This is a genomic window from Pedobacter sp. A2324 (assembly GCF_059693705.1).
In genome coordinates this window covers 230,686-315,603 of sequence record NZ_JCASSK010000007.1, presented here as the reverse complement: position 1 = coordinate 315,603, position 84,918 = coordinate 230,686, and the positions used below count along the sequence as shown (strand labels likewise).

At 40.8% G+C, this 84,918-nt stretch carries 76 protein-coding genes, 2 pseudogenes and 2 riboswitches (1 of these 80 only partly in view); of the genes and pseudogenes, 38 read left to right on the top strand and 40 right to left on the bottom strand.

The features are described 5' to 3' along the window. The 3 genes from AC570I_RS20585 to AC570I_RS20575 form a co-directional block, all read right to left on the bottom strand. Nucleotides 1-6,076: beta strand repeat-containing protein (locus AC570I_RS20585; protein WP_497407009.1), on the bottom strand; the 6,076-nt coding region annotated here is incomplete at its 3' end. Between the two features lie 469 nt (nucleotides 6,077-6,545). Next, nucleotides 6,546-7,739 (bottom strand): GAF domain-containing sensor histidine kinase, encoded by a 1,194-nt coding sequence (locus AC570I_RS20580; protein ID WP_497407008.1) that lies wholly within the window; start codon nucleotides 7,737-7,739, stop codon nucleotides 6,546-6,548. Between the two features lie 119 nt (nucleotides 7,740-7,858). Then, a complete protein-coding gene (locus AC570I_RS20575) occupies nucleotides 7,859-8,245 on the bottom strand; it encodes a response regulator transcription factor (RefSeq protein ID WP_497407007.1) in 387 nt (128 codons plus the stop codon). Between the two features lie 269 nt (nucleotides 8,246-8,514). Between AC570I_RS20575 and AC570I_RS20570 the strand changes: the two genes are divergently transcribed. Beyond that, nucleotides 8,515-9,186 (top strand): RNA polymerase sigma factor, encoded by a 672-nt coding sequence (locus AC570I_RS20570; protein WP_497407006.1) that lies wholly within the window; start codon nucleotides 8,515-8,517, stop codon nucleotides 9,184-9,186. Between the two features lie 118 nt (nucleotides 9,187-9,304). On the opposite strand, the gene AC570I_RS20565 is transcribed toward AC570I_RS20570, so the two are convergent. Beyond that, entirely contained in the window at nucleotides 9,305-9,586 is a 282-nt protein-coding gene (locus AC570I_RS20565; protein ID WP_047801095.1) for a hypothetical protein, read from the bottom strand. Nucleotides 9,587-9,827: 241 nt separating this feature from the next. On the opposite strand from AC570I_RS20565, the gene AC570I_RS20560 reads away from it, so the two are divergent. Continuing rightward, nucleotides 9,828-10,196: a response regulator transcription factor gene (locus tag AC570I_RS20560; RefSeq protein ID WP_497407005.1), complete on the top strand. Its 369-nt coding sequence runs from the start codon at nucleotides 9,828-9,830 to the stop codon at nucleotides 10,194-10,196. Nucleotides 10,197-10,251: 55 nt separating this feature from the next. On the opposite strand, the gene metE is transcribed toward AC570I_RS20560, so the two are convergent. After that, on the bottom strand, nucleotides 10,252-12,558 hold the full coding sequence (gene metE, locus AC570I_RS20555; RefSeq protein ID WP_497407004.1) for a 5-methyltetrahydropteroyltriglutamate--homocysteine S-methyltransferase: 2,307 nt from the start codon (nucleotides 12,556-12,558) through the stop codon (nucleotides 10,252-10,254). 172 nt (nucleotides 12,559-12,730) lie between these two features. Then, nucleotides 12,731-12,916: riboswitch (cobalamin riboswitch) on the bottom strand. Nucleotides 12,917-13,091: 175 nt separating this feature from the next. Here metE and AC570I_RS20550 point away from each other — a divergent pair. Both AC570I_RS20550 and AC570I_RS20545 read left to right on the top strand, forming a co-directional pair. Continuing rightward, nucleotides 13,092-13,553: an Lrp/AsnC family transcriptional regulator gene (locus tag AC570I_RS20550; protein WP_047801092.1), complete on the top strand. Its 462-nt coding sequence runs from the start codon at nucleotides 13,092-13,094 to the stop codon at nucleotides 13,551-13,553. A gap of 206 nt (nucleotides 13,554-13,759) precedes the next feature. After that, nucleotides 13,760-14,209, top strand: a complete 450-nt coding sequence (locus AC570I_RS20545) for a hotdog family protein (RefSeq protein ID WP_047801091.1) — start codon at nucleotides 13,760-13,762, stop codon at nucleotides 14,207-14,209. Here AC570I_RS20545 and AC570I_RS20540 read toward each other — a convergent pair. Beyond that, nucleotides 14,206-14,388, bottom strand: coding sequence for a hypothetical protein (locus AC570I_RS20540; RefSeq protein ID WP_497407003.1), 183 nt, complete (start codon nucleotides 14,386-14,388; stop codon nucleotides 14,206-14,208). The two genes, AC570I_RS20545 and AC570I_RS20540, sit on opposite strands and share 4 nt — an antisense overlap. Before the next feature lie 233 nt (nucleotides 14,389-14,621). Here AC570I_RS20540 and AC570I_RS20535 point away from each other — a divergent pair, with 233 nt between their 5' ends. Next, on the top strand, nucleotides 14,622-15,008 hold the full coding sequence (locus tag AC570I_RS20535) for a hypothetical protein (RefSeq protein ID WP_316801538.1): 387 nt from the start codon (nucleotides 14,622-14,624) through the stop codon (nucleotides 15,006-15,008). Nucleotides 15,009-15,255: 247 nt separating this feature from the next. Here AC570I_RS20535 and AC570I_RS20530 read toward each other — a convergent pair whose 3' ends face one another. Continuing rightward, nucleotides 15,256-16,326 carry a S41 family peptidase gene (locus tag AC570I_RS20530; RefSeq protein WP_497407002.1) on the bottom strand — a complete coding sequence of 357 codons (1,071 nt, stop codon included), beginning with the start codon at nucleotides 16,324-16,326 and terminating at the stop codon, nucleotides 15,256-15,258. A gap of 116 nt (nucleotides 16,327-16,442) precedes the next feature. Between AC570I_RS20530 and AC570I_RS20525 the strand changes: the two genes are divergently transcribed. Further along, on the top strand, nucleotides 16,443-16,727 hold the full coding sequence (locus tag AC570I_RS20525; RefSeq protein ID WP_497407001.1) for a hypothetical protein: 285 nt from the start codon (nucleotides 16,443-16,445) through the stop codon (nucleotides 16,725-16,727). 93 nt (nucleotides 16,728-16,820) lie between these two features. On the opposite strand, the gene AC570I_RS20520 is transcribed toward AC570I_RS20525, so the two are convergent. Further along, complete coding sequence (locus tag AC570I_RS20520) at nucleotides 16,821-17,183, bottom strand: response regulator (RefSeq protein ID WP_047801086.1); 363 nt, start codon at nucleotides 17,181-17,183, stop codon at nucleotides 16,821-16,823. Between the two features lie 252 nt (nucleotides 17,184-17,435). On the opposite strand from AC570I_RS20520, the gene AC570I_RS20515 reads away from it, so the two are divergent. The 6 genes and pseudogenes from AC570I_RS20515 (at nucleotide 17,436) to AC570I_RS20490 (ending at nucleotide 22,260) form a co-directional block, all read left to right on the top strand. After that, on the top strand, nucleotides 17,436-17,774 hold the full coding sequence (locus tag AC570I_RS20515; RefSeq protein WP_497407000.1) for a hypothetical protein: 339 nt from the start codon (nucleotides 17,436-17,438) through the stop codon (nucleotides 17,772-17,774). An 11-nt stretch (nucleotides 17,775-17,785) separates the two neighbouring features. Next, nucleotides 17,786-18,265 carry a DUF4385 domain-containing protein gene (locus tag AC570I_RS20510; protein WP_497406999.1) on the top strand — a complete coding sequence of 160 codons (480 nt, stop codon included), beginning with the start codon at nucleotides 17,786-17,788 and terminating at the stop codon, nucleotides 18,263-18,265. Between the two features lie 31 nt (nucleotides 18,266-18,296). Continuing rightward, nucleotides 18,297-18,395: pseudogene (locus tag AC570I_RS20505) on the top strand (DUF2256 domain-containing protein); the annotation flags it as partial. 63 nt (nucleotides 18,396-18,458) lie between these two features. Then, nucleotides 18,459-18,524, top strand: a riboswitch (Fluoride riboswitch). 65 nt (nucleotides 18,525-18,589) lie between these two features. Next, nucleotides 18,590-19,885: a voltage-gated chloride channel family protein gene (locus AC570I_RS20500; protein WP_497406998.1), complete on the top strand. Its 1,296-nt coding sequence runs from the start codon at nucleotides 18,590-18,592 to the stop codon at nucleotides 19,883-19,885. Nucleotides 19,886-19,979: 94 nt separating this feature from the next. Then, nucleotides 19,980-21,140, top strand: a complete 1,161-nt coding sequence (locus AC570I_RS20495; RefSeq protein WP_497406997.1) for an esterase — start codon at nucleotides 19,980-19,982, stop codon at nucleotides 21,138-21,140. A 139-nt stretch (nucleotides 21,141-21,279) separates the two neighbouring features. Further along, nucleotides 21,280-22,260, top strand: a complete 981-nt coding sequence (locus AC570I_RS20490) for a glycerophosphodiester phosphodiesterase family protein (protein ID WP_497406996.1) — start codon at nucleotides 21,280-21,282, stop codon at nucleotides 22,258-22,260. A gap of 187 nt (nucleotides 22,261-22,447) precedes the next feature. Here AC570I_RS20490 and AC570I_RS20485 read toward each other — a convergent pair whose 3' ends face one another. Next, nucleotides 22,448-24,355: a glycoside hydrolase family 97 protein gene (locus AC570I_RS20485; protein ID WP_497407013.1), complete on the bottom strand. Its 1,908-nt coding sequence runs from the start codon at nucleotides 24,353-24,355 to the stop codon at nucleotides 22,448-22,450. A gap of 381 nt (nucleotides 24,356-24,736) precedes the next feature. Between AC570I_RS20485 and AC570I_RS20480 the strand changes: the two genes are divergently transcribed. Both AC570I_RS20480 and AC570I_RS20475 read left to right on the top strand, forming a co-directional pair. After that, nucleotides 24,737-24,979, top strand: a complete 243-nt coding sequence (locus AC570I_RS20480) for a hypothetical protein (RefSeq protein ID WP_497406995.1) — start codon at nucleotides 24,737-24,739, stop codon at nucleotides 24,977-24,979. Between the two features lie 44 nt (nucleotides 24,980-25,023). Then, complete coding sequence (locus tag AC570I_RS20475) at nucleotides 25,024-25,194, top strand: hypothetical protein (RefSeq protein WP_497406994.1); 171 nt, start codon at nucleotides 25,024-25,026, stop codon at nucleotides 25,192-25,194. 114 nt (nucleotides 25,195-25,308) lie between these two features. Here the strand turns inward: AC570I_RS20475 and AC570I_RS20470 are convergent, their stop codons facing one another. The 4 genes from AC570I_RS20470 to AC570I_RS20455 all read right to left on the bottom strand — a co-directional run bounded on the left by AC570I_RS20470 (nucleotide 25,309) and on the right by AC570I_RS20455 (nucleotide 28,164). Then, complete coding sequence (locus AC570I_RS20470) at nucleotides 25,309-26,352, bottom strand: hypothetical protein (RefSeq protein ID WP_497406993.1); 1,044 nt, start codon at nucleotides 26,350-26,352, stop codon at nucleotides 25,309-25,311. 45 nt (nucleotides 26,353-26,397) lie between these two features. Continuing rightward, nucleotides 26,398-26,577: a hypothetical protein gene (locus AC570I_RS20465; protein ID WP_497406992.1), complete on the bottom strand. Its 180-nt coding sequence runs from the start codon at nucleotides 26,575-26,577 to the stop codon at nucleotides 26,398-26,400. A 178-nt stretch (nucleotides 26,578-26,755) separates the two neighbouring features. Beyond that, nucleotides 26,756-27,712: a quinone oxidoreductase family protein gene (locus tag AC570I_RS20460; protein ID WP_497406991.1), complete on the bottom strand. Its 957-nt coding sequence runs from the start codon at nucleotides 27,710-27,712 to the stop codon at nucleotides 26,756-26,758. A 5-nt stretch (nucleotides 27,713-27,717) separates the two neighbouring features. Next, nucleotides 27,718-28,164, bottom strand: coding sequence for a hypothetical protein (locus AC570I_RS20455; RefSeq protein ID WP_497406990.1), 447 nt, complete (start codon nucleotides 28,162-28,164; stop codon nucleotides 27,718-27,720). 195 nt (nucleotides 28,165-28,359) lie between these two features. Here AC570I_RS20455 and AC570I_RS20450 point away from each other — a divergent pair, with 195 nt between their 5' ends. The 5 genes from AC570I_RS20450 to AC570I_RS20430 all read left to right on the top strand — a co-directional run bounded on the left by AC570I_RS20450 (nucleotide 28,360) and on the right by AC570I_RS20430 (nucleotide 31,334). After that, nucleotides 28,360-28,569, top strand: coding sequence for a hypothetical protein (locus AC570I_RS20450; protein WP_497406989.1), 210 nt, complete (start codon nucleotides 28,360-28,362; stop codon nucleotides 28,567-28,569). After that, entirely contained in the window at nucleotides 28,569-29,180 is a 612-nt protein-coding gene (locus tag AC570I_RS20445; protein ID WP_497406988.1) for a class I SAM-dependent methyltransferase, read from the top strand. Before AC570I_RS20450 ends, AC570I_RS20445 begins: the two co-directional genes overlap by 1 nt. A gap of 41 nt (nucleotides 29,181-29,221) precedes the next feature. Continuing rightward, on the top strand, nucleotides 29,222-30,304 hold the full coding sequence (locus tag AC570I_RS20440) for an AI-2E family transporter (RefSeq protein WP_047801069.1): 1,083 nt from the start codon (nucleotides 29,222-29,224) through the stop codon (nucleotides 30,302-30,304). A 113-nt stretch (nucleotides 30,305-30,417) separates the two neighbouring features. After that, nucleotides 30,418-30,939 carry an STM3941 family protein gene (locus tag AC570I_RS20435; protein ID WP_497406987.1) on the top strand — a complete coding sequence of 174 codons (522 nt, stop codon included), beginning with the start codon at nucleotides 30,418-30,420 and terminating at the stop codon, nucleotides 30,937-30,939. Nucleotides 30,940-31,142: 203 nt separating this feature from the next. Further along, nucleotides 31,143-31,334, top strand: coding sequence for a cold-shock protein (locus AC570I_RS20430; RefSeq protein WP_047801067.1), 192 nt, complete (start codon nucleotides 31,143-31,145; stop codon nucleotides 31,332-31,334). A 63-nt stretch (nucleotides 31,335-31,397) separates the two neighbouring features. Here the strand turns inward: AC570I_RS20430 and AC570I_RS20425 are convergent, their stop codons facing one another. The 7 genes from AC570I_RS20425 to AC570I_RS20395 all read right to left on the bottom strand — a co-directional run bounded on the left by AC570I_RS20425 (nucleotide 31,398) and on the right by AC570I_RS20395 (nucleotide 37,044). Continuing rightward, on the bottom strand, nucleotides 31,398-31,898 hold the full coding sequence (locus AC570I_RS20425; protein WP_497406986.1) for a hypothetical protein: 501 nt from the start codon (nucleotides 31,896-31,898) through the stop codon (nucleotides 31,398-31,400). After that, entirely contained in the window at nucleotides 31,895-32,518 is a 624-nt protein-coding gene (locus AC570I_RS20420; RefSeq protein WP_497406985.1) for an alpha-ketoglutarate-dependent dioxygenase AlkB family protein, read from the bottom strand. Before AC570I_RS20420 ends, AC570I_RS20425 begins: the two co-directional genes overlap by 4 nt. Nucleotides 32,519-32,539: 21 nt before the next feature. After that, the gene (locus AC570I_RS20415; RefSeq protein WP_497406984.1) at nucleotides 32,540-33,244 is read right to left on the bottom strand and encodes an SOS response-associated peptidase; all 705 of its coding nucleotides are present in this window, start codon (nucleotides 33,242-33,244) and stop codon (nucleotides 32,540-32,542) included. Nucleotides 33,245-33,282: 38 nt separating this feature from the next. Further along, nucleotides 33,283-34,527: a Y-family DNA polymerase gene (locus tag AC570I_RS20410; protein ID WP_497406983.1), complete on the bottom strand. Its 1,245-nt coding sequence runs from the start codon at nucleotides 34,525-34,527 to the stop codon at nucleotides 33,283-33,285. After that, entirely contained in the window at nucleotides 34,511-34,939 is a 429-nt protein-coding gene (locus AC570I_RS20405) for a LexA family protein (protein ID WP_497406982.1), read from the bottom strand. The genes AC570I_RS20410 and AC570I_RS20405 overlap by 17 nt, the downstream gene beginning before the upstream one ends. A 289-nt stretch (nucleotides 34,940-35,228) precedes the next feature. Beyond that, nucleotides 35,229-36,149: a helix-turn-helix domain-containing protein gene (locus AC570I_RS20400; RefSeq protein WP_497406981.1), complete on the bottom strand. Its 921-nt coding sequence runs from the start codon at nucleotides 36,147-36,149 to the stop codon at nucleotides 35,229-35,231. A 58-nt stretch (nucleotides 36,150-36,207) separates the two neighbouring features. Beyond that, on the bottom strand, nucleotides 36,208-37,044 hold the full coding sequence (locus AC570I_RS20395; RefSeq protein ID WP_497406980.1) for an SDR family NAD(P)-dependent oxidoreductase: 837 nt from the start codon (nucleotides 37,042-37,044) through the stop codon (nucleotides 36,208-36,210). 911 nt (nucleotides 37,045-37,955) lie between these two features. Between AC570I_RS20395 and AC570I_RS20390 the strand changes: the two genes are divergently transcribed. After that, a complete protein-coding gene (locus AC570I_RS20390) occupies nucleotides 37,956-40,439 on the top strand; it encodes a TonB-dependent siderophore receptor (RefSeq protein ID WP_497406979.1) in 2,484 nt (827 codons plus the stop codon). Nucleotides 40,440-40,466: 27 nt separating this feature from the next. Continuing rightward, entirely contained in the window at nucleotides 40,467-41,747 is a 1,281-nt protein-coding gene (locus AC570I_RS20385; protein WP_497406978.1) for a PepSY-associated TM helix domain-containing protein, read from the top strand. Nucleotides 41,748-41,846: 99 nt separating this feature from the next. On the opposite strand, the gene AC570I_RS20380 is transcribed toward AC570I_RS20385, so the two are convergent. The 5 genes from AC570I_RS20380 to AC570I_RS20360 all read right to left on the bottom strand — a co-directional run bounded on the left by AC570I_RS20380 (nucleotide 41,847) and on the right by AC570I_RS20360 (nucleotide 44,913). After that, nucleotides 41,847-42,821, bottom strand: coding sequence for an SDR family oxidoreductase (locus tag AC570I_RS20380; protein WP_497406977.1), 975 nt, complete (start codon nucleotides 42,819-42,821; stop codon nucleotides 41,847-41,849). Between the two features lie 60 nt (nucleotides 42,822-42,881). Beyond that, nucleotides 42,882-43,322 carry a hypothetical protein gene (locus tag AC570I_RS20375; RefSeq protein ID WP_497406976.1) on the bottom strand — a complete coding sequence of 147 codons (441 nt, stop codon included), beginning with the start codon at nucleotides 43,320-43,322 and terminating at the stop codon, nucleotides 42,882-42,884. Then, nucleotides 43,319-43,867 carry an NlpC/P60 family protein gene (locus tag AC570I_RS20370; protein WP_497406975.1) on the bottom strand — a complete coding sequence of 183 codons (549 nt, stop codon included), beginning with the start codon at nucleotides 43,865-43,867 and terminating at the stop codon, nucleotides 43,319-43,321. Before AC570I_RS20370 ends, AC570I_RS20375 begins: the two co-directional genes overlap by 4 nt. Next, on the bottom strand, nucleotides 43,786-44,160 hold the full coding sequence (locus AC570I_RS20365) for a hypothetical protein (protein ID WP_497406974.1): 375 nt from the start codon (nucleotides 44,158-44,160) through the stop codon (nucleotides 43,786-43,788). Before AC570I_RS20365 ends, AC570I_RS20370 begins: the two co-directional genes overlap by 82 nt. Nucleotides 44,161-44,265: 105 nt before the next feature. After that, nucleotides 44,266-44,913: a DUF6266 family protein gene (locus AC570I_RS20360; protein ID WP_497406973.1), complete on the bottom strand. Its 648-nt coding sequence runs from the start codon at nucleotides 44,911-44,913 to the stop codon at nucleotides 44,266-44,268. Nucleotides 44,914-45,214: 301 nt separating this feature from the next. On the opposite strand from AC570I_RS20360, the gene AC570I_RS20355 reads away from it, so the two are divergent. The 5 genes and pseudogenes from AC570I_RS20355 to AC570I_RS20335 all read left to right on the top strand — a co-directional run bounded on the left by AC570I_RS20355 (nucleotide 45,215) and on the right by AC570I_RS20335 (nucleotide 48,073). Next, nucleotides 45,215-45,748, top strand: a complete 534-nt coding sequence (locus tag AC570I_RS20355) for a hypothetical protein (protein ID WP_497406972.1) — start codon at nucleotides 45,215-45,217, stop codon at nucleotides 45,746-45,748. Nucleotides 45,749-45,839: 91 nt separating this feature from the next. Continuing rightward, nucleotides 45,840-45,959, top strand: a pseudogene (locus AC570I_RS20350) (helix-turn-helix domain-containing protein); the annotation flags it as partial. A gap of 138 nt (nucleotides 45,960-46,097) precedes the next feature. Beyond that, nucleotides 46,098-46,694, top strand: a complete 597-nt coding sequence (locus tag AC570I_RS20345; protein WP_497406971.1) for a Crp/Fnr family transcriptional regulator — start codon at nucleotides 46,098-46,100, stop codon at nucleotides 46,692-46,694. Between the two features lie 78 nt (nucleotides 46,695-46,772). Next, nucleotides 46,773-47,150: a DUF4260 domain-containing protein gene (locus tag AC570I_RS20340; RefSeq protein WP_497406970.1), complete on the top strand. Its 378-nt coding sequence runs from the start codon at nucleotides 46,773-46,775 to the stop codon at nucleotides 47,148-47,150. 311 nt (nucleotides 47,151-47,461) lie between these two features. Beyond that, nucleotides 47,462-48,073 carry a GIN domain-containing protein gene (locus tag AC570I_RS20335; protein ID WP_497406969.1) on the top strand — a complete coding sequence of 204 codons (612 nt, stop codon included), beginning with the start codon at nucleotides 47,462-47,464 and terminating at the stop codon, nucleotides 48,071-48,073. A 465-nt stretch (nucleotides 48,074-48,538) separates the two neighbouring features. Here the strand turns inward: AC570I_RS20335 and AC570I_RS20330 are convergent, their stop codons facing one another. Together AC570I_RS20330 and AC570I_RS20325 are read right to left on the bottom strand one after the other, a co-directional pair. Then, a complete protein-coding gene (locus AC570I_RS20330; protein ID WP_497406968.1) occupies nucleotides 48,539-49,543 on the bottom strand; it encodes a type II toxin-antitoxin system antitoxin SocA domain-containing protein in 1,005 nt (334 codons plus the stop codon). Continuing rightward, on the bottom strand, nucleotides 49,540-49,896 hold the full coding sequence (locus AC570I_RS20325) for a hypothetical protein (RefSeq protein ID WP_497406967.1): 357 nt from the start codon (nucleotides 49,894-49,896) through the stop codon (nucleotides 49,540-49,542). The genes AC570I_RS20330 and AC570I_RS20325 overlap by 4 nt, the downstream gene beginning before the upstream one ends. A 725-nt stretch (nucleotides 49,897-50,621) precedes the next feature. Between AC570I_RS20325 and AC570I_RS20320 the strand changes: the two genes are divergently transcribed. Further along, a complete protein-coding gene (locus tag AC570I_RS20320) occupies nucleotides 50,622-51,233 on the top strand; it encodes a GIN domain-containing protein (protein ID WP_497406966.1) in 612 nt (203 codons plus the stop codon). Nucleotides 51,234-51,810: 577 nt separating this feature from the next. On the opposite strand, the gene AC570I_RS20315 is transcribed toward AC570I_RS20320, so the two are convergent. The 4 genes from AC570I_RS20315 to AC570I_RS20300 all read right to left on the bottom strand — a co-directional run bounded on the left by AC570I_RS20315 (nucleotide 51,811) and on the right by AC570I_RS20300 (nucleotide 57,377). Beyond that, complete coding sequence (locus AC570I_RS20315) at nucleotides 51,811-53,208, bottom strand: DASH family cryptochrome (RefSeq protein WP_497406965.1); 1,398 nt, start codon at nucleotides 53,206-53,208, stop codon at nucleotides 51,811-51,813. Nucleotides 53,209-53,403: 195 nt separating this feature from the next. After that, entirely contained in the window at nucleotides 53,404-55,800 is a 2,397-nt protein-coding gene (locus tag AC570I_RS20310) for a TonB-dependent receptor (RefSeq protein WP_497406964.1), read from the bottom strand. A gap of 90 nt (nucleotides 55,801-55,890) precedes the next feature. Then, nucleotides 55,891-57,006, bottom strand: a complete 1,116-nt coding sequence (locus AC570I_RS20305; RefSeq protein ID WP_497406963.1) for a TonB family protein — start codon at nucleotides 57,004-57,006, stop codon at nucleotides 55,891-55,893. A 2-nt stretch (nucleotides 57,007-57,008) separates the two neighbouring features. Beyond that, complete coding sequence (locus AC570I_RS20300; RefSeq protein WP_497406962.1) at nucleotides 57,009-57,377, bottom strand: BlaI/MecI/CopY family transcriptional regulator; 369 nt, start codon at nucleotides 57,375-57,377, stop codon at nucleotides 57,009-57,011. Nucleotides 57,378-57,703: 326 nt separating this feature from the next. Here AC570I_RS20300 and AC570I_RS20295 point away from each other — a divergent pair, with 326 nt between their 5' ends. Next, nucleotides 57,704-58,678: a quinone oxidoreductase family protein gene (locus AC570I_RS20295; protein ID WP_497406961.1), complete on the top strand. Its 975-nt coding sequence runs from the start codon at nucleotides 57,704-57,706 to the stop codon at nucleotides 58,676-58,678. A 143-nt stretch (nucleotides 58,679-58,821) separates the two neighbouring features. Here the strand turns inward: AC570I_RS20295 and AC570I_RS20290 are convergent, their stop codons facing one another. Together AC570I_RS20290 and AC570I_RS20285 are read right to left on the bottom strand one after the other, a co-directional pair. Further along, nucleotides 58,822-59,421: a Crp/Fnr family transcriptional regulator gene (locus tag AC570I_RS20290; protein ID WP_497406960.1), complete on the bottom strand. Its 600-nt coding sequence runs from the start codon at nucleotides 59,419-59,421 to the stop codon at nucleotides 58,822-58,824. Nucleotides 59,422-59,828: 407 nt separating this feature from the next. Continuing rightward, a complete protein-coding gene (locus tag AC570I_RS20285) occupies nucleotides 59,829-60,251 on the bottom strand; it encodes a DUF6438 domain-containing protein (protein ID WP_497406959.1) in 423 nt (140 codons plus the stop codon). A 513-nt stretch (nucleotides 60,252-60,764) separates the two neighbouring features. On the opposite strand from AC570I_RS20285, the gene AC570I_RS20280 reads away from it, so the two are divergent. The 4 genes from AC570I_RS20280 to AC570I_RS20265 all read left to right on the top strand — a co-directional run bounded on the left by AC570I_RS20280 (nucleotide 60,765) and on the right by AC570I_RS20265 (nucleotide 66,291). Beyond that, nucleotides 60,765-61,139: a hypothetical protein gene (locus AC570I_RS20280; RefSeq protein ID WP_497406958.1), complete on the top strand. Its 375-nt coding sequence runs from the start codon at nucleotides 60,765-60,767 to the stop codon at nucleotides 61,137-61,139. A gap of 1 nt (nucleotide 61,140) precedes the next feature. Next, a complete protein-coding gene (locus AC570I_RS20275) occupies nucleotides 61,141-62,436 on the top strand; it encodes a hypothetical protein (RefSeq protein WP_497406957.1) in 1,296 nt (431 codons plus the stop codon). Nucleotides 62,437-62,487: 51 nt separating this feature from the next. Next, nucleotides 62,488-65,442, top strand: coding sequence for a tetratricopeptide repeat protein (locus tag AC570I_RS20270; protein ID WP_497406956.1), 2,955 nt, complete (start codon nucleotides 62,488-62,490; stop codon nucleotides 65,440-65,442). A gap of 150 nt (nucleotides 65,443-65,592) precedes the next feature. Next, complete coding sequence (locus tag AC570I_RS20265; RefSeq protein WP_497406955.1) at nucleotides 65,593-66,291, top strand: hypothetical protein; 699 nt, start codon at nucleotides 65,593-65,595, stop codon at nucleotides 66,289-66,291. Nucleotides 66,292-66,513: 222 nt separating this feature from the next. On the opposite strand, the gene AC570I_RS20260 is transcribed toward AC570I_RS20265, so the two are convergent. Beyond that, nucleotides 66,514-70,974 (bottom strand): protein NO VEIN domain-containing protein, encoded by a 4,461-nt coding sequence (locus AC570I_RS20260; protein ID WP_497406954.1) that lies wholly within the window; start codon nucleotides 70,972-70,974, stop codon nucleotides 66,514-66,516. A 577-nt stretch (nucleotides 70,975-71,551) separates the two neighbouring features. Continuing rightward, complete coding sequence (locus AC570I_RS20255) at nucleotides 71,552-72,520, bottom strand: BT4734/BF3469 family protein (RefSeq protein ID WP_497406953.1); 969 nt, start codon at nucleotides 72,518-72,520, stop codon at nucleotides 71,552-71,554. 234 nt (nucleotides 72,521-72,754) lie between these two features. Here AC570I_RS20255 and AC570I_RS20250 point away from each other — a divergent pair, with 234 nt between their 5' ends. Both AC570I_RS20250 and AC570I_RS20245 read left to right on the top strand, forming a co-directional pair. Continuing rightward, entirely contained in the window at nucleotides 72,755-74,521 is a 1,767-nt protein-coding gene (locus tag AC570I_RS20250; protein ID WP_497406952.1) for a reverse transcriptase domain-containing protein, read from the top strand. Between the two features lie 1,040 nt (nucleotides 74,522-75,561). Next, entirely contained in the window at nucleotides 75,562-75,720 is a 159-nt protein-coding gene (locus tag AC570I_RS20245; RefSeq protein WP_497406951.1) for a hypothetical protein, read from the top strand. Between the two features lie 149 nt (nucleotides 75,721-75,869). Here AC570I_RS20245 and AC570I_RS20240 read toward each other — a convergent pair whose 3' ends face one another. Further along, the gene (locus AC570I_RS20240) at nucleotides 75,870-76,025 is read right to left on the bottom strand and encodes a YWFCY domain-containing protein (RefSeq protein WP_497406950.1); all 156 of its coding nucleotides are present in this window, start codon (nucleotides 76,023-76,025) and stop codon (nucleotides 75,870-75,872) included. Nucleotides 76,026-76,523: 498 nt separating this feature from the next. On the opposite strand from AC570I_RS20240, the gene AC570I_RS20235 reads away from it, so the two are divergent. The 4 genes from AC570I_RS20235 to AC570I_RS20220 all read left to right on the top strand — a co-directional run bounded on the left by AC570I_RS20235 (nucleotide 76,524) and on the right by AC570I_RS20220 (nucleotide 81,082). Then, nucleotides 76,524-77,063, top strand: coding sequence for a hypothetical protein (locus AC570I_RS20235; protein ID WP_497406949.1), 540 nt, complete (start codon nucleotides 76,524-76,526; stop codon nucleotides 77,061-77,063). A 25-nt stretch (nucleotides 77,064-77,088) separates the two neighbouring features. After that, entirely contained in the window at nucleotides 77,089-78,702 is a 1,614-nt protein-coding gene (locus tag AC570I_RS20230; protein ID WP_497406948.1) for a hypothetical protein, read from the top strand. 202 nt (nucleotides 78,703-78,904) lie between these two features. Continuing rightward, on the top strand, nucleotides 78,905-80,557 hold the full coding sequence (locus AC570I_RS20225) for a hypothetical protein (protein ID WP_497406947.1): 1,653 nt from the start codon (nucleotides 78,905-78,907) through the stop codon (nucleotides 80,555-80,557). 24 nt (nucleotides 80,558-80,581) lie between these two features. Continuing rightward, nucleotides 80,582-81,082, top strand: coding sequence for a hypothetical protein (locus AC570I_RS20220; protein ID WP_497406946.1), 501 nt, complete (start codon nucleotides 80,582-80,584; stop codon nucleotides 81,080-81,082). Nucleotides 81,083-81,179: 97 nt separating this feature from the next. Here the strand turns inward: AC570I_RS20220 and AC570I_RS20215 are convergent, their stop codons facing one another. From AC570I_RS20215 to AC570I_RS20200, 4 genes are all read right to left on the bottom strand, one after another. Further along, the gene (locus AC570I_RS20215) at nucleotides 81,180-82,346 is read right to left on the bottom strand and encodes an HNH endonuclease (protein WP_497406945.1); all 1,167 of its coding nucleotides are present in this window, start codon (nucleotides 82,344-82,346) and stop codon (nucleotides 81,180-81,182) included. 2 nt (nucleotides 82,347-82,348) lie between these two features. After that, entirely contained in the window at nucleotides 82,349-83,269 is a 921-nt protein-coding gene (locus AC570I_RS20210) for a hypothetical protein (RefSeq protein ID WP_497406944.1), read from the bottom strand. Between the two features lie 84 nt (nucleotides 83,270-83,353). Further along, nucleotides 83,354-84,415 carry a hypothetical protein gene (locus tag AC570I_RS20205; protein WP_497406943.1) on the bottom strand — a complete coding sequence of 354 codons (1,062 nt, stop codon included), beginning with the start codon at nucleotides 84,413-84,415 and terminating at the stop codon, nucleotides 83,354-83,356. Then, nucleotides 84,412-84,918, bottom strand: the 3' portion of a protein-coding gene (locus AC570I_RS20200; protein ID WP_497406942.1) for a hypothetical protein. The gene runs 72 nt beyond the window's last position; 507 of the gene's 579 nt are visible here — the last part of the coding sequence; the start codon falls outside the window, past its right edge — the gene reads right to left on this strand; it ends in the stop codon at nucleotides 84,412-84,414. The genes AC570I_RS20205 and AC570I_RS20200 overlap by 4 nt, the downstream gene beginning before the upstream one ends.

Here is an 84,918-nt window from a genome sequence, read left to right as displayed (position 1 = left end):
CAGGGAAAGTTAACACACCTCCGGCTGGAGCAGTAAATGTATAATCGCTTCCAGCTGTAGCACTGCCCGCTGTAACAACCGGTGTTACGGTTGAAGCATCACGGATTGTGGTACCTGCCGGGCCAGCTAATGTAGCTGTGTAAGTAACTGTCTTAGTACCTGAGTTTCCTTCTGTTACTGAACTCGCTCCGCTCAATACCACAGTCATCACATCGTTATCGATGATGTTAACTGTAGCAGTTGCAGGGGTAACCGTAACTGAAGGGTTGTTGGTTGTAAATGAACTTAAAATAATCGTCTCATTACCTTCAACAATCAGGTCATTGGTTACCGTGATCGGAACGGTGATGCTTGTTTGTCCAGCTAAAATTGTAGCTGTAGTGGTAATGGTGCTATAATCTGTACCATTGGTAGCAGTACCACCAATGGTATAGGTAATCTGGGTATCGGTACTGGCAGGTGCACTCAGCGTAAATACGAATGAACCGTTGCCTCCACCTTCAGTACCATCTGTAGTCGCTACAGTGATTGTAGCTGAATCATCGTTTGTAATGGTGGTGGTAACGCTTGCTGGTGTACCCAAAGTAACATTGCCTGTTGGCGTAGTGATTGCTGCTGTATAGGTTTCATCTGGCTCAACGGTAAGGTCACCGTTGATTGTTACTGTGAAAGTTGCGGTTGCACCAACTGCAGATCCCGCAGAGAATGTTAATACACTACTGTTTACAGGTGTATAAGTATAATCGGTACCAGCAGTTGCGGTACCCGCTGTTACTGCGGCAGTAACAGTAGATTGATTTTTAATCGTTGTACCTGCTGTACCGGTTAAAGTAGCTGTATAGGTAACCGTTTTGGTTCCGGTATTGCCTTCAGTAATTGAACTTGCTCCGCTCAATACCACACTCATGGCATCATCATCTGCAATGTTTACTGTAGCCGAAGCCGGCGTAACTGTAATTAGTGTATTATTGGTAGCTGAGTTAAATGTTAATACAACAGTCTCCGTTCCTTCAACAATCTGATCATTAATCACAGTAACAGGAATAGTAACTGAAGTATTACCAGCTAATATGGTAGCTGTAGTAGTAATCGTGCTGTAATCTATACCGTTGGTAGCTGTACCGCCAACAGTATAGGTAATCTGTGTATCAGTGCTGCTCGCCTTGCTCATTGTAAATACAAATGAACCATTAGTTCCAGGCTCTGAAGCATCTGTAGTCGTTACGGTAATCGTAGCCGTATCGTTATCAAGAATATTGATCGAAGCAGCGGTAGTGTTTGGCGTAACAAGTGCATTGCTTGAAGTACCTAATGTAGCAGTAACTGTTTCGGTTCCCTCAACAATCGCATCATCAATCGTAGCAATATTAATTGTTGCTGTTGTGCTTCCCGCAGCAATTGTTACCGATTTGGTGTTAATAGCTGTATAATCGCTACCTTCTGTAGCCGAACCACCAAGTGTATAGGTGATGTTAGTCGGGTTTGGTGAAGCATGGCTTAACGTTACCGTGAAAACACCGGCAACAGAACCAGTTTCATTTCCGGCTGTTGTACCAGTAATTGTAGCAGTAACATCATCATCATAAATGGTACCTGTACCAGTAGCATTTGAAATCGTTACACCTTGTGTTGGTGCACTCAAAACAACTGTGAAAGTTTCAGTAGGTTCTGAAACAGCATCATTCGTAATATTAATCGTAATATTTTGTGTAGCACCACTTAAAGAACCGGCAGGGAAAGTTACCGTTCCGTTGGTTACAGCTGTATAATCTGATGAAGAAGTAGCTGATCCATTTGCAGTATTGTATGTTGCAGAGAATGAATTCTGAACTGAACCAGTTAACGTCACTACAAAAGTTGCTGTTCCGGCTGATTCATTAATTGTAACATTGCCAATGCTGATGCTTGCTGCGTCATTATCCAGTATATTGATGCTTGCAGGAGTAGTATTTACCGTTACTAATGCATTGCTCGAATTGGTTAAAGTTGCAATTACGTTCTCAGTTCCTTCCAGAATTGCATCATCGATCGTTGGGATATTGAAAATTGCTGAAGTAGATCCTGCTGCAATCGTAACAGTTTTAGTAGCTATAGTTGTATAATCACTGCCCTCAGTAGCTGTACCACCAAGGGTATAAGTTAAAGTAGTTGGATTAGGAGAAGCATTGCTTAATGAAACAGTGAAAACACCTTGAACCGGACCGGTTTCGTTACCATTTGTAGTGCCTGCAATGGTCGCCCTCACATCATTATCGTAAATAGTAGTGGTAACAGATGCATTACCTAAAGCAGCTGAGCCTGATAAACCTGAAATACCAACATTGAATGCTTCAGTTGGTTCAGAAACTGCATCATCTACAATCGGGATAGTAAAGTTTACTGTTCCCGCTGCCGTTCCTACTGCTGTACCGGCAGGGAAAGTAATCGAAGTCACAGATGGTGTACCATAATCTGAAGTGGCTATTGCAGTGCCGGCTGTGGTTCCCACATTCACGGTTACTGCATTTTCCAATACTGTTCCAGCTGTACCATTCAACGTTACCGTGTAAGTAGCATTACCTACATTTTCATTTACAATGGCAGATGTCTGGGTTAAATCAACGGTTGGTACTTCGTAAGCACAGGCAAAGGCATCATCAAAATGCCCGTCATTGCCTATATTTGCTCTGTAACGATAGGTTCCAGCGGGCAAAACACTTGTTCTTCCACTCACAAAGAACCAGGTTTCCAGATCAGTCGCGCTGGTAAAAGCTACTGTAGTTGAGGTTGTCCCTGTTGCGCCCGCAATCGCGGTACTACCACTATCATCATTTCTAATATCCACACTCCCTACCCAATTCGTATAGGCTGTAGTAGGTGTTCTACTACTGAACCAACCTGAATAAGAAACAACAGCTGGTCTGACTAGGGTAAATGTTCTATAGATTGTTTCACCAGCGGTATTGATATCTAAATATTGATTACCATTGTGTGCGTTATCTGGTCCCGGGGCATAACCAGTTCCATCAACCCTTATTATATTGAAAGGATTAGTAGTAGTTCCGGTAATGGCCCAACCATCATAAGTTGGTCCGGGCTGAATATTATTACCATTGGTTGTGTTGATTCCTGTGGTAGTATCAAACCCCGGAGGAGTTCCACTGAACAAATTTGTAGTACAATTCGCACTCACCCTCGGACTAATGTCTCTGACAGCCCGGTTGTTTAGCGGAGTTTGATCTACCTGACCTGTACCTGCAGCAATAGCAGCATAGTTGGTCATTCCACCGACGTTACCAACGGTTGCCGTAATAGTTAATGTAGCAGAAGTATTAGCATTCAAAGTACCAATGCTCCAAACACCCCCGGTATACGTACCAACGCTCGGATTAGAAGTAACAGAACTGTAGCCATTACGTACAATATCAGTAACTGTGACGCCGGTTGCATTGTTAGCTCCAGAGTTGGATGCAGTAATCGTAAATGTGATCACATCACCAATGAGAGGTGTACTATTGCTCACTGTTTTAATTACACCCAAATCCACATCGTCATCTGCAATGTTAACTGTAGCTGTCCTATCAGAAGCATTAAATGCTGTAGTAACGCTGGTTGTAGTTGGATTGCTTACGCTCGTTATGCTTAAAATTACTGTTTCATTTCCCTCAACCAAAATGTCATTAACAACCGTTACAGGCAAAGTAATACTTGATGTATTAGCTGGTATAACAATCGAACCGCTATAATTTACCCCGTTATTCGTATAGTCTGCTCCATTTGTAGCGCTGCCGCCAATGGAATAGTTAACGGTAGTAGCGCCAGGAATAGCACTGCTAAGTGTAAATGTGAATTGACCATTTGTTGATGGCTCTGTAGCATTAGGCGTAGTAGCTACAATACTCACTGAAGGAGGAACAGTAACGCCGCTAGACGTCAAAATGTTATTACAGCCAGTGCCTGAAGGTAACCCGTTACACTCCGTATCCGCATTACCAGAGAAAGTACTGGTACTCTCATCGGTTGCATCAGGATCTGAAATATCAGCAGATCTGAGGATAGTAGCCCGAGCAGCAACAGTTGTATTACTTAAAGCTCCTCCAACAGTTCCGGTAATAGTATAAGTCAAACTTGACCCAGAGTTCATATTTACATTGGCAGAAAATTTCGTGGCAGTAATTGTACTACTATTCTGGCTTGCCGTCCCACTTGCAGCTGGAGCAGAAACAGAGCTCACCACAAATCCAGAAGGATACTCTAGATCAAATACGGCACCACTAACATCACTAACACTGGTAGAACTGTTTAAGTTGTCGAGTATAACTGTATATGTAATCGTACTACCTACTTTTGCACTCGTGACAGATGGAGTAATACTTCTAACCCTCAAGTCAGCTTGGGAAATTGTTACATTTACGGCAGTTGTACTCTCGGAACCGGCTACGAAAGAGTAAGTATCAATTGCCTTGTTATTTCCCCACTGTGCGTTTCCTGTGTTAACGTCATTTGTATTAGCCCCCCATTTATGACCATTGCTATTACTCGAAACTCCACTTGATGTCAAAGGATAATTTTGGTTGGGCGCATTACCAGAACTCACGACACCTGTATCATCCCAGTAAACGATATCACGAGTTGGACTATATAAAGAATAAGCTCCTGCATTATATTGCAATTGCTCAACAACGATCCCATTCACATTATTCTCCACGTCTATGTATGGAAAATGCACTTCGGCGCCAAATAGTTGCACTCGTACACTTGATACTGTTGTGCCAGGAGAGACAGCAGCTCCCGGAGTATAGGGATCAGCGGTTGATAATCCTGCCTTTCCATCCCAATAAACCGTATTTGAACCTGATTTAGAAATACCAACTAATACCCGATCATTGAAGCTTCCACCTCCTGGAATAGTTATCCTATACGTTCCTGTTACATTGGAATTAAAAGTAATATTGGCCCCTTTCGAGCTTATATTATTCGAGGAGCCTTCAATCCCTTTAAACGTGACACCCGTCGCTGATGGCGATAATGTATTTGTTCTGAGCCAGGTAGTTGATAGACCGTTCACGGCAGAAGTAGCCGGCAAATCAGTGGCTGGTGCTAAATAGAAAATTTTGTGCGTAAAAATACCGTTTGTTTCGTCATCGCCAGAGCGTGGATCTTTAACGTTCAGTCCAGTAGACGTATTAACACTTCTAAATGTTGGATCACCTGCGCCATTCGCTAATGTTGTAAAACCTTTATTATTGGCGAAAAAAGTAAAACCAACTCCCATTTGCCCATTGTTTCCAACCTGATATGCATACCCATCCCTGGTAAGTACAAAGACTTTGCCATAAAAACCTTGGCTAGCGTTAAAGTCAGCATTTATACGCATATTAAGAACATTCGTATACACGCGTCCCGCTATAAAAGTAGTACCTGAACGAACGGAAACGTCCCATGCTGCAATCATCGAAATACCATTCGCATCATCTGTGCCAGCAGTTTGTTGGGTCCAGTTTGCATTGGCAGCCACGGTTGCTGTTCCTGCATTGGTTGTGTTATTGTAGGTATCTAATGCCGGAGCTACGAATTCCACCCGCCAAACTCCCGTTTGTCCCGCTGGCACAGTATAGTTATATGGAGTATAGCGGTTACCTTGTGCCCCGCTACCGTTATATGGTCCTGCAAGTTCTGCTGTCCTGTTAGAAATACGCCCCACTGTTGCCGAAGTTCCAGATGTAACAGCAATCGAGCCATCTGGACTAAACAACCTTATCGTACCATTCGCATACCCCTGGGCACTCGATGCCAATGCAATAACTTCACCTGCCTGAGCATAAACAAAATGTGTTCCGCTAGTTTTAAATGGCCACGAATCAGGACTATATCCAGTATTCAAGTTACTATAGAGGAATGCTCTATTACCAGCAACCCCACTAGGGTACAAATCCTTACTTCCATCAGCAAAAGCCTGATTGAAGTTGGCAATAAGAGGCAAAAAAGCAAAAAGAAGAGTACGGAGAAAATATCCAACAAATTTCTTCGTTAAATACTTGTGACTACGATTAAATATTCGCGCGAAACCACGCGAAAAGAGTAGAGCTTTATTCATAAACGGGACGATAAGACAGTCTGCAACAATAGGGTTGTGGCAATTGTTATTCTAGCTAATGTTTGGTTTTTCGATAACTTACGTAATCTCAAAACCTATGGTTTTAAAATGATGAAATTTATTAGTGAAATTCTGTTTCACCAATCGGATATCACACTTATTTTCCCAAAGATATTTAATGGTTAGAAAACTTCAGCTGACGATTATTTGATTTTGTATTATTAGTAATACATAATGTTTTACTATTGAGTTGACTTAAATCAAATGCTGGGTTATTTTAATTGGAATGGCGATTTTTTGGAAAGCCAAACACGGCAGATAATTGATTATAATCAATTGTTTTAATACAACCATTAGCTATATCAAATTCAAGACATTCAAGTTTCAGCCTAAATACTTGGCATATGCTGCTCAGCATGTTAAAAAGTGGAGTTTCAGAATAATTTGAAAAACTATTTCTATCGATGTATTAATCTTTAATGGCTGGAAAGATTACCGTAAAGCAGGTTGTTGCATCAGATGACTGGACACTTATTGTACCACCATGAGCTTTTGCGATTTCACTGGAAATAAATAATCCTAAACCCAGTCCCTCCTGCCCTTGCTTGATGCTACCCCTCGAAAAAGGCTTAAACAAATGCTGCTGAGTTAATTCATCGATCGCTTGTCCTGAATTGATTACACAAAGTTCCAGCCCCTGGTCATCAGTTTTCGCCGTTATGCTGATGGGTTTGCCCTTCTCTCCATGTGTAATAGCATTCCCCATTAGGTTGGAGAACAGCTGTGCCAGGCGCTTGTGATCTGCTTTCACGGGTTTTGAAAGAGACAGATGAAGATCAATAACCATATCTGGAATGGCTACAGTAAATTCGGAAATGACTTCCTTCAGCGTATTTTCCAGGCTGTCTGTATTTTCAAAATTTAATTTGATTCCACCGCCAAGTCTACCACTCGCGAAATCAAGAATATTATCAATAAGCCCGCGGGTCCTCATAGTAGCATCCTGAATAATCTTGGCTAATTTCAAATTTCTTTCGTCGAGATTACTCCTTAATTGAAGCTGCACAGCATTAGAAATGGCATTTACAGGGTTACGAAGATCGTGTCCCAGCATGGCAATAAACTGTTCCCGGATTTCTCCTTCTTCCTCCTGTCTGCGGCTTCGTTCTGTCGCAACTGATAAGTCGTCAATGGCACTAAGATGAAATGAAATCAATTCCGCAAACAAGTTGAAAGTATCAATGGTATGCTGGTTGTTTACATTAGCTGGGTTAGGATCAATGGCACATAGTGTGCCGAAATATTCACCATTTTTTAATGTTATAGGGACAGAAATATAGCTCTGTAAACCATAGATGCGGGGTGTATGGTGGTCACGCCATTTCTCATCTTCACTTACGTGATCAATGGCTACAGCTTTTTTGTGTTCACTGATTTCGTGGCAAATAGTAGTTTCCAGCTTAAGCTCTCCGCCGGGCTCTAAACCAAAACCTATGAGATCGTTTGTAGCATAGGCAATCCACTGTTCATCAGTTACCCTGGCAATGGCCGAAAACCCCATGCCTGTGGTTTTACAAACTACGTCCAAAATGTTAGCGATTATGGGAATTTTTGCAACGGACTCGATATCAAGTTGAATATCCGCTTTACTGATGCGTTTCATACCGACTAAGTTTAAAGGATTGAAGTCCTCTAAATCAAAGATAGCAAATTGAATTGCATATCCAAACCAGCACGAAGCAATCTCGGCTTTATATAATGATTGTTACTTTTAAGGGGCGGCTAGGCTATATGACCAAATGCCTGATTATCTACACGGTGTACAAAATCACCAATATCAAAAGGCTTGGAGATAAAATCCTGGGCAGCACAATCATGCAATACATCTACGCGGGAGTAATTCGCGCTCATCATCAACACAGGAATAGCACAAGTTGACCGGTCAGCTTTTAAAATTTTACATACGTCGATACCATTACCATCAGGAAGCATTACATCAAGGACAAAAGCATCTGCATGCGATTCAGGTGCTCCTTTCATAAATGCGCTAACGGTAGCGAAACTACAAACCTCATAGTTTTCTGTCTCTAATAAAAATGTGATAATTTCTCTGATATCATCATCATCCTCAAGTATACATATTTTCTTTTTATCAACATTCTGTTTCATCTTTTTCCCTTTTTCCTTATCCGGAGTACATACCCAACAGGCATTCGCCAAATAAGTTTTATTTATCTGATATTATAGCACTTAAGATTGATAAAACATGAATGGTCCCATGAAAATTCAAGCCTAAAGCAGGTTGCTGCTAACCAGAAACAAGAGAAATGCTAACTAAAAGACGTTAAATAACACTAAAAGCTCTAAAACAGAGCGATTAAGAGTAAATGAAACTATTTCTAAAAAAACCTGTTCAACGCTATATAACAAGTCGCCTCATGATTGGATTTATACTCGCCACACCATCTAATAACGCTAAAGCGAACAATAGCGGAGCTGAAAGGCAAGAGCAGGTACTCGTTTCACAACTTCAGCAGAAAGATCGTGGGGCTTTTAAAAAGTTATACAAAATGTATGCTGCCAACTTGCTTGGTGTGATTACACTCATTGTTAAGCAACATGAAACCGCAGAAGATTTGCTTCAGGAATCCTTTTTAAAAATATCGAGAAACATCGCCAGTTACGATGAAAACAAATCCCGGCTTTTTACCTGGATGCTAAATATTGCCCGCAATACGGCAATTGATCACATCAGAAAAAAATCGACTAAACAGGAAACTCAGCACGTTGATCTGGATGAATCCATGGCACAGCTAAATACAAGCTTCTTTTATTCAATATACACAGATGGTATAGGAATTAAAAAGATAACCACAGCATTACCTCATAAACAACAGCTGATTATCGACTTGGTTTATTATCAGGGGTACTCCCACTCTGAAGCTGCCGAGAAACTAAACATACCGCTTGGCAGTCTTAAAACATCATTGCGTGCAGCAATACTGCTGCTTAGAAAATCGTTTAATAATGAGCAAAAATCTTCTGGTTCATTTTCTCTACAGCAGGATATAGTTCCACAACGCGCTGTTGCTTCACATCATTTCTTTTAAGAAAGCGTTGGTAATGCCGGCTTTCAGAAATTTGTTTGTGCACGTATTGTTTCAAAACAGGGAAATTAAGCAAAATGCTTTGGATAGAAACGCAATCAAACGGTTTTTGGTTCAGAAATCAGTTCACATCTTCATCGGGGCTTACAAGTGACGAGCTAAAATCCTTGATATCAACAAAGCCTAAAAATTGGGCCAGGCTATTTAACACAAATTGAGAGTTCTGGTGTTCGGGCTGATCCAATTTAAAGAAACGTTTCAGATTTGTTTGAGATACATAATTTTTAGTTTCTCTAAAAATTTGCTCCGAGACATGTAAGCAATCCTGAGCGTCCAGCTTTTGCATTCCGTACTTCACGCAAACCTGTTTTCTAAGCTCTGTTTCAAGGTCATTACTATTCATCTGTTATCGAATTAAGTTACCCCTTTCTAAATAACACACACTACATACAAATGTTTCATAAAGATCATTTAACAACTGGCAGCGCTGAATGCCAGATAAGTGACTTATTCTTTAAACATTATCAAAGTAATGAGATTATATCTCATTAACTGGCAGCATTATTGTCTATATACCAGTAGTTCTGATCAATAGCCGTCGAAATCATATAACAAGAGGTAATGTTGATAGTGGAAGATGTATTATGGAAAAAAAAGTAATGATCATTGATGATGACCGGGATGCAATGAAAGCAATTAAGGATGCATTAACAGCAGATGGGTGCATGGTTAAGTCAATTATGACTATTGATGACATTTATCCAAATTTACATAGCTTTAAACCTAACCTTTTCATACTCGATATTAACCTCAAAGGTGGAGATGGACGCAGTCTGTGTAATAAAATTAAAGCTGATTTGTCTTATCATCATATTCCAATTGTGCTGCTTACCTCGCTTGATTTTGAAAAAATCGGAGAAATTGATTGTGAAGCGGACGCGATACTTGGAAAACCAATCGACATGAAAAATTTGAGCCTTACCATTAACAACCTGATCGGAGACTTATCGTAATAAAAATTAGTTAATCTGGTAAGCGCATCCCGGGCAATCCGGGATGCGCTGTATTTTAAGCCAGGTTTTCTAAACTGATCTGCTCTCGAGCCAGTTTTGCAGCAGCTACGAGATTTATTAACGCGGCTTTTGTCTCTGGCCATTTACGGGTTTTCAAACCGCAGTCTGGATTTACCCAAAGGTGTTGTGCAGGAAGCAGGCTTGCTGCTTTTGTAAGCAATAAAGCCATCTCTTCGGCACCAGGAACTCGTGGCGAATGAATATCATACACTCCCGGGCCGATTTCGTTAGGGTAGTCAAAATCTGCAAAGGCCTCGAGAAGTTCCATCTGCGAGCGCGAAGTTTCAATTGTAATCACATCCGCATCCATAGCTGCAATATGCTGAATAATGTTATTGAATTCGCTGTAGCACATATGCGTGTGAATTTGTGTGTCATCCCCCACCCCGCTTGCCGAAATCCGAAATGCGTTCACCGCCCATTCAAGATATTTGGCGTGTTTGGACTTTCTTAAGGGTAAGCCTTCACGTATGGCAGCCTCATCAATCTGAATGATACCAATCCCAGCTTTTTCCAATGCCAGAACTTCATCCCGGATGGCAAAGGCTATTTGATTGGTTGTAATATCCCTTCCCTGATCATCACGTACGAATGACCATTGTAAAATGGTTACCGGGCCCGTAAGCATGCCTTTCATCGGCTTTGCAGTTTGAGCAGCAGCAAATTTACTCCAGCGTACCGTCATGTCTTTCGGGCGGCTCACATCGCCATAAATTACCGGCGGTTTTACGCAGCGGCTTCCATAACTCTGCACCCAGCCATTCTTTGTAAACAAAAATCCATCCAGCTGCTCGCCAAAATATTCCACCATGTCGTTACGCTCGAACTCTCCATGTACCAGCACATCCAGTCCAATTTCTTCCTGCCAGCGTATAGCCGCTATTGTTGCATGTTCTATAGCCTCTTCATACTGCGCAAGGGTCAGATCGCCTTTTTTGTATCTGGCACGCATCTGGCGTATATCATCTGTTTGTGGAAATGACCCTATTGTTGTTGTAGGGAACGCCGGAAACTTGAACCGCTCATGATGCAATTGCTGACGTATTGCAAAAATACTTTTACGGGTTGAGTCTGCATCTGTGATTCCGGCAATACGATCCTTCACTACTTGTTTATGTACTTTCTGAGAGCTGCGGCGGTTTTCAATTGCTAACTGGTTGGCTTTGAGCAAATCAGCATTTCCTTCAGCAATTTGACGGATTTCACTCACCTCAGTTAATTTTTGGCGTGCAAAAGCCATCCAGTTTTTTATTTCCGGATCAATAGCAGTTTCAAGTTCAAGATCAATCGGACTATGAAGCAATGAACAGGATGGGGCAATCATTACTCGGTCTTCGCCCAACAATGCTACTGCCTTAGCAACAAGAGAAAGCGACTTTTCATAGTTATTCTTCCAAACGTTACGCCCGTCTACTACCCCTAAGGAAAGTTGTAATTTTTCAGGAATCAGTGCCAGCACATCGTCCAGCTGGTCAGGAGCCCTCACAAGATCGATGTGCAAGGCTGATATTGGAAGGTTTACGGCCAATGCTGTATTATCCAACAGTGCCTCAAAATAAGTAGCGACTAGTAATTTTACCCCGCTTACCCTATTAGCAATAGCCCGGTATGCATACTCAAAAGCCTCTTTGTCTTTTTTTGAAAGATCGAGCGCCAGGCAGGGCTCATCCAACTGAATCCATTCTGCTCCCTGTTGTTTCAGACGGTTGATTATTTCAATGTAAACCGAAACCAGCTTTTTAATCAAGTCAATCCGTTCAAAACCCGTTTCTTTTTCTTTACCCAACAGCAGATAGCTCACCGGCCCCAGCAATACTGGCTTTGCTTTCTCTGCTAATTGCTGCTTTGCGCTGTTGTATTCACAGAATATATTTTCATTAAATATCCGAAATTCCTGATCTGCAGTAAATTCAGGCACAATGTAATGATAATTGGTATCCAGCCATTTGGTCATTTCCATTGCCGTGATATCCAAACCATCTTTTTGATAACCACGGGCCATGGCGAAATAGAGATCAATTTCATTGTTGCCCTTCACCTGCGAGAGTACAGGCGAGTAACGTTGCGGGATTACACCCAGCAAAAAACTCGTATCCAATACCTGATCATAAAAACTGAAATCATTGCATGGGATAAGGTCAATACCGGCATCTACCTGGGTTTGCCAGTTCTCTTCCTTAATGATACGTGCAACCTTATTGAGTTCCTTAAGGTCTATTTTACCTGCCCAGTATTGCTCGCAGGCTTTTTTCAATTGTCGTTGGATCCCTATCCGCGGGTATCCCAGATTTTGTGTTAACATATTTCAACTTTTTAAATGGTAAATAATCATTGTAAAAAGTTCGCACATCATCTCAGGATGTTTCGCGTAGAATGAAAAAAAGAAAAACACAGACGCAGGCGATAGCCCGGCTCATCCAGCAGGATTTACCATCATAAGTACTCATCTGACTTTAAGCTTCAATCGCGAAAGCATCGTCAATTCGAAACAGGCAGGTATCCTGACTTGTAACAGTTTCTATCATCCTTCCCGCCAAATGAGCAGTGGACATCCCTGGATAAAAACCTTTTTGTTACTTACAGTTGCGCGACAGTTCGTGATTTACACACGATTCCCTTTTCATTTACAGCTAAGTAAAACCTTTTTCAATTGTTGAAATATGCAAAGAACTCTAATTATTACAAATCAGCTTTAAACTGCAACAAAAATACATCTGAAGATCATTATTCTTTTAAAAATGTAAAGTTCAGTTATATTGTCTATTTTTAACTATATTTAAAGCAAATTAAACTTTTAATAAATTATATTCAACGCCATTAAAGAAAATTATTCTGATGACTGAACTTGATGAAACCGACTTGCTGTTGTTAAAGACCCTCGCAAACAATTCAAAACACACCAATAAGGAACTTGCAGAAAAGGTAAATCTATCACCTTCTCCAGTTTTCGAAAGGATTAGACGACTCGAAACCGCCGGATATATCAAAAAATATATTGCCATTCTGGATGCGGGGAAATTCAATCAGGGATTCATCGTATTCTGCAACATTAAGCTGAAGCAACACGACAAGAAAATTGGTAACCGCTTTGTAGAAGATATTATGAATATTGATGAGGTGGTGGAATGCTATAATGTCTCGGGAGACTACGACTTTATTCTAAAGGTTTATGCCAAAGACATGAAACACTATCAGGACTTTGTGTTCAATAAACTTGGTTCTGTTGAAAGTATAGGCAGCACACACAGTACTTTTGCTATGGCCGAAATTAAAAATACACACAACATTAGTTTTTAAACTTACTTATCTACTGAGTCTCAGCTTGAACTTTTAGCGATAGAAAGTTATCTAAACGAGGTAATTTCATTCGTCAATTGGCAAAAATAAAACTTGGTAACCATTATTATGATATATTAGCTTTTTATTCAGATGGGAATGTTCAGCGGAGATATTTAAACTTTGAGACTACGTCCAGATTGTATTGATATTATATTATAAAGGTAATGGTGATTATTAGTAGTTTTGAAGAATACAAGTCTTATTTAGGAATCCAAATTGGGCAATCCAAATGGCACAAAATAAACCAGCAACAAACCAACAGGTTTGCTGATGCAACGGATAATTACACAAGTGACAACGGTAAAGCTAAAGAACAAGCACCAGTTGATTCTGAATTTGTACCTGGGTATCTGACGTTATCGCTGATCCCTTATTTGTGGAAACAAATAGCAGACATCAGGGATGTTAAAATGGAGGTAAACTACGGGATAGAGAATTTCAAATTTAATCAGGAAGTCCGCGTTGATGACGAGGTAATGCTGCGCGCCAAGCTAATATCAATCTCCGATCTTCGCGGGATCACTAAAGTTGTTATTCAGGCAGATCTCGATATTAAAGGATCAACAGTAACTGCTTACACAGGTAACGTGGTTTTCTTATATCATTTTAATTAGGTCTGATACGCTAAGATGCGGAACATCTCACGAATCATCGCTTGTGATAGTTTCTGCTTAACCTGGTGCTGCATCAGGTATTCATCAGAAAAATTCTCACCTAATTCATCCATAATAAAGGCATATCTGGCCTTTAATTCGATAAGATCAATCTGTATGGATAAAGATAGCTCCTGCATAGTACAAAGCTATAAAACCCGTTTATCAATCGGAAGAAATTAATCAGATGTTAATAAAAATACATTAACTACTCAACATACAGATTTAAGCTGATGTGAGCTTTTCAAGTTACGGCATAAGCCCTACTGCTGAAAAACCTTAGCTTTCATATTCTTGCCAGGATAGCCTTTTTGAGCTATTTACAAGGGCTTGCCATATTGGTAATTTTGAAGAATTAATTTTCCTTTTATCAATGAAACCTAAACACTTTTTAATTGCATTAGCCATTCTGGTTATACCATTATCACTACTCGCTTCCCTTTATGTACCCAAAGGCATTAAAGCCCGGAAACATGAGCAAACCATGAAATTAGCACCTGTAGAAACCGATCACGTTACCCTTGAGGATGTGCAAAAAAAAACCTTTTATATTGAGGACAAGCAACCTATTGGAAGTACAGTTTATTACTGGAAATTACGATCGGGTAATCAGGTAATCAATTTTGAACATGTACCCGACAATATCTTTTGGAAATGGAATGTGAATGAAGCCGTTCCCGCTGGCGTGATTCTTAAATTAATGAGAATTGATGAGCAAATACATGAAACCTACAATTTACACATCACCAGGCAACGATAATCCAGATGGCTGGAAATAAAAAAAGGCTATCTCACGACTGCCTTTCACATATAAATAATTAACCAAACAAATTCATTTTAGGAATGGCCACCATTACGCATGATGGCCATTTTTGATCTTGAACTACCCAAAGTTCTTCGACCTGTTTTTTCATAGGTAGCATATAAACCATACGCAGCTGATATTGTTTTCGCACCACTTGCTTTTTAATGTATATTACTGATTCTTAAGGCAAATAAAATATTTCTTATTCTCCCTTTATGAATTTAATCGATTCGATGATGTTGCCATCCAGTGATAGATCATTAAAATTATCTTGTTTTGATACTGCCACGTCAGGTACGATGTAATCATAGTAAATCCCATTTCTGTCGCTGTCGTACCCTGTAGTCAGGGCCATCGTGGTATTAAATGGCAAAGGCCAGGAAACGTTGCCTGTAGTATAGCCAGCCGTGTTTTCACCAATAAAACGCGTATTGGCTCTGCCTTTAAAAGCCAGCGCGGTAATTTCTCCCGAACTTCCAGTGAACAATCCGGTGATGACAGCCACTTTCGCCTGATCTAATAAACGACCATTAGGAGTTACAGATGAAATAACTTTAGATTTTTGGATGTAATTGCCCTTGTCTAGCTTATATTTTTTTACTGACCTCTTATCTACATCAAGTTCACCCCAGATATCATGATCACCAAGAAGGTCATACAGCGCCAGCAGCATAGGGGCTGCGTTACCCCCCGTGTTAAACCGCAAATCTACTATCCAGCCCTCAATGTTATCATCGTTTTTGACTTGAGCAATCTGCTCATATAAAGGCTGCGCAATGCGACTTATATTTTCAGCACTATTGTCGAAGAACACCATACCAGGGACTAAAATATAGCCGTACTTCCCTTGCAGTACTTTTACCTCAAACGCTGGTCTGGTATCATATTTCTTTTTCCATTGCGCGGAGTAGCGGTCTTTTGCAATCACCTTATGCGTTGCTGAATATTTGCCCTCCCTACGGTACACTAAACAATGCGTGGCATTGATCTTATCAAACAAGTTACTAATTTCATTAAGAGAAGTTTTAAAGCTTTTATAAGTCGCCAAACGCTTATAGGTTTCAGGCTCCACACTTTTCCAGTCCACTGATTTGCGATGCAGATAGCCAATCTTTAAGGCCTTAAAAAGTTCTTTATAAAAAGTATCGATGCTATCCTTAACGGAGCGACCTGATGTTTCGACGATTGACTCTTCATTCTTCGCACTAACAGACTGAGCTGAAGCACCCAGAGAAAAAATCAATAGCAGAATTAAGGTAAGGATGTTTTTCATTTCAAAATATAAGTAATTTTGAAGGTAGACGAAATTTGTTTGACTTTGGTTGCATATTTTTCCGCGACCGCAAACTAAAATGCCTCAAAAGTGTTTCTCCAGTTAAGATTTATGTTATGGTACTAAATTTAAACGATCTTGTGCGTGCAGCCGGAAAGCTGGAAAATGTGTTGAATGATCTTGACATCAGCATTAAAATAGGTAAACCAAATATTATCGCATTTGATATTCCTAAAGCATTGAGTTTTCGCGATGAGCCTGCGATGATACAATTTGCCAGACAAGCCCTGGCGAAAGCTTCCGTAGCTTTATACGCCGAACTAAGGATTATTTTTATCCTTGGCCCGAATCATAGTCATTCTATCGTTTTAAAACCTGATTCCAGTTCAATGCCCAATTAGCGATATCATTCGCTGCAAGTAGCCTTCCGTCAGGCACCAGATGATTACATTCTTCTGGTTCTAAAAACTGGAAATAGTATTTGATTCCTATCGTTATTTGCGCATGGCAAATTCCACGCTGTCGATTACATGATCCAAATCAAACGGTTTCTCTACAAAAGCTTTCGCTTTACAACCAATCCCAATTTCGCGCGAGCTTACGTTAGCGCTCATCATCACCACTGGTATATCGTGTGTATGCTTATCATTGTTAATTTTTCTGCAAAGATCTATTCCATTTCCATCAGGCAAACGGACATCAAGCAGGTATAGATCCGGCGTATAATGGTGGCGCGCCCTCATCAGGTCTTTAATGCACGAAAACATGCTCACCTCGTAATCTTCTTCTGATAATAAAATATTTAAAACGTCGCGGATAGCGTGATCATCTTCCAGCACACATATTTTCTTTTTCATTTTATTCCTCCTCTATAACCAAAACCCTTTTTAAGATCAACTGGCCCATATTTATTCAACATGATCTACCTGCGAATTGTTTAGAAGATGCAATTAATTTTTTGCTGAAACTTACAGCGCAATTTAAATCTTGATCTTACTTAAAACCAGGCTAAATAATTTAATGAAAGCAGCTTTGTTTATTTAGCTATTCAGGCAATTCTAAAACTTTAGCGACAGCGAAATGTTAAACAGGAAATAAAAACAAAACCTATGACAGCAGATAAAAAAGTACAAGCAATCAAATTATTGAAACAAGGACTTGAAACGATTCAGGCGAGAGCGTACACAGAAATTGCGGAAATCCCGACAGATGACCAGGATGATTTTCAGGTGAAGTACAGTTTTGTGCACGAAGGTATAGAGGGCATTTTTACTGTGATAGGTAAAGCCGCCCCTGCTGCATCCGAAGAAGGTGAAATTAAATTTACGCTGCTGAGTGAGTTCGCGGAGGATTCACTACATTATGAATCGGCAACAGCAAAAGAACAGGTTGACAACGACCTGATCAGTGCCGAAAGCTACCTGAACGACCACATCAATCAGGGATAAGAAGATCAGAGATGGACAAACCCAGCTATCTCAATTTTGACCATTCTAAATACGAATGGAAACCTGATATCGACTACCGAGTTCATCCTGAGGCCTACCGAGTAGGCAAGGGTGAACAAGGTGTGCTGATCTGCGAGCCATACAAAAGTGAAATTGGCCGATACTGGCGTTTTAAAACACCCGATATCGCCAACGAAAGCAGCGAAAAAATATATAAACTTTTCCTTGAGTATTTGCGAGCGGATGATTTTGTTGGAGCCGACATGGCCCGCAAATACCTGCAGATGGGTTATACCCGGGCAAGAAGATATGCCAATTACAAAGGGGGAAAGAAGTATGATGCCGATCAGGATTACCGCCAGCTGGAACGCGGCACCGGCGATGCACAAAAGGCCGTATCTGCGTCTATCTTTTATGATCGGTGGAAAACAGCAGAAGCCAATGAAAAATATGTAAAACTAAAGAAGCAGTGGAAAGATGAAAGGGGTTAAAAAACAAAACCTTCCTTAAAAATGCTGTACGGTTTGTGGACGCAACTTTAGCTGGCGCAAGAAATGGGAAAAAGTTTGGGAACAGGTAAAATACTGCTCCGAAAAATGCAGACGAGGGAAATCTGCGTAATTATTTCTTGTAATAAGACGATAAGCATGTCCTGATGCAAAAAAAGGTAAATCTTTTTTATATTTGACTTACGGAAATGGTGTCCTTCCGATTCAACCGCTTTTCAAAGCTGATGGCGCCTGCAAAGTATCGCGGATAATGAAATCCCGATGGTAATTCCGCTAATGAATAACCTGAATCGAATAATCTCAAAAATGAAGTTGCAGAGCCTTGGTTATGCCTTGCGCTGGACGTCGATCACCATTCCTGTAGCCGTTTGTATCGGCAGCATGGTTGCCCTTTTCCTGTGGTTATTACAGGGGGCAATCCATTTGAGGTTTGCCAATAAATGGTTACTATACCTGCTTCCGCTTGCCGGTATTGTTATTCACCTGATTTACAAAGTTGCCGGCAAATCTTCAGAAAAAGGCAACAACCTTATCCTTACAGAAATCAGCAAGCCTGAAAACGGTGTTCCGATGGTGATGGCTCCATTGATACTGGTTACCACTATCATTACCCATTTGTTCGGAGGCTCTGCCGGGCGTGAAGGTACCGCAGTACAAATCGGAGGAAGTATAGCCGCTACCTTTGGAAAATGGTTTAGACTTGACGAACATGAAATTCGCATATTGCTCACGGCGGGTATTGCCGCAGGCTTTGGTGCAGTTTTTGGAACCCCTTTAACGGGGGCTATTTTTGCAATGGAAGTATTGGTAATCGGAAAGATTAATTATACATCTCTACTTCCATGCCTTATTGCCGGAATTGTTGGCGATCTAACTGTAGCTGCCTGGGGCATACACCACACCCCATACCGAATTGATATCATACCCGATTCATCCTACTTTCTTTCTGATTATCTTCCGGTAAATCTGCTCTTACTTTTCAAGGTAATCTTATCGGCAATTGCATTCGGACTGGCAAGCTACATTTTTTCATTGGCGATACACCTGGTGAAGTCCTTCTTCTCCAACATAGGTAAGAACAAATGGTTGATTCCTGTATGCGGTGGACTCACAATCATCCTCTTAACGCTCTTATTGGGCAAACCCGATTACCTGAGCTTAGGGGTTGATCCTGAATACAAGGGTGCTGTAACCATCGCCTCTGCCTTCCATGCCGGAGGTGCTCAGCATTTCAGCTGGCTATGGAAAACCATATATACCGCTATCACACTTGGAACAGGCTTTAAGGGAGGCGAAGTAACGCCCCTGTTCTACATCGGGGCAACATTGGGCAACACCCTTGCCGGATGGATGGATGCACCTGTAGGCCTTTTCGCAGCACTGGGCTTCATAGCGGTTTTTGCGGGTGCAACGAATACACCACTGGCCTGTACGGTAATGGGCGTTGAGTTGTTTGGCAGTCAGTACATTCTTTTCTTTGCTGTAGCCTGTTTTACCGCGTATCTTTTCAGCGGACAAGCAGGGATATATACCGCACAGGAACCCGGCATTCCTAAATTATTTTCTAAATCAAAACAAAAGGTACCATCATCAAAAGAATAAAAAAGTTATATTAAGCTAATTCAGAAATGATAATTCAACAGACAGAGACTTTTTTCAATAAATATATCACGTTAACATTTAATACATACTCACAATGCTAAAGAAATTACTTTTTGCAATGCTCCTGTGTACTATCCTTCAGGTGCAGGCCCAGGAGAACTTAAATTTCAATAATAATAAGGAAATTACTTCACCCGAAATCAACTCTGATAAAAGTATTACTTTTCGTTTGATGGCCCCAGGCGCAAAAAAGGTGGAATTGCAAGGTGACATGCTTGGGCACAATAACCCGGTTCCGATGAACAAACAGGACGATGGCCTCTGGACTTACACTACCCCTCCTGTGAAGCCAGAATTGTACAGCTATTCATTTATTGTTGATGGACTCAAAATTCGGGATGCCAATAACGTTTATCAGATCAGAGATGTGGCATCGGTAGTGAACGTGGTTATTGTGCCAGATGGAAAAGCCGAAAATTATCTGGTAAAAGATGTGCCGCATGGAACAGTGAGCAAAAGATGGTATAAATCTCCGGGAAATGAAAAAAACAGAAGAATCTCAATCTATACCCCTCCGGGTTATGAGGAAGGGAAAAACAAATACCCGGTATTATATCTGCTGCACGGTATGGGTGGAGATGAAGAAGCCTGGCTGGCCCTGGGAAGAACTGCCCAGATTTTAGATAACCTCATTGCGCAGGGAAAAGCTAAACCGATGATTGTGGTGATGCCCAATGGAAACGTTGCACAAGGTGCAGCACCAGGAGAAGATTCGAAGGGCATGTATAAACCAACCATGCAACTGCCCCACACGATGGACGGAAAAATGGAAGAAACATTTATGGATATCGTCAAATTTATTGAAGTCAGCTATAGGGTAAATGCTAATCAGGCGAACAGGGCCATTGCAGGTTTATCCATGGGCGGATTCCATTCCCTTCACATCAGCAGGTTTTACCCTAAAACATTCGATTATGTTGGTCTTTTTTCTCCAGCGATCATGCCTTTCAGCAAAACCACATCTCCGGTTTACGAAAACTTTGATGTTACACTTAAAAAACAATTCAGCAACGGTTTAAAATTATACTGGATTGGCATTGGAAAAACGGATTTCCTTTACAAATCAGTAGCAGATTACCGGAAAAAACTAGACGAATACGGTGTGAAATATACTTATTCGGAAAGTGAAGGAGGCCACACCTGGTCGAACTGGAGAGATTATCTTGTTACTTTTAGTCAGCAACTTTTCAAATAGTTGACGAGGCTTTTTTATGAGATAGAACCAAAGTAGATGCTTCATTCCTTTATCATGTTAGCACAAAATTAATATTCCCGTAATACCGCTGCGTATACCGGACTGTTAGTTTTGCGGGATATTTTATTCCGTACTAATCATGAAGACGAAACTTTTACTTATTGGCCTGTTATTATCCGGCACAGCATTTTCCCAGCAAAAAATCGATGTTCAGGCACATCGTGGTGGGATGGCCTTGCTCCCGGAAAACACCATCCCGGCGATGCTTAATGCGGTAAAGCTAGGGGCTAAAACACTGGAGCTCGACGTTGTTATCTCATCCGATGGGAAAGTAGTGGTTTCCCACGACCCTTATATGTCGGCGGTTTTTATGAGCAAACCTGATGGTTCTGCTGTAACGAAAGAAGAGCAAAAAGATTTGAGTTTATTCAAAATGACCTATGACAGCATCCGCAGATATAGCTCAGGTTTAAGACCTCACTCCATGTTCCCTAATCAAGAGCAACTCAAAACCCATAAGCCATTATTGCGTGATCTGATCGACAGTGTAGAAAGCTATGTAAAAAAGAACAAACTCAAACCGGTTTATTACAATATTGAAACCAAATCTTCACCTGCTGGTGATGGAAAATACAATCCCACACCAGAAGTTTTTGTTGAAACCATGATGGATGTAATCAATACCAAAGGGATTAATAAACGTCTGGTTATTCAGTCTTTTGATGTAAGAACACTTAAAGTTCTGCACCAAAGCTACCCTCAAATTAAGCTATCACTTCTGGTTCAGGGAAAAATGAATCTAACCGAAGAGCAGCTAAAGCAATATGGGTTATCAGCCAAAGAGGTTGAGGAATATTTCAAACAGATGAACGCCAAAAAATTCGGTCTGGAAGAGGATCTGAAAAACTTAGGCTTTGTACCAGCTATCTATAGCCCGTATTATACCGGGGTAAACGCAGAAATGGTTACACAGGCACACGCAAAGAAGATGCAGATTCTTCCATGGACAGTTGATAAAGAAGATGATATGCTGGCTTTACAAAAGCTTGGTGTCGATGGAATCATCACTAATAGCCCCGATGTTCTAATCAAACTCGTGGGAAGTCATCAAAAGAAATAATCATCCGTCAGGTTTCACAACATATCATTCCGTACAAAATACATTCATATTAACAAACGAAAAGAGCTCAGAAGAGCTCTTTTCCAGTTTATATCGGCCTGATACAGCATCGAGTGCCTCGCGTATTGCCTTCTCAATTACTTCCTCCGCTCTCCTAACACGGTCAGGATAACCGATGGTATCTGCGTTAGCGTTCTGTAATAACAGCCGCAAATCCACCATTTCTGCTGAGTTTCACAGGAATGGTTGAATGAGCATTCACTTCCTGGCTTTTCTTCCTGTAATCCATCCCCTGGCGGTCAGCATTAATTCCATCTTCGAAAGAAGTCATTTCATAAGAATTACCTTTTGTCAGAAAATCGGGTTTTAAATCAAAAGTCCTTTCTTTACCGTTGGTAATTCCACCGATAAACCATTTATTGCCTTTCCGTTTTGCAACAATAGCAAACTCCCCTACCTCTGCTTTTATTGCTTTAGTCTCGTCCCAGGTCACAGGAACCTGAGTAATAAAGTCTGTACACTCCTGATTTTTGTAATATAGTGTTGGATTATCACATAGCATTTGTACACCACTTTCAAATAATACAAATAATGCAAGCTGGTAAGCCCGGGTACCCACACTTGCAGCGTTTGGCCTTTTACCGCCAAAAACTTCAGGCTGCATGTTGATCATTGCACCAGGTGTAAAATCCATAGGTCCAACCACGTTCCTCATGAAAGGTAGATAGATGGAATTATCTGGCTGACAGCCCTCCATTTGTTCCATACCTCTCACACCTTCGTATGAAATCACATTCGGATATTTATGTTCCAATCCTTTCGGGCTAAACGAGCCGTGGAAATCAACCAGTATATGATGTTTTGCTGCTTCCTTAGCCACTCTTTCGTAGTAGTTAACCATCCACTGATCATTTCTGTCCATAAAATCAATTTTTACACCCTTTATTCCCCATTCTTCAAATTTTTTAAACAGATCCATATTTTTTTCAACTGTAAGCCATGTAAGCCACAATATGATATCTACCTTTTTTTCCTTCCCATATCTGATCAGCTCGTGTAAATCGACTTTTTGATTAGGAATGTAAGGATCAAAAACGCTCTCTGCCCACCCTTCATCCATAATGATATATGGAATGCCATTCCTGGATGCAAAATCCATATAATATTTATAAGTCTCCAGGTTATAACCTGAAACGAAATTCACATCATTTCCATAAGGAGCGGCATCATTCCACCATTCCCAGCTTACCTTTCCAGGCTTAATCCAGCTGGTATTTGTCAGTTCGGATTTTGGAGCAAGCTTTACCGGCAATGTACTTTCCAGTAACTCGTTATCACTTTTCGAGATAATGAAATACCTCCAGGGATAGGTCCTTTTAGCATCTGTTTGAGCAATATACTCGGCTTCCTTTGTGATTCTCATAAACCGATCACCTTCTTGCTTATCCTCCAGTGCAACTTTTGAAAATGCCGCGTTAACTCTGGAACCATTGCCTTTAAGAAACATGCATGGATAATCCCTCACGTCAGTTTCAGCAAAAAGCAACTTAAATCCCTTTCTGGTATCTATCAGGGCTGGCAGTGTGGCCATTGGGCCAGACTTTTGCCATCTTCCGTTATCCAAATGGATGTAGTTGGTTTCATAATTTGAAGTAAAATCTTTAGCGGGTTGTAAATGCAGTAAGTAATCATCAGGGAGGTTCAAACTTGCATCTTCGTTTAAAACCTTAACTTTTCCATTTTGGTCTCCTTTAAAGTTGCTGACGATGCGATAAGCAGCGCCATCATTATACGCCCTGAATTCAACACTATATCCTGTGTTCAAACGAATCAATAATGAATTGAACTGATCGGTTATCCTGGAAAACTTTAACGGAACAACAGGCCTGATTGCACCCGATGTTTGCGAAAATTTATTGCTTTGGATCTTTATCTCCTTACCTGAAAACTGCTGATCGGTAACAATTCCCAGGCTAGCGCCCTCTATAAGCGGAGTGTTGTCACGGTATATACTGTAATATACTTTATCCATGACGTTTATTTTTACTTTAACTGATCCATCCGGGGAAGATAGGTCCGCCCCCCTGCTTTTCATAGTCCCTAAAACTATTAAAAACGAAAACAGCATAAAAACTCTTCTATTCATTTTGATATTATACATAACAGCATCTATAAGTATTTTGCATCATTTGGCTCCCAATCTCTCCAAACTGATTTTCTATTCAGGCATATCAATAATAAGATTCACTTTCCATTAAAGCAACTTCAGTAGTGACAGATTCATAGTTCCATCATAAAAGTTACGATTATTGGAAAAATTCAGTTGAAAGCTACCCGTTAGCACTCCTAAATTTGTTAAGCTACAGTCGTAAACAAACAATTATACATGACACACCACAACTAGCAATTCACTATTATCAAATAACCCAAACCTTTTCCCAATAGCATTTGTCTTTCTAATACTAATACCTATAACATGAGCAGTCCGGAAAACAGTAAAAGTGAAAAAGATATCCTGAACGATATCCAGCAAGTACACCAAAAAATTGAATCCAATCCTGAAGAACAATATGATCCCGCTGACACAGATGCTGTTGCCGGTGATCTGCAAGAACAGGTTAAAGGCAGTGATGCCGACAGTGACCGGGAATCTGGTGAGGGTGCCCAAGAAGATCAAAAACAGGAACAGGGAAAAGGTAGCGATGCTGACCACGAATAATGCACAGAATTATTCTTAATCACTACATTAAAATATAAATGGACATGAACGAATCGAAAAAACATAATGAAGATGCCGACAAAGAAACTGCCGGCAAAGAGAACAACGAAGAACAGAGGAACGATAAGGACTTATCTGATCAAAACCTCGAAAATAATCCCAATAAACCAGATGATGAAGCGGACTTTGAAAATCCGGATGACGATCCTGCCTAGCGATTGTATGATAACGCGATTAAGATTTGGTAATCCTTGCGCTGATTAGTGATGGCCTGAAGCACGCATTTTGCGTGTGCCAGCATCATACAAAAGTAGCCGATATATCCTCTGTTACTTTTTTCTCACGACTATTTTGCGGATCAGTGCGGCTTGTGATCCATTAGTAAGCGACACAAGCGTGCCGTTTTTCCAATACTGGGCCGCACCAGCATCACTGTAGCCTGCTACGTACACATCAGTTCCTGATGTAGCTACAGACAACGCGAAAGCACTTTCAGGTCCGCTGGAGAGAATAACCGGTGATCCGTTTTTCCAATATTTCGCCACAATCGCATTGTTTGCGGCGCTCAGCCCAAATCCGGCAATATAAACATCATTTCCATTTACAGCGATTGATGTTCCGCGCACATCCGCAGATCCTGCTTCAATCAGGACAGGAGCCCCCAGGTTTTTACTATAGCGGGTTTGCGACTGACCGGAGTTATTATAACTTTCTGACCAAGCCAGATATAAATCATTGCCCGACACAGCAATCGCCTGATCAACCGCCGCCCGGCTTCGGTCTGAAAGATCAAACAACTGTCCGTTTTTCCAATAGCAGGTAATGGTAGTAAGCCAGTCGAGATTTCTGCGCTCACCGATTACATATACATCATTGCCTACTAATGTAATACCTGTAGCAACGGCCTGCTGCGTATTATCTGTTAGCGCAACGGGTGTCCCGTTCTTCCAATATTTTGCCTGATAAGTAGACGCGCCGGGGGATAGTTCCTGGCCGGCAATATAAACGTCATTGCCAGATACAAAAATGTCGTTGGCAAATGCATCTCTTGTACCGTCAGTTAATGACATTGAGCTGCCATTCTTCCAGTATTTGGCTACATACTTTCCTGCTGCATTAATTTCATATCCTGCAATATGAATGTCTGCACCAGACACCACCATTGCATTTGCGTCTGATGATCCGGTGTTTCCACCCACGGTAACTCCACTGCCGTTTTTCCAGTATTTAGCGACGTATCCTTCACGTCCTGCTGCATAAACATCATATGGCTGCGGCGTGGGGAGAATTGGATCTTCTGACCTCTTCTTACAAGCTAAAAACGTACTTAATACTATCAAACACAACGAAGCGAAGTGTAATTTTTGACCCATATTAATCTTTTTGTTAGTGTATACCGCGGCTTGGCTGCTGAATGCTTATGTGTTCCCGCCTGCGTTTCCGGCTAAATCGCCACCCACATCCTCTTCATCGTCAGTTTCGCCCGTCAAACCTCGCTGTACATCATTATCATCCACTTCTTTTTCCTCATTTGGACTTTGTTTTGCCTGGCCTTTATCATCTTCGCCATCTTTTGGGTCATAATTATCTATCATCATCTTCTTTTTTAATACGGAACAAAAATAATCCTGATAAGGTTTGAAAATAATTCCTTTTTGGAAGATTAAAAGAACCTACCAAAACAAGAATGTTTAATACGTAAACTATCAGATAAGGGAAAGCCTTATCTTCCAGGTTGAAGCTTTCTATTTCTGCAAATAGCTACGTGTAAATCTGTTAGGGAATCATTAAAATTCTTCCGAATTTCCCCGACTTCTCCGCTTCTCGATGTGCACTTTCGGCGTCAGCAAGCTTAAATACTTTATGAATGGGCACTTCTACTTTACCTTCTGCAACCCACCGAAGGGATTTGTGAAGTAGATCACCTACAAATGGTTCCTGCATTACCGCTCCGAGTAAGCAACCAATCACGGTGAGGCGGTGTGACAGGATGTATAGCGGATCAATAAAGTTTCCTTCCCCCGCCCTTCCTGCAATCAACACTACCTTACCACCATTTTTTACCGCCTTCATGCCATCCACCAGTACTTCCATACCTACTGTATCAATAAAGACGTCTACGCCATGCTCATCAATTTTTTTCACCTGTTCATTAATGGGTTTTTCACCCGAAACAACTGTTTTCCACACACCGAATTCGTCCAAAGACCTGAGCGTGTTTGCGCTTCTTCCGGTAGCAATCACTTCAATTCCATCATTCACAAGTAATTGAACAACTGCATTGCCCACCCCGCCGGTTGCACCGCTTACCAGCACCCGCTGACCAGGTTGTATAGCACTCAAATGAATGGCCAGCGCAGCCGTTCCCACCCCAATAAATGCAGCTATTGCCAGTTTTGGTTCCATTCCTTCTGGAATCGCATAAGTGGAAGCGGCATCAACGGCCCTAAGTTCAGCATGCGAACCCGCCCAACTAAAAGTGATCACTTTCTGCCCTACCTGAAAACCAGTCACGTTAGCGCCAATCTCAATAATTTCTCCAGATGCAGCATAACCCACAATGTAATTTGAGGTAGGTGGCGCAGAAAGCAAACGGTTAGACAAATCGCCGCCTTCAATGCTGATCACTTCCACTTTAATCAGTACCTGATTTGAGCCAGGTTTGGGGTCTGCTACTTCGGTATAGGAGAAAACCTCTGGCCCTCCATTCTTTGAATATACTGCTGCTTTCATTCGAATTAAATTCTATTTTTCTGAAATGCCTTGAGTACTGCAGCGGTAACCAGTGCGCCGCTTAAGTAATAAGCAATGGTAAGTACTTTCGTTTTATTGCTCCTGGCAACAGTAGTTTCGTCAAGCCCCAATGGCTTTGCAAGTTCTGTTGCACCAATTCCGGCACTAAGTCCGGAGAAGATCGCTTTTAACCAAATGTGTTTTTTGCCACCTGCACCAATCAAACTGTAATAAAACGTATTCGACAGAATATCGCCCGCAAGCGTGGCCAGATAAAGTTGTTTCTCATTATTAATATGTCCACCCACTGTACCGAGGATGTCATTTAAAGCTTCCTCGCCAAGCAAATCTATTCTGGGCATATCTTTTCCTGTCCTTTTCAAGCCCTCATGCAAAAGATTTAAAGCCACTGCCCCGGCCAATCCTGCAAATATCTGATGTAATTTTTTCATATGTTTTTATGATTGCAACGGTGATTCCGCTTAATAGTCAATCACAAAACAGACTTATTTGATGAATGGTTTTCAACTTATTCAGGTATTTATCTGCCCATTACTCCAAACAAGTTTGAGTGACCAAAAACCAGCGAAGAACCCAGACTAAATTACGACCGTATTTATTTGGATACAGATTACTATATTAGCGATATGACGAACAGAGAAGTGGTCAGGTTGTATCTGACTGAAGAACTAAAAGATTCAACAAGGGGAATGTTTAGCTTCGCGCAAACATCATCCGCTGTAGGAATGGAACCTGGTGATTTAACAGCAGCATTAAAGGAGCTTGTCCTGGATAAGGTTATTACCATATTCGAACAAGAAAACCCCGACGATGTATTTATCGAATTGCAATTATAATGGCTTCGGATGACGAAAGGGAAAACGTTTACCTGGTATATAATAAAATTGCAGGATGGTTTTCTGAAAACAGACCAACTGAGCTGATTGAAAAAGCACACCTTGATGACCTGATCGACCATATACCGGCAGATGGGCATGTCCTGGATTTGGGTTGTGGCACCGGACAACCAGTTTTACAATATCTGATCAGCAAGAACTTGAAAGTAACGGGGGTTGATGCCAGCAAGGAAATACTTTCCATCGCCAGAAAGAACTTTCCGGAAAGCGAATTTCTTTTAGAGGATATGCGTCATCTTCATCTGAATCAAAAGTTTGATGCCATCATCGCATGGCATAGCTTTTTCCATTTACCAATCAACGATCAGCCAGCTATGTTTGAGCTTTTCGAAAAGCATTTGAATATTAACGGAATCCTACTTTTTACTTCCGGAACAGAACTTGGAGAAGCCTGGGGAATGAACGGTGGTGAAAATCTGTTTCATGCATCACTAAATACGGAGAATTACAGTCAACTCCTGAAACAACATCATTTTAAAGTATTAAAACATGTCGTCAATGATCCGGATTGCGGGCATGCAAACGTGTGGATGGCGAGATTTTGCGGTTAAAACAAGAAAACATTTTAGAGTTGCCATGGTTAAGTTAACACATGAGCATCAAATCAAATGACGGGATATTCCGGACAGTTACTTCGATTATCCTTTACACGGCGGGATTAGTGATCCTGCTTTGGTTCCTTTACAAAATACTTAGTGTTGTACTTCTGGGGATTTTCGCCATCGTTCTGGGGGTAATTATCAATGCGCCTGTAAGCCGCCTCGAAAAGAAAGGTATGAAACGGTGGTTAGCCTGCCTTATTATATTCTTTATCATTTTTGGCATTACCCTTCTGCTTGGCTGGATGGTGGTTCCTCATTTAAGTAACCAGCTGGATGTTTTGATTGGAAACCTTCCAAAATATTATTCCAGCGTATCAGGTTACCTGGATTCCGTACTCCGGAAATTTCCTGAACTCAGAAAAGAGATCAATGAAGGAGGTGCCTCCATTTCCTCAGCAATGCCTTCCATTGGCAACACGGTAATGGGGCTCGGTAATTTTTCATTTTCAGTGCTTGGTGGTATTTTCGTCTTCATCGTATTCATTTGTATGGTGGTTTTCTTTGTCGGCAATCCAAAACCTATCGTCGAACTTTACCTAACTGTATTTCCAGTCAAGCAAAGAGAAAAAGCAGAAAAAGCAATGAAACATACCTCAGTAATGCTTGTTGGCTGGATGAAGTCTAACCTGATTGGTGGGGCAATCGAGGCCGTACTGGTTTACGGTTTTTTAACATTAATGAATGTTCCTGGTGCATTGGTGTGGGCTGCACTGGCCTTTTTTTCAGAACTGATTCCCAAAATCGGATTTTATATTATGGCTATTCCTCCCACTCTGGTAGCACTTTCTGTGAGTCCGGCAACGGCATTTTGGTGTCTAATATTTTTTCTGTTACTTAACGAACTTGTTTCTGATTTTCTGATGCCGAAGCTGAGGTCATCCACCATGAACATCCATCCTATGTCGTCATTGTTTCTGCTTTTGGCTATGGGAACCGCATTCGGCCTCACAGGTGCACTGCTTGCCACACCATTGGCGGCAATCATCAAAGCCTATTATGAGGAATTTTATCTCCGACAGTTCCCTGAAGATCCGCAACTTGAAAACCGGACGAAGGAAATTATTTATTCCTAACTCCCAATACACCAGCCGGGTTTAACCCAACCCAACATCCATCTGAAACAAAAAGCCAGGTTATCAGTTATTCATGCTCAAAATCAGGAAGCATAAATAAACGCATTTAAAGAATGGAATTTTACAAAAACAAGAAAAAATCAGCACAACTTATCATCATATGCCTGGGCATATTTATTTCCCTGGTCGCCGTATTTTTGTATAGCATCGGTTTATTCACCGGCGACATCAGCACCAAGCTGGCTGGAATATCTGCTGTATTGGCACTGATACTGATCATTGTCATCGTCCGCATGCTCCTATCTTTAAACCAGTCAGCCCCACTTCTTACACTCAGTAAAGAAGGAATTACCTCAGCGGTTACCGCAGTGAGCAAGGCGGCAGGCCTGATCTACTGGCAAGATATTCAGGACATCACCATTACGAAATCCGGTTGGGATACGTTAATATTACTCCAGGTTGGCAGAGCAACTTACTATATGCCAATCATCGAGAAAAAACTATCGGCGATGGCAGTAACCGGTATCCAGGATTCAACTGATACCCTCCAGATTTTCCTTACCGCATCTGAACTGGATATGGACGCAAAAGGACTATTGCGCATCATTCAGGATTACCGAAGTGAGCATGTTTAAAGTAAACTGTTACAGGATATTTCAATTCCGTACGCCTTCAATCAAATTTTAAAATATCGCCGGAATCCTGATATAACCCATTGCTGGGCGATGCGTGGTTAATAAATGCATATTTTAGTTGATCAACAACTCAAGATGAAAAATATAACATTTTGATTTTCAATTAATTTTAGTATATTTGAGAATAATTAAAATAAAATATAATGCAACAAGGAACAGTAAAATTTTTCAATGAGACAAAAGGTTTTGGATTTATCGTACCAGCTAATGGCGATGCAGAACTTTTTGTACACGTATCTGGTTTACTAGATAACATTCGTGAGAATGACACAGTAAGTTATGATGTAGAAGAGGGCAGAAAAGGCCTGAACGCAATCAATGTTAAGATAGGATAAGATCGTACCCTTCATAAATTGTTAAGAACATCCGCCCAAAAGGCGGATGTTTTTTTTTGCTCATTACGCCTGCCATTTCTCCAGGCCGGCATAAGCCCTATCCACCGCCTTCGCTTCTACATTGAGCTCAAAATCCCTTTCAAAGCCTGCATCGAAAACCTTAAAATTAAATAGCCCCTCACCTCTGATTATTCCTGTGATGAACTCCCGGAAAATGCGCTCAAAAACAGCAAAATCCCTTGCCGGTTTACAGACCAGCAAATAATCGCTTTCCGATTGAACGACCACCTCCTCCAGATCATCCGCCCAACGGGAAAGCAGCATAGCTGGTAGAGTTGAAAACGCCTGGGCATCGATAAACTGTCCAACGGCCTGTAAAAAGTCCCTGTTCAGATCAGATGTGCCCGATGCCTTCCAGCAGCCGCCCTTCATATCCAGCTCCCCCAGGATTTCATCATCCCGCAAAATCATAAACGGTTCACCGTTATTCTCCTGCAAAAGCAGATAAGCGCTGAAGCCAAGCGCTGAGGCTCCATCCTCATGGATATAATGTAATTTGATCATACGCTTAAAGGATTAATGATTCGCCTGAAGGTCAGATTTAACCTCGGGCGCATAAAGGCTTTGGATTTAGCAATCCTATGGTCCCATTTCTGCTGCAAATCACCCTTCATCAACAACAGCGAACCATGCTCCAGTCGCACGGAATGCTTCACTGCATGATCGGCCTTCAACCGGATATCAAAGCTTCGCACCTGTCCGAAAGATACCGAAGCAATAATCGGATGCGAACCCATTACTGTTTCATTATCGCTGTGCCAGGCTACTGAATCCTGCCCATCCCGATAATAATTGAGCAACACGCTGTTGAAGGCAATGTCTGCCACGGGTTCCACCAGCCGCTTTAATGACAACAAAGGTTCCGTCCAGGGCAATGGCGCAGACTTACCGAGCGCAGTATAATCCACCTGCGTCTCATTACCGTAAAAAGCAGATAACCTTGGCGTTATCACTTCCTTATCGTAATACTTCACCACTTTTTGTTTCCATGGTGTAGTGGAAAGCAGCTCAGCCAGCATGGCATCACTCTCCCTCTCCGGAATAAAGCCCGCGCGATATTCCAGTACATCCAGGGGCAAGCCCACTGTCTGCCCCGCTATCCCAAAAAAGCTCAGTTGTTCCATCCTGACAAAAAATAAAAATATTTAATTAAACAAGCTCAGGTCAGGCCCCGAAGGTTTATTATTATCCTCGTCCTTATTCCTGGCATTATTCAGCTTGGCATCTACCTGCCAGCCTTTTAGCAGGAAATCATCCACCGGATGAAGCACCTTTAGCCGCTCCGATGCAGGTAGTTCCCTATCCAGCCATATCCCACTTTCGCTTTGCGAAAGCAGGCAAGGCATCCGGTCGTGTATTTTCGACATAAAATTATTTGCCGGCTGCATAATCATCGTACAGGAAGGGATCACAATACCCGTTTTAGGATCTTTCCAGCTGTCCCAGAAACCTGCCAGCAGCATAATACCTTTGTCTACACGCTCAAAAAAATAAGGTTGTTTCACCTTGCTGTTCCGGTCCCACTCATAAAAACCCTCCACCACAAACACACAGTGCCTGCGGCCAATCAGCTGCCGGTAGCTCGGCAGGCTGTGCATGGTCTCTATGCGGCAATACGTGGTGGCAAACTTGGGTACTTCTCTTGATCCTGAAGGGATCAGCCCCCATTTCACGTAATGCAGTTTGCCGGGCCTCGCATCCAGAATCACCGGCATATCTGTTCCCGGCGGACGGTTGGTATCCTTTTCCTTTGCCTCACCGCCCAAAATCACGCCGGCTTTGGCCGCCATCGCCTTACTCTCCCCAATTAATGTTCTTCCACACATCTTCTTTTCCTCTCTTCCCGGCAACACCGGAATCGTTTATCCAAAAACCTTAAACCAAAAATCTATTTTACTTTAATAATATCCGTCCAGCGGGTGGTATAACCCTTCGACAAAAACTCATGCTTCAGGCGCCACTTTTTCTCATATCCTTCCGTCGCCATGCGCAGCGTGCCCCTGCCATAAGCCAGGTTCAGTTTATCGAGCACTTCCGATACCCTGTCCTTCTTTCCACCATCGTGTGCAGAAAAAATATTCAGCTGCAATTCCGATTCGGGTACCAGTCCAGTGGCAATCACCCCCGCCTTGCGGTACTTCATGCCGTACTTAAAAAGCCGGGCCGATACGGTTACCGCGATTTTCACCAGATCGGAGGTATTATTGCTCGCAATGAGCAGCTTGTGGGTATGCGAGGGAAAATGTTGCGGATGATCTTCCCTGTTCTCATTGGTATATAAAAACACCTGCAGATACAGGCAGCGAAGTCCCTGTGCACGCAGCTTCTCGGCCAGTCTTGTGGCATAAAGCGTCACTGCTTCCGCCAGGATGTCTGGCTGCTCAATATAATTTCTAAACGAGCGGCTCACGGTTACCCCTTTGGTACTTTCGCGTACTGCATCAATCGGTATGGCCGGCCTTCCCCAAAGCTCATTCCACATTCGCTGACCAATAATGGTCATGTGTTGCTTAAACCACATTTCTGGCATGTCACGCAGCTGACCAGCAGTTTCAATTTTCAACTCTTCAAACTTTTTATAATACTGGCGTCCCACGCCCCAAAGGTCGTGCACCGGAAAATCATGGACTGCAGCGGTTATCTTTTCATCCGTATCCAGCACCATTACCCCATTGTTTTTCTTGGCCAGTTTATTGGCCAGCTTGGCCAGTGTTTTGGAAGGTGCAACACCAATCGAAACCGGAATACCCGAGTTCCTGACCACCGATTTCCTGATCCTGGGTACATAAGCTGCTAAATCCGAAACCCCGCCCAGCCAGCCAAAAGCTTCATCAATCGAATACACATCCAATCTTGGAAACCATCTGGCCAGGTTATGCATCACCCGCTCACTCATATCCCCATACAATACATAGTTGCTGGAAAACACCTGGATATCGAACTTTTTAATCAGGTCGCGAACCAAAAACTCCGGATCACCCATTTTAATACCACAGGCTTTAGCTTCCTCACTCCTGGCAATCACGCAGCCATCATTGTTGCTCAGCACCACAATCGGTAAACCATTGAGTTCGGGGCGAAACAAACGCTCGGCAGAAGCATAAAAGTTATTACAGTCACAAAGTGCAAACATCCCTGTACCTCCCCTGCTTTAATCCTGCCGGCAGCATGCCCCGGCAAATCGCCGTTACCACACCCCAGATGGAAATTTCCGACATGTCCTTTTCCAGCGTATCGCCTTTATCATTTCGCAAAGCGGCCTCCCCGCCAATCACCATGTACATCCTGCAGGAAAAACAGCCGGAAATAAAGGCAATTACTACTGCACCGGCACAAACTTTCAATGAACGGTCTACCACCAGGATATCTCCTGCATCAATGCCGAATGAATGCATTGCCTCACCCTCCATCTTGAAGTAAAAGGTTGTATGCGGATCAACCACCAGCTTTTCAGCAATATCCAGTCGTCCTTCCAGGTAATCTGCGGCCGGAGACTGAAATCCCGAAATCTTTTGCTCTGCTCTTTTCTCAAACGACCTGATCATACATCCATTGCTTTACCACAACAAATTTATACTAATTATTTTAGCAAATTAAATTTAAAGCTAATTTTGTTAGAGAAATAAAACAACCAGTAAGAATAATCCAGGTACAGGTGTCTGTTACCAAAACTTTGCCCTGCTTCCTAAAAACGTTTTGACCTTTTGATGGTTAGGATTTAGCGGCATAAGATGCAAGCTCAGGAATTCCTCCGGTTCATTTAGGAAATGCTCAATCGCCTCAACCTTGCCAGATTGATCCGGCAAGTAAAAAGATGCTGTATTTTAGTAACAATCAATTGAACGACCTTCTGAATTCCATTGGAGAAATTGTCGTTTTAGACTTAAACAGATTATTGAACGATTGAGGATGCTCAAATCCCAGTGCATATGCAACCTCTCCTACAGAAAGGTTTGTGGTTGAGAGCATCTGTTTGGATTCAATGATCAGTCTTTCATGTATATGCTGCTGCGTACTTTGTCCGGTTAGCGAACGGAGCATATCAGTTAAATAACTCGAAGAAAGATTTAGCTGGTCTGCAAAGTATGAAACAGAGGGTAACCCAAATTTCAAAGCCAAATCATCCTTAAAATAGGCATCCAATAGGGTCTCGAATTTCTCAAGCACATTACCCCCTACTGCCTTTCGGGTAATGAATTGTCTTTTATAAAAACGATTGGCATAGTTAAATAGTAATTCAAACTGTGATATGATCACATCGTGGCTGAAATCGTCTATCCTAGCATTCAATTCATTTTCGATAAAACTAAATATAGAAAGGATTGTATTTTTTTCTTCTTCCGAGAGATGTAACGTCTCTTTAATGGAATAGGAGAAGAAACCAAACTGCTTTATCTTTTTAGCAAGCGGGTAGCCTAAAAAGAAGTCGGGGTGTATAAACAATGAAAACTGAGAACAGGCAGAATCTTCAGAACCTTTACCTCCGATAATCTGACCAGGTGCAGCAAATAATAGTCCGCCCTGATCAAAGTCATAGTAATCCTGTCCGTATTCTACTTTGCCACTTAACCTTGGTTTATATGATATCTTGTAAAAACCCAGCACATGGCGATGGTGAAGTTTATCAGGTGGCATAAAACTATGCACTTCGTTTATCATGCTAACCAGCGGATGCCTGGGTTCCGGCAGGTCGAAAAATAGATGTGCTTCTCTGAGTGATTTAAATTTTGTAGGTGCCTGTTCCTCTTTTTTCATAAATTCTTCCATTAAAGATAATAAAACCGGCTATTAAAATAACCGGTTTTATTTAAAATTATCCCTTATTACCCTGTGCTGATCTTGAAACTTCATCCCACAATTCCCATAAGGCAATACGTTCTGCATAAACCCCCTTGATCAATGGAAGATTATGGCTTCCCATATTAAAACGCAACGGTGGGTTTTCAGCATCTACAACTTTAAAAAGCGCTTGTGCCGTTGCATTAGGATCTCCCTGCTCAAAGGACGAAAGGTTTTTAATAAATTCTGTCTTCAGCGCTGTGTACGCCTCAATATTGCCTGCGAACTTTAATGATTCCTGACTACCGAATTCGGTAGCATATGCTCCTGGTTCAATAATGGTGACTTTAATTCCAAACTGCTTTACCTCTTCTGCAAGACTTTCGTGGATGGCCTCAAATGCCCATTTTGAAGAGCTGTAATATCCCAAAACCGGCAAAGTGAAATGCCCGATGTTACTTGAAGTTCCTAAGATATGGCCAGAACCTTGTGCCCTCAAGATGGGCAACGCCGCCTGAATTACGCTTACCGGACCAATAATGTTGGTTTCATACAAAGCCCGGATTTCATCTGCAGTTGCTTCCTCAATAGTGCCCACTAATGAATAACCTGCGTTGTTTAGCACAATATCAAGTTTTCCAAAATGTATATGAGCTTTTTGAACTGCTTCTTTAACCTGATCCGGTTTTGTTACGTCCAACTCCAGCGGCAATACCTGGTCGCCATACTTTTCGCTGAAATCAGTAATGCTCTCCAGCTTCCTTGCTGTAGCCACTACTTTATCGCCACGTTTTAATGCTGCTTCTGTCCATACACGCCCGAAACCACGGGATGACCCCGTAATAAACCATACTCTATTTTGCTGTTCCATAATATTTATTTATTTCTACACGACAAAATTAGTGAGACCTGCTTCTGCATTTGTAGGCAAAGCGCAGATTTTTGTAGGCTAATAGCGGAACATTTATCCCCTTAAGATTGCAAAATCTTCCCCCCCTTTAGATCAAGCTTTCCGATGGACAGATCCGCCATTATAAGCTGAATACCATTTATACTGTCTTTCCGTAAATTAATGCAGGCCGCCAGACAGGCTGCCAAAAGTGTGAGCATCATCAAAACTAATATCTATATTTGGTGAAGCTCACTACAGATGGTCATCGAACACCAGCAATATGATTTATTTGGCAAAACGTTATTAGAAGTTTTGGTATTGAAGCAGCCTTTTGTTCACGAAATGCGTAACTATTGAAAGCATTTATGTAATCAGGCTGCGAGTATTCATTGATCTATCTTAACTGTCGAACAGCATAAAATAGATTCCTGATATTGTATGCAATTAATGTTATACATACCACATCGACAGCAATCACACAAATTGATTTAAGTACATCACGACTAAAATCCATTATAAGAGATTGCGGCATTAACCAGATTAAGAACCCAGCTGTAATGATGTTAAGTAATTGAATGAGTATTGGTTTCATTGTAAAAAATTACCAGATTAAGATCGCTAATTATGAGCATTAATTAATAGTGAAGATAGACAATAGAAAAAATATACCAACATTTTTTTCAAGTTTTTCTGGCAACCCTCAATCCCCCCTTATCAAACCCAACCAGTTTGTAACTCCCCCTTCAATCCCAAAACCAATCCGTAACTCAAGAACTTTATTTGGATTTATTCTCAATAAACTTAACTTTGCAAAAAATGCCACACGGATCCGACCCCGTGTGGCGTTAGGGCGCTAAGCCCAACAACTTCTAACATCAAATTAAAAGTAAATGCAATTTAAGAAAATTTTACGCTTAGGTGTGTGCTGCACCGCAATATTTGCAGTTCAAGCCAGTTCTGCTCATGATCTGACAGCCATTTATAATACAGCTAGTCTTCCGAAGTACCGCAATGACGAACAAACTGGGGTAGTGAGAGGCCGGATCACCACTGCTGATGGTGGCGTAGCTGCAAATGTAACGGTAGTGTTGAAAGGCACCCGCCTGGGCGCGGTTACCGACGAGGATGGCTTATACCAGATCCGACGTGTACCGGTTGGCGATTATACCCTTGTGGTTTCAGCAGTCGGCCTTTTTCCAAAGGAAAAACAGATCCATGTTTCCTCCCGGAGTACTGTTATTGCTGATTTTTCGTTAAAAGAAAATCATTCGGAATTAAACGAGGTACAGGTAAACACCAATAAGAAAAAATATAAAGTAGATAAAGTATCCCCTTCACTGCGCTTACAATCACCGCTGATCGAAGTGCCACAGAACATCCAGGTGGTAACCGGCAAGGTACTGGCTGATCAGCAGGTATTTGATATTGTTGATGGCATCACCAGAAATGTGAGCGGTACGTTACGCGTAGGCCACTGGGATGCACAATATGCCAATATCTTTATGCGCGGTACCAGTATTCCTGCCTTCCGCAACGGGATGAACCAAAAAATGCCATGGGGACCATTGGCTGACGATGCGGCAACCATTGATCGCATTGAATTCGTAAAAGGCCCATCTGGCTTTATGATGGCCAACGGTGAGCCCGGCGGTATTTACAATGTGGTAACCAAGAAACCTACGGGTCAAAACAACAGTTCGGTAAGTGTAGCTGCCGGTGGTTATAACCTGGCACGCGCAGCTGTCGACCTGGATGGCAAATTAAGTCGCGATGGCAAGTTATTATTCCGCCTGAATGTGGCCGCACAATCTAAAGACAGTTACAACAAATACAATTACACCGATAAATATATCATCGCGCCAGTAATCAGCTATCAAATCGACAGCAATACCTTAATCACCGCTGAATATACTACCCAGCACGTAGAGGCACAGGCACTGGGCACATATGGTTTTTCGCCAAAAGGTTTCGCAGATACCGATCCCAGTTTCTTTCTGGGCGACCCGGCACTGGACCCGGCAAAGCTTTATGACCACAATGCCACCCTTTATTTCAGCCACCGTTTAAACAAAGACTGGAAAATCAATGCGCAGGCAGCCTATCTCCGTTATGGTTTAGATGGCGGTACCCCATGGCCTTCCACCATCGCAGCCAATGGCGATATGAAGCGTTACCTCAATATCAGTGAGGAGCTGGCCATTAACAAAAACCTACAGGTAAGCTTGATGGGCGACGTGGCTACGGGCGCTGTTGTGCACCGCATTCTCGGCGGACTAGATATGGGTAACCTGAAAACCTGGGGCGATTTCTCCAGCGTAACCAAACCTGACCTGCAGTTGGCAAATAATGCAACCTTTAATATTTACAATCCGGTGTATGGTATTCCTTTCGGTAATATCCCTGTTTTCGATCGTTCACGCAGTATTCAGAACCGTTCGGGATCAAATGTATATGCCACTAACCTCACTTATACCGGTGCTTACTTACAGGATGAACTCCGCATGCTCGATGGACGTGTGCGGTTAACCTTAGCCGGTCGCTTTACACATGCAGTAACCGTGGGTAAAACCAACCTTACACAAATATCCGATAATGTTTTCAGTCCGAGGGCTGGTTTAAGTGTGACCGTTGCGAAAGATTTCAGTGCCTATACCCTTTACGATCAGAGCTTCCTGCCTGTTGCCGGTCAGGACTATGCCGGAAATCCTTTCAAGCCGATCCGCGGTAATAACATCGAGCTGGGTTTAAAGAAAGATTTATTCGATGGCAGATGGAACGTAACGGCGGCTGCTTTCCGCATCAAAAAGTCAAATGTATTAACTGCCGACCTCGACCCGGCACACCTGGCTTTAAATCCAAATGCACAGATTCAATTGGGCGGCGTCATCTCAAAAGGTATTGAACTGGATGTAAACGGTGAAATTACCCGTGGCCTGAATCTCGTATTAAACTACGCGTTTACCGATGCCACCATCAGTGAAGATGCTAAACCTGAATTAATAGGCAGGAATACGCCTAACTCTGCCAAGCACATTACCAATGGCTGGTTATCTTACCGCTATCAGAAACAGGGGTCGTTGCTGAACGGTTTTGGCTTAAGTGCGGGTTACCAGATCCAACTGGACCGTTACGCCGGATCAACTTCTGTTCCGTTGATGCTGCCTGATTATTACCGTTTCGATGCAGGTGTTTCATATGAGAAAGGTAAAATAACCATCGCAGCGGTAGTGAATAACCTGATGGATCGCCGGTTGCTGACGCAGGGATCCTATACCAAACTGGCCACTGAAACTGCAACATCGGTTTCTTACTATACCTATATCTACGAGGTTCCACGCAATGCGAGATTGAGCCTTACTTACCGGTTTAAATAAGCTGATCTGATTTATAAAAAAAGTACAATGACGAAGAATCAAGGCCCCGGAAAAAAGAAGCAAAAAGATACGCCATTTAAGCGCGTCAACAACTGGCTGCACTTGTGGCTGGGGTTAATATCAGGCGTCATTGTACTGATTGTATGCCTCACCGGTTGCATCTGGGTATTTAATGAAGAAATTACCGGTTTGCTCGAGCCTGAAACCAAGGTAGCCTGGCAAGATCAGCCTGTTGTTAAACCCTCTCAGCTGATGCAGATCGCGGCGAAGCTTTACCCGGAGAAGGTACCCTCCTATGCCAACTATCAGCAAGGCCGGGCCATCAACTTAAATTTAAGGGCGGCTAATGCCGGTCTGAGCGATCGTCGAACGGGAAATACCATCCTCAAAGTAAATCCTTATACGGGCGAGGTAATTAGTACCGAGGAGCACAAACCCGGTGAATCCGATTTCTTCCGGTTCATTTTAAACGGCCACCGCTTTCTATGGATGCCTTCCGCAATCGGGCGTCCCATAGTGAATTACGGCACGTTAATCTTTGTTGTTTTACTTATCACCGGACTGATCTGGTGGTACCCAAAGAAATGGAATAAATCAACGCGTGATAAGAGTTTCAAGATTAAATGGGGAGCATCTTTCAAGCGGGTAAACCTCGATCTTCACAACGTAATGGGCTTCTATGCGTTGTTGTTCCTGGCGGCTATTGCCCTTACCGGGATGGTGTATGGTATTAAATGGTATAGTGAAGGCTTGTACTGGGTTACTTCAGGTGGGGATAAGCTGGCCGAATTCAAACGTTTGAGCTCCGATTCCACCTTAAAAGGAACAGGTTATGCGCCCGAAAAAGCAATGGATCTGGCCTGGGAACAGGTCATTGCGCGCCACCCTAAATCAATGGGTTTTTATTATAGCTTCGCAGATACGTCCGATGCTAAAGCCGCCATCAACATCACCGTGTACCCCAATAAAGGGCAGTTTTATAATAGTCAGGGCTACACTTTTGACCAACATAATCTGAAGGAGTTAAAGCGACAAGATGCCTATTCAGTAACCTATGCGCAGGCCTCCTTCGGGCAGAAACTGCGAAAGATGAATTACGATATCCATGTAGGGAGTATCCTGGGATTTCCGGGTAAGGTGATGGCCTTCCTGGCTTCACTTATTGGCGCCAGTTTACCCATTACCGGATTTCTGGTATGGTACGGCCGGAAGTTTAAGAAAAAGCGTAAACAGCCGGAGAAAAGGTTGACCAGGGAACCTGATGCGGTCCCTTCCAAACCACAAGAAAAAGTACTTGTAGAAATATAAACACAAAGCCCCGGATTCTGAAAATTCGGGGCTTTGTTATAAATGCTGTTTACCGTATTAATGCTGATAGCTTTTTTACTCCGATAGCGTCAACGAATACTAATCCTTCCGCGTTGATATCAGCACACCAATCAGCGCCAATACCCCTAAGCCCAATGCAACTTTTGTTTTGCGTGATGGCACAGGAAGGCTTGTTTCACCATAAATTTTGTAAGGTTTATCCGGGTGGTTAAGGATGTTGCCCGAAGTAGGCGAGACTTGTTTGATTTTCATCAATACACGCATGCCGGCAGAAGCCGTGTTCACCAGCAGGCGAGGAAAAACACCATGCATTGTTTTTAATGCCCATGACTGGAAATCCGGAAATTTGTCTTTTCTGGGGTGAATGGCAAGGCTAAGCAATTGTTCCGCAGTATCACGCGGATCGGCAGCCGTAGGGGGAACTTTGAATTCAAGTCCGGAGTATTTCGCAGAATGCATATTGCCTGTAGAGCGTTGAAGTTGCGGATAAAGGTTACATACGTGGATATCTGGTTCACCAGACAGCTCCCCCTGCAGGCATTCCATCATCCCTTTAATTCCGAATTTACTTGCTGAATAAGCTGCACTGTAAGGCGCCGGCATAAATCCCCCGATAGAAACATTGTTAATCAGCACACCTCTTCCCTGCTTCTTAAAAACCGGGAGCACTGCATGTGCACCATTCATGTAGCCAAAAAGATTAGTTTTTACCACCTGATGGCTCACTTCAATGGGAATTTCCTCAAATTTGCCACTGGCCATTACACCTGCATTATTTACCCAGAAATCGATTGCACCCTTAACAGCCAGGGCCTCATTCACCAGGTGGGTTACCTGATCGTAATCAGAAACATCGGTGGGCACCGCCTTTACCAAAACACCATAACTTAAGCAACGGCTTGCCGCGTTTGATAATGCTTCTTCTCCCCTGGCCGCGATAACCAGATTGCAACCTGCTTTAGCAAAGGCCTCAGCAGTTGCCAGTCCTACCCCGCTCGAAGCGCCCGTGATGACCGCCGTTTTGTTTTTAAGTGTTTCGCTGTTGAATTCCATCTTTCCGATTGTTAAATAACTGATTATTCAACACCAGGACAGGGAAAAAGTTTCATTGGCTTATCTCCCCACTTTCCACCACAGCCAAGCTACCAAAACCAGCCCACCCACTATCCAGCACCACCACGTAATTCCAACCTTCGTACTATTCACAGCTGCCTTCTTTTCCTTTATCCTTTGCTGCGCCTGTTGTTTCTGTGTTACCATAGCCACTCCTGTCGTTTTTGTTTCCACCTTTCGACTATCCCTTTTCCAAAGTTCCATCAGTTCTACCTCTCCTTTAAAACCACTATCGGGCGAATAAAAAACTATACCTTTCGGCCAAATGCGCCATTGCAGTTCGCAATTGCTGCTATCGTTGCTCATTATCGTCCATTGCCGCGTAGCTGTCAGTTCGGTTTGCAGGTTGCTACTTGCAGTTAATGAAGCATTCGCGGCACCTTTCCGTAAAGTAGTGCAGGCCGCCAGGCAGGCTGCCAACAGTAATAATAAATGCTTCATGACTTGTTCCCTTTCAGCCAGCTGGCAAAATATTTGATGGTGCGGATATGCCGGTACTTGCTGTACACCCCATCACCCTCGCGGCTCCCGGCAACATTGGTGTTTCCCTCCACGGTAATGATCCATGAGCCGCGTTGCATTTTTACTATACCACAATGAGCGATGCGCTTAAGGCCCGGAAAATAAATGCCATATACATCGGCCGGCTCAGGATTGCTGGTGCGTTTGCTGAGCGGAAGCAAGGATGGGCTCCAGGCGGTTCGGGGTTGCTGGCAACCCGCTTGCCCGTACACCCAGCTCACAAACGCTGCACACCAGGGATCGCCTTTGGTATTGCCCGTATAAAGGAGGTATCTTTCTACCACTTCACCATCGTTGTGGCCGGTGGCTTCATGAACTCCCAGCTGACTCTCAGCAACCTGAAGGATCAGCTGACGTGTGGGCTGTACACGCAATTCCTGATTTAAAACACGGCTACCAAACAACCCACTCCAGCCAATAACAGCAGCGCAAAACAGGCATAATAAAAACTTAACTGTTGCCATGATTGTAAATTTTTGAATTGTGAAACCATAAAATGAACTGAGGGTAATGCGAGTTGCTTTCGCAAAAAGGTAAACAAGCCAAGTGATAACATCAACAGGCAGAACCAGCAAATCAAACTGAAAAATGCGAGTTGCCAGATACCGGCGTCTACCAGTCCTACGGTAGCATCGCCATTGTCCAGCAACAGGGGTAACACCCGCCAGGCAGTTGTTAATACCGATGCCACCAATAGCACGAGAAAAACACGAAATAATAAATCTCCTTTACGGAGCTGAAATAATAAAGTTTTCATAATGAATAATTTAAAGTTGAATAAAATACCGCCCGTCACTTGCTTTTGTTGCTTTTAGCATCTCTCAGACTGGCCGGGCGGTAATCAGAATAAATAATTGGAAGGTTACACCACCGTCAGTTCGGAAATGTTGGCACTATCGCTGTTCGTGTAAGGCTTAATCGTAGAGTTAAAGGCCACATAAATCTGCACCGCATCTCCCACAAAGCTTGCTGGTAATTGCAGGCTATAGGTTTTAGCCGAGCGTGGTGCTACCAATGAAAACCTCATGAATTTAGATTTCACTGTGTTATATACCAATACACTTAAGCTATCCGTACCGTCGATGTACTTATCGTCGGCCTCCGTATGAGACCATCCAATGTTAACCACAGCACCTGCTTCCGGCTCTACCAGAAATTCTGCTGGCATTTCCAGTTTACCATTGCTGAAACGAAGCATACTCAGGTCGATCTCATAATCCGGATAGTCGCCAATAATTGCATTCTTCAGGTGCCAGGCCACAGCCACATTCATCGGTGTAGACACCTCACCTGAAGCACCAAAACCACGATCAATCAAAGCACTGAAGTTGCTTAAAAATCCGGTCACCAAACCAAACTTCGCCTGCTGCATCAATTGTTTTTGAGTAGGCGCCTTACCGCTACTGCGGGGCAATCCCCTGATTACGTCTAATGAACGCCAGTAAGCACCAACTACTGTTCCTGTTTTCTTGCGGAATCCACCAAGGATTCCCTGTTTAATAAGTCCCATTGTTTTAAAGGATTAAATAAAAAAATTAATTAACTCGATGGTACTGATTGCCGCTTAACCGGTATAGGCTTGTCAGCACCAACAATACAAAGGGAAAGAAAATCGAAAAAGTATGGCAGTACCCAAGGTACGGTACCCCCGGGTGATATAGAGGGATAAATGCACTCTAAAGTAATGCAGGACGAGATTTTTTTTATTTTTTTTTGTTCGAAAGAGCTATACGTGGTTAGAATATAAACTTGCTCAAGATGATAATGTTATCGATATTAGGCCAAAAATATCTAACACTTAAAACCGTTCTATGAAATGGAAAGAGGCCTTATATACGCTAAATAAAAATGGATTAATAGCGCCTCAAGATTTGGAGGCACTACTCCTTGTACCCAAACTTAGAGATGAGGTATTTTTTCCAAACTATACTGCTTTAGGTTATACTGCTGGAGAGCCGGTATTTGAAACCTTAAATAAGGAACTGAATATGTTTAGGATAAACATATCGATTACTTCGTGGGTAACCAGAAGACTACTCGATTTGGCGTTTGTATTTCAGCCTGGGAAAGATATCAACTGTAGCATTGTAAATGACCGAATATATAATATCGACTTTACTTCCAGTTTGGGGCATGCCGTTGATATGCACATTTTACTGAGTTTAAGAACAGAAAAATCTCTAGACATTGATTATAGGCGATTAAATCGATATATCGGTAGCACTGATGCAAAGATAAAAAAGTGTTTAGAGCAAATTCGTTATAATTATGACACTATAGCGGCTGACATCATTGATGGCAACGTTTGGCTAACTAATGCGCAGGAAAGCTATGAGGGTTTATAATTCAGAATAGATTTAAAAAGGCACTAGCAACCATATTGCTTGCCAAGCTTCTGGCAAGTCATAATAATCCTGGCCAAGGAAATTATCGACAACGTCACTGTCTATATCTGAAATCGCCTATCAGTTAGGATTTACAACTCCGCAATCTTTTAGTCGTTTGTTTAGGGCCAAAACAAACCAAACACCAACGGACTTTCGTAAAGCATTTTAAATAGTAGTTAATCATTAGAATGCAAATAATACGCTACACAAACTCCAACTCTTTTTTATGGATATTTAGCAAACCGTACAATATGCTATTCGCTAAAATATGATACGATCACCAAGGTAATTTTCCTAAATTAGCGACATGGAGGCTGGCGATTTACAAAAACTTAAAAACATCATATGCAGTTTTGTAGATGTGCCCCAAGACGAATGGGAACTCCTGGTTCCACACCTAAAATATCAGCAGGTAAAAAAGGGAGACGATTGGATCACCGAAGGGAAACTGGAAACGAAGATTGGTTTTCTGCTCAGCGGAACCATGAGACACTATTATACACATGACGGGGAGCAAAAAACAACTTACTTTTATTTCGAAAACCACTTAACCGGATCGTATTTCAGTGCACTTACCAATTCGCCTTCAAAATTAACCATTCAGGCATTAACAGATTGCTATCTGCTGGTGTTTCCTTACAAGGTACTGGTTGCCTTATTTGATCAATCCAAAGTGTGGGAACGATTCGGACGAAAGCTGGCCGAATACCTCGTTTTAGGACTCGAAGAACGTATGGTTGACTTGCTCATTTTATCGCCTGAAGACAGGTACCTCCAATTACTCGCCGGAACAAAAACTAAGATTATTGAACAAATCCCTCAACATTTAATTGCAAATTATCTGGGTGTGAGCGCTGTTAGTTTAAGTCGTATCCGAAAGCGGGTCACATCAAAAAAAAATTGATTAAAGAAATTTTATTAACTTTTGTTAACGTCCTGTAGCCGATCGTTTGCTGTTATTTGTCCTATAAAATTACAGCAAATGAAAACATTGATCAGGGCAGAAGCCATCGTCCCATTTATTATTTCTCTACCGTTAATTACTTCTTTGAACCTGAACCTTCAATGGTGGCTCTGGATTCCTATTTTCCTGGCTCCCGATTTAAGTATGCTAGGATATTTATTTGGCAACAAAACCGGCGCTTTTACTTACAACCTATTTCATCATCAAGCTATAGCTGTAATCATCGCGATTTCGGGACTGTTGTTAAACGTCCCTTATCTTGAATTAGCGGGTTTGGTATTGCTAGGTCATAGCAGCCTCGACCGATTGATGGGTTATGGACTTAAATTAGGTAAAGGATTTAATTACACACACCTGGGGATAATGGGTGGTAAGGGAAAACCTGATAAACGATAAGAAACAGCTCTTTTTAGATCATTCCTGGTTAGGCATGCCTTTCGGCAAGGATGTGCCGGATAACCCCTGTCCCCACCAGCTTGTTACCTTCGAGTATGGTAAAGGCATCACCTGATTTAAGGTTTTGAGGGATGTTAGTAGCAGGCAACTTCCTTTTATGCCCTCCCGGCTGCAACCGTTCGTCTATAAATTACAGGCGTTGGTCTAGCAGTTACTCTTACTGGTATAATACAGCGGTTTTGCCTGCAACGTTTTCCGGTTAGCGACGTCTTAATAACAAAACAACAGCAAAAATTTAGAATATAAAAGATATGAAAACGTTAGCAAAAACATTATTCGCAGCAGCATTAACAGCAGTAGTAATCACCTCATCAGCAATGGCAACTTTCGCCGCCGAACCTGTTAAAACAGAAACTAAAACGCCATCATCCTCCACCTTCAACAGGATCTGGGTAAGTGGAAACGTAAAAATCGTTTTGACGCAAGGCGACAAACAAGATGTAGAGGGTGCGGCAAACTACGATGCTACCAAAACCACTGTCTCTACTGATGGAAAAACATTATTCATCAATTCATTAGAAACCAGCCAGGTAACTTTGAACATCACCGTAAAAGATTTGGAAAGAATTGAGGCTTATGGCCAATCGGTTGTGGTAACCAGCAATAACTTCGATGTAAAATACCTTCAATTATTTTTAGGTCAAAGCGCTACCGCAAGGATTAAAACTACAGCCGGAAGTTTGTATACCGTTGTTAAAGAAGATGCGGTATTGAAATTAAACGGCACAGCTGATCAAAGCACCATGATTGCCAGCAATATGAAAAACGTAAAACTTGCTGACTTCGCAAGTCTTAAATCAGAATCATTTGCTTCTGAAGCTATTATGGAAGCAGAACAAAATGCAATGGTTCTGGCCAAATAGAAATGTATTCATTAGGTCAATTTAGGCTGCTCCCATAAGGGGTAGCTTTTTTTATGATACAACCTTTTTAAGTACGCTGCAAGGCTTGCAGAAATACTTTTGGCAATATGTAAAAACAATTAATTTTCTCAGCTACTCCGTTAATATTCGGCAGCCAGTTCACACATTTTTTTATATACCGCTTTCAGGCCAGAACCCCCTTATTTGCCATAGTTTCGGATTGCTTTTATAGAACCATCTTTATAAGTAAAAATGAATTCTACGGTTTGATCATCCGTCCACGGATCGTCGTAATGATCCTGGAGGACTAAGATAATCAACCTACCTGACTTTATTTTAATAGATGTTATGCATGGCCGGAAAAAAGTGCTGCGAACGAGCCTGAAAAACCCTTTTAATTCCAAATTATATTCGAGTTGGATCGATTGGGTTAAATGCCCCATCGATTGTAAAAACCGTTTTCTTTTATAGTGCTTTCAGGTCAAAGGCATAATCCTGGTAACTAATCAATTTTCGCTCGTTCTGGTTGTCGATCCATGCAGGTTCTTCGTGGCTTATCTCAACGACATTCTGGGTATTGCTGTTCTTAAACGTCCTGGCTACGTCGGAAAGGATTTCCTTCTCTTCCTTCGAGAGTAGCTCAAGCCCATCTATCTGAGAGATAATTTTATCTCCATAATGACCATTGTCAAATTGTATGGTTTCGATGTTGATTTCCCCATCATCAGACAACTTAATGTACAATTTGTCGTATTCCGCTGGTACCGGACCGTAAGGAATGGCCTTATAGCTAATCCCGGTAATGGAATAGGCACTGCGTTTGTACATCAGAAAATCTGCATAAAAAAGTAACTTATTGAGTTTAGTCTTATACAGATCAATCCCCTGCTGGGCAAAAAACGAAATGACCTGCGCAATCTTCGCCGTGTCAGGAATCCGATAACCGTTATACTGGGATGGCTTTTGGTCTGCAAAGATCTTTTCTTCGAACAATTGGTTCCAGAAATCTTCACTCTCACGTTCCTTTACTTTTCGGGCATGGACAATGAGTCGCTGGCGATCTTTTTCGGCTAGCAGGTGAGCGCTTGCTTCTACCTGTTCGATAAATGCCTGGGTATTGTCTATAGAAAGGATAAGCCTTCCGTTAGCAACAGAGGGCATATCGCCCGCTTCATATAAACGGTAGGTATTCGCCCCCAATCCCAATATCTCCGACATGCGCAGGGCCGAAATGCCATACTTTTCACGGATGGAGGCAATCTCTTGCGGGAATGGCACACCATATTTTTCCCGGTACTGATTATAAACCTGATTGATGTTTATCTCGTCCAGGTGTTCGTCCGTGAATTCCTCGCCAGTTTGTTCGCAGAGAAAATAATGGTATTTGATGGTGAACGCCTCTCTACGGAAATTAAAGCTGAATGCTTTGTACCTGATGGGCATTGTTTTTTTACTGAATGGGCTTTTCATAAGGTTGGTTTTAGCGGATATGACATGGGGCGCTCGGCGGGATGAAAGGAAATGCAAATCGCCGGATCGCCTTTCGGTCCCATGGATATCTTAATATATATTTCGGTTTTTTTATAGGTCTTCCCAAAGACCCACAAACTGGCAACGCCGTGAAGCACATCGTCATTTGGTCCCTCACTATAGTCACTCCAGATAATGGATTGAACGATCTCAATCCTTTTTTGCCGCGTCAGCTCCAGATCGAAGAGCGCCTGCGTATTTTTCTGACGCGCATCTCTAAATAGCACTCCGAAAGTCTTGGATTTTACGGAGAAATCATTCAGGAAAGCTTGTACTTCAGATCTGGCAGCCAAGTAAAATTGTTATTTGTAATATAAATTAACTTTAAAGTTGATTTAGCACGTATTTGTTTTGCATTTTCAAACCTCGATATCTGTATTTAACCCGCGTTCATCAACTTATCCACAAAGATATAAAAATAACGAATTAGTTTTATTTTTAATTTATTATTCGAATTATTTAAACGCTAAAGTTTATTATTCCATCTCTAAAATACTCCAGCAATGATATCGTAACGCCAGAACTCAATGTTACCGAAGATTCTCTTAGCAGCCTTTTAAAATACTCCTGTAATAGAAACTCATGTGTAGAGGGTATTAAACCCTTTTCAAAAACCAGTTTAAAAAGGGGTAAACGCCTTCCAAACAAGTAAAGCAAATACTTTTCGGGGATAGTGTTATAAAGATTCTCCACAGCAAACACACTACACGCATTCCTGAATCGGGCCTTATTAATTTTAAACTATTTTTTTTTACTCTCGAGGGATGATTTATGGGGATGTTTCTTTTTCCGCATAAAATCAATTTGTTCATCAAGATAAAAAAATAATTTTAAATCCCCATCTCCGGTCGATACAAATCTCTTGACACCTCACTTCTCAAACCGTTCGTCTATAAATTACAGGCGTTGGTCTAGCGGTTCCTCATACTGGTATAATACAGCGGTTTTGCCTGCAACGTTTGCCCGGTAGCGGCGTCTTAATAACAAAACAAAAGCAAAAATTTAAAATATAAAAGATATGAAAACCTTGGCAAAATCATTATTCGCAGCAGCATTAACAGCAGTAGTAATCACTTCATCAGCAATGGCAACTTTCGCCGCCGAACCTGTTAAAACAGAAACTAAAACCCCATCATCGTCAACCTTCAACAGGATCTGGGTAAGTGGAAACGTAAAGATCGTTTTAACGCAAGGCGATAAACAAGATGTAAGCGGAGCAGCCAATTACGATGCTACCAAAACCACTGTATCTACTGATGGAAAAACCTTATTCATCAATTCACTGGAAACAAGCCAGGTAACGTTAAATATTACCGTAAAGGATTTAGAAAGAATTGAGGCTTATGGCCAGTCGGTTGTGGTAACCAGCAATAACTTCGATGTAAAATACCTTCAGTTATTTTTAAGCCAAAGCGCTACCGCAAAGATTAAAACTACGGCAGGAAGTTTATATACAGTCGTTAAAGAAGATGCAGTGCTGAAATTAAATGGTACAGCTGATCAAAGCACCATGATTGCCAGCAACCTGAAAAATGTAAAACTAGCTGACTTTGCCAGCCTTAAATCAGAATCATTTGCTTCTGAAGCCATTATGGAAGCAGAACAAAATGCAATGGTTCTGGCCAAATAGAAACGTATTCACCAGATGAATCGAAGCTGCTCCTATAAAGGGCAGCTTTTTTTATTTTACACACCCTGGACTTCTATAGCGGGATTTAATGCCTGGACCGCCGACAGAAACGATTTTTTATCTTTTGGAGAGATCAATACATGATCAAATTTGCGTAAGAAATATTCAGCCGGTCAAACGACAGTGGATTCGGTGAGATTATAGAGGGCGGACAAAGTTAATGCCTTTTAATTTAGACAAATTTTTACCCTCGCGAATGGCACTAATTACACGCTTTTTATCCTCCACCAACTTAATTAATGGATTTGACGCTGATTTTTTGGAATCCGTGCCTTTAACGATATCTATATTGCGTGACATTATAATACAAATTAATTATTATTATTATTATATAATACAAATACCGTGCTAATATTCAAGTAACTAAGGTCATGTAATGTTGATTTGATTTACAAAATCAACTTTGCATTTGGTACATCGGATCGGATTTAAGATAAGGTGAACGGACTTCCAAATATTTCCTAATTTATCAAAAATTAGGAAATAATATCGCCATTTGAACGCATTTGCTCGGCTGCTATATCTTTATCTTTTTGATCAGGTTGATGGCCCTGTTCCATTTGGGATAAATTTCGATTGGTTCCGGATAGCCCTTGAATCTGTATTCCCAGGGAATAAGTACCTCCATATTATTGGCTGATTCAAGTTCCGGGATCCAGTGGCGTATAAAATCCTGCGCTTTATACTTATTGGACTGGTTAACCGGGTTGGTGTACCAGATTTCAAAGGCCTGCATGTGCCAGTTCATCCAGTTCGAACTCACGTCATAGTCGATAAGCTTCGATTCGAAATAAGCTGCGCCCCAGGTCCAGTCGATTTTGAGATCATGTACGAAGTAACTCGCGCAGTTAACCCTGCCCCTGTTGCTCATGAAACCGGTCTGGTTCAGCTGGCGCATGTGGGCATCAATGAAAGGGATGCCGGTCTTGCCTTCGCACCATTTCCGGAATTTCGAGGGATCGTTCTCCCACTGGTAATTCCTGTTTTTATAGCCTTTGGTTTTAAAGATCTGATCACCAAAGCGCATGGACTTGAAGGTAAAGTAATCCCGCCACACGAGCTCAAAGATCAGCCACCAGGTACTCTGGTTCTTTTTGATCTCCTGCTCGTAGGCCTGCACCTTTTCAAAAATTTCCCTTGGTGATATACAGCCCAGGGCCAGGTATGGCGAAAACTTGGAACTGTAATCCATGCCTTCGGACTGGTTGCGGCTCCAGCGGTAACGGGTGAGCTCTTCGGATTTGAAGGTATAGTATTCAAGCCGTTCGAGCGCGGCATCTTCACCGCCTTTGACAAAGGGCTTGATGTTTTTGTATTCCTTCTGGGTAAAGCCGTAATCTTTGTAGGACGGGAATTTAGTAGCCTTGACTTTTTTGACCGCGATCAGCTTTTTGGGGATGGCCATTGTTTTCCTCGGCTCGGATTCCCTGCCTGCCGGAATGCGGTATGCTTTACTGGTCAGGGGAATTTTGTCAATGGTAAAGGGAATGTCGTCCTTATGGTAAAGCGTCTTTCCCCAAAAGAAATGGAACTCCGTTTCAGGGAGTTTCTGCTGTAATTCCCTGACTATGTTTAATTCATAGCTCGCATATTCTTCCTCTGCATAGATATCGGTAATCTGAAATTTGTGGACCAGTTCGGGAATGGTAACCAGTGCGGATTGGGAACCGATAACCAACTGTCCGCCGATTGATTTCAGATTGGCCTTAAGGTTAGTAACGGATTGCTCCAAAAATCTGAACCGGTTGAGATCTGCTTTACGGAAACCCAGATCATGGTTTTCGAAGTTTGACTTTTCCAGGCAGTAACAGCAAAGCACTTCCCTGGATTCCTGCTGCGCGGTAACCAGGGCCTCGTTGTCGAGCAGCCGCAGATCGTTTTTAAACCAGATGAGTCCCCTTTTTTTTGTTTTCATGTGTTTCCGCTATGGTCAAAAAGGCCTGATTCTCCATCACTCCAACCCAAAACAGGCATTGTTCAGTGTCACTTTTAGGTTAAACAACATAAAGCCCGGAAATGTTGCGGTCCGTTATTTCTCAATAGAACATTTTAGCGATTGCAATTCGATTCCAAATTCTGTTGTGGAGAAATTGATTGAGATTATTATTTCTTAGTTCTCATTTAAAGCACTTCGTTTTCGTTCATCTTCTGCACCATTGCTCTTTTTAGTGTTTTTTACTGTACCTCCAAAGCTGTAGCTAAAATTCAGCTTCACCATCCTGGTTTCAAACTGGTTTCGCCACAATTGTTCCAGGGTACCGCTATTCTGGATATATTCATTACGGTATGATTTAAAAATATCCATAGCATTTAACTGAACAGATGCTTTTTTATTTAAGAGCTGCTGCCGAATACCTGCGGTAACATAAGTAAAAGCCCGGTTAGTAATTGTCCGATCTACACTTTTGCCACGATAATTGAAAAGAAACATCACAGAGAAATTTTTACTCAGCGAGAAACTGTTATACGAAGTTGCAGAAAGACTGGCTATCCCATCGCTTTCCAGCAAAACCCCGCTAAATTCTCCCTTAAATGAACGTTTGGATAAAATGGCATTCGAACTGGTATACCACCATGGCAATACCTGTTTACCAAACATTGCCTGAAGCGTAAAGTAATTCCCATAATCTGCATTTCCCGGGCGTGTTGATATCACACTATTTACCAAAGGAACGGAGATACTGGTAAAATCATCAACGCTGTGACTATACGTTAGTCCAAAGAAAAATGCATTTTTATAACCATACCATAAATCGGCATTATATGCAATCAATGGTTTCAGTGCCGGATTTCCCTGTTGCAGGTTGTTGCTGCTAATGATTCGCACCAGCGGATTCAGGCTTTCGTAACCAGGGCGTTCTACCCTTTTGTTCATCCCTAAGCTAAGGCTATGGTTTTTGGTAAACTTATAGTCCAGATGTACTGATGGAAATGGCTGGAAATAGCTCCTGGTAAAACGTTCTTTTCCAAACTCCTGTTCACCCTGCCCATTAGTGTATTCGCCCCTTATCCCCAACTGATAGGAAAATTTATCGGCAGTGCGGGCATAAGTAAAATAAAGTGCTGAAATACTTTCTTTGTAATCAAATAAGTTGGTTTGCTGACCAGCTATATCAAGATAAAAGTTGGAATTTTTAGCATTAACATAGCTCGTTTTCATACCCATTTCTAATTGATGGCCTTTGGCTAAAGGATGTGTATAATCCATTTTAAAAGCATAAACATCGAATACACGGTCTTGACCAACCACGCTTTGCAGGTCTGATGCGGGGCTAAACGTTAGGGTTCTGTTGTCCTGATCGTTATAATTTCCGTAACGGTAATAATCTAAATCTACTGTCAAATCTCTTCCCAAGCTATCTATTTGATGTTGTAGTCGAAGTCCTGACGAGAGATTAGACGCATGAATATTAACCAGATTAATAAACTGCGATTGCCCAGCAACATCATCCATATTGGCAGTGCTATTGCGGCCGAAGGTCTGAAATCCAGGTTTAAACGAAGCAGACAGTGCAGTACGCTTTGAAAGATAAAAATCCATTCCCAGATTCGGCGTGTAATTCGCATTGGTTCTGGTGCTTTTGATCGCAGTAGTTGATTGACTTAAGGCTATTCCCTCGGCACCTAAAAAAGTAGAAGCAATGTAACTATCGTAGAAATATTTGTTGTAATTATAATCTAAGTTAAGCAGCAGATTATAAGCTTTTCCTTTGTAATTCAGGTTAAGCCCCCCATTCGCTTTACCAAATGTCCCTTTCCCTCCTCCTGCGTAAACATTTCCATTGAGCCCGGCTTTATAATTACGTTTACGGATAATGTTGATGATTGCCCCATTCCCGGCAGCATCATATTTTGCAGAGGGTTGGGCAATGAGTTCTACCTTTTGGATGGCGGATGAAGAAATCCCTTTCAGCATACCAGCCAGTGCCTCTGATGAAAGTGTGGTGGCCTTACCATCAATATAGATCTGGACCGATTTACCATTCAGGCTGATTCGGTCGTCTGGGCTAACACTTACACCAGGTAGCTGGTTCATCACTTCCATAATCGGCGCGCCAGCACCTAAACCGTTGAGATTTACAATGAGTTTGTCTGCCCGTCTTTCCACAAAAGGAAGTATTGCCGTAACGTTTACAGCAGCCAATTGTGTTGCCGTTGGCGATAGCCGAATAGCCCCGAGTGATTGAGTTTGTGCATTAGCGATGTCAAAAACTTTGGAGTACACCGTGCTGTAACCCATCATCCTCAAATCGATAAAATATTTGCCATCAGGAACTTCGAAACTAAACTGTCCCCTATCGTTCGCAAGTATCGCTTTAACCACGCTAGAGTCTGCACTTCTTTTTAAAAGTATCTGTACAAATGGGAGTTCAGCAAGCTTTTCATCAACAACATTCCCGGTTATTTTACCCAACTTTTGTTGGGCACTAACAAGCATGGTGCTGAAAACCAAAACGAAAACTAAGCCACAATAAAAGCGGGTGGGTTGGAGTAAAATAAAAAGCATACCGTTTGGATTAATTTGAACAACCCAAACATATAACTAATTCTTTAGTCAAACAACTAATAAATTAGCTATAACAGCTAAATTATTATTTTATAACTTATCTATCTGATTATCAGAGTTAAAATTTATCGCAATTTGATAAGCTGAATTTACTTTTTCTCCATTTTGTAATGCAGGTTTCCATTTTTGGCAGGCTTTAATAAGCCTCAGTGCTTCTTTATCACTTGCCTTATCTAAACTTTTTTCAACTTTTTCATTACTAACTTCCCCATTGGCCTGCACAACGAAACTCACAATTACCCTTCCATTTTTACCGGAAACTTTTTTTGCATTACCAATCAAGTATTTACTGAAAGCATCAAACCCACCTGGGAAACTTGCTGACTGGTCAACTTTATTATTGTTACCCGTAATACCTGAGGTATTAAAGGAACACAAAACTGCAATTAGCGGCAAACATAAAACATACTTCCAACGCCTATAATGGTTAGACCTTTTACGTTGTAACATCTTTATTCTCGATTCGAGCAAGGAGGTATTATAGAAAGTATTTGCCAATATTGGTCCCGCATTCAGGTTCTGCAGAAAAAGCAACATGGCATATTGTTTTTTGCTTGCTGTAAAGTTACAAGCATACTCATCTGCCAAATATTCGTGGATCAACTTCAGGCTTTTACGGTAGGCATTAACAATGGGATTGAACCAAAAAAATACCCCTACTATTTCAACCAGCAACAGATCGAATGTATGCAACTGTTTAACGTGTATATTTTCATGTGCATCAATCGCGGTCAGGCCAGAAAGCTTTCGGTCTATCACTTTTGTTTTCCAAAAAGAAAATGCATCGCCATCCCTGGGCAGTGTCAACTGTTTTTTCAAACCTGCTATCTTGATGAATAATCGTGTTGCACTCAGCACAACTCCAACCCAATACACAAGAGTTACCCAGTTTAGTTCTTTCTCTGTATTATTCCCTAATTTCTCTGCCCCAACAACCGCAAGTGTATTGGTTATTAGCTCTGCCTTTGGCAATACAATTAACCAAGACAGATCCAGGAATGGCATTAGCATCGATAAGCAAAGCGCAACAAGCAGGTAAACCCTGTTAAACACAAAAAAAGTTTCCCTCTTAAGCAATAGCAAATAAAAGAGGTAAAATATAACCAGCGAAACGCCAGACCAAAGAAAGTAATATTCAAGCCCCATGATTAATCTTTTATTTGATCTATCATTTTAAGCAATTGTTCGGCGTCTTTCATATCAATTTTCTTTTCCTGAACAAAAAAGGAGAACATGTCTTGTACTGAATTAGAAAAATAACTGCCCAAAAATTTATCCGCCTCATAACGCATGTATTCTTCTTTGCTAATTAAGGGAAAGTAGCGATGGGTTTTACCAAAAGCTTCATAGCCGATTACACCCTTGCTCTCTAAAATCCTGATGATGGTTGAAACAGTGCTATATGCAGGTTTTGGATCTGGCAACTCACCTAGAATTTCCTTTACGAATGCTTTTTCTAATTTCCAGAGTACCTGCATCAATTGGCTTTCCACTCTGGTTAAATCTTTGATATCCATAGCCTGTTTATTGGAATCCAAATATCAGCTAAAAAATTAGTTACCACAACTAAACATCCAAATTATTAAAGATCGACTTAATCTAGCACCAGCGTTCAGGCGCGAGTGAGGCCCCTCGTTTAACTTGCTCAAAGAAGGGTATCTACCAAAAAAACAATAAAGTTTTTCAGCCGTGACAAACTGTTGTTATATGGTATTTGACGGGATTAATTGTACTGCGTTTGAAACCATGGCCCCATGCCATTACAATATTGGAATTTGATAACAAATGTTATCGTACAAAATATGGCGACTACATAGCTTTGTTGAGTATTTAAAAGAAAAAAATGAAAGCAGCAGTAATGTTTAAAAAAGGGGAAATGCCCCAATACACAGAAAATTTTCCAGAACCTGTTATAAATGGCCAGGATGAGATTTTGATTTCAGTAACAGCCGCCGCCATCAAGAACCTGGACAAATCAAGGGCAAGCGGAAAGCACTACTCCGCAAAAGAAGACATAAATCAGGCAAAAGTAATTGGAGGTGACGGTGTGGGAATATTGCCGGATGGAACCAGGGTATTTGCCTTGGGCATTAGTGGTATGATTGCGGAAAAGGCGATCATTGAAAAAAGCAGAATGGTAAAACTTCCTGAGGGCATAGATGATGTTACGGCAGCCGCATTGCCCAATGCAGTTGCAGGTTCGGCAATGGCACTTCGGTTCAGGGCATTGATGAAAGCAGGAGAAACAGTATTGATAAACGGAGCAACCGGCTTTACTGGAAAGATAGCCGTTCAGTTAGCCAGACATTATGGTGCAGGGAAAATCATTGTCACCGGCAGAAACGAACAAACTTTACAATCCCTGTTAGCATTGGGCGCTAATGAAATTATTCCTACGACTCAAAGCGATGAGGACTTTATTGCGCAACTTAAAGAAGTGAATGACAATAGACCTATTGACATTATCATTGATTACTTGTGGGGACACACAGCAGAACTAATATTGGAAGCTTTGAAGGGCAAGGGTGCCTTCACACACAAAACACGTTTCGTTTCCATCGGTTCTATAACAGGCGACACAATTCAGCTTTCTTCAGAAATTCTGAGAAGTGTTGACCTCCAGCTATCAGGTTCGGGCCTGGGGAGTTGGACCAATGAAGAAATGCAAAAGCTGTTTAATGAAATAGTCCCCGAAATGTTTACACTTGCTGCAGAAAACAAACTAAAGGTGGAAACTGAAACAGTTAAACTGGAAGACATAGAAAAACTTTGGGATACAGACGTTACAGACGGGAAGAGGCTTGTCGTTACCATCTGAGGTAATCCTCTCCCATCATTATTACCGGACTGGGCATCGGAATTTAAATCAATTTCGGTGCCCTTTTAATCTTTAGTTGTTTAACATTCCTACGCCAGGGCTTTGAGATAATCATCTAATTGATTCATCATAAGAACATGCTACTATTTTTTTTCTCTCATTAACCGAGCCTTGATACGGCTTAAATGGACGGTAGTAATTCCTAGATAGGAAGCTATAAAGTGTTGCGGAACTCGCTTAACAATTTCAGGTTTTTCTCTAAGTAAGTTGAGATAGCGCTCCTGCGGCGTATCCTTTATAGATGAAATGAAATGCTTCATATAATCAAAGGTGCGCTCGAATATCCCGTTAATAAAAAGATCCCTCAATTTGGGAGTTTCTTTAACCTCCTCGATTATTTTGTCCAGATCCTTTTTATTTATCCACCACACAATACTGACTTCGATCGTTTCAATGGAAACAGGGCTAACCGTTTCCTTCCTAAAACTCTCAATGGAGGCTACCATGTTGTTCTCAAAGAAAAACTGAGTGGTAATGTCCTTTCCGTTATTGTTAAACCACACGCGCATGCAACCTTTCTCTATTAGAAAGAGCTTCTTAGATGTTTCCCCTTCCTCTAAAACTATCGTTCGAGCAGGAACTTCGATGCGATGGAAGTAACTTACATATTCATCCCATTTATGGATGTCGAGCGAAAATTTATCTCTAAACTGTGCAAACATTTGTCCTTCTCGTTGTTTCAATCTTACATGACAGCTATCACAACAAGATATGAAAATAATAGGATATGGTAAAGATTAAACCCTGGTTTAATAAAATGTGATTTACATTGCATGGCCGGGTGGACAAGGGTTAGTAAAATCCAAACTATCCATAGCCGAAGCAACTTTAATAAAAAAGCGCACCTTTCGATATATGAAAGGTGAGCAGATTTTAGCATACGCGATCGAGCGTAAAAGGATCCATATAGGACCATAATTATTACCAAGAAGAAATGCTCACTTGTTTGATCTTCAAGCCGATGCCTATTTTGAACGAAAAGTTTGATACATAGATAGAAGCAATTAATTTAAAACATCAGTTATTCGGGATTCATAAATGTACAGAATTTAGCCATTTTTTAATTATGTGGATTTGTTGACTGAGATACTCAATTAATATTCCGCCGCCAATTCAAATATTTTTTATAAACCGCTTTGAGGCCAAAGCTACCTATCATGCCATAATCGTGAATTGCTTTTACTGAACCATCTTTGTAAGTAACGATGAGATCAGCAGCTTGATCATCCGTCCAGGGCACTTCGTAATGATCCTGCAATGATTTTATATTTAAGTAAATAATGAGGCTGGCTAATTCTTCAAATTTATCTTTCATTAATAATCTGGATACTTTGCCCGCGTTATTCGTGTAGGAGATTCCTTCGTAAGTAGATCTCCGATCGGGATATAGTTTAAGCTTAAAAGCCGGACAGGGGCCCTTGCATCCACCGGTAATGATCTGGATTGCACTTATGCCGGGAGTTGTTGTCCCGGCTTTCTGAAACTCCACAAATTCGCCTTTAAAGTAAATCAATTTATCAATATTGGTGAATTCCCTGTAAGCTATTGGGGTTTTACTTTCCGGACCAGTTACCTTGGAGTTGTGTAAAAGTTTAAGGTATTTGTCTTCATCGACAGTTATGGGCTTAATGAGCCCACAATTCCGACTGTCAGTCGAGAACCTAATGGTTTGAAATTGATTGTTTCCTTCATCAACGATGGCATAACTCCTGGTATTATACCAGTTTACATAAAATACCAGATCCGTATTCCGTCGCCTGTAATATCTGCTTTCTCCTAATTCTTAATTCCCCAGTTTGAAAATACGTTTTTGCAATTCATTATGCTAACTGCCACATTTTTTAATAGTCTAAGCTGAAAGAGACTAAGATAATCATCTGCATCGTATTTGGTAATTAAACCTGTTGGACTGTAGGCAACATTATTTTTTATCACAAATGTTGATATAAATCTAATACAATCATTCAGACCAGCCGAAAAAAAACGATATAAACACCTATATTGCAATAACTTAAAACAAACGCTAATGAGCTCTCAAATTTCAAACAAGCAAATTAATTTTGCTGTAAGTAGCAATGAATCTTACTTTTTAAACGTGGTTATCGGCAATGGACAGGTCGGTTCTACTACATTCAAAAATCTAAACAACGATCAATTTTCTCCCGATATCATCAATGCACCAGTAGGAATGGGTTCATTGATCAAGGGGAAAAACTCTATGGTAGTTTCTGTTGTGATTGACGTCAATCCTGATACCGACAACCTCATTGTAGCCTATTATCTTTCTAAAGCACCAAAATCCCCTGATCAACTTAACCAAATGAATCCGGTTGGTACGTCTTCGATGACCGTACCCACCAATTCCACTGCCATTTTTGTCACCACACTTAACTTCATTTAACATGAAAAGAATTTTGTTATTAGTGGTATCATTTATAATGATGCTGAATGCGTATGGGCAACAAAATGATATCTCAACGGTAAGCCCAACATCTGCTCCGGCATTCATTGTTCTGGGAATCAGTCCGACAGAAATTGCAAAATCAAACAACTGGAACAAGTTTCAGGCCTCTCTCTATCAAAACCTGACCGGAAACGATGGCGCAGCGCCCAGGAACTTCGCCATGGAATTCAAGCCCTATTGGCTCAGTAACCATCCTAAATTCACCTATACTGATTATCTGGAAAAACAAGGCTTTAGTTTAAGAAACCTTTCCCTTTCAATCGCTTCTGCCAAAGCGCCCTATAGTAAAGATTCGGTTCAAAGCTTAGGATTCGGCTTTCGCCTGTCAATCGCCTTTGCCAATAAACAAAGGCAAGCGCTGAACCAAAACCTTCAAAATGAAGCCAATAGCCTGAAAGCGAAAATTAACTGGCAAAGCGATTTTGTATTATACCTGCTCACTTTTACAGGCCAAACGGCCGGAGATTTTAAAAGTGACATCGAAAGTAAAATTAAGAGCCCTCCTCCCGGAGATAAACTATGGAAAGAACGGGGCCAGATCCAAACCATGCTCAATGATACACTTTCCAAAACCTTATCGTCAATTGCCTACAATAATCTCGACAGCACTAACAGGGCAATCATATTATCGACTGTTAGCGATTACATCACTAAATATAACCAAACACCTGCAGCAGCTATGAGCGAAAAAATTAAAGAAGCGCTCAAAGAAACTGGAAACTTCCAGTTCAGCGGGGCCCTGGCGCTCGCTTTTCCAACTAATCAGTTTGATTATTCGAGATTTTCGCAAGCAGCCGTCTGGGTTGATTACACTACAAAATTTGGAAAAAGCAGTCCGGTTGATGGCACCGCAGCACTGCGTTACGTACGTGTATTTGAAACCGATTCAGTCAGCTCCTCCAGTAATGTTGATTTGATTTATAAAATCAACTTCGCATTTGGTACCGATCAAAAGCTGTCGATTTCAGCCTGGGGTGTACTCCGGAATAAATCAAATGACTTGCCCAAGGTCGTGATTGATAATGTGACGTATACCGCCGCAAATAATAGCTGGGATAATAAATATGGCATTGATATTTCATACAAATTTTCTAACAGCATTGCACTATCCTACTCATTTGGAAAAGATTACAAAAACCTTTACGGAACTAGGAACGGGGGTAATCAATTGATCAGTTTCTTAAACCTATTTTATTCACTAAATACCAAATTGATCGGATCAGACCTGAGATAGGTTCTCAATTCTATTGTTTCAAAATCAAAAATAACCCTACATCTGTAATACATGTCTATTCCACTATCTACACTCATCGAACAAGCTGACAACGCATTCGAACATAAAGACTTTCAAAGTGCGATTCAGTTATATTACCAGGCGCATCAACTCTCTCAGCAAGATGCAGAAATTGCACACAGTATTGGATTTTGTTATTATATGACAGACGAGATTGAGAGCGCACTGAAGTGGGTCAATTATGCCGTTTCGCTAAACGATCAGGATTCATATTTGCACAATTCACTTGCCGACATTTTATCCTATAATGATGAATATGAGAATGCAATTGAACATTATAATAAAGCTATTGAGCTTTCCCCTGAGCTCGCCAGTGCTTACCAAGGTTTAGCCGAATGTTTCAGGTATTTGGATGAACACGAAAGTTCCGTTGAAGCTGCATTAGTGGCTGCTTCACTCGATCCGGAACTTGAAGGGCCAGACCGGACACTGTGTATTGGTTACTGGGGCCTTAAGGATTATATCAATTCAATTAAACACGGTGAAAAACATCTGGCTAGCTTTGGACCAAACGGAGATAACGTGTTTTATATTGCGGAGTCATATAATTCAATATCTAAATCCGATAAGTCGATAGAATACCATAAAATGGTACTCGACTTAGGTGATGAATCTGAACCCTATCACTTCTTTTCAAAATATCAGATAGCCAACTTAAAATTACGGCGTGGGTTAGTTGATGAGGCGATAACTGATTTTCAGAAATATTTAAATGAAGATCCAGAACAACCCCTGTACCACAGCGGTTTGGCGGAAGCTTACGGAGAAAAAGAGGATAATGAAAAAGTTCTGAGCATTGTTGAGAATGCGAAAAACCTTCAGGATCAATCGAAACTTCCTGAACTGCTATTAAGAAAAGCTGAAGCACTTTTTAGAATGAAAAAGAGTGATGAAGCGCTTCTGGTACTGAATGAAATTGTTGATTTGAATCCGGAGGATCATGACATGTGGAATGAACTTGGTGATCTTCATTATAACAAGCTCCAAAACATTGAAATTGCCATATCCCATTATCAAAAATCAATTTCACTGGCAGCTGACATTTCAGACACTTACGATAAACTCGGTACACTCTATAGATCGGAAGAACGTTACGAAGAAGCTATTGATAGCTTCAAAAAGTTACTTGCAATTGAACCCAATTCCCCATCTGCATTAGATGGCATTGCCGAATGCTATAAGATGACTGGACAATATCAGAAAGCCATTGCCATAAGCTACCAAATTCTTGATCAGGATCCGGAAAATGCCAGCGCACTGTTTTGTATAGGGCAATGTTCACTGCTTGTCGAACAATTTGATGATGCCAGAACCTACCTAAAAAAATGTTATGACCTTCACAAAGATTGGATCATGAGTTATGTTGGAATGGGAATGGTCCATAAAACTTTAGCTGAACAATATGGCGACGAAAACAATCTGGTGGCAATCGATCATTATTTGAAGGCCAAGAAATATTTAACAGAAGGACTATTGTTAGATGAACATTTTAATGACTTGCATCTTGAACTATCCCGATTACCAAAAATAGCATTTAAAAATTCAGAATGGAATCCGTTGGGGCATTTATTGCGCGCAATTTTTTTAGCTGAAAAAACACGTTACAATACGAACATCATTTTCTCTAACAAGAGTAGTATTCTGCAAAAGTTAATGGAATATGACATGCCACTTCTACCATTCACCTTACTTGGAAATATGGCTGAAGATGTATCCAAGCAGCGTTACATCACCCCGTCGTTAGAAAAACTAAACCAGCTTACAGCCCCCTTCAGAACGCTGTTTTATCTTGCGAAAGATGAGACCTTGTCACGGGATAAACAAAGTTTAATTCCTATTCTCATGTTTCATCTTGGTGACCCTATAAGTGCGTATCAGTATTACAGGGATAGAGACAGAAGTACACTTTCTATAATCGATCATTATTATTATGCCGTATCGGCTGAACTTATTATGGAGCCCCGTCATTCTGATTACATCACTGATTATAGTCTTCCTTTTGCTTATTCGATCATAAACAATAATAAGCCAACATTAAGCGAAGCTTATTACGCAGCTGAAATTTTTGCTATTGCTGGTAGGGACAAAGACGCACAGGTCATTCAACAACAGCTGGAAAATTTTAGATTTCTACCATCCTTAATAAAAAGGGACCATGAGGTCAAACCGGAAACTAATCTTGACATGAATAAATACGCTGATGCACAGCCGAATCGAATAGCAGATTATTTTCGTTCACCTCAAAATATAGAGTTGTCCTGGGTAGATGCTGATTTAAAGGCTATAATGCCCCTAATACATTATATGGAGTGCAAAGATATCAAAGCTGAAATTGAGGGTGACTTTTTCCCGAAACATGTGCGCGTCAGTTTTCTTGAAGGCGGAAATAAAGAATCCTATATTAAAGCAAACTTTCCGCATAAACATTCATTAATTTACGGTAGTCCGGAACAAAAGACATGGGTTACCAGAAAGTTGAACTCACTTCTTTCCAATCCTTATACTTCACAAGAAGCTTTATTGAGTGAAATTGGACTGGAAATCATGACATCGGCTAACCAGCAACTTGCGGATCTAAAAGGTGATGTTAAAGACTTTTTGCGGGTAAATTATAAAAATTTTGTGATCCTGGCTAATGAGCTCCATGAAAAGCAACATCTCAGTCTCATAAATAAACAGATACTGCAGCACTACACTATCTATTGTGCTAAAGCGGTTGAAGCGTTTGAGCCGGAAAATATTATCGGTAAACCATTCAAGGATGAAGGCATCTCAATTGCTGATACATTTAGTTCTTATTTTCTATATTTTCCCATCTCGAAAATTATGTCATTGAAAGAATTGCTGACCGGATTGTATTTTAGAAAAGTTGGCAAAAAGCGGGAAATACTGTCTATAGAAAGCTTTATTGAAGTTGAATGGAAGGATGTTTCAGTAGAAGATTAACGCCAATACCGTATGTGCAACCAGAAACATTATCCTGCAGTTTGCACATCGAACAAAGGCGTTATCTGCCATAATCGAATAAAATGACTATAAAATAAAAGTATCAAAATCATTATTCAAAATTTCCACTTAAAACCAAACCCAATTATCATGAAACAATTAATGCTCTTCGCCCTGATCATCAGTACAAAGCTATCTTTTAGCCAAACACCACTAACCGACGCTCAGTTTAAACAATTAACCAGATACAGTGTGATATCGACTGACCTGATAAATAACCCGCTTAATAATGGCGAATCCGTGCTGCAGTTTAAACTATTGGATTTAACTGATAGCAAAATAAAACTGTATAATGCTGAACTCGGCGGTGGTGATTACATTAGCCTGAGCAAAACGACATACGGATTCTCTGCGCTTAAAAACTTATCAGTCATGACCGTCCCATTCAAGGTAAGAAAACGAAACGATGATGGACAGGTAACTGCCAAAGCAGATCTTAAAAACATTGGACTGTACTTTCCATTGTTTTTGAAGGACATCAAAAGATACTTCCTCGATAATACCACAAGCGCCCATAAATTTTCTTTCGGACCGCTGATAGCACCAATGGCTGAAGAACTAAGTGATAAGAATACCAAAAATTATTTTAACGATGCCAACAAAACCTATTCTGCGTTTATGTTATCAACCTCCCTTGCAGCCACCTATACCTATAAAAGCATCACGATCGCTGTAATCCCTCTTGGATATGATTTTGGATTAGATCAGGCAGGAAAAAAATGGATCAATCATGGAAAATACTGGGCAGGGTTTGGAATTGGGGTTGACACAAAATTGTTTGGGTTCTAACAATTCAAAACGATCTAGACCTGCCTGAGTGAGATTTTTAAATCTCACTCAGGCAGGTTCATATTAAATGTATTATGTTCGTCAAACAATTCGTTAAAACCAAATCACTTACAGGATTTCTAGCGGCCCAAATCACTCGCTGGTCAATCAATCTCTGGCAATCTCATTCTATCCTACAACAGCTTTACTTTAAAAATCGACCAGTTTTCCCATTCAGATCCATCAATTCTCTAGATAGATAATGTATTCACTGGTTATGGGCTGATATTTTGGATTGTCGAAAAAATCCATTATTGGAATCACAGTGCGAAGGTTTTGCAACAACCAGATTTCATAATCTTCTTTATTATCGAGCCCAAACTTGTATTCGTCTTTTGAAAGATAAAAGTATCCGGCGTCAAAAGCTTTGACCTCAGCGTATTTCCAGATTCCATCGCTGTTTTTATATCTGATGTCATGATGCAGGCCATCATTATCCTCACTAATCAGATGCGCTTCTAATTGGAGTACTTCACGCATATAGTCCAATACAATTCTTTCACATTTTTTCCCCTTCATTTTTCGTCGTTTCTGGTCGGCGTCTTTAGCAAAATACGTCCCACTGGCGTTACGTTGTGGTGCCTTTCCGGGACGCAGGTCATCAGCTGACCCGGTGGTAACGTGTACATCAGAGGCAGGCTGGGGATCGTTTACCTCATCATCTTTGAGTTGGGCAAGTCTGGATTTTATTTCTTTAAAAGCAGAATCAAAGTAAACCAGACTTTTCAATATTGGATCTTCCGAAATTTTATAAAGTTCCTGTTCGCTAAAAAGCGCTTGATTTTTTTCCTTTATCGCTTCCAAATCGAAAACACCAGTTAGAATGATATCAGGATAAAGTTGGTGGATAAAGTCTTTTACTATGGTAACCTCATCTATTTGATATACGCTGGCATTAAATTTCGCTTCTGCCTCCAACTGATACTTGGAACGGTCAAAACGGCTCAGAACCTCAAGAAACTTCATTTGTTTTTCCAGTCCGCTAACTTGGCTGTATTGCCAAAGGGCACATTTAGTTTCTTCACGTAGGTTATCAAACTGGTTTACCAGTCCCTTGAGGTGCTTTGTCGCAAATGATAATCGATCCGAGAAATGAACGTTAAAGATTTTGGAATCAATATCCAACATTATAAATAGATCGTTGATTTTGCTGAGTTGGCTTGGTTCATTGATGTTGTTGTAATTTATTTCGCTGGTTGGAACCTGTTTGCCAAACTGAACGTAAATCTTTTCCTCTAACAGCAGATCGTCTAGTTTTTGGGGATAGTTGAGGCCCTTGCTTTCGAAAACTGCAGACCAGAAACTAAATTTGTTGTCTGAACGGCCGAGTAGTACTTGTGCATCCTCGATCAAATCGCGCCCATAGTCCTCCTCTAAAGACCTTTCCACATCACTTTGCTCGGTACGGAATAGCAATTTAAACTCACCTTTATCGGAGCTCACGTCGAATGAATTGGCAATGATTTCTGAAATGCTTTCCAGAAATTTGCCTGAAGAAAGTAATTTTCCAAGCTGTTCAAACGGATTGATCTTGACATAATATTTATCTTCATCAAAAATAAATTCATGGTCGTCAACTTCTATTTCCTCACCATCAATCTCAAAGCAGATTCGCTCGCATAAGCGTATATCTAGCTTAGTCAGGGTGCTGGCTAAAGTTTTTCTTGCAAGTTCGCTTTCTACCTGATTTAATCTGATGGTGAGGATGTATGGCTTCAAGAAATCAAAGCGAAGATTAAAAGCTTCGGACTGAGCCAGGCACTCATCTTTACGCGTGATGTTCATTTTTACAGTTTTTAGGTCCTGTATTCTAAAAAATGAAATCGCATCCGCTCCGCCCGAACGGGCCGGAAAATGGAGAACTGGGTAATGTTTTTTTAGTTTTGAGGGAAGTTTGACACGGTCAGAAAAATAAACCCTGTTGCCAGGCAGGCTTATAAGCTTTTCGCCATTATTAGCAAAGAATTGATATTGTCCTGGTGGCAGCGGTTTACCATGGATTGAGAAATGTTGGACAGCTTTTTTATAAATAGTCTGTGCATTTTTTCCGTCAGGGAAGTGTTTAGGCAAATCTATCAGAATCTGCCCTACCCGCTTAATGGTAAGTTCGCTGAAATCACTTTTTGCTCCAAGCAATATCATAATTTGCAGGACATCGGTTTTCGACAGACCATTGTCAAGAAAAATTGGATCAGCAAAATCAATATGTTGAGTATTTAGCCATAACAGTTTTTCATCAAGGAGATAGTCGTTAAGATGAAATTTACCATATTCCTCAAAAATAAATTTTAAGAATGAGGGAGACTCATTAATAGTTACTCCTTTTATCTTGATTCTGTCTGTATTATCTTTATCTCTGAACTGTTGCTGTAAGCGCCTGTCTGAATATATCCATAATATGATCTGGTACAGAGAAAGTTTGTTAATGACCGAAATGAAATCACGGATAGTGGATATTTCATATTCGGATTTATCCCTTTTAATTTTTGACCTGTCGGCGATCCAGTTAGCGTAGAAGTCCCCGTAGGTATTAGTGGTAGTTCTGCTTACCTTTAAAAACTCATTGACTTTCAACCATTTCAAAAAACGATCTATCTCCCCAAGGTCATCGTGTTTTATTCCCAATTCTTCAGGGCTGGCAACAATGTAGCAGGCATTTAGTACGGAGGAAAAAACTTGAGATGAAACCCTTCCGCTGGGATAGTATGCCGAAAAAGTAAGTTCGTTGCTATTGATAACCTTATTTTCCATGCTGATGCAGGGTATGTTTTCAATGGGCAGTTCGGTGTTCTTTGTAAGCTCGCTTAATTGGAGGTAATTATGGAACAAACATGCATTCATTTCCCTGACAGCAGTCAGATAATTTGCCTCATATCGCTGGCTGATGGTTTCACTAATGATGCTACGTACTAAACTTGCCGGCTCGTAGGCATGCACATTGCAAAAGCCACTAATTTTGTCATAGATAAATCTGCCTTTATCGGTAACAGTTTGCTGTTCTGAGAATCCAAATAGCTCTAATAAACCTTCGAAAAGCTGGGTATTGATAAACCGGATGTCAGCAAATGAAGGAACCTCCAGCACCGCATTATTTGAAGCAGGCATATATGTGGAATCTTTCCCACTAATTACATTTCCGTCCTGCCCAATCAATAAAGATAAAGAGTTCAAATTTTTATGTTTGATCTCCCAAAAAAAATGTTCTGTGACAATTTTTATCAGTGTTAAGCGCTGATTTATTGAAAGTTTTAGCTGACCGACATCACTTAATTTACTAGCAAACAAAAAAACGGACTGTACTTTTCTAAGGTTGAGTTTATTTAGATCCACTGTGGGATTGCCTAGTATGTTCAGCGGAATCAGGTGTTCTGGAAAAATATGTTGGGCGCCACATTGAATGAGCATTTCTGAAAACTCATTACCATTATTTACAACCTCCTTCAATTTTCGGTATCGCCCACCAAGGGTTGGAAAAAGTTCTTCATCGGTTAGGAAATTCTCAAAAGGTGCGTAATAATTAAATTCCGCTTTAGAGAGCGAATCAGATCTGTGGCTGTGATTGATGATTTGCATCGGCAAATAGTTAACATCCCTATCCTTGTAGAACTGAGCGACCTCTAAAGTAAAACTTGCAACCTCTTTCAGTAGATATTGGTTTCTTTTAGTTTCGATGATCTGATTTCTGGAAGAATCCAAATCAAAGGTCGCATGCAAAATATAGGGCTGTTTCAGTAGGATGTTAGTTGGAAAAAAAGCGTAAAGGTTTGGAGTGGAAACCGAAAAGTTTTTTTCGACTGCGATTTTTATTTGATAATACGATGGCTCTTTTTTATCTGATTCGGAATACTCCGCAGGAAGCTGCTTCTCTTTTTCGAAGATATACCATTCATGATCACCTGTATTGATGATCTGGCTATAGCAAAAGTTTTCGGCATCAGATTCGTAAGCAATTTTTTCACAGGAAATATTCTCCTTTTCACTAATTCCCAAAAACTGGATTCTTTTTATGTGTTTAAGAAAGAGGATAGTTTCCGGAGTAATTGCGGAAAGCTGCTGGAGAATCTTGTCCAGAAAGTCCGCTTTGTAGAAAATCTTAATAGTAGTAGCGTAAGGATGTCCATCAATTGCTTCTGGCGGCGAAGGCACAGCCAAGAAAGGAATTGGAATAACATCACCCGCAAGCTCCCTTTGAGATAAAATTTCTTCCCGTACCAAAGGGTCGAATAATTCAAGCCATGCATTTCTTCTATTTTCTTCAGAATAGCGCATACAAAGGCCGTTGCTGATAATTTCTATTGTATCTGCCCAGTTGAGAATGGACCGAAAACCCAATCCTTTGTTTCCTATGTATTTCCGAATAGAAGTCTTCGAGGATAGGTCTGAAATAAAAAGTGATTGGTAGCCCTTGTTGGAAAAGGGCTCGCCATTGTTACTGATACTAATGCTATGCTCTTCTGCGTTGAGCTCGATTAGTACTTCGGTTGCATTTTGATCATCGCAGTTCTGTAAAAGTTCCAGGATTTGGCGACCATTGTAATCACGTGCGGTCTTAAATTCACGGTTATAGTCCCCGACCATTTCATTATAGTCATCCACGAAACGGTTACGTTTTTTATTGATTAATTGGTTCAAGAAAGATTGCATGTTATTGAGTTGCGTTTAAGATTTTTATTAATTGCCATGGCCATAAGTGATAAATTCCCATGGCCGATGTACAGCGGTAAAATTAATCTTTTGCAGGATAGATTGACGATATTTTGCGTTAAATTTCTAGTTAATTTTAGTATCTAGGTAAGAAGTTTAGATTCCAAAAACAAAAACTTTTTTACGGCTTAAGCCATTTTAGAATAGTCGAGCAAAATAACTCAGCTTAGATCTTACTATAAAAACCTATCCGGAAAGTTTGTGACTGGCATCATTAGATCTTCAATTGCTAGAGTTTAATGCTAATTAAATTTGCTGCTTCAGAATGCGTTGGCAATAAGTTTTACCCGAGGTGTGTTATATAAGTAGCTAGAACTTTCAACTATCAAATTCATCTGTGTAGCCTGAAAAGGCCGTTTCAATTGATACTGTGCATGAATAACTCGCATGTAATTATGCACTTGGTTAACTTACATGATTTTTGTGATAAAAAATAACAACGACTGTTATCTTGTAGTACTTTCGATAGGTTTACAAAAGAGGCTTATTAAAAACCCGTAGTGTTATTGTCGCAATTTTAACGATTCTTACTGACAAGAAATCCCTCTTGTTTAGCCAAATAAATTATAGTTGCTATGGAAATGGTTCTTGCTGTTCCAACTTTTCTTCTATTATAGCAGTATTTCAGTAGCTCCTGGCTTTTTAGCTCGTCATGATAAGTGCCATCAATTCTGCACAACCGCATGAAATATTTTTCACCTACATCGTAACTAAAGGTATACGAAATTGCAAGTGCTACCTTTACCCAATTCTCATAATCACAGGTTATTGAACAATTAGTTTTCTCCAGATATTTGATTATCCTTTTCAGCAGCTCCCTATCTTTCCTGCCATTTAATCCTTCAGTTGCATGAGCACTTTTAGTTAGCAAAGCCTCTTTTACTGATTTTCCACTTTGCTCTTTGGGTGGCTGGTAATCCAACGTTTCATTATATGCAACTGCATCATTGTTATAATATATATTTGGATCCCAAGAAGAAAAGCAAAGCCTTGATACATCACTTCCACTTTTGTCAAGTTCAATATCATAAGTATCCAAAAAATATATGCGGAGTGAATCGAAAGTTAGCCGGTGTTGTTCAATAGCATTTTCGGTTGGAACCAATCCCTTTAAACCATTTCCAGATGGAGATAACCAAAGGCTCAAGATATAGGGGTCTTTTTTAAGTTTGTTCGCAATGTCATCAATTTGTGACCGCTCTAAGTAATCAATATCTATCACCATCAATTGATTGTAATGCCGTAAATCCTCAGCCTTATGCCCGCCCTCAAACACGCCACAAAAAGAGACACAGGGTAATGCTACCTTGATTGATGTATACAATTGTTTATTGTCCTCCTCTAGTGCATGACGGCATTTTTCAATTTGTAGCTTATATTTCCCAGTCCTAATATCCCTAAGTTCTTCGAAAAGAGGAATGCCAATAGGCGCTTTAGCCTTGATTGTTTTGAATCTGGAAATGATTATCTCTTTCGGTTTTTGCATTTACTAAAAAACTATATATTTGTCATCAGCGTAGCTAAGGGTGTTAGGGCAAGCACGACATCACATTTATCAGGGGCTGACAATTAACTTTGTCTAGGGAAAAATTTTAACCGAAAAATCCAATAGTCTGACCGGTCCTGATGTATTAGGCTAATTAGTGTATTTGCCTCGGCTTACACCAATCTGTATCAATGTTTTCAACTCCGGCTACGCTACTTTAAAATTAACGCTTGTATGGATTTTGGTTTGTATTTTTCCGAGGAGAAAATTATAAAACTTTTGTGCAAATATAGGGCTAATGCTGCAAATAAAAGGCACGAAACCCATATGTTAAGAAACATTAGTTTGCACGAGGTAACGAATAGAATTGCTATCAATCAAGGACACACCGAATTCACCTTTCTACAAAGTATATTTCCTTCCAGAAGGAATTGGCTTAAACTAAAGCAGTCCGAAAGAAAGCATGCTAAAGATGCAATGAGTGTCAACCAAGCTAGGCTTTTCAAAAGCTATCAATTTATGAAGCTCAACATCTCAAATGGCAATTGCACACAACCTCAGTGGTTTGCTAATCTAACTTCTTTCGTAGATGGCGTACGAACACTAGCATTAGGAGATGGGGATGACGAAAGTTTGATAGCCCAGCCTAGAATAAAAGGAATCAAAAAGGAGATCAAACATGGTGTCATTATCTATCGACCGATCGCATTATATAGTTTTTCTAGTAAGATTATCTGCTCAATTACTGCGAGGTATCTAATCCACTTCTTTGATCCAATTTTCTTGAACTGCTCTTTCGCGTTCAGGGGGCGTAATAGTGATAACCATGTGCCAAGTCATCATGATTGTATTTTAGCCATAAAGAATTATAGAAAACTCAATGTGCGCCTTTGGGCCGCTGAATGTGATATTCAGAAGTTCTTTGATACTGTGCAACACCAGCATCTGCAAACGGTTTTCCAAAAATGGTCGAATGAGGCAACTCTGGTCACCGGAAACCCTATGGACCCCCGTGCCATTTTCATCTTTAATAAATTTCTGGATTCATTTTCGTTTCAGCAAAACATTATACCATTGAATGATGATTCACAATATTTTGTTGAGAGTGGCCTACCAAAGGGAAAGTTTGGATGGGCTGAAGATGAGCTGAAGGCGGCTTTTGGAAATCAATATATAGAAGAGCACAGAATTGGTGTTCCCCAAGGAAATGCGATATCTTGCTTTGTTGCAAACCTGATTCTTCATGATGTAGACAAAAAAGTCACATCATTTGACCAAAGCCTTTTTTACATTCGATATTGCGATGACATGATCTTAATGCACCCAAACGAAGATACCTGTGCCGCAGCCTTAGATATCTATATGAACGCTATCAGAGCTAACTTTCTTCTATATCATGCCCCTATCCAAGTTGATGCATACCGTATAAAAAACAATAGCAAAGATTTCTGGAAAGTTAAATCAAAAAAACCTTTTTTTTGGGGTGACAAACATGCTGATGATAGAAATGTTCCCTGGCTTTCATTCGTTGGCTACCAAATGAATTTTCATGGCCATTTAAGAGTTCGAAAATCAACGATCAAAAAAGAGGTAAAAAAACAGGTATCTGAAACACAAAAAGTTTTGCGCGTACTTGGAAAATTCAATCATCGCTCAAATGTGAGTACAGAACACGCCAGGTTATCCCAAAAACATATCGCTTTTAGACTACATCAAAAATTAATTTCTATGTCAGTCGGCCGTGTAAAAATACATACCCATAAACGACCTGGAGAGCAGGGGCTTTGCTGGACAAACGGCTTTAAAATGCTCGAAAACAATAAATTCTCAAGCCAGCAGTTACGCTATTTAGATAAGAAAAGAAACATGCAGCTCATGCGGGTGAAAAAAGAAATGAACAAGATAGAAAGAATTACGAATCGAAACCTATATCCAGAACATTTAAAGTCTGTGTTCTTTGGTTCCGCGTTTGCATATTATAATTTTTTAAAACATAAATAAGAGTTGCATTGGAGGTAGAAAATTTAATAGCCATTATACAATGATTTGCTAGTCTATTTTAAATGGCTTCATTTATCTACACCTAAAAAACGAAGCGAGCCAATAAAGAACTGTATAAGACATTATTATTCTTGACGGCATATGCCGACAAAAGTAGTTCTTCGTCACTTTTGGTGAAATCGTAAATTTTTTACCGCAGGAATTTTTATATCTTATTCTTTGCGCTCTTGAAACGCCTTTAATTAAACATATATAAATAACTTAATGGAGATGGACTAATATCATCGGAAGTAATTAAGAAGCTTAAAAAATGTTATCAAAGTGGATGGTAAGGTTTTGCCGATTTCTTAGCATGGACTTGCCGGGTAACTAGTGTTCCATGGAAACTTTGGTGCGGGTTTGTGCCGCTGGTGATTCCGGTGCATATTGGTGTTCGGGATGAAAAGTTCTAGACGTTAACTCCGCATGGCGGCAGGCGTTAAAGTATGTGTAATTCATTGCCGAATATACGTGGTAGAAAAATATAAATAAAAGGAGGTGCTTAAGTGTTATTACAATGGTCAAAAGGGTACCAGGACTGAGTTTATCCAGTTGAAGCAGCTGGAGAAGGCTTCCGGAATTATGATTTTTTGAATGTGGGTGTGCATAACGGTTTTAACTACCCTCCTTGCGCGATTGCGATTGATACGGATGACCAGCGTGATTTTAAGCCGGTGCAGGGGCAGTGGGTTATGTGCCAGGTAAATGGGTGCGGAAGAGGCTACTGCTTTTCGCAGAAAGCTGACTACGCTGAATTTTAAGGGTAAGAATCATTTTTGTGAGTGAGAGTTGAGTATTCGATGTGGAAGGATGCGGCGGGGAAGCGCAGGTGTTTGGTGCTATCGACCGCGACTACTGAGTCCATGCACGGTCCGAAGATTGGTAAAAAGGGTCAGCAGCTGAAGGAAAGAATTAAGTATGTTATCATGTGATGTTGAAGGATCACGAGTATTTCTAGCCTCCGGAACTGTATATTGATTGTGTGAAACTGATACGGGGAAGTGACCAATACTTTTGCAATTGGGATTACTAAGGCGAATGAGCTGATGATGCAGGTAGATAATTCTACACTGAGTATGCCTGCTGTATTGACTGATGAGCTGGCCTGGGAGTGGCTGATGAGTAATTTGAGTGATGATAGGATCACTCAAGCGCAATGACGCAGATTTCTTCGAGGCTGATGGCAATTTATACTATTGCTTCGGAATATCGATTAAAAGGCTCGCGGGAAGATCGATGGAATATTCATTTTCCAGTAGCCGTTCTTCCTGCGGAAAGGTCTCGTTTTCAGAATTGAAAACATCCTTACTCAGTCCATTTTGATCAGCCTGCTCAGCCGGCCACCTGCGGTCAAAACCAACAGGTAACCCGAAACAGTGATCCCCATATACAGCATCGTGAAGAACTTGGGCGCTGCATTTAGGTATAAAAAAACTGAACTGATGAAATATAACAACAACCCCATCAGCAGATATGCTACAATTAACTGCTAATGGATTTTTTCATCCTTTTTACCCTTGACGGCAACCAGCGAAACCACTAATAAAAGCAGTTAAAAGAGCTTAGGCCTAAGCAGTCCTTTAAATATTTTCCTTTTCCATGGTCTTCGTTTTATTTATTTGGCTTTGGAATTACGCAGAGAATTCTTTTTTGGCGGTTCCTTAGGCCATCTGTATTTAAAGCATTGCCGGAGAATGCTCCAAACCCCGTAGCAGTAGCGCAGGGGCATAAAGTAGGGCTTTGCCCAACTTGCGCTTTCTCCTTTTCTTCGAAGGGAAAAGGACACGCTGAGGAGCCCGAAGCTGTGCGGATAAAAAGCGAAGCTGTATATATCGGTGCTGTACTTATCATAGCTACGACTTAGGAACAGCAAATTTGAAGAGACTATATTAAAGGCAATGGGGCAGCCTGGGATATACCAATAAGTTTTTTTAGATTGGGCACCATTAAACGTAATCTCAAAATGAACGAACTAGCTCGGCAAATATTTAATGAATCTATCAGCACCTTTTTTAGAGAGGAAAAGGAAAACATTTTAAGTGATGTAGCAGAAAGAAATCTCTGTGGAAGATTATCCATATACCTTACCAATGCACTTTCAACTCATGGTGTGAATGGATATTTTGCTGATCCTGAATACAATCGAAAACAAGGAGGCAAAGTAAAAACAGTTCTACTCGGAAGGGAAAAAATAGTAACTATTCAAGCTGATTTAATTGTGCATACCAGAGGGCGCGTTGTTGATGGGGATAATTTCATCGCTATTGAAATGAAAAAGTCCATCCGTCCCGAGGAAGAAAAAATATCGGATAGGGAAAGACTAACTGCCATGACAATGAAAAGTTACGATGGTGTCTGGTCTTCCGGAGATGGCACACAACCGGACCACGTCTGTAACTATCAATTAGGTGTTTTTATAATTTTAGATGTCAAAAACCACAGTTACATATTGGAATTTTACCAACTGGGAAATCTTTACGAGGTATCTGAAGGCAGATTTTAGAAATCATATCACAACATCAACAATTATGGACCCTAAGCAAGCAATATTCAAAGATCCTGAAGGTAAATTTGCAATCATTATTCCACCAAGCTGGGAATATAATGTAAGAAAGGAAACAGATAAACCAAGTCTTCATCAATTTCAGGTTTCACCTGGATGCGTCTTCCAGATAAGCTGCAATCCTATAAATGATAAGATTTCGGATTTAATTGAGGACAAAAAGATTTTGCCGCACGATTTCAACCTCCCAAATATTAGTTTTGTAGAAGAACACCAGCATAAACCTTCCATTGAAATGTATCGCTGGATGGCATTGATCGATGGACAATTCTTCTTTGCATCTTATTTCTTCGATCCTCGCAAAAAGGATTCCAAAGATATCGGGCTGGATCTTATGGGAATCAGAATGTCACTCCAGCACCTTCGTATTAATAGAAGTAATTGCAATCAGGAAGCTAAAGAAAACAAAAAGGGGAAGAAAGGTGAGCAAGTTGACTATTCTGATATTGAGAATTGGCGTGATCAGGTGAATAAATTTTACAAGACTATGTCTCCAGGAGAAAAACTGAACACCCGTCGTATGTCTCCCGTAAATATTGATGTTCTAAAATTATATGCACTTTTAACCTCAAAAATTTCTCATCAACCCAATGGCTTTCTAGATTCCGTAAAAGTCAACAAACCACTTGACAATCCAATTTGGTGGGATTTTATCTTAGAATGTAAAAAAGGATTTATTCAGATTTGGAGAACACCCTTTGTTATAGAGGCTAATTATTATTTTGAAGGTGAATTTGATATAGAATCCTTTTTTAACTTCAACATTAGGAAGTACGAACGTGAAATTCAAGCTATGATACTCAATTTCGAGCGTCACACCATTTATATCAACCATTATGAAAGCTATCGTCAGTGTGTAGAAACCCTATGGAGAGATATTGCAAAAATAGATTTGACACTGCCCAAACCACTAGTCGGACACGTTACCCAAACTGAAGAAATGAATGACTACACCAAAAATGTTGAACAGTTCATAAACAATAGCGTAAAATACCATGCTTTGGCAAAGTCGCTGGTATTGAATGCGGCATTTAAGGTAGAATCCTTTCTAAACCTGATTATACGAATTGGCAGTACACCCGAATTGCGAAGCTACCCTGATGTTTTGTCTAAGTTTACTAAGCAAGACTTTCAATCAAGAGTAAAGAGCATAAGGTTCTATACCTATATTTTTTCTGCCGATGTAGATATGGGAAGTGTTGTTTACAGGGAAACCAAAGAACTTATGACACTTCGGAACAAATATGTCCACTACGAAGAGGACACACTGCATAACAGACTCGGCGAGATTTATTATGACCGTGATTATCCCCTTCACCCAATAGAAAAAAACAGGCCTGCAATTGACGCTACAATTAAGACATACCATCACCCGGATATTGATACGGTTCGCAAGGCCTACGAGACGTCAAATAATTTCGTGGCTATGCTCCAATCATTAATACATGAAGAAATCAGAGACAGCCTGCTATTTTTAGTTGAACAGAATCCAATTGGATTTAATGAGGCAAGGGGAATATACTCTTCTGTTTATATGCCAGCAGCAATTGACTTTTTCACCACCCTTAAATCTGATTAGCAATCTGATTTTGGACAATATGTATGGGTTTCACAAAACCATATTATCAGAAGACATATTTTTAACCATTTCCAACTTCAGATTCTTTCATCAGGAACCTGGCGACTGGCTGGAATTCTAGAAACTTCTTTCAAAACAACTATGAAACATTATGTACATACCTCGTGTTTGCATGCACACATAAAATCTATAATTTGCACCTATGAGCCCTAAACGTGATGATTTCACTTCGGATACGAAACGCATCTTGGCTTCCAGGGTGGCCTACCGCTGCTGTTTTCCAGACTGCAGCCGTATAACAATAGGCCCAAATAGCAGCGGTGAAGACAAAGTGGTGATTTTAGGTGAGGCCGCGCACATCGCTGCTGCAGCACCAGGTGGTCCCAGATACAGCACGGAGATGTCCAGTGAGCAAAGAAGATCAATAAATAACGGAATTTGGTTATGCCGCTCACATGCAAGATTAATTGATAGCGATCATGAACAATATTCTCAAGAGACTTTGAAGCAGTGGAAACAGATTGCCGAAAAACACGCATATGATAATCTGAAAGAACTCTTTAAAGATAAAATACAAGCACCAACTACTTTGGTTAGCCTCGATGTAAACCTGATTTTCGAGGCGATGTGGAAAGCGGTTGAAGGGAACAGATGGTCTTTCGTTGTGAAAAATTTCATTATTGGTGATGAGTTTGCATTGCGGAACTATGAAAATGCATCCAATGGCATGCTTGATTACATTGTTATTGAGTCGCAGGGAGAGGGCAGATTACTATGCGGTGGAGTAGACTGGAAGATCAATGAAGATGGAGATTTTGAGATCGCGGTTAATGTATTGCCCAAGGCAGTAAGACGGGACCCTCATCTGCTTGGAGGAGATATCGCTCTGGATCATAATCACGATGTTGATACATATAAAGGCGATTTTGTCGAGATATCTGGTATCCCATATGCAAAGCAGTTGATTGAACAGAACCTTTCACTACCACTTGCTACATGGAGATTCAATCCTCTATTAGGATCGTTATTCTACCGCTACTACCAACAATATGTTAGTGACAGGCCAATGCTCGATCGATTGATGACGATTGAGCTGACAAGATTGGCAACAATTCCACCCTATCAGATTGAGCTGGGAGACGAACCTGAGCTGAATTTTATAGACAGGATCATAAAGGTAAATGTGCTCAGCGAGTCCGACGGAATAGTATCCTTATTTCTTTCTCTCCAATGGGGCGATGGTTCGGGATGGAGTGGTACTATACGAGTAAAACTGTGGCGGGGCGAGCCGGATGAGGAAGATGATGAGATGCCAGATTTCCTTACAGAGTTCTTCGAACCCAATCAGATTGAACAATTTAAACGACTAACTTCAAAGCTTGGTAGTAGCGAAATTACGGGTAAGTTCACCAGTAACTTCGCCCTTCAAATGTTTAACGAACAGCTCCCCAAATTGATGGAAGCTTCTGAATCATTGCTCGAGAAAGATGTATATAGCCTTTTTCTTTCCCATGAAATTTTTAAAACAATTGACGATGACTATTTTCCTTTCCTGACATCAATTGATCTCGAAAGGTATTTGATTGTAGGGGAAGTAAATAGGTTAGGACTACGGATAGAGCTTAAAGGATTTAAAAGGGCCGGGATATCTGCTTTCGATATCACCAACGATCTATTTATCTTTTTCCATGATTACCATTACGAGATCGGGACTTCACTGACTGTTATTACATTGAGGAAAACCTATGATGATCTGCCCAACAGAAATGACTTGGCTTCAATTGCTCAATTCTGGGTCAACTCCTTCATGAAACAAATCAATAGGCAGATCATGTCTTTACCGCAATTTAAATAGAATATGAAATATGTAAATACCTCTATGAAAGCAAAACGTACCCCGCATGTAGACAAGCTCTTTAAAGCAGACCCTAGATGGAGCATATTCGAAGACGCTGGTTCATTCAGCGAATTCCAACAAAACTTCCTATTTTCTGAACGCCTTCACCTCAATACAGACAAGCACCTATTAGAACAGGAAATACTGATCACCAAACTGTTAACATACGGATTTTTCGAGTACGAGTTTATTACCGTTGCCATACATAATTCATTCTTGATGTTCGAACTAGGTTTAAAAATCTACTATAAAAAATTCGCCGGAATAGATTTTCATGGGCAATTTTTTAAGCTGATTGAAGTCTTTGAAAAACTATCTATTATAAACGGTGAGAACAGATTGGTTCTGGATATGATCCGCCACATAAGGAACCATTTAGCACACCCTAATGAACATACAATAGTTCCTCCAGCAGCGATAGAAGTCATCAAATTGGTGATACTGACCATAAATGATCTGGACAGTATTCTAAGAAAAAAGTGATGGATGACAAAAACGTCAAAAAATGACTTATATAATATTGATAATAAACATGTTACTTGACTCAGAATAAAAAATAGCTCCATTTTTATCTAACATCTTAGGTGCTGCCTTTATTGAGCTTTTTTTGAGCTTGTATTTTATCTTTAATTTCTTGAATCGAAAAACAAGGTTTTTTTCTTGCATGAACCATGGCATGGCAATTTGGACAGATCGGTACCAAATCTGTCAAAGGATCAATCTCATGAGCGCCATTTATAATATTTACTTCGTTTAGGTGATGTACATGAATATAATCTTTACCGATAAGGCCATATTTTAAACTAAAGTCTAGGTTACACACTATGCAAACTGGCCCGAATTTTTTCAAACAAGCTTCCCGAGCATAAGGACTCCGTTCATATACTTTAACTAACCGATGTTTCACTTGACCATCAACATATTTCTCTTCGGGATGACCAGCTGAAGTAGATGAAAAATATTTCTTAAGCCAAATCTCTTCGAGCTTCAAAGCTATATCTGACTGAACGCTTATCCCCGACTGTTGCGGCAACCAATTTTGACTTGTCAAACCTGCTTGTTCCAATTCACCTACAGTTACAATCACATCCTTTGGATCTACAAATACATCGAATTTAATAATGACACGCCAATCCATTCTTTTGGGATCAGTCGCCGACGGTGCCCGGAACGGAAGGCTCATGATATATCCAGAGGCAAACAATCCCTTCGTTTTTACCTTTTTGCCTAATTTGATTAAAAAAGCCCTGTCACCAATCTTAACCTGCTTAAAACTGGAGCAAGTCCAGATTTCACTCGTTTTACCAGTTGTGTCGAATTCCTGAAGCTTATATTCTAAATTCTTCCACTCCCACTTACTTGGATTCCAGTCAAAGAGATAAGTAGATTTGGAGAAGTCTACACTGACCTTGGAATTTGAAAAACTGCCATCTTGATTTTTCACCAGTTCCCAAATTCCATGCTTATCAGGATCATATTTGACTGCTTTTCCTCTTTTGACCCAAAATAGCAAGTCGAAAGGCGACCCCTGATCTGATTTCCTCTCTTTATGATTTTCTGGATAGTGATGTCTTGAGGTATGGTTTACGGTTGCTGCGATGATTTGTGCAACTATAGTATTTTGATTTACTCCTTTCCAATTAGCATTGATATAGTCCTTAATCTGTTTATATTTGATTGTACCATGAAGATGTTCAACAGCTTCCTTTACCATCAAATGTACTTGTGGTTTCAATTTGTCATTCATAATTATGGATTTGGATAAGGGCTCCAGTCTTTAAAAACATCTCTGGTATGTAACACTTCGAAAGATGTATAAGGCTGGGGCTTGAGCTGCCAATACACTCTAATTTCTTGTTTCTTTTTATATCGAAGAGATTTTTGATAGTAATATTCATTCACCTTATCCGAAAGTCTGTTATATAGCGTAAATATAACCAGTGTTTCATGGAAAATATCATTCCATTTTTCGAACTTAATATGGCTTACATGATCAATATTCGTCTCAACGTAGTTTGTAAGTGTAAAATTTCTCCCCATAAAAAAATACTGCGAGTGGGCAATAGCATTACGGATCTGTCCTTTGTGACATTTCTCAAAACTAGCTCCCAATTCAGGTATCATTTCCGAAAGGACTGGCTTAATATGATTCTTTAAGGCCTTATCCCTTGTAAACCCACCAGGCTTCAAAGGGTCATGTGATTTGATGCGAAATGACCAATCATATTTTTCACCTTTAATTAGTCGAGCTAACTGATACCACTTTTTGATGAAGGTTTCGCCTTCCCAGATTTTCAGGTATATCAGCATCTCAAATTGCATAGTAAAGGATAATTCATGGTCAAGCTGATCTTTCAATTTGAAGTCATTTGATTGTTCAGCATAATATTTTTCATATTCTATGGAATTATGTACAGGTTCTCTAAGGTACTCACCTATAAAGTCATAGTTTGTTCGCTCACTATGGCCTTCATAATTCCAGCCGAGCTCATAAAAATATTTTATGATCGGTAGACTATCTTCGGATTTTGTTGTTGATAAACTAGCATTCTCATTTACCAACAGAAGATCTCCATTATGGGATTGATTCTTTAATGCCAAATCAAATAATTGCTCAAAATATGGTAGGAGTAGTTTATATTTTTTATCGAGTAGATCTTTGAAGAGCATAACAATTATCTTAAAGTAATACAACAAAAAGTCATACACATGATTTTAACAATGACATATGTATCTTAAAAGTAAACAAATAATTTACCTCGAAAGTCCAACAAGCCAGTCATCGAGTGTATCAGCCAGATAATCATTGGGATTCCTCTCGTGTTTAATACCTTCCAACATATTGGTAATATCTACATCTGAAAGGAAAAACATCAGCTTTCCACTTTCTCTCAATGCACCTCTGGCCGCCTGTATTGCACTATCATTTGGGCCTATTCGAGAAATGACGACCGCAACAGACCTTAATGCATTTTTATATAAATACCGTTCAGTTAAATATACAGCGTGCTGTGTTACTTCATTACAATAGTTTTTGAACTCAAAAAGAATAAACCTGGTATTGAAAGATTGGGCAAGTGATTTCCAGAAATCATCAAAAAAGGTAATCCTGCAGATCAGATCAAACCTAGATAATTCATCATCTGTACGCTGCTGCGATTCCCAAAGCGTTAAATCTTTGCGAAAGAGAAATTTCAGGATGTCGTACATGAGCTTTTCATAGGCTGACCAATGATCTTTACCGCAGGGAAGGGCAGCAAGCTTCACAATTAATTCGTCGGCCATTACGTGATCGGGATTCGGTAAAGGTCCTGGATCAATAGGTTTATCTTTAGGGAAAAGATCATCTTTAAGCGCATTGGAGACTTCGCTTCCTGTTCGCATTTTAAAAGTTTCAGTTCCCTGTTGCGATTCCAGCAATAGCCGTTCGAAATCTTCTTTAAGCTCAGCGCTGGTTTTGCGCAATTCTTCCAGGACGATCCCCCGATCCCAGATCGTAATACCAAATTTTTCCTTTAAGCTAAGCCTGATTTCTATACTGATATCAATACTGAATATTGCTATGCCGTAACTATCACCTCCCATCGCGCCAACTATTTTTGCAAGCTGGCTTATCGTCCTTTCTATAAGCGAATAATGGATGCGGTTACTCCGGTAAAATTTGAGCTCGAGGTAATAGGTGTTTCCCTTTGTGACTTTTAAATCATAGCCATGATCTGAGAATTGCCCATTCTCTACCAGAAAACCTCTTAAGTTAAAATGGGCAATAATGATATCCCCGAAATGTTCTGCAAACATCCAGCTACTTTTCATCATGATTTTGGTCTTGTATAAATGAGTTTAGAATAATTCCCTTCCTTTCCGCGGCTGGGTTTAAATTTTTCCTCCAATATGGAATTTCCTACCCTTTGCAATTTTGCTTCCCGCTCGGCATTTTTTTCCTTTCTGGCATTTAATTCAAGGATGTTCCTGGCATATCCTTTCAATATATTCGCAGCTTTCTCGGTCAATATGGTATCAGCTTTGGCTCTCACTTTTCGATCAGCTAAAAACTTCATCAGTTGCCCGACAGGCCTATCCAGTTCCTTCGCCACCTCATCCAACCGGTAACCTGTAAAACTTCCTTTGAGTGCTTTGAGGTTTTCCAGGGTATCAAACTCTTTTACAAAGATCTTTGGAAACTTCCTGGGACGGAGAATAGGCTTAGAATCGGATAAGATTAGGTTAAATTGTTCCTTGAAATAAAACTGCATCTTGACCTTGCGAATTTCCATCAGAATCTCGCCCTCCATCAGTTCCTGCTGATATGACTGATATTT

Bases quoted from the DNA above. Each gene is read 5' to 3' on its own strand.
- AC570I_RS20205 (WP_497406943.1), bottom strand. From the start codon at position 84,415: ATGATGAAAAGTAGCTGGATGTTTGCAGAACATTTCGGGGATATCATT.
- AC570I_RS20375 (WP_497406976.1), bottom strand. From the start codon at position 43,322: ATGAAGCATTTATTATTACTGTTGGCAGCCTGCCTGGCGGCCTGCACT.
- AC570I_RS20385 (WP_497406978.1), top strand. From the start codon at position 40,467: ATGACGAAGAATCAAGGCCCCGGAAAAAAGAAGCAAAAAGATACGCCA.
- AC570I_RS20560 (WP_497407005.1), top strand. From the start codon at position 9,828: ATGGAAAAAAAAGTAATGATCATTGATGATGACCGGGATGCAATGAAA.
- AC570I_RS20215 (WP_497406945.1), bottom strand. From the start codon at position 82,346: ATGAATGACAAATTGAAACCACAAGTACATTTGATGGTAAAGGAAGCT.
- AC570I_RS20250 (WP_497406952.1), top strand. From the start codon at position 72,755: ATGGATTTTGGTTTGTATTTTTCCGAGGAGAAAATTATAAAACTTTTG.
- AC570I_RS20310 (WP_497406964.1), bottom strand. From the start codon at position 55,800: ATGCTTTTTATTTTACTCCAACCCACCCGCTTTTATTGTGGCTTAGTT.
- AC570I_RS20345 (WP_497406971.1), top strand. From the start codon at position 46,098: ATGGAGGCTGGCGATTTACAAAAACTTAAAAACATCATATGCAGTTTT.
- AC570I_RS20365 (WP_497406974.1), bottom strand. From the start codon at position 44,160: ATGAAAACTTTATTATTTCAGCTCCGTAAAGGAGATTTATTATTTCGT.
- AC570I_RS20280 (WP_497406958.1), top strand. From the start codon at position 60,765: ATGAGCTCTCAAATTTCAAACAAGCAAATTAATTTTGCTGTAAGTAGC.
- AC570I_RS20410 (WP_497406983.1), bottom strand. From the start codon at position 34,527: ATGTTTGCACTTTGTGACTGTAATAACTTTTATGCTTCTGCCGAGCGT.
- AC570I_RS20360 (WP_497406973.1), bottom strand. From the start codon at position 44,913: ATGGGACTTATTAAACAGGGAATCCTTGGTGGATTCCGCAAGAAAACA.
- AC570I_RS20460 (WP_497406991.1), bottom strand. From the start codon at position 27,712: ATGAAAGCAGCAGTATATTCAAAGAATGGAGGGCCAGAGGTTTTCTCC.
- AC570I_RS20380 (WP_497406977.1), bottom strand. From the start codon at position 42,821: ATGGAATTCAACAGCGAAACACTTAAAAACAAAACGGCGGTCATCACG.
- AC570I_RS20515 (WP_497407000.1), top strand. From the start codon at position 17,436: ATGACAGCAGATAAAAAAGTACAAGCAATCAAATTATTGAAACAAGGA.
- AC570I_RS20305 (WP_497406963.1), bottom strand. From the start codon at position 57,006: ATGGGGCTTGAATATTACTTTCTTTGGTCTGGCGTTTCGCTGGTTATA.
- AC570I_RS20225 (WP_497406947.1), top strand. From the start codon at position 78,905: ATGAGCCCTAAACGTGATGATTTCACTTCGGATACGAAACGCATCTTG.
- AC570I_RS20235 (WP_497406949.1), top strand. From the start codon at position 76,524: ATGAACGAACTAGCTCGGCAAATATTTAATGAATCTATCAGCACCTTT.
- AC570I_RS20300 (WP_497406962.1), bottom strand. From the start codon at position 57,377: ATGGATATCAAAGATTTAACCAGAGTGGAAAGCCAATTGATGCAGGTA.
- AC570I_RS20430 (WP_047801067.1), top strand. From the start codon at position 31,143: ATGCAACAAGGAACAGTAAAATTTTTCAATGAGACAAAAGGTTTTGGA.
- AC570I_RS20440 (WP_047801069.1), top strand. From the start codon at position 29,222: ATGAGCATCAAATCAAATGACGGGATATTCCGGACAGTTACTTCGATT.
- AC570I_RS20470 (WP_497406993.1), bottom strand. From the start codon at position 26,352: ATGGGTCAAAAATTACACTTCGCTTCGTTGTGTTTGATAGTATTAAGT.
- AC570I_RS20240 (WP_497406950.1), bottom strand. From the start codon at position 76,025: ATGGGGTTGTTGTTATATTTCATCAGTTCAGTTTTTTTATACCTAAAT.
- AC570I_RS20550 (WP_047801092.1), top strand. From the start codon at position 13,092: ATGACTGAACTTGATGAAACCGACTTGCTGTTGTTAAAGACCCTCGCA.
- AC570I_RS20275 (WP_497406957.1), top strand. From the start codon at position 61,141: ATGAAAAGAATTTTGTTATTAGTGGTATCATTTATAATGATGCTGAAT.
- AC570I_RS20490 (WP_497406996.1), top strand. From the start codon at position 21,280: ATGAAGACGAAACTTTTACTTATTGGCCTGTTATTATCCGGCACAGCA.
- AC570I_RS20230 (WP_497406948.1), top strand. From the start codon at position 77,089: ATGGACCCTAAGCAAGCAATATTCAAAGATCCTGAAGGTAAATTTGCA.
- AC570I_RS20480 (WP_497406995.1), top strand. From the start codon at position 24,737: ATGAGCAGTCCGGAAAACAGTAAAAGTGAAAAAGATATCCTGAACGAT.
- AC570I_RS20270 (WP_497406956.1), top strand. From the start codon at position 62,488: ATGTCTATTCCACTATCTACACTCATCGAACAAGCTGACAACGCATTC.
- AC570I_RS20400 (WP_497406981.1), bottom strand. From the start codon at position 36,149: ATGAAAAAAGAGGAACAGGCACCTACAAAATTTAAATCACTCAGAGAA.
- AC570I_RS20220 (WP_497406946.1), top strand. From the start codon at position 80,582: ATGAAAGCAAAACGTACCCCGCATGTAGACAAGCTCTTTAAAGCAGAC.
- AC570I_RS20510 (WP_497406999.1), top strand. From the start codon at position 17,786: ATGGACAAACCCAGCTATCTCAATTTTGACCATTCTAAATACGAATGG.
- AC570I_RS20570 (WP_497407006.1), top strand. From the start codon at position 8,515: ATGATTGGATTTATACTCGCCACACCATCTAATAACGCTAAAGCGAAC.
- metE (WP_497407004.1), bottom strand. From the start codon at position 12,558: ATGTTAACACAAAATCTGGGATACCCGCGGATAGGGATCCAACGACAA.
- AC570I_RS20425 (WP_497406986.1), bottom strand. From the start codon at position 31,898: ATGATCAAATTACATTATATCCATGAGGATGGAGCCTCAGCGCTTGGC.
- AC570I_RS20465 (WP_497406992.1), bottom strand. From the start codon at position 26,577: ATGATGATAGATAATTATGACCCAAAAGATGGCGAAGATGATAAAGGC.
- AC570I_RS20530 (WP_497407002.1), bottom strand. From the start codon at position 16,326: ATGAAAAACATCCTTACCTTAATTCTGCTATTGATTTTTTCTCTGGGT.
- AC570I_RS20575 (WP_497407007.1), bottom strand. From the start codon at position 8,245: ATGAAACAGAATGTTGATAAAAAGAAAATATGTATACTTGAGGATGAT.
- AC570I_RS20395 (WP_497406980.1), bottom strand. From the start codon at position 37,044: ATGGAACAGCAAAATAGAGTATGGTTTATTACGGGGTCATCCCGTGGT.
- AC570I_RS20335 (WP_497406969.1), top strand. From the start codon at position 47,462: ATGAAAACGTTAGCAAAAACATTATTCGCAGCAGCATTAACAGCAGTA.
- AC570I_RS20495 (WP_497406997.1), top strand. From the start codon at position 19,980: ATGCTAAAGAAATTACTTTTTGCAATGCTCCTGTGTACTATCCTTCAG.
- AC570I_RS20485 (WP_497407013.1), bottom strand. From the start codon at position 24,355: ATGAAAAGCAGGGGGGCGGACCTATCTTCCCCGGATGGATCAGTTAAA.
- AC570I_RS20420 (WP_497406985.1), bottom strand. From the start codon at position 32,518: ATGGAACAACTGAGCTTTTTTGGGATAGCGGGGCAGACAGTGGGCTTG.
- AC570I_RS20580 (WP_497407008.1), bottom strand. From the start codon at position 7,739: ATGAAACGCATCAGTAAAGCGGATATTCAACTTGATATCGAGTCCGTT.
- AC570I_RS20500 (WP_497406998.1), top strand. From the start codon at position 18,590: ATGAAGTTGCAGAGCCTTGGTTATGCCTTGCGCTGGACGTCGATCACC.
- AC570I_RS20535 (WP_316801538.1), top strand. From the start codon at position 14,622: ATGAAACCTAAACACTTTTTAATTGCATTAGCCATTCTGGTTATACCA.
- AC570I_RS20545 (WP_047801091.1), top strand. From the start codon at position 13,760: ATGGTGATTATTAGTAGTTTTGAAGAATACAAGTCTTATTTAGGAATC.
- AC570I_RS20370 (WP_497406975.1), bottom strand. From the start codon at position 43,867: ATGGCAACAGTTAAGTTTTTATTATGCCTGTTTTGCGCTGCTGTTATT.
- AC570I_RS20450 (WP_497406989.1), top strand. From the start codon at position 28,360: ATGACGAACAGAGAAGTGGTCAGGTTGTATCTGACTGAAGAACTAAAA.
- AC570I_RS20340 (WP_497406970.1), top strand. From the start codon at position 46,773: ATGAAAACATTGATCAGGGCAGAAGCCATCGTCCCATTTATTATTTCT.
- AC570I_RS20295 (WP_497406961.1), top strand. From the start codon at position 57,704: ATGAAAGCAGCAGTAATGTTTAAAAAAGGGGAAATGCCCCAATACACA.
- AC570I_RS20405 (WP_497406982.1), bottom strand. From the start codon at position 34,939: ATGATCAGGTCGTTTGAGAAAAGAGCAGAGCAAAAGATTTCGGGATTT.
- AC570I_RS20315 (WP_497406965.1), bottom strand. From the start codon at position 53,208: ATGAAAACAAAAAAAAGGGGACTCATCTGGTTTAAAAACGATCTGCGG.
- AC570I_RS20565 (WP_047801095.1), bottom strand. From the start codon at position 9,586: ATGAATAGTAATGACCTTGAAACAGAGCTTAGAAAACAGGTTTGCGTG.
- AC570I_RS20520 (WP_047801086.1), bottom strand. From the start codon at position 17,183: ATGAAAAAGAAAATATGTGTGCTGGAAGATGATCACGCTATCCGCGAC.
- AC570I_RS20455 (WP_497406990.1), bottom strand. From the start codon at position 28,164: ATGAAAAAATTACATCAGATATTTGCAGGATTGGCCGGGGCAGTGGCT.
- AC570I_RS20255 (WP_497406953.1), bottom strand. From the start codon at position 72,520: ATGCAAAAACCGAAAGAGATAATCATTTCCAGATTCAAAACAATCAAG.
- AC570I_RS20435 (WP_497406987.1), top strand. From the start codon at position 30,418: ATGGAATTTTACAAAAACAAGAAAAAATCAGCACAACTTATCATCATA.
- AC570I_RS20210 (WP_497406944.1), bottom strand. From the start codon at position 83,269: ATGCTCTTCAAAGATCTACTCGATAAAAAATATAAACTACTCCTACCA.
- AC570I_RS20320 (WP_497406966.1), top strand. From the start codon at position 50,622: ATGAAAACCTTGGCAAAATCATTATTCGCAGCAGCATTAACAGCAGTA.
- AC570I_RS20525 (WP_497407001.1), top strand. From the start codon at position 16,443: ATGGTACTAAATTTAAACGATCTTGTGCGTGCAGCCGGAAAGCTGGAA.
- AC570I_RS20260 (WP_497406954.1), bottom strand. From the start codon at position 70,974: ATGCAATCTTTCTTGAACCAATTAATCAATAAAAAACGTAACCGTTTC.
- AC570I_RS20330 (WP_497406968.1), bottom strand. From the start codon at position 49,543: ATGAAAAGCCCATTCAGTAAAAAAACAATGCCCATCAGGTACAAAGCA.
- AC570I_RS20265 (WP_497406955.1), top strand. From the start codon at position 65,593: ATGAAACAATTAATGCTCTTCGCCCTGATCATCAGTACAAAGCTATCT.
- AC570I_RS20475 (WP_497406994.1), top strand. From the start codon at position 25,024: ATGAACGAATCGAAAAAACATAATGAAGATGCCGACAAAGAAACTGCC.
- AC570I_RS20390 (WP_497406979.1), top strand. From the start codon at position 37,956: ATGCAATTTAAGAAAATTTTACGCTTAGGTGTGTGCTGCACCGCAATA.
- AC570I_RS20445 (WP_497406988.1), top strand. From the start codon at position 28,569: ATGGCTTCGGATGACGAAAGGGAAAACGTTTACCTGGTATATAATAAA.
- AC570I_RS20355 (WP_497406972.1), top strand. From the start codon at position 45,215: ATGAAATGGAAAGAGGCCTTATATACGCTAAATAAAAATGGATTAATA.
- AC570I_RS20540 (WP_497407003.1), bottom strand. From the start codon at position 14,388: ATGCAGGAGCTATCTTTATCCATACAGATTGATCTTATCGAATTAAAG.